The organism is Rhodococcus sp. NPDC058639 (genome assembly GCF_042717545.1).
In the GTDB taxonomy this organism is placed as follows: Bacteria; Actinomycetota; Actinomycetes; order Mycobacteriales; family Mycobacteriaceae; genus Rhodococcus.
Genome location: NZ_JBHXRF010000002.1, coordinates 1 through 113,705, shown reverse-complemented (window position 1 = coordinate 113,705; position 113,705 = coordinate 1). Strand labels below are relative to the sequence as shown.

The following is a 113,705-nucleotide window of genomic DNA, read 5'->3' as shown; positions in this document are numbered from 1 at the left end:
TCGTCAAGCACAACCGGAGCCGAGCCGGCAGCCACCGTGCATCATGACGACGATCACAGAAATCTGTAGTGGCCGCTGTAGACATTCGTGTTTCCCAGTTGTAGATTATGTGTTGTAAGTGAGAGCGAGTCCGAAAGAGGGCAAGGACGAACCGCCCGCTGAGGAGTTGCGAAAGGCTTGGGGTAGGGCGCGTCGAGGCAGTGAGTTGAGTAGGTAAGTACTCGAAGCGTCCGACTCCATCGGGGCCGGAGTTGGTGCGGTCCCAGGACATAAGGAATTACCCGGCTTGGAGGTGGTGCGCGGTCAGTTTTCGAGATCAGGTTCCGTCCACCGAGGCGGGACACAGGTAGAAAGGCCGACCGACCAGTTGGCCCGTGCAAGTAGAAATCTACGAACGTAAGCCCCTGGACCCCGGCGCCGTAGGCGCCGGGGTCCCCGTCCATGTATACGAAGGGCGACACGCACACCTCGTGAAGCAGAACAACGACGCCGAAGACAAGTTCGACGACGAGAACTTCCCTGCGTACAGCATGGGACGCGCCGCCGAAATTCTCGGCGTCACCCAAGCCTTCCTCCGGAGTCTCGATACCGCGAACCTGGTCAATCCGATGCGGTCGGAAGGCGGGCACCGGCGGTATTCGCGATATCAGCTGCGCATCGCCGCCCGCGCGAGGGAACTCGTCGACCAGGGCACCGCACTCGATGCGGCGTGCCGGATCATCATTCTGGAGGATCAGCTCACCGAAGCCCTCCGTATCAACGACGAACTGCGCCGAAGCAAGCACGACGAGTAGCCGGCTACGCGGGTCAGCAGCACCTCGCGCCGGGGTTCGCGTCGGCGTCCGCGTGACGCTCACGCCAGTACTGACGCTCGCTCGGGACAGGACACCCCGGGTGGAGCCTGCGGTGCAGTTCCACGTAGCGCGCGTAGTCGTGGTCGCCCATCAACGCTCCGAGCCACCACCACACTCGTCGCAGTACCGCGCTCATGAGGTGCCCGTCTTCTCGTGAGCGTGCCGGCGCAACGGGCCGTCCCGCGTCACCGCCGCACCGGGAGACCGGACCTTGCCCGACGCGATCAGTTCGTCCCACTCCTTCTGCAACTCCCGCTCGGCAGGGGTCGGAACGAACCCTGCGGGAGCAAAGATCTTGGACGGAACATCCGGAGACTCCGTCGTCGGCAGCCCACCCGCACGCACGGCCCGGACGCACACGACGAGACCCGCCGCTACCACTATGAGCACGAGTCCCGCGAACACGATCGACAACGTGCCCTGGATGAACGTGTTCCGAATGACCGCGTCGATCTCGTCGGCGCTGTCCGCCGACCCGAACGCGGTCGCGCCCGAGTTCTTTGCGTCCACGAAAGCGCGGTGCTGCGCCCAGTACCCCACCGCACGGTCCGACGAGAAGATCTTCTGCCAGGACGCGGTCATCGTCACGATGAGGTCCCACACCAGCGGAACACCGGGAATCCACGCCCACTTCGTCATTCCCTTCTTCACCACAATGGTGAGAACGACGGTCAGGGCGATCGCCGCGAGCAACTGGTTGGCGATGCCGAACAGCGGGAAGAGGGTATTGATGCCGCCGAGCGGATCGGTCACGCCCATCAGCAGGATCGCGCCCCACGCGGCGACCACAACCAGCGAGCAGAACCATGCGCCGGGCCGCCAGGACGGATCCTTGAAACGGCGGGCGGGACCACCGAAGTTGCCGAGCGAGTCCGAGAGCATGAAGCGGGCGACGCGGGTTCCCGCATCCACGGTCGTGAGGATGAACAGCGCTTCGAACATGATCGCGAAGTGGTACCAGAACGACTTGAGTGCGTCGCCACCGAACAGGTCGCTGAGCACCTGGGACATACCGAAGGCGAGCGTAGGTGCACCACCGGTGCGGGAGATGATCGATTCCTCCCCGACCGCCGCCGCAGCCCCGGCGATCTGCTCGGGAGTGATATCCGGCGACGACAGGCCGAGTCCGTTGACGTAGGCCGCCGCGGTCTCCGGGGTGCCTCCGGTGAGCACGGCGGGGGCATTGAGCGCGAAGTACAGGTGCTGATCGATGATGCAGGCCGTGACCAGCGCCATGATCGCGACGAACGATTCGGTGAGCATCCCGCCGTATCCGATCAGCCGGATCTGCTTCTCTTTCTCGAGCATCTTCGGGGTGGTGCCCGAGGAAATCAGGGCGTGGAAGCCGGACAGTGCGCCGCACGCGATGGTGATGAACAAGAACGGGAACAGCGAACCTGCAAAAGCGGGTCCGTTCCCGGCGACCGCGAACGACGACACGGCCGGCATCTCGATAACGGGACGGGCGACGAGGATGCCCACGGCGAGCAGGATGATCGTGCCGACCTTCATGAACGTCGAAAGGTAATCACGCGGCGCGAGCAGCAGCCAGACCGGTAGCACCGACGCCGCGAACCCGTAGGCGATCATCAGCCACGCGATGGTGACCGGAGAAAGGGTGAACCATTCTGCACCCCAGTTCGTTTCGGCGACCCACCCGCCGGAGATGATCGCCAGCAGCAACAGGGCCACCCCGATGAGCGAGACCTCCGCGACTTTGCCGGGTCGCAGGAACCGCAGGTACACGCCCATGAACAAGGCGATCGGGATGGTCATCGCGATGGAGAACAACCCCCACGGGCTCTCGGCCAGGGCATTGACCACCACCAAGGCGAGTACCGCGATGAGAATGACCATGATGACGAAAACCGCGACCAACGCGGCGGTTCCGCCGACCGCACCGAGTTCCTCGCGCGCCATCTGCCCCAGGCTGCGCCCACGGCGCCGCGTCGAGATCCACAACACGAGGAAGTCCTGGACCGCTCCGGCGAAGACCACTCCGACGACGATCCAGATCGTGCCGGGCAGATAACCCATCTGCGCGGCGAGAACCGGACCGACGAGCGGTCCCGCGCCCGCGATCGCGGCGAAATGATGACCGAACAACACCCGCCGGTCGGTCGGCATGTAGTCCTTGCCGTTCTCGAGCACCTCGGCGGGCGTGGCACGATCGTCGCGCGGTTGCACGATCTTTCGCTCGATGAACTTGGCATAGAACCTGTACGCGATCAGATATGTACAGACCGCCGCGATGACGAACCACACGGCATTGACGTCCTCGCCGCGCACCAACGCGATCACGGCCCAGGCGACGGCACCGGCGACCGCCAAGAGGACGAACACGATGCGCGCGGTGAGCGACATCGGGGTTCGATCGACGACGCCGACCGGCGGCAGATCCGGATCCGTACGGAGATATTCGACGTACTCGCGGCTGTACGGCGACTGCTCGACCGCCATTTCGGCTCCTCACCGGGTCGGCGCGGGACCGTGCGCGACGCCGCGGTGGTCCGCGTCCTCGCGCACGATGCTGGCCTGCGTCACGCTACTCGCGCGAAGCCGGTGAGAACCGGGAAAATGGTCCGAATGCTGAGGTTCGAGCGCGTTACCCTGCGCAGCCGTAGGGCGTCAGCCGCGCGCCGCCATCCGAGCCCGGACCTCGGGACGCCGTAACGGCGGAACGGTGCGGGGAGGTTGTCTCCGTTCGGGAAGCGACGCCAGCAGCCTGGTGGTCGTCGCGGCAACCTCGGCGACAGCCCGGTCGAACGGCTCCCGGGTCGCGTCGGACAGGGACTGGATTCCGGTGACCTTACGGACGTACTGCCGGGCGGCCGCCTCGATTTCCTCGGCGGTCGCGGCCGGTTCGAGTCCGCGCAGTTCTGTGATGTTCCGGCACATATCCCGAAGGGTAGTCCCGAACGACCGTGCCGACAGCGCCTCGCCCGTTACGGATGTATACCGGCAGCGCGTCACCGATCCGTCGATTCCGTGACACGCACGCGGTGTCCGCCCCCGGACACGAACCGGGGGCGGATACCGAGGGCGTCAGGAGTCGAGACGCTCGATGATCGTCACGTTGGCGGTGCCGCCGCCTTCACAGATGGTGAGCAGTCCGTAGCGACCGCCGGTGCGCTCGAGTTCGTTCAGGAGCGTCGACATCAGCTTGGTGCCGGTCGCGCCGAGGGGATGACCGAGCGCGATCGCGCCGCCGTTGACGTTGACCTTTGCCGGATCGGCGCCGATCTCCTTGATCCAGGCCAGCACGACCGGTGCGAACGCCTCGTTGATCTCGATCAGGTCGATGTCGTCGATCGTCAGGCCGGTCTTCTCGAGGGCGTACTGCGTCGCCGGAATCGGCGCGGTCAGCATGAAGATCGGGTCGTCGCCGCGTGCGCTGAGGTGGTGGATCCGCGCGCGGGGCTTGAGTCCGTACTTCTTCACGGCCTCGTCCGACGCGAGCAATACCGCGGAGGCACCGTCGGAGATCTGGCTCGCGACGGCTGCGGTGAGGCGGCCACCTTCCACGAGCGGCTGGAGCGATGCCATCTTCTCGAGGCTGGTCTCGCGCGGTCCCTCGTCGACGGTCGCGTCACCGAGCGGCACGGTCTCATTGTCGAAGCGGCCGGCGGCGATGGCGGCCTTGGCGCGCTCGTGACTCTGCAGAGCCCACTGCTCGAGCTCTTCGCGGCTGATATCCCACTTGTCGGCGATCATCTCGGCGCCCTTGAACTGCGACACCTCGTCGCTGCCGTAGCGCTCGGTCCAGCCCGTCGACCCGCCGAAGGGAGTGTCGAAGCCGTACTGCTGCCCGGCCGTCATCGCCGACGAGATCGGGATCTGCGACATGTTCTGCACGCCGCCCGCAATGATGAGGTCGGCGGTATTGCTCATGATCGCCTGAGCGCCGAAGTGCAGCGCCTGCTGGCTCGACCCGCACTGGCGGTCGACAGTCACGCCGGGCACGTGCTGCGGGTATCCGGCAGCGAGCCACGCGGTGCGGGCGATGTTGCCGGCCTGACCGCCGATGGCGTCGACGCAGCCGAACACCACGTCGTCCACGTCGCCCGGGTCGATTCCGGTGCGCTCGACGACGGCCTTGATGACGTGCGCGCCGAGATCGGCCGGGTGCACGCCGGACAGTCCGCCCTTCTTCTTGCCGATCGGTGTGCGCACCGCGTCGACGATGTAGGCCTCGGTCATGATTGCTCCTTATGCAGATCCGGGTTCGACAGTCCGTCGAGAACGATGGAAAGGTATTGCTGCGCAACTTGTTCTACGGTGAGGGCGCCGCCGGGGCGATACCACCGCACCGCGACCCACACGGTGTCGCGGACGAACCGGAAGACGAGTTCGACATCGAGATGCGGCCGGAACGTACCGTCGGCCACGCCACGCTCGAGGACACCGATCCACAACTCCCGGAATTCGGTGTTCCGTTCGGCGATGTACGCGAAGCGTTCGCCTTCGAGGTGCTTGGCCTCGTCCTGGTAGATCGCCACCGCCGAATGCGACCTGTCGATCGACTCGTACGACGTGGTCACCAGAGCCTCGAGCGTCGCACGGGAGTCGAGCCCCGACGCGACGATCTTGTGATACCGGTCGAACAGGTCGTCGAGGAATCCGCGCAGGATCTCGTCGACCATCGATTCCTTCGAATCGAAATGGTGGTAGAGGCTTCCCGAGAGAATCCCGGCCGCGTCGGCGATGTCGCGCACGGTGGTCGCGCGGACGCCCCGCGAAGCGAACAGATCAGCAGCAATGGCGAGCAGTTCGGCGCGGCGTCCCGACTTGCCGTTGCTGTCGTCGCGAGGTGGAGTCATGGAGACATCCTTTCAAGCTGCCGTGCGCGGTCCCGGGTGCGGGGAGCCGCGCACGGGCGCATCAGGCGCGCTGCGAGGAGACGGAGACGACCTCGCCGGTCAGGTATGTGGTGTAGTCGCTCGCGAGCATTGCGATGGTGGCTGCGACTTCCCACACCTCCGCGGCCCGGCCGAAGGCTTCACCCGCGGCAAGCCGGTCGAGCAGTTCCTCGCTGGTGACCTTCGCGAGGAAGGCGTGCCGGGCGATGGACGGGGCGACCGCGTTGATCCGCACTCCGTACTCGGCGGCCTCGATCGCCGAGCATCGGGTGAGCGCCATGACGCCGGCCTTCGCCGCGGCGTAATGCGCCTGCGAGTGCTGGGCACGCCAGCCGAGCACCGACGCATTGTTGACGAGCACGCCGCCGTGATCGACCGAGCGGAAGTACCGCAGTGCCGCGCGGGTGGCGCGGAAGGTGCTGGTGAGGGTGATGTCGAGGACGCGGTCCCACTGGTCGTCGGTCATGTCCACGATCGGGGTTTCCCCGCCGAGACCGGCGTTGTTGATGAGCACGTCGATGCGGCCGAGTTGTTCGGCGGCACCGGAGATCAGCGCATCGACCTGTTCGGTGGACGAGACGTCGCACACGATCGACGCGACCTGCTGCTCGGGGAATTCCGCCGCGAGTTTGTCGGCGGCCTCACCGAGACGACGCTCGTGGAAGTCGGAGATCAGCACGTCGGCACCCTCGAGCAGAGCGCGCCGTGCCGACGAGAATCCGATTCCGGTACCCGCGGCGGCGGTGACGACGACCTTCTTCCCCGTCAGCAGACCGTGGCCCGGTGTTTCGACGGGCGCGGTGGCCAGGGGTGAAATGGCGCTGGGCGAAGTGGTCACGGACGTGCCTCCCGGGGAAGGCCGAGCACGCGCTCGGCGATGATGTTGCGCTGGATCTCGTTGGATCCGCCGTAGATGGTGTCGGCGCGGGTGAACAGGAACAGTCGCTGCCACTCCGCGAGTTCGAGGTGTTCGGGGTCCGTGAGGACGGACGGTGTGCCGGCGTGGTCGTGGTCGGGACCCACCAGTGAGGCCGCGCCCTCCACGTCCATCGCCAGTGCGCCCAGGTCGCGGTGCCAGTTGGCCCAGAACAGCTTCGCGACGGATGCCTGTCCCGGATCTGCGTCGTCCAGGGTACGCACCGCGTGCGCCCGCATCACCCGTAGTCCGATGCGGGCACGGGCGATCTTCTCGCGGACAGCGGGATCGTCGAGCGCGCCGTTCGCCGCGGCGACATCGGTGATGGTCTGCAGTTCGCGCGCGAACCCGATCTGCTGACCGAGGGTCGAGACCCCACGCTCGAAGGTCAGCAGGCCCATGGCGACCTTCCAGCCGTCGCCGGGCGTGCCCACCACGAGGTCCGCGTCGGTCACGGCGTCGTCGAAGAAGACTTCGTTGAATTCGGACGTGCCGGTGAGTTGCTGAATGGGACGCACCGTCACGCCGGGCTGGTCGAGCGGCACGAGCAGGAAGCTCAGGCCGTGGTGGCGGGACGATCCCGGTTCGGTACGGGCGACGACGAAAGCCCACTGCGCGACGTGCGCAAGGGACGTCCATACCTTCTGACCGTTGATGACCCACTTGTCGCCGTCGAGGCGGGCGGTCGTGGCGACATTCGCCAGATCGGAGCCGGCGCCGGGTTCGGAATAACCCTGCGCCCACAACTCGGTGACGTTGCGGATTCCGGGAAGGAAGCGCTGCTTCTGTTCCTCGGTTCCGAACGCGATGAGGGTGGGGCCGAGCAGTTCCTCGCCGAGGTGGTTGACGCGCGCGGGGGCGTCGGCCTTCGCATATTCCTCGTGGAAGATGACGCGCTGTTCCATCGTCGCGCCCCGCCCGCCGTACTCGGTGGGCCAGCCGATGCAGGTCCAGCCCGACGCCGCGAGGTGACGATCCCACGCGAGTCGTTGTTCGAAGAATTCGTGTTCGCTACCGGGTCCGCCTTTGCCTCTGAGCCCGGCGAATTCGCCGGTCAGATTCTCTTCGAGCCACTGCCGTACGGTGGCCGCGAATTCCGCATTGTCCAGGCTCTCGCTCTCGTGCACGTCTGTACGATAACCTACCAAGCAATTGCTAGGTAGGGAGCTACGTGAACACAACACCCGGAACCACGCCGGCCGCCCTCATCCGTGCCGTCGGCGACCACGCGAACGGACTCGCCGTCGTCGACGGCGAGACCCGTCTGACCTTCTCTGGATTGCACGACCATGTACGGGACTTCGCTGCCGCACTCGTGGCCCGCGGATTCCGGCCGGGTGACCGCGCCGCCATCTGGTCCCCCAACACTTTCCACTGGGAGATCGCCGCTTTGGGCGTGCAGTGGGCGGGCGGAGTCGTCGTCCCCGTCAACACCCGCTACACGGGTAGCGAAGCCGCCGACATCGTCGAGCGAGTGGGCGCCGCAGCCCTCGTGGTGGCCGGGGAATTCCTCGGCAGCGACCGTTTCGCCCAGTTGCGCGATGCCGCACCCGAACTCGTCGTCCCCACCGTCGTGCGGGTCCCGCTGGGCGGGAACGACGCTCCGCGCGACGACGTATTCGAGTGGGGCAACTTCCTGGCACTGGCGACCGAGGATCTGCGCGCCGAGGCCGACGCTCGCGCGAATGCCGTGCAACCCGACGATGTGGCCGACATCCTCTTCACTTCCGGCACCACCGGCCGCAGCAAAGGCGTGCTGAGCGCGCATCGCCAAACGATCGGTGTCGCCGACGCCTGGGGTGACTGTGCCGAACTGTCTCCCGACGACAACTATCTGATCATCAACCCGTTCTTCCACAGCTTCGGCTACAAGGCCGGGTTCGTCGCGGCACTGCTCAAGGGCGCGACGGTGGTCCCCATGGCGGTGTTCGACACCGAGAAGGTCATGGCGATCGTGTCACGGGAGAACATCAGCGTGCTTCCCGGAGCACCCACGATCTACCAGTCGATTCTCGATCACCCCCGGCGCGACGAGTACGACATGTCGACCCTCCGCATCGCGATCACGGGTGCCGCGCCGGTGCCCGTCGCCCTGGTCGAGCGCATGCAGCGGGAACTGAGCTTCGACGCGGTGCTCACCGCGTACGGGCAGACCGAAGCCGTGGTCGCCACGATGTGCCGGGTCGACGACGATCCGGTGACCGTGTCCACCTCCTCGGGCCGCGCCACCGCCGGCTTCGAGGTACGCATCGGCGAGAAGGACGAGATCCTGCTCCGCGGACCCAACGTGATGCTCGGGTACCTCGACGATCCCGAGGCGACCGCCGCCACCATCGACCCGGACGGATGGCTGCATACGGGCGACGTCGGCGTGCTCGACGAGCGCGGTTACCTCGACATCACCGACCGGCTCAAGGACATGTACATCAGCGGCGGGTTCAACGTGTACCCGGCGGAAGTCGAAGCCGCCTTGCTGCGTGTTCCCGGGGTGCACGAGGTGGCGGTCATCGGGGTGCCCGACGCGCGCATGGGCGAGGTCGGGCGGGCGTTCGTCGTCCCACTGGACGGGCAGCAGCCCACAGAGGACGACGTCATCGCGTATGCCAAAGAGAAACTCGCCAACTTCAAGGTTCCGCGGTCGGTCCGGTTCGTGGACGCACTGCCCCGAAACCCGTCCGGCAAGGTACTGAAAAACGTTCTGCGTGAGGAGAAGTCATGACCGTCCCATTCGAACCCGACGTCGTCACCTATGAGGTGCGCGACGGCGTCGCGATCGTCACTCTCAATCGTCCCGACTACCGCAACGCGCAGAACTCGGTCATGACCTACGCCTTGGACGCCGCATTCGAGCGGGCTGTCGAAGACGACGAGGTGAAGGTGATCGTGCTGGCCGGCAACGGTAAGCACTTCTCCGCCGGCCACGATCTCGGCACCCCGGGCCGCGACCACCACGTGCACTACGACAACAAGGCCGTCATGTGGTGGGACCACGTGGACAAGGCCGGCGGCGACCAGCGTTACGCCCGCGAGATGGAGGTGTATCTCGGGATGTGCCGCCGCTGGCGTGAGATCCCGAAGCCGACCATCGCGTCGGTGCAGGGTGCGTGCATCGCCGGCGGCCTCATGCTCGCGTGGGTGTGCGATCTGATCGTCGCTTCCGAGGACGCGTTCTTCTCCGATCCCGTGGTGCGCATGGGTATCCCGGGCGTCGAATACTTCGCGCATCCGTGGATTCTGGGAACGCGGTTCGCGAAGGAGATCCTCTACACCGGTGATCGCTTCAGCGCGCAGCGCGCCTACGAGGTGGGCATGGTCAGCCGGGTCGTTCCGCGCGAAGAACTCGAGTCCGAAACCCTCTCTCTCGCCTCGCGTATTGCCGAGATGCCGCGCTTCGGCCTGGCACTGACCAAGCGCGCCGTGAACCAGTGCGAAGACCAGATGGGCATGCGCAACGGCATGGATTCCGTCTTCGGCCTGCACCACTTCGCGCACGCGCACAACGCCGAGGTGGGCGCCGATTCGCTCGGCGGCATGAACGCCAAGTCGATGGCCGCGAGCGCGCGGCCCACCCAGGAAGGGAAGTAGTGGACCTCGAACTCGACGACGACACCCTCGCATTCCGCGACGAGGTGCGCGCGTTCCTGAAAGAGAACGTGCCGCAAGTTCCGCTGAAGTCCATGGACACCGCGGAAGGTTTCGAAGAACACCGCCGGTGGGAGCAGCAACTCGCCGACGCGCGGATGTCGGTGGTGTCCTGGCCGGCCGAACTCGGTGGCCGCGACGCGAATCTGCAGCAGTGGGTCGTGTTCGAAGAGGAGTACTACCGCGCGGGTGCGCCCGGACGGGTGAGCCAGAACGGCATCTTCCTGCTCGCCCCCACGCTCTTCGAACACGCGCACCCCGACCAGCTCGCACGGATCATGCCGCGCATGGCGCGCGCCGACGACATCTGGGCCCAGGCGTGGTCCGAACCCGAATCGGGAAGCGACCTCGCGTCGCTGCGCTCCACCGCGACCCGGGTCGACGGCGGCTGGCTGCTCAACGGCCAGAAGACCTGGAGCTCGCGTGCCTCGTACGCGGACATGGGTTTCGGTCTCTTCCGGTCAGACCCGGATGCACAGCGCCACAAGGGCATCACGTACTACATGTTCGATCTCCGGGCCGAGGGCGTCACCGTCCGGCCCATCCCCCAGCTCGACGGTGAGCCCGGATTCGCGGAGATCTTCCTCGAGAACGTCTTCGTGCCCGACGACCCTGCGAACCCCGGCGAGTCCGGAGTGATCGGCGCGGTCAACGAAGGCTGGCGGGTTGCCATGAGCACCGCGTCCAACGAACGCGGGCTGTCGCTGCGCTCCCCCGGCCGGTTCCTCGCGGCCACCGACCGCCTGCTGCGCAGCTACCGCGACTCCGACCTGCACGGCGACACGGCGACCCGCAACCGTGTGGCCGACGCGTGGATCGGCGCACGTGCCTACGAGCTGTCCACGTGGGCAACGGTCACCCGTCTGCAGAGTGGTGGCCAACTGGGTGCGGAATCGTCGATCAACAAGGTGTTCTGGTCCGAGTGGGACATCGCGACCCACGAGACCGCTCTCGGCCTGCAGGGACCGGACGCCGAACTCGTCGACGGCTGGACCGACGGCTACCTGTTCTCGCTGTCGGGCCCGATCTACGCCGGCACCAACGAAATCCAGAAGAACGTCATCGCCGAGCGGCTGCTCGGCCTTCCGAGGGGTGACCGATGAGATTCGCACTCGACGAGTCGCACGAAGACTTCGCGTCCAGCATCGACGCCCTGCTCACCAAGTCGGACATGCCCGCGGTGATCCGGGCCTGGAACACCGGTGACACCACCGCCGGTCTCGCAGTGTGGCAGCGACTCGCCGACACCGGCGTCAACGGATTGCTCGTCCCCGAAGAGCACGACGGCCTCGGTGCCGACGCGGTCGACCTCGTCGTTGCCCTCGAGCAGTTGGGCCGCCACGCCGTGCCCGGACCGGTCGTCGAGACCGTCGCGGTGGCGCCGGCGTTGCTCTCTGCCGTGGCACCCGAGAAACTCGCCGCGCTCGCGGGCGGGTCCCTCGCCACCGTCGCTTTCGCACCGCATGTCCCCTACGCGGTGGACACCGACATCGCCTCCCTGGTGCTGCACGTCGCCGACGGAACCGTATCGGTGGGCACCGCCGGACCTGCTCGCGAGTCGGTCGACCGGTCACGCCGCCTGTCCGAAGTCTCGCCGTCCGAGACACTCGGCACGACCGATACGGCAGCGGCGTTCGACATCGGTGTACTCGCGTCCGCCGCTCAGTTGCAGGGTCTCGGCCGGACGTTGCTCGACACCACCGTCGAATACGCGCAGCAGCGCAAGCAGTTCGGACGAGCGATCGGCTCCTTCCAGGCGATCAAGCATCACCTCGCCGAGGTGGCCGTGGGTCTGGAGATGGCTCGGCCGCTCCTGCACGGCGCCGCACTCGCGATGCGCGACGGGCTCCCGACCGCGTCGCGGGACGTCTCGGCCGCCAAGGTGGCCTGCGGGGATGCCGCGTACCGGGCCGCCCGCACCGCACTGCAAGTGCACGGCGCGATCGGATACACCCAGGAATACGACCTGTCGTTGTGGATCACCAAGGTCCGCGCCCTGGTCACCGCCTGGGGCACGCCGGACGCACACCGGGCGCGGATCGTCGAAGCGCTGGAGAAGGTCGAGGTGGCGTCGTGACGTTCGAATCCGAAGACCGCGCTGCACTGCGCGAGTCGGTGCGGATGCTGCTCGCCAAGCACTCCGACTCCGCCGCGGTGCGAAAAGCGATCGCCTCGCCCGACGGGTACGACGCCGACCTGTGGACGCGGCTCGTCGAGCAGGTCGGCGTGGCCGCGCTTGCGATCCCGGAGGAATACGACGGTGTCGGCGCGTCTCTCGCCGAAACCCATGTGGTCCTCGAGGAACTCGGCCGCACGCTCGCCCCCACGCCGTTCCTCGGCTCCGCGGTCCTTGCGGCGCAGGCGCTGCTGCTGTCCGGTGATGCCGACGCTGCGGGACGGCTGCTGCCGGGAATCGCCGCCGGCGAGATCGTGGCCGTGTGCTGGGCGTCGAAGTCCGGCTGGGACACCCCCGGTGTCGTCGCCGACGGTGACGTCCTGACCGGCACCGCTCACTACGTGCTCGGTGGCGACGTCGCGTCGGCACTGCTCGTGCTGGCCACCGACGGCGACACGACCGCGTTGTTCGAGGTGGACCCCGCAGCGGAGGGCGTGACGCGCCGCCGGGTTCCCACGATGGATCCCACCCGCAGTCTGGCGGAGGTCTCGTTCTCCGAGGTCACAGGTACACGCGTGCCGTGTCCTTCCGATCTCGTCGAGCGACTGCGGTCGGTCGCGGTGATCGCGGTGTCGGCCGAACAGGTCGGGGCGGCGCAGGCCGCGCTCGATCTCACGGTCGAGTACACCAAGAACCGCAAGCAGTTCGGCCGGGTGATCGGCTCGTTCCAGGCACTCAAGCACCGCATGGCCGACATGTACGCGCTGGTCGAGACCGCGCGGTCGATGTCGTACGCGGCCGCACTGTCGCAGGACCCGCAGGACGCGTACGCCGCCAAGGTCTACTGTTCGGAGGCCTTCGAGCAGGTCGCGTCGGAAACGATCCAGTTGCACGGCGGTATCGCCATCACATGGGAGCACGACGCGCAGTTGTACTTCAAGCGTGCCCACGGCACCGCCCAGTTGTTCGGTCCGCCACGCGCGTATCTACAGGCGATCGCAGGCTGACCGGGAGTACATCTTTCGTCCGTGCCGATTCTCCATGCCTGGAGCGCGCCACCTCGTAGCCCTGCCCCACGGCTCGGGGTGGCGCACCCGGCGTGCACGGATGATTGAGCCGGAGCCGCAGTGGTTAGCCTTGAAAGATGACGACTCCCGACATCACGCTGAATTCCGGAACCACGATCCCGCAGCTCGGCCTGGGAGTGTGGCAGGCCGACAACGAGGAAACCGAGAGCGCAGTCCGATTCGCGCTGGACGAGGCCGGATACCGGCACATCGACACGGCAGCCGCGTACGGCAACGAAGAAGGCGTCGGCCGGGGTCTCTCCTCGTCGTCCGTCCCGCGTGAGGACATCTTCCTCACGACGAAGCTCTGGAATTCCGACCAGGGCTACGACCGGGCGCTGGCAGCGTTCGACGAGAGCCTCACCCGTCTGGGCACCGACTACGTGGATCTGTACCTCATCCACTGGCCGTTGCAGGACAACGACCGGCTGCTGCGCACCTGGGAGGCGCTCGAGAAGATCGCCGAATCCGGTAAGGCGAAAGCCATCGGCGTGTGCAACTTCGAGCCGCATCATCTCCAGTTGCTCGTCGACCGCGGCGGCATGCTGCCGGCGGTCGATCAGGTGGAACTCCACCCGCATCTCCCCCAGCACGAAATCCGCACCTTCGCGTCCGAGCACGGCATCGCCGTCGAATCGTGGAGCCCGCTCGGCGGCACCAGCAACGCCGGCTGGGGGCCGCTCTCGAAGCCGAACACCCTTCTCACCGACCCGATCATCACGCGGATCGCGGACCGGCACAGCGTGTCGCCGGCACAGGTGCTCATCCGCTGGCACCTGCAGAACGGACTCATCGTCATCCCGAAGTCCGTCCACAACGATCGCATCACCCAGAACATCGACGTGTTCGATTTCGAACTCGACGACCTCGACCTGAGCGAGATCGCGACGCTCGACGACGGTGTCCGGGTCGGGATGCATCCGGACGAGATGAACATGGGCGCTCCGGCCTGATCCCTTCCCTTCCGGGAGTAGAACGTGTTCTCATTGCTGCACGCGTTCCACGTCCCGGAGAGGCAGCGATGAGCGAGACGACCACCCATTCGATCCTGGGAACTCCGGTAGAGATGCCGGTGCAGGTCCGGGCCGCGACCGCATTCATGGGCGTGTTCTCGGTTCCTGCCGCACGTGCGCAAGCCCTGATCGCCCCCACCGGCCTCGATATCCTGCAGTACCGGCCGGGGCGAGGTCTGTGCACGCTGGTGTTCGTCGACTACATCGACGGTGATCTCGGACCGTACAACGAGTTCGGAGTCTGCTTCCTCGTCCGCGATCACGAGCGGCCGGGTGGGGGCGTGGTGCAGGACGTACGGCAGTTGGTGACCGGTGGTGCCGGTGCGCTGATCCACCGCCTGCCCGTGGACGGAGACTTCACCCTCGCGGCCGGTCGCGGCATCTGGGGTTTCCCGAAGACCTTGGCCGACTTCGACGCCGATCACCGGGGCACCGTCAAACGAGGTTCGGTGAGCGCCGACGGAGCGCTCATCGCGAAAATGACCGTAGCGCCCGGGATCGCGCTTCCCGGAAAGGGGATCGCCGCCTCTCTTGCCGCCTACTCCCACCTCGACGGGACGACGCGCCGCACGACCTGGTCCATGAATCCCAGTGGGGTGCGCACCCGGCCGGGAGGAGCCACGCTCGAACTCGGATCGCATCCCATCGCGGACGAACTGCGGTCGCTCGGACTTCCTCGTCGCGCGCTCGTGACCTCGTCCATTCCGGATCTGAAGATGACGTTCGGCGACGCCACGCGGGTGAATTCCTAGGCCGCTGCCTTGCTAGAGCACGGCCCCGTCGCCGGCGCCCTGGAGTCCGCGGAGACGGCGCACGGCGTCGTCGAGGTGCTCGTCGAGCATGCGGTGCACATGGTCGGCCGGTGCGGACCGGATCGCGGTGCGCAACACGACGTGCTCGTCGACCTGCTCGCCGAGTACGGGATAGGTGGTCTGCAGCGCACCCAGGCACATCCGCGTCTCGACAAGAAGGGTGCGCGCCGCCCGGATGAGTCGCGGGCTCGAAGAACTCGCCACCAGAATTTCGTGGAAGCGCTGATCGCCGTCGGACACACCGGCCGGATCGTCGCGCTCGGCGGCAGCGCGCATCGCGTCGACCGCGGGGCCGAGGTCGTGCCACGCCTGTTCCCGGCGACCTTCGAGGATCAGTTCGAGGGCGCCACCCTCGATGACCCGGCGGCTCCGGTAGATGTCGACGACGTCGTCGAAAGTCAGTTCGGTGACGAAGATTCCGCGATTCCGGATGCTGTAGAGCAGCCCCTCCGAGAGGAGGCGCTGCATGGCCTCGCGAAGCGGTCCGCGCGACACCGCGAAATGCGTCGCGAGTTCGGTTTCCCCCAACTGGGTGCCCGGCGCAAGCGCGCCCTTGACGATCGCAGACCGAAGCTGTTCCGCGATGAGTTCCGCTGTCGACGGTCGCGCGACAGGCCGGAGATCGTCGAGATCACCGAGCGCCATGATCGATACCTTCCTCGAACAAAATGCCCAGTTCCGGGCGCATCACTGTACATCCGGCCAGTCGCAGGCCCTGCCACACCGTCACCTGATTTGCGGTGAGAACCGGCTTCCCGACGTGCTTTTCGAGCTCCCGAAGAATGCGCAGGGTGTGCATCGCGGTATCGGGGACGAGGAGCACGTCGGCGTCCGGATGGTCGCCGGCCGCGGCGAGGTCCAGCACGTCGTCCGCGGAGAGCGTGCCCACCTGAGCGGCCGTGTCGATGCCCGCGACGCCGAACGACACCACGTCGCTACCTGTCGCGGTGAGAAACTCGACGAACAGTGCGCCGACATCACGGGGATAGCTGGCGGCCACCGCGACGCGCGTCGAACCCAAGGCCGTCAACGCCTCGACGAATGCGAAGCTCGTGCTGGATGCGGGCACGCCCCCGGCCGCGACAGACAAGTCGTCGACCTGCGTGCGCGCACCCTCTACTCCGTAGACGAAACTGCCCGATGTGCACGCCCACATCACCGAATCCGGGTTCTCCGGCGCCAACTGGGCGGCACCGGCCGCGAGTTTCCGCGGACCGCCCAGGTCGAGCAACTCGGGTACCGCGTGCAGATCGGTGCCGTAGATATGGGCGACGGGAAAAGCGGCGCCGACGAGTTCTGCGGCGAACACGTAGTCGTCTTCTGCGGCATGGCCGGGGTAGATGATCCCCACTTTCACGGAACGGTCCTGCTGCATCAGAAAACACCTCTCAGCCATTTGCCCGGTCCGGTCATCGGTAATCTCATCCGCCCGAGACATGCCCAGATGGTGAGCTGGTTCGCTGTGAGCACGGGCTTGCCGAGTTCCCGCTCGAGCGGGGCGATGAGGTCGTAGGTGGGCAGATTGGTGCAGCTGACGAAGATCGCTTCGGAATCGGGGCTGTCCGCGGCAATGATGCGCTCGGCGATGGTGCGGTAGTTGACTTTCCAGATGCCGCCGCCGAGACCCAGGTGGGTCGACCGGACCACCTCTGTTCCGGCTTCGGCAAGAAAGCCGTGCAGGAGTTTCGTCAATCGCTCGTCGTAGGGGGTGATCACCGAGATCCGGGTGAGGTCGAGGTCGTGCAGCGCTTCGAGTAGCGCCCCGGAAGTGGTGACCGCGCAGGGGGCTCCGGCTTCGCAGATGGCGTCACACAAGGTCTTCTCGTATCCGATGCCTTTGATGAAGCTGCCGGAGGTGCACAGATAGGCGACCACTTCCGGTTCCACGTGCAGCACGTCTCGGGTAGCGGTGACGAGGTGTCTTCGCTCCGAAACCAATTCGGCCATCTCCAGACTGACCGGGACCGGTTCGTAGGGTGTCCGCGCCAGATGCAGACTCACCTCGAGCGGTGCCCAACGCCATAGTTCGCGCTCGAGAGCGAGATCGAAAGGCGCGATGATGCCTACTCCCCGCTGCGCCAGAGGCCCCTCGAATTCGGGGATGTCCAGTTCCATGCAGTCCCCCGAACGACGTCCATTTCCGGCAATCCCCCGGCAGGTGAGATTGTTGACAATCATACGATGCGCTCATACGGTGTCAACGTGAACGCGAACCCGGTCGTGGCAGTGCTTCATGCCGAAGCCCTGCCCACCGCGGCGCGGATGTCACCGGTCGCCGAGCATGCGACCATTCGCTATACCAAGCGCGAGGGACTGGCCGGCGCTCTCGACGGCGCCGACGTCCTGTTCGTCTACGACTTCCAGTCCGACGCCCTCCCCGACGCGTGGCACGCGGCGAACGCACTCTCCTGGGTTCACGCGGCCTCGGCCGGAGTCGATCCGCTGATGTTTCCCGAGTTGGTCGACAGCGACGTCACGGTCACCAACTCACGCGGAATCTTCGACGTTCCGATCGCGGAATATGTTCTGGCTCAAATACTGTCGTTCGCCAAAGGCATCCCGGAATCTCTGCGCCTGCAACGAGACCACACGTGGAGACACCGCGATTCCGAGCGCATCGCCGGTCGCAGCGTCCTGGTTGTGGGCACCGGACCGATCGGGCGGGCCATCGCACGACTCCTCACCGCCGCGGGGATGAAGGTCAGCGGGTCCGGTCGCCGCAGCAGGGTCGGCGACCCGGACTTCGGCACCGTCACCGCAACCGAGGATCTCCCGGCGGCGCTGGCCGTGGCCGACTTCGTCGTGCTCGCAGCCCCTCTCACCGACAGCACCCACGGATTGTTCGATGCCGAGTTGTTCGGGTCCGTGAAGCGCGGCGCACGGTTGGTCAACGTCGGTCGCGGTGAACTCGTGCGCACCGATGACCTCGTCGACGCACTCCGCTCGGGCGTGCTCGCGGGCGCTGCGCTCGATGTCGTCGATCCCGAACCGCTGCCGCGCGACCACCCTCTGTGGGATCTTCCCGGTGTAGTCGTCACCCCGCACAACGCGGGCGACTTCGTCGGGTGGCAGGACACGCTCGTCGACGCATTCGCCGACAATTTCCGCCGCTGGAGAGCAGGATTGCCACTCGAGAATGTCGTGGACAAGCGACTCGGTTACGTGCCGAGTTCGTGAGGGGCGGTGTGCCCGGGCAGAACCCGGCACACCACCCGGACAAGGAGAACACGATGAACCCCACCGACATGACCGCCGTCGAACTCGTCACCGCGTTCTCCTCCGGTGAGCTGTCGCCGGTCGAAGCCGCGCGTGCGGTGTTCGACGAGATCGCCGCACGCGACGGTGAGATCAACGCCTATTGCCTCGTCGAGGAAGAGAGGGCGCTCGCTCAGGCCCGTCGTTCCGAGGAGCGCTGGCGCACCGGATATTCCAAGGGTCTCCTGGACGGTGTGCCGATCTCGATCAAGGATGTGTTCCTCACCGCGGGATGGCCGACGTTGCGGGGTTCCCAAGCCGTCGACGAACATCAGCCGTGGCACGTGGACAGCCCGGTGACCGCCAGGCTGCGTGAGGACGGCATGGTGTTCGTCGGCAAGACCACGACGCCCGAAATCGCCTGGAAGGCCGTCACCGATTCGGCGCTGTACGGGATCACCCGCAATCCTGCCGATACGACGAAGACCGCCGGTGGCTCGTCGGGCGGGAGCGCCGCGGCGGTCGCGGCCGGATTCGGCCCGTGCTCCGTCGGCACCGACGGTGGCGGGAGCATTCGGATCCCCGCCGCGTTCTGCGGAGTCGTGGGATTCAAACCCACCCACGGACGGATCCCGCTGTTTCCGGCCAGTCCGTTCGGCCCACTAGCCCACGCCGGACCGATCACCCGGACGGTCGAGGACGCGGCCCTGCTCACCGACATCCTGTCGCTTCCCGATCACCGCGATCCCACGGCGCTTGCGCCCCCGATCATGACCTTCCGAGGTGCGCTCCAGCGGGAGGTACTGGGCATGGGCATCGCGTATTCGAAGACCCTCGGATACGTGACGGTCGATCCGGAAGTCGGCGACATCGTCGACGCAGCGGTACGAAAACTCGACGAGGCCGGACTCCCGGTGACCGAAGCCGACCCAGGTTTCGGCGACCCCCTCGAGGCCTTCGAGATCATGTGGGCCGCGGGCGCGGCCGCGATGCTGGCGTCCTTCCCCGAAGGCACCCGGAACAAGGTGGACCCCGGCCTGGGCGCGGTCTGGGAGCGAGGCGAGCACCTACGCGCCGTCGACTATCTGGATGCGCGGGCGGTCGCAGCGAGCCTCGGAATCGCGATGGGCCACTTCCACCAGACACACAACATGCTCCTCACCCCCACGGTGCCGATCACCGCATTCGAGGCGGGTCACGACGTTCCCCCGGGCTCCTCCGCGAGCGGGTGGCCGCAGTGGACGCCGTTCAGCTACCCGTTCAACCTCACCCAGCAACCGGCGATCAGCATCCCGGCCGGCACGACGGCCGCCGGCCTGCCGGTGGGCCTGCAGATCGTCGGACCGCGCCACTCCGACGACCTGCTGCTCGCGGTCGCCCGATTCGCCGAATACGCGCTGAGCTAGTGCGACGTCACGGCGCGAGCACGTAGCGGCCGCGCACCCCGCCCGCAGCGACTGCGCGGTGGGCATCGGGGGCCGCCTCGAGCGGCACGACGGAATGCACCCGCGCCGGGAGGCCACCCGACGCGGCCCGCACGAGCAGATCGCCCAGCCGGGCGCCGTCGGGGCGCGTTTCCACGGCCGATACCGAGATTCCGCGTTCGGCGGCCGGAACCGCGTTCGGCTTGACGCCGACGAATCTCCCCCCGTCACGAACCACCTCGAGCGCCCGTTCCTGCAGTGAGGCAGCGTCGGCGACCGCGTCCCAGCCCGGCTCTGTGTGCGGAGCGAATCGGGCGCCCAGACTCCGCACGAACTCCCCGTCCTCGGGCCGCGCAAGGCCCGTTACCTCCCATCCCCGTTCGGGCGCGAGTGCGAGAAGATAGCCACCCACCGCGCCTGCTGCCCCGGTCACGAGGAGCCGGTGTGAGTCGGTGGGTGGGTCACCGAGCAGGTCGAGCATCTGCACGGCGGCCAGCCCGTTGACCGGCAATGTCGATGCCGTGGCCAGATCCAGTCCGTCCGGGACGACGGCGAGGCCGGCGACCGGCACGACGACTTGTTCGGCGTACGTGCCGTAGTCGCGATCGAAGCCGCCCACCATGCCGGCGACGCGGGTGCCGATCTCCAGGTCCACACCTGGGCCGGAGTCGAGCACTGTGCCGGCGAACTCCCATCCCAGCCCCGTGTATTCGGGCTGGTCGATCAGGCCGATCGTGTGGAAGAACCCGTCCGCGACCCCGAGATCGACCGGATTGACGGGTGCGCCGGCGATCCCGACCCGAACCTGCCCGGGTCCCGGTCGCACGACGGGAACGTCGATGATCTCGATCGAGCCGGGCCCGTTCGGAGTGCGCACCACGGCGGTGCGGAAAGTCGATGTGTTCATCGGTTGCTCCTCGGCACTTGTATCGAAATGACTCTCCGCTTCATCATGGATAGGTAGCTCTCCGGCGGGAAGTACGCACTCCGAAGTGCGTAAGGCACCCACCGGTAGGAAGGAGCACTCATGCCGACCATGACCGCGGCTCAGAAGCGAGCGCAAGTACAGGCGGAGTACGACGCATTCCTGGCGGAGTGCCCCAGCCGTCAGCTGCTCGCGCGTATCTCGGACAAGTGGGTGGCGTTGATTCTCGCCGCGCTCGGGAGTGACGGGCCCTCCCGCCCCGGTGACGAATGCAGCGGCGAACCACGAGCGATGCGCTACTCGGAACTGTCACGCAGGCTTGCGGGGGTCAGTCAGAAGATGCTCACGCAGACACTGCGCTCACTCGAGCGCGACGGCCTCGTGACGCGCACCGTCGCCCCGACCGTGCCCGTCACGGTCACGTACGAACTCACCGAACTCGGACTGTCGCTCCACCAGGTGATACGCGGGATCAAGGCGTGGGCCGAGGCCCACATGGACGAGGTGCTCGCGCACCGTGAACAGTACGACGCGGAGGAGTGACGAGGGACGGGACGTGATCACCCACGGGCGAACGTCAGCGTCTCCCCCGCTGCGCCCTCCATCCACAGGTCGTTGCACGCCACCGCGAGGTCGGTCAAGCCCTCCTCGATGGTCGCGAACACGTTGCCCGGCACCCACCCCACATCGCCGTTGAGGAGCAGATTGTTCCGCCCGTAGAAGAGTGCCAGATCGGTAGCACCCTGCGCCGCATGCGCTTCCGATCCCGGCTCGTATCCGTATGCGGAGTTCCCGATCTCCCACGGTTCGAAATCGAACAGGCACACGTCTCCGGGGATCGGGGTCACCGTCGGATTCTCCCGATGCGGAGCCGCCGTGATGCGCGGAACGAGGGTGTACACCTCGTTGCGTGCGTATTTCGCATGGAATGCGGACCCGTTCTGCGGCAGAACATTCCACACCGCGTCGCAGGTCAGCGGAGCCTCCGCTTCGAGCAGTCGTGCGCGACAGGAGATGCCGCGCTTGTCGAGGGAAATGGTGATGAACCGGGCCACAGGATCTCCTTCGTACGCGTGACAGTTCAGATCTCGGCGAGAACCTCCGACCAGATATCGAGTGCCTCCTCGATCTGCTCTCCGGTCACGATCAGCGGAGGGATCATGCGTACCACGTTCATGTAGGCGCCGCAGGTCAACAGCAACAACCCTTTTCGTGCGGCTGCGTGCTGTGCTGCTGTGGCGCCGTCGCGGTCGGGTGCACCGTCGGCACCGGTGAACTCGGATCCGACCATGAGCCCGAGTCCACGAACGTCACCGACGGCGGGCGTCGCCCGCGTCTGCGCACCCGCCAGCAACTCGTCCCCGCGCAGCGCCGCGTTCGTCACGAGTCCTTCCTTCCGGATCACCTCGAGTGTGGCGACCGCCGCCGCGCACGACACCGCGTTGGCTCCGTAGGTTCCGCCCTGCGATCCCGGCCGGGCACGAGACATGAGTTCTTCGGAGGCCGCGATGCCGGACAACGGAAATCCGCTCGCGAGTCCCTTTGCCATCGTGATCACATCCGGACGCACGTCGAAGTGCTGGTGCCCGAAGAACTTTCCGGTGCGCCCGAATCCTGTCTGGATCTCGTCGAACACGAGGAGGATGCCGTATCTGTCGGCACGCTCCCGCAGACCCTGGAAGAAGCGGACGTTGCCCGGGATGTAGCCGCCTTCGCCGAGCACGGGTTCGACGACGAATGCTGCCGTTTCGTCGGGCGCGGTGACGGTGGCGAAGAGGTAATCCAGTTCTCGGAGCGCGAAATCCGTTGCCTCGTCTACGCTCCACCCGTACCGGTAGGCGGTGGGGAACGGCGCGACATGCACGCCTCCCATCAACGGCGAGAAGCCTGCGGAGAACCGGGTGCCCGACGTCGTCATCGACGCGGCGGCGACCGTCCGGCCGTGGAACCCGCCGTGGAAGACGACCACGTTGGGACGACCTGTCGCCTGCCGCACGAGACGCAGCGCTGCTTCGACAGCCTCGCTGCCGGAGTTCGCAAAGAACAGTGAATCGAGACCTTCGGGCAATACCGGACCCAGTGCCTCGACGAGTTCGAGGAGCGGCCGGTGCATCACGGTCGTGTACTGGCCGTGGATCAGGGTAGCGACCTGCCGCTGCGCCGCCTCGACCACATGCGGATGACAGTGCCCGGTACCGGTGACACCGATACCGGCGGTGAAGTCGAGGTAGCGACGCCCGTCGCTGCCGTACAGATAACAACCCGACGCGTGGTCCACGGTGACCGGGGTGGCTTGCAGGAGAAGTGGTGACAGTCGTGCCATGAGGGCCCTCCCGGGATACACCTACCGAATTCGGGCACTTGCTCTTGTCGGATTGTTGACAATATGCATAACATGGGTCCACGCCGAAGGCAACGGCACGCGGGAGAACCGCATCCGAAGCGGGCCGGTCGAACTCGACCGAGGTGTGGTCGGGCCGGCCACCCCGTCCGCGGCGGTCGGCTTCGCCGCGCCCAGGGAGTTTCATCGGTCCGCGAGCAGGGAATGCCCTCAGCGACAACAGCGCCGACCGATGAGGCAATGATGATTACGAACAACGAACTCGATACCCTCGCTCGTGCCACCGCATACGGTCCGGACGGCACCAAATTAGGAAAAGTCGGCGAGGTATATCTCGACAACAGAACCGGGGAGCCGGGCTGGATCACGGTGGTGACCGGACTGTTCGGCACCCGCCGTCACTTCGTCCCCGTCGACGACGCCACCCTCGACGACTCGGGTGTGCATGTGCCGTTCGACAAGGACACGGTGACAGGCGCGCCGAATGTCGAGGAGAACGGCGAACTCACGCCCCTCGAAGAAGACGAACTGTACCGCTACTACAGCGGCGCTCACGAGAGCGATTCCGCGTCCACCGACGCGCATCGGAACCCGGCCGCCGGACGATCCGGTGACACGGATCGAATCGGTGACACGGATCGAATCGGTCATACGGATCGACCCGGTGACGCAGGCCGGACAGGCACGCTGCCCCCCGACGCCGCACGCGAAGGCATCGCAGGCAACTACCGTCCCTCGCACGACACCCAGCGCGACAATCCGCTGCAGCACTCGGTTCCCGGCGACACCGCCTCCACCCCGTCGTCCCCTTCGGGCACGGCACGTGGCGTCTCCGACTCCGGAGACCGGACAACCGGATCGCCGTCCCAGGGCTTCGGAGATTCGGGATCGTCCGGGCACTCTCACAACCCGACTCCGGGCACCCTGTCCACCCCCACCCCCGGCACGCATTCCATCCCCTCCACGGCCGATACGCACACGAGCCACCGCACCTCCGACGATCTCCGGGGTAACGTGACCCCGGATACCCGTATCGGGGAGAGTGCCGACACTCGCCGTACCGGCACTCCGGACGCCCGTCCCGGCGGGGACCGCGACCGGAACAAGGAAAACAAGGGTCACGGCGACGAGCCGCGCAAGCCGCGCCTGGTGAAGCGCGTGGTGACCACGGAGTACTACGAAGAGGATCCCGACGGCTCCACGCAGTCCTGACATTCGCCTGACCGTCGAAAATCCAGACGAAAAAGGGCGCCGGCTCCGGGGTTCGTCCCCGGGTCCGGCGCCCTCTTCTCTGCTCTACAGCCAGGTGTCTTCCGACGCGGTGGTGAGAAACGCTTCGAGATCATCACGCCACGGCGCGGGCACCGTCTTGTCGGGCTCGATGCCGGTGTACTGACCGCGGTAGAAGAGCAACGGACGCTCCGCCTCGTCGCGCACCTCACTGAGCGACGCGACCCGGCCGAACACCACCCAGTGGTCGCCGCCGTCGTGAACGGTCTCGACGGTGCAATCGATGTGAGCGAGCGAACCGGTCAGGATCGGCGAACCCAACTCCGAAGGGCTCCAGTCGATTCCCGCGAACTTGTCGGGTTCGCGAGAGCCGAAACGCGCACACGTCTCCTGCTGTTCCTCGGCGAGCACGTTGACACAGAAGCGACCCGACTGCTCGATCGCTCCCCACGAGCGGGATTGCTTGGTGGGACAGAACAACACGAGCGGCGGGTCGAGCGACAACGCTGCGAACGACTGGCACGCGAAGCCGATGGGCTCATCGCCGTCCATGGTCGTGATGATGGTGACTCCGGTGCAGAACTGACCGAGAACGGTACGGAACGACTTGGGATCGATCGCACCGCCGGCATCGCCGACCGGCACTGTCACGGCTGCATCCCCACCGAGAAATCGTGACCCCAGAGGCTCACCGCGGTGGATTCACGAGCGATCCAGCCCTCATCCTCGACCTGCAGTCCCTCACAGCCGAATTCGACGTCGAAACCGCCGGGCGTCTTCATGTAGAACGACAGCATCTTGTCGTTGACGTGCCGGCCGAGCGTTGCCGACATCTTGACGTTCTTGCGCAGTGCGCGATCGAGTGCGAGTCCGACGTCGTCGGAGTTCTCCACCTCGAGCATGAGGTGGACGATGCCGCTCGGGGTCGGCATCGGCATGAAGGCGAGGCTGTGGTGGCGCGGGTTGCACCCGAAGAACCGGAGCCACGCCGGATCGCCGTCCGCGGGCCGGCCCACGATCTGCGGGGGCAGGCGCATGGAGTCGCGGAGACGGAATCCGAGCACATCGCGGTAGAAGCGCAGTGATTCCTCGTCGTCGCGGGTGGAGAGCACCACGTGACCGAGACCCTGTTCGCCGGTGACGAACCGGTGCCCGTACGGGCTGACGATTCGGCGGTGTTCGAGCGCCGCACCGTGGAACACCTCGAGGGTGTTGTCCGACGGATCCTGGAAGGTGATCAGTTCGACCACACGGCGATCCGCGAGTTGTTCGGCGGTACCTTCCTTGAACGGCACGCCCGCAGCCGAGAGGTTGTCGCGAACCTCCTGAAGTTCGGCAGCGTTCGCGCTCTCCCACCCGGAGACGAGAAGTTGATCGGACTCGTGGGGCTCGATGACCAGACGCGCGGGGAAATCGTCCATCCTCAGATAGAGCGCGTCGGAGACCGACCCCTTGCCCTCGATCATGCCGAGGACCTTGAGTCCGTACTCGCGCCACGCGCCCATATCGGTCGCACCGATGCGAAGGTATGCCAGGGATCGGATACTCATGAGTTGTCTCCGTCCGTCAGAAAGTCCACGGTCAGCTTGTTGAATTCGTCGAACTTCTCGAGTTGCGCCCAGTGCCCGCAACCGCCGAACACGTGCAGTTGCGCGCGGGGAATCATCTTCAGTGCGACCAGCGCACCGTCGAGCGGGTTGACCCGGTCTTCCCGGCCCCAGATGAGAAGGACGCGCTGCCGCAGCCTGTAGGCGTCGCGCCACAGCATGCCCTTCTCGAACTCTCCGCTGGAGAAGGATTTGCCCATGGCTTTGGCAGCGGCCAGCGATTCCGGTGTACTCGCGGCGGCGAACCGCTCCTCGACGAGTTCCGGTGTGATCAGCGACTGGTCGAACACCATGATCCGCAGGAACGCCTCGAGGTTCTCGCGGGTGGGCTGGTAGCTGAATTTGCCGAGGTTCTTCACGCCCTCGGTGGGATCGGGTGCGAACAGATTCACGCTCAGACCCCCGGGGCCCATCAGCACGAGCCGTCCGGCGCGATCGGGATAGTCGAGTGCGAACCGCACCGCCGCGCCCCCGCCGAGCGAATTGCCCAGCAGGTGTACTCGATCGGTGATGCCGAGGGTGTCGAGCAGATCAGCCAGCGCCGACGCGCTGTGCACGAAGTACTGCGGATGCTCGGTCGGCTTGTCCGAACGTCCGTAACCCGGCTGGTCGACGGCGATCACGTGGAATCGTCGCGCGAGCACCGGAATGTTCTTGGCGAAGTTCGACCACGAGGACGCGCCCGGACCGCCACCGTGCAGCAACACGATCGTGGTGTCGTGACCGACGCCCGCCTCGTGATAGTGCAGGCGCAGATCGTCGCGGACCTGCGCGAAACGGGAGGTTGACTCGTAGGTGAGCTCTTCTGTTGCAGTCACAGGCGTTCCTAGACCATCGTGTCGGTGAGCGGGAGACCGAACTCGGCGGCGCCGAACATCACGTACGCGCGCTCTGCGTCGTTGGCGGCGTGCACCCGGCCGGCGTGTGCGTCGCGCCAGAAGCGCTGAATCGGTGTCCCGTTGGCGAGCGCGGTGGCGCCGGAGTTCTCGAAGAGCCGGTCGATCGAGGCGATGGCACGGCCGGTCGCGCGGACCTGGTCGCGGCGTGCCCGCAGGCGGATCTCCATCGGAACGTCTTCACCCCGCAGGAGGCACGCGTATTCGTCCGCGACGTTGCCCGAGAGTTGGCGCCACGCAGCATCGATGTCGCTCGACGCCTCGGCGATACGGATCTTCGCGAACGGGTCGTCCTTCGCCTTTTCGCCCGCGTAAGCGGCGCGGACACGCTTGCCCTGGTGCTCGACGTGCGCGTCGTACGCTCCGTACGCCATGCCGACGATCGGCGCCGAAATGGTGGTGGGATGAATTGTGCCCCAAGGCATCTTGTAGACGGGAGCCGTATTCTGCTCGAGGCCGGGTGAGGCGAGCTCGTTCATCGCCCTGAAGCTCAGAAATCGATGGCGGGGCACCACAACGTCTTTGACGACGATGGTGTTCGAACCGGTGCCACGCAGGCCCACCACGTTCCAGACGTCGTCGATCTCGTACTCGGATCGCGGGATCAGGAAGCTGCCGAAGTCGACGGGACGCCCGTCCTTGATCACGGGACCGCCGACGACCACCCAGCTCGCGTGGTCGCAGCCGGACGACCAGGCCCACGCACCGTTGACCTTGTAACCACCGTCGACCACTTCACCCGCGCCCATCGGGGCGTAGGACGAGGAGATCCGGACGTCGGGATCGTCGCCCCACACCTCTTCCTGCGCCTCCTGGCCGAACAACGCGAGGTGCCAGTTGTGCACGCCGATGATGCCGGAAACCCACCCGGTGGAACCGCACGCACTCGCGATGTTGCGTACCGCGGTGTAGAAGGTCACGGGGTCTGCCTCGTACCCACCCCACTGTGCCGGTTGCAGCAACCGGAAGAAACCGGCTTCCTGAAGTGCCTTGACCGAATCATCCGGGACGCGGCGCAGATCCTCGGCCTCCTGCGCGCGTTCGCGCAGGGTGGGCAGCAGTGCGTCGATCCGCTGCAGTACCTCGTGACTGTCGTGGTCACCCACTGGACGCTCCCGTCTGTTCAGGAATTGATCGCTTGCACCAAGACTAGAACATGTTCCTATTCGTGTCGAGGATCGCGAGATCAGCGCATACACCCCTGAACAGTTAGGACCAAAGTCCCGGTTCACTTCCCCTCGAGGACAGAATTCTATAACGTGTTCTAACAGGAGATTGCGGAAGGAAGGGAGCTGACATGGCGCAGATTCGCGAGATCGACATCGGAGAAGCCCGGACACGGTTCGCCCGAGGCTGGCATTGCCTCGGGCTCAGCAGGACGTTCGCCGACGGGCGTCCCCACGCCGTCGAAGCCTTCGGCACCAAATTGGTGGTCTGGGCCGACAGCAAGGGCGAACTGAATGTGCTCGACGGCTACTGCCGACACATGGGCGGTGACCTCACCCAGGGCGAGATCAAGGGCGACTCGGTGGCGTGCCCGTTCCACGACTGGCGCTGGGGTGGCAACGGCAAGTGCACCGAGATCCCGTATTCGCGCCGAGTTCCCCCGCTGGCCCGCACCCGCGCCTGGACCACGATGGTCAAGCACGGCCAGTTGTTCGTGTGGAACGACCCCGAGGGCAATCCGCCGCCGGCCGAGGTCACGATTCCTGACATCGAGCATCACGGCACGGGCGAGTGGACGGACTGGACGTGGAACCAGATCCTGATCGAAGGCGCCAATTGCCGGGAGATCATCGACAACGTCGTGGATATGGCGCACTTCTACTACATCCACTTCGCGTTCCCGACCTTCTTCAAGAACGTGTTCGAAGGTCATATCGCGGAGCAGTACCTCAACACGCGCGGCCGGCCCGACAAGGGGATGTCGACGCAGTACGGGCTCGAATCGACGCTCGAGTCGTACGCCGCGTACTACGGGCCGTCCTACATGATCAACCCGATGACCAACAGCTACGGCGGATACAACGTCGAGTCGGTACTGATCAACTGCCACTACCCCGTGACGCACGACTCGTTCATGCTGCAGTACGGCATCATCGTGAAGAAGCCGACCGGGATGTCCGACGAGCAGTCGGACAAGCTGGCGGCGAAGTTCACCGAGGGGATCGGTGAGGGTTTCCTCCAGGACGTCGAGATCTGGAAGAACAAGACCAAGATCGAGAACCCCCTGCTGTGCGACGAGGACGGCCCGGTCTACCAGCTCCGCCGCTGGTACGAGCAGTTCTACGTCGACGTCGCCGATGTCACCGAGAAGATGACGGGCCGTTTCGAATTCGAGGTCGACACCGCCAAGGCCAACGAGTCCTGGGAAAAAGAGGTCGCCGAGAATCTGGCACGCAAGGCGGCAGAAGAGAAGTCCGGCAAGCAGGAAGCCGAGGTCTGACGATGAGTTCCTCGACCCGGCAGAGAAGATGGGCGAAGTCACCGGATTTCGCCGATCGGCCCGATCGGGTCGAGGCCATCGCCACCCAGACCGCAATCGACAAGATCAACTATCTCGACTCGGGTCAGCACGAGGTGAGATGTCGCCAGTGCGGCACGTGCGTGCTGGTGCGTAAGAACAGCTACAAGCACACCAGCGTGCAGTGGCAGGAGAATCCCGACGCGGTGTGCCCCACCTTCCGCGACTCCGGCGTGGTCCCCGGTGCGTCGATCAGCCCCCGCGAAGGGTGCCCGCAGTTGCAGGCTTCCATCGACCAGGCCGTGCTCGATGGAACCATCGCCGTTCCCGACGCGTCGTAGAGGGGCGTCATTCTCGCGCGACGGGCACGCACTCGTCGAGCAGGGCCATGATGTCGCGCCCGAGTTCCAGCACAATCGCGCCGCCGGTGCCGTAGCCGACCGCCGCGATCCGCTCCGGATCGGTCCGCGGCTCCGCCCGCACCACATCCAGTGCCGCCCTGCCCATGGCCGGCATCCGGCCCGGGTCCGCGAGCAAAGGTGTCAGGTACGCGAGCATCTCCGCGGGGTCGTCGAACCAGCGCCCACCGTTGTGTTCGAAAGCGAAAGCGACGTAGCCGAGTTCGGCGAGAGCGTGGCCCGCTGCCGCTGGAAGTCGTTCAGCCCCGGCCCTTCCGGTCCGATCAGGACCGCAGGCCGGCGGTCGGCACCGGTCGGCAGAGCCAGGTGTCCGACCATCATCAGGCCATCCGCCGGATACTCGACCGTACGCGTGGCGATCGTCATGAATCGGACTGGAGCGATCACCTGGCCCGGTTGGGCTTTATTCGGCCCGGGTAACGACAAGTGCCCGTCGCCGTCCCCTGCCCGGATCTTGTCATGGGGCACAACCGAACGCCCACATCCCCGGCGAAAGAGTTCGCCGGGGATGTGTCGGGATATCACTCCACAGTGGCCGTTCGGAACAGTGGACGGGGCCGAACACGTCGTTCGGTCCCCCACCGGCCTACTGGCTGGGCTCGGGCAGTCCCTCGCACTGGACCTGCGGGTTCACACCCGCATAGTTCAGCGGACCTGCTATGACGGTGGTTGCCACCGTGGCCACGCTGCTGCAGTTCTGCGGGGAATCCTCGAAGTAGCCTCGCTGCCACCCAGCGACGGCCCCGATCACCAGCCAGACCAGCACCAAGAGAGTCAACAAACGCACGGTTCCCACCTCGCAGTCGATGATGTGTCCGAGGGTTCGGACGGCTGCGGATACCCATCTCGGAACCGAACAAACCCACCTATATCCACCAAGCGGGCAATCCGGTCATACGACGCCATTCGGTAATGCCCCGTTTCCCACCGGCTCGAGACGGTCCGCTGCACTTCGGCTCGACGCGCGGTACTGGAACGCGTTCCCGTCGACGTTCTCTGTACCGACAGTGGGTTGTACAGAAAAGATGGACTCCGCACCCCCTCGTTCTATAACGTGTTCTACATGAGCAATCAGGAGTACGACATCGTCGTCGTCGGCAGTGGCGCCGGCGGAATGACCGCCGCGATCACCGCTGCCCGCAAGGGGTCGAGTGTCGTCCTGATCGAGAAGGCATCCCGGTACGGCGGATCGAGCGCCCGCTCCGGTGGCGGCGTGTGGATCCCCAACAACGACGCCCTCGTGGCCGCCGGGGTGCAGGACACTCCCGAGGCCGCTCGCACGTACCTCCACAGCATCATCGGGGATGTCGTGCCCGCCGAGAAGATCGATACCTACATCGATCGCGGGCCCGAGATGCTCTCGTTCGTGCAGAAACACAGTGCGCTCGAATTACAATGGGTTCCAGGGTATTCCGATTACTATCCGGAGGCGCCCGGCGGCCGGGCAGGGGGCCGCTCCGTGGAGCCGACGCCGTTCGACGGCCGCCGCCTCGGCGACGATCTCGCATTGCTCGAACCTGACTACGCGCGTGCCCCGAAGAACTTCGTCATCACCCAGGCCGATTACAAATGGCTGAACCTGCTGGTGCGCAACCCCCGCGGGCCCCTCCGTGCCGTTCGGGTCGGAGCGCGATTCGTGTGGGCCAACATCACCAAGAAGCACCTCCTGGTGCGCGGCCAGGCGCTGATGGCCGGCCTGCGCATCGGCCTGCGAGACGCCGGCGTCCCGTTGCTCCTCGATACCGCGCTGACCGATCTGCTCGTCGAGGACGGCGTCGTGCGCGGGGTGACCGTCGACTCGCACGGCGAGCAGCGGATCATCCGAGCCCGCAAGGGCGTGATCCTCGCCAGCGGCGGGTTCGAGCACAACGAGGAGATGCGCAAGAAGTACCAGCGCGCGCCGATCGGCACCGAATGGACGGTGGGAGCCAAGGCCAACACCGGCGATGGAATCCTGGCGGGCCAAAAACTCGGGGCTGCAGTGGACTTCATGGACGACGCGTGGTGGGGTCCGTCCTTCCCGCTCACCGGCGGTCCGTGGTTCGCGCTGTCGGAACGAAGCCTGCCCGGCTGCATGATGGTCAACAGTGCCGGAAAACGATTCGTGAACGAGTCCGCGCCCTACGTCGAGGCCACACACGCGATGTACGGCGGAAAGCACGGCCGTGGGGACGGGCCCGGGGAGAATATTCCGAGTTGGCTCATCCTCGATCAGCGCTACCGTGATCGGTACACCTTCGCCGGCATCACCCCGCGAACACCCTTTCCCGGCCGCTGGGAGAAGGCCGGGGTGCTCGTCAAGGCCGGCTCGATCAGCGAACTCGCCGAGAAGATCGGGGTCCCTGCCGCAGCGCTCACCGACACCGTCGAACGGTTCAACGGTTTCGCGCGCGCCGGCAAAGACGAGGACTTCGGCCGCGGCGAGTCGGAATACGACCACTATTACGGCGATCCCCGCAACAAGCCCAACCCGAGCCTCGGTGTCGTCGACAAGGCGCCGTTCTACGCGTTCAAGGTCGTGCCCGGCGATCTCGGCACCAAAGGCGGCCTCGTCACCGACGTCCACGCACGGGTACTGCGCGAGGACGGCACCGCGATCGAAGGGCTCTACGCGACGGGCAACGTCGGTTCACCCGTCATGGGACACACGTACGCCGGACCGGGCGCGACGATCGGCCCCGCGATGACCTTCGGGTACCTGGCAGTTCTCGACATCCTCGATTCCGGTCACGGTGACCCCGTCGACGACGAACTGACCGAACCCGCCGAAAGCCGCTGACCGATACCGGCCACCGCGCCGCCGTTTTCGCGAAAGGACAACATCGCGTGCCCATCGACCCCGCCGTCGCTCTCGGCGCCGAGTTGCCCGCCCAGGAATTCTCCTGGTCGAGCAGCGACATTCAGCTCTACAACCTCGGACTCGGTGCCGGATCCCGGCCTACCGACGCCGGCGAACTGCTTTATCTCCGGGACCGCGCACCGCAGGCGCTGCCCACCTTCGCGACGGTCGCGGCCACGTTCCACCAGATCGAGCCGCCGAAGGTGTCCTTCCCCGGAATCGAAATCGATCTCGCCAAGGTCGTGCACGGCAGTCAGGAAGTGGTCGTGCACGCGCCCATCCCGCCGTCGGGCAAGGGCCGCACCGTCACCCGCATCTCCGAGGTGTGGGACAAGGGCAAGGCCGCCGTGATCGTGCAGGAATCCACCACCGAAGACCTCGACGGTAATCCTCTGTGGACGGCCCGGTCGTCGATCTTTGCGCGCGGTGAAGGTGGATTCGGCGGAGAACGTGGCCCGTCCGAGTCGGTGGAGCTTCCCGACCGGGAACCGGATGCCGAAATCGATGTCCCGACTCTTCCGCAACAGGCGCTTCTGTACCGATTGTGCGGGGACCGCAATCCCCTGCATTCCGATCCCGAGTTCGCGGCGGCGGCAGGCTTCCCCGCCCCGATCCTGCACGGACTGTGCACCTACGGAATCGTGTGCAAAGCCGTCACCGACGCGCTCCTCGATGCGGATGCCGCCCGAGTCGCCGGTTTCCGGGCACGGTTCGCCGGTGTGGTGTTCCCCGGGGAAACCCTCCGTGTACGGATCTGGGACGAGGGCTCCCGCAAGCTTGTGACCGCCTCGGTGGTCGAACGTGACCTCGCGCCGGCACTGGCCGATGTCGTCCTGACCGTGTCGTGACAACACCACCCTGGGGAAAGTAAACACACACATGGCAATTCGAGATTCGTCGCCGTCCCTGTCTCGGCGTGGCTTCCTTGCTGTGGGCGCCGGAACCCTCGCGGCCACCGCACTGGGCGGCTGGACACCCGCCCACGCAGTCCCTTCCGGTTCGGCAGCGAGCACCCTTCCGACACCGCCGACCTTTCCCGAGGGCATCGCCCTGTACCAGCAGGCGTACCAGAACTGGTCCAAGGAGATCATGCTGGACGCAATCTGGACCTGTGCGCCGAGAACGCCGGATGATGTTGTGCGTCTGGTCAATTGGGGTCACCAGCACGGCTACACGATCCGGCCGCGGGGCGCGATGCACGGCTGGACGCCGCTGACGGTCGTCAACGGCGCACCCATCGACCGGGTGATCCTCGCCGATACCATCGCCCACCTCGACTGGGTGGACGTCGATCCCGGAAGCTCTCCCCCCACGGTAACGGCGGGTCCCGGCGCCACACTCGACGCCATCACCACCGCACTTCAACAGCACGGCCTCGGCTGGGCGAACCTCCCCGCACCCGGAGTTCTCACGATCGCCGGTTCGCTCGCCGTCAACGCACACGGAGCTGCGCTGCCTGCCGACGGTGAATCCACCGAGCCCGGACACACCTTCGGGTCGTTGAGCAATCTCGTCACCGAGCTCACCGCCGTCGTATGGGACGGAAGCGCGTATTCGTTGCGCACGTTCACCCGCGCCGATCCCGATATCTCGCCGCTGCTGTGCCATCTGGGCCGGACATTCGTCACCTCCGTCACTCTGCAGGCCGGACCGAACTACCGCATGCGCTGTCAGAGCTTCACCGACATCCCATGGGACGAGTTGTTCTCTCTCCCCGGCGCCCAGGGCCGGACCTTCGAGTCGTTCGTCAGCAGTACCGGGCGCGCCGAGGCGATCTGGTATCCCTTCACCGACAAGCCGTGGCTGAAAGTCTGGTCTCTCGCACCCGAGAAGCCCGTCTCGTCCCGAGAAGTACACGGGCCGTACAACTATCCGTTCTCCGACAACGTCCCGGAGCCGATCACCGATCTGCTGGGCGGGTTGACGGCGGGCAACACCGCGATCGCCCCGGCGTTCGGGCAGACCTATTACGGTGTGACGGTTGCGGGACTGGCAGCCACCGCGTCGTCCGACATCTGGGGATGGTCGAAGGACCTGCAGTTCTACATCAAGGCGACGACACTGCGTCTCACCGAGGGCGGCGGCGCCGTACTCACCGATCGCGCCAATATCGCCACCGTCATTCACGACTTCACGCACTGGTTCCAGGAGCGGATCGAGCACTACCGCGCGCTCGGGCAGTACCCGCTCAACGGGCCCGTCGAGATCCGCTGTTGCGGTCTGGACCGGCCGGAAGATGTTCTCGTGCCCTCTGCCGGGTCGCCGACGCTCGCGTCGACGCGTCCTCGGCCCGACCACCCGGAGTGGGACACGGCCATCTGGCTCAATGTGCTGGGCGTACCCGGAACCCCCGGCATGTTCGCGTTCTACCGTGAAATGGAACAGTGGATGAGACAGCGGTACAACGGCGAAGATTCGACGTTCCGGCCGGAATGGTCGAAAGGGTGGGCATTCGGCCCGGACCTGCCGTACACCGATGCGTCTATCATCACGCAGAGCCTGCCCGACACCTATCGCGAAGGCGTTCCGTCCGAGGACAATTGGGATTCGGCGCGTGCGGTGTTCAACCGGCTGGATCCTCATCGCGTGTTCAGCAACAGTTTCATCGACACGTTGCTCCCCTGACCGGTCTCGTCAGCTTTGCTAATGTTCTGCCCCATGCGGAATCTGCGACGGTGGGCTGGTGCGGTAGCGGTACCGATCTTGGTGCTGGGAGGAGGGGCGACGCTCGCCGGAACGGCGTCGGCGATGCCCGACACCGGTTCGGTCATCCTGCCCTCGGGTGAGGACACCGCCGTAACCTTCGACGCCGACGGCAGCACGTTCCACGGCAGTCTCCGACTCCCGAACGGTGCCACCACCGGTGCTGCGCTGTTGCTGCCCGGTAGCGGTCCGACCGATCGCAACGGCAATCAGCCGGGGGTTGCGTCCTCCGACGTGCTGCTGAGGGTGGCCGATTCGCTTGCAGCACAGGGGATCGCCAGCCTTCGTTTCGACAAGATCGGGGCAGGCGACACAGGACTCGGAAAGTTCACGGCGGATACCGTCGGCGAGTACGGCTTCGTCGAGCAGGTCGATCACGCCGCGGCCGCAGCCGACCTGCTCGCCACGCGGACCGGAATCTCCACGTCGGACGTCCTCGTTCTCGGGCACAGCGAAGGCGGCCTGACCGCACTCGCTCTCGCCGACAGGGGAATCGGTGACGGGTTCGGGCTTCTCCAGCCCCTCCCGATGCGCTACCTCGACCTGCTGTCGGCACAGCTCATGGCCGTGGCAGAGTCCGGGCAGCTGAGCCCGGACCAGGCCGAGGCGGTGCGAACCGACGTGCCGCGGACCGTGGAATCGCTGCGCACCACGGGTACCGTCCCTGCGGACCAGCATCCTCTGGTCGCGCAACTCGGTTTGAACGAGGCCAACGCCAAGTTCCTCGCCGAGGCGGACCGGCTCGATCCGCCCGCGCTGGCCGCAGACCTGGCGGCGGATACACCGGTGCTACTCACCTGCTCGGACAAGGATCTCAATATCAGCTGCGCACAGGTCGACCCGCTGCGACGGGCTCTCGAGCACACCGACTTGCAGTTCGAGCACTTCGCCACCGCGAACCACAGCCTCGAAGAACTCGGCCCGGTGCCTCCGAGCCCCGCCGACGTGGTGGCATTGTTCCCCGTCTCGGCGGAGTTCGCGGTGGCGATCAACGACTGGGCAACTCGGCAAGCACGCTGATCCCGCCACCACGAGCGTCCACCGGGAAGCCGCGGTCCACCGGAAAACTCAGCGGCTGACCGCTTTCTGATACCTGTAGATCGCGAACGGTACGAACACGATCAGTATCAACGCGGTCCACAGGAGCGACGCGATAATCGGATGCTGCAGCGGCCACACGTCCGGCGGCGGAACCATCGGGTTGGTGTTCCCGAACAGATTTCGCACAGCCTGCGTCAGTGCCGACAGTGGATTCCATTCGGCGATCGTGCGGAGCACCGGGGGCATGGACGACGGATCGACGAAGGTGTTCGCGACGAACGACAGCGGGAAGATCACCATGAAGCTCGCATTGTTGAACACCTCGGGCGTCCGGACCCACATTCCGACCACGGCCATCACCCACGACAACGCGTAGGCGAACAGCAGCAACAGCAGGTAACCCGCTACGGCCTCCCCGAACGACGAGTGGATCCTCCACCCCACCACCAGACCGGTCAGCGACATCACGACCAGACTGACCACGTTGATGAGCACGTCCGTGGTCGTCCGTCCGATCAGGACGGCCGACGGTGCCATCGGCAGCGACCGGAACCGGTCGATGATGCCTTTCTGCAGGTCTTCGACCATTCCCAATCCGGTCCAGGTGGACCCGAAGATCACCGTCTGAGTGAAAATGCCGGCGATGAGGAATTCGCGATACGACATTCCGGGAATGTCGATCGCGCTACCGAACACGTAGGCGAACAGCAGGACGAACATGATCGGCGAAAGCATCGTGAACACGATGAGGTCGGGCACGCGCTTGATCTTGATCATGTTGCGCTTGGCTATGGTGAGGCCGTCCGATGTGACCAGCTGTACCGAATTCACTGCGCCGCCTCCTCTGTCTTCTCTGCCTCGTGGCCCGTCAGGGTGAGGAACACGTCGTCGAGTGTCGGCTTTCGCAGTGCCACATCGGTCACGCGAACGCCCGCCACCGCGAGCTTCCCCAGCGCCGCGACGAGGGCTTCGGCGCCTGCCCCGCCCCCCGCGCCACTCAGGGGGACGGTGAGCTTTCCGGTTCCCGAATCGAGCTGGATCTCGCCCGACGCGACCGAGGCGAGTTCGCGGCATGCGACTTGCTGGTCTCGGGAATCGGGCACACCGATTTCGATGCGTTCACCGCCCACCAGGCTCTTGAGTTCGTCGGCATTCCCGCGCGCGATGACCTTGCCGCGGTCGATCACCGCGATGTCGTCGGCGAGGCGCTCGGCTTCGTCCATGTACTGGGTGGTGAGCAGGAGCGTGGTGCCACGCGCCACCAGAGTGTCGATGACCTCCCACAACCCGAGCCGCGCCCGCGGGTCCAGGCCGGTGGTGGGCTCGTCGAGGAAGAGCACCGGCGGTTCGGCGACCAGCGCGCCTGCGAGATCGAGACGTCGGCGCATACCTCCCGAATAGCCCTTGACCGGGCGATCTCCTGCCTCTTCGAGATCGAACTGCGCGAGCAGTTCGCGCGCTCTGTCCCTGCTGTGTTTGACGCCTAGGTGGTAGAGCCTGCCGACCATTTCGAGGTTCTCGAAACCGGTGAGGTATTCGTCTACCGCCGCATACTGCCCCGACGCTCCGATGTGGGAGCGGAGTGCGCGGGCGTCGTTCACGACGTCGAAGCCCGCTACCCGCGCGCTACCGGCGTCGGGCACGATCAAAGTGGTCAGTACCCGGACCATCGTCGTCTTGCCCGCCCCGTTGGGACCGAGCAGCGCCGTGACCGTCCCTTCGGGCACCTGGAGATCGATTCCGTCGAGGGCTTTGACGTCTCCGTAAGTCTTGATCAGTCCTTCTGCGACTATGGCATCGGCCATGAGTCCTCCCTGACTGGTGGTTGCGTCGTCAGTCTGCACTACATGACCGACACGTTTCGACCGGTTTTTTCATCGCAGAAATCGCACACGTTCGGAATCGGCTGCTCCGGCAGTACCCCACGCATCGGCCGCACGAGGCGCCAACCCGGGCTTTTCCGGGTGAGGTATGCGTGGAATTCGAAGGTTGCGGCAAGGGTCAGCCGCACGAGCGAGAAGGCATCGCCCTGGCCCACGGCGGAGATTGCCGTCCGGCCCAGGCCAGCCCGAAATCCTTCGCGCGGAATGACATCGCGTGTTCTACTGAGCGCTCATTCCATAAGAAGGGGGCCTGTATGACCGTACGATTCCTCCGGCGCACCGCCGCTTCCGCTCTCGTTGCCGCAGGCATGTTCACCGGACTCGGGGTGGGCGCCGGAACCGCCGCTGCAGAGACTCCGATTCCGATGAACCGCTGCTGGGGCATCAGCCCCTACATCGTGGACCAGCCGTATGCGCCGGCACGGCTGTTCGGATGGCAGACCGAACCGGGAAGGATCGAACTGTCCCTACCCGACGTATCCAGCCTGTGGTTCTTCGCCGGTGGATATCGGTCCGACGTTCGCCTCGACTGGCACAACCGCAACACGGGTGCGCGCGGAACCGTCACCGACTCCGTCAACGTCGCCTACCCGGGCAGCGGAGTGGCGCGCTTCGACGTGCGCTCGGGCCCCGGCGACGTCGAATTCACCGTCAGCGCAGTGAACAGCATCCCGTTGTGGGCAATCCCGACCACGTCGTGCGGTGGCGTCGTCAACGTCTGGTAGTCGCACGCGCCAACCGGGACAGCTGTACCCAATCCAGAACCGGCCGGGGAATCCGCATCCCCGGCCGGTCGCGGGGCACGAGGACGCGTAACGCACCCGGGACGACCGTGCAGCGCACCGGCGACGGCATCCGCACAGACTCCCCGTCCACACCGACCGCGATGTCGTGTTCGTCCGAGAACACCACGACTTCCGCGGCCGTGCGCTGGACGAGACCCCTGGTCCGCGCCCGGCGGAGAACTCCGACGATCTGGCCGGCTCCGTGCATCGACAGAGCGATGACGCCGAGCCTGCCTCGATCGAGCCGAAGACGCCGACCCATCCCTACCAGATCGTCCGTGGTGTACGGATTGTTGCTCACGAGCAGCGCGCGTGGACCGTCGAGAACCGTGCCGTCGATACGTGCGCGCAATCCTGCGTGTGCGCTGGTGTCCAGCAGGTCGGGCAACAGGTCGAGAACGGTCTTCGCCTTGTCGTCGCGGTATTGAGGGCTTTCCACGATCTCGGCGTAGACCCCGAAGGACGCATTGTTGACGAAGGGCCGACCGTCGATGTTTCCGAGGTCGACGTGCAATTCGACACCGTCGCGCAGCGCCTCGAGACCGGCCACGGGGTCTTCCCTGTCCAGCCCGAGGTCGAGCGCGAAGTGGTTGCGCGTGCCGGCACTGATCACCAAGAACGGAATCCCATGCTCCGCAGCCACTCCCGCGACCAGTGCCTGAGTGCCGTCACCGCCGGCAACACCGAGCAGATCGGCTCCCCGCGCCACCGCCCGGCGCGCGAGCGCCTGGACATCGACGAATTCGGGCCCCTCGAGCATTACGACCTCGGCACCGAGTTCCTCGGCTCGTCGTCGCAGGTCGAAACGGACGACCTTGCCACCGCCGGAGTGCGGGTTCATCACGAGGAACGGCCGGTGCACAGTCTCCGCAGGGTATTCGGGCATCGTGGATTCGGAAGAACGGATCCGCAGCGCGGCGCGGGCAGATCCGAATGCCGCGATCACGAGAGCCGCCTCGAGCGGGATCACCCACAACTCGCGCTCTCGCACGATCACGACCAGCACGACGATCGGAGCACACAGCGCCGACACGAGCGCTGCAAGCCGGAGAAGACCACGCCACGTGAGAAACCCGTAGACGGCAACGACGGCCACCACCACGGCCGCGATGCTCGTCACCGTGAACAGCACTGCGCCGCGGAGGCCCGCAACCACGATCGGTACGACCAACGCCGCCGCGAGAAGAATCCAGGCGAGGCGTGCCCACCGCAGGGCGAACCCGTTGTGGGACTCGTCCACAGGTGCGGTCATCGTCGGGTTACGGGCGCGCGGGCGCGGTCACCGAGACGTGCGGCTAGACCGCCCGGACGGCCCTACGCATAGCTACGCGGATCCCAAGTGGAAACAGCCCAGATGACCACGACGTCGAGCGCGATGATGAGGATGGACCACCAGGGGTAATACGGCAGCCACAGGAAATTGACGATGATGGAAATCGCCGCGATGACAATGGCGGTCACGCGCGCCCAGGTGGCGCCGGTGAAGAGCGCCGCACCGATGAGGATCATCAACGCACCGACCACGATGTGGATCCAGCCCCAGGTCGTGACGTCGAATTCGTAGGTATACGCCACGCCGACGACGAATATTTCGTCCTCTGCCACCGCTGCGATGCCCTGCAACAGGGATACGACACCGAGGGTCGCGAGAATTATTGCGGCACCTACCGATGTGCCCGCCGCGATGCCTTGCTTCACACTGGGTTCGCGCCGAGTGGCGCGCACTTCTTCGGACATGGTCGTCCCTTTCGGAGGCGAGTGATAGTCGTAGTATGCGCGCGCCGACCACTCACGTCAGCAAGATCGAAGTTTCTCTCCGACACCCGTATCCGTGCCGATAAAATCTCGGGACCCGGTGTGCCCCGTCCGTTCCAGCCCGCGGACCGCGGAGAAGACACGACTTCGGTAGCGGCTCAGCGAGTGAGGACGAGACCGGACGTCGGCACACCCGTGCCCGCTGTGACGAGCACGTTCTCGACGTCGTCGACCTGATTGCACGACGTCCCACGGATCTGGCGGACCGCTTCTGCGATTCCGTTCATGCCGTGGATGTACGCCTCGCCGAGTTGCCCGCCGTGCGTGTTGATGGGCAGCCTGCCGCCGAGTTCGATCCCGTCGGCCACAAAGTTCTTCGCCTCGCCGCGGTCACAGAATCCCAGTTCCTCGAGCTGCATGAGCACGTACGGCGTGAAGTGGTCGTACAGGACCGCAGTCTGAATGTCCTTCGGGCCGAGGCCCGATTGTTCCCACAATTGGTTCCCGACGATGCCCATCTCCGGGAGACCTGTGAGCCCGTCGCGGTAATAGCTCGTCATGATGTACTGATCCGGTCCGCTGCCTTGCGCCGCCGCCGCGATCACCGCGGGGACCTGCTTCAGATCCTTCGCACGTTCGGGCGTGGTCACCACCAGCGCCACACCCCCGTCCGATTCCTGACAGCAATCGAGCAACCGCAACGGTTCTGCGATCCAGCGGGAGTTCTGGTGGTCGTCCAAGGTGATGGGTTTGCCGTGGAAAAACGCCTTCGGGTTGTTCGCCGCGTGGGCCCGGTCCGCGACAGCCACCGCTCCGAAGTCCGCACCGGTGGCACCCGAGACGTGCATGTACCGCTGCGCCACCATTGCCACGAACGATGCGGGTGTGCTCAGACCGTGCGGGTAGGAGAACGCGTTGTCGGTACCCGAGGCGTTCACCTGGGCGGCGAGAGTGCTGTTCACCTGCCCGTATCGCGCGCCGGAACGTTCGTTGAACGCGCGGTACGCGACCACCACGTCGGCCACGCCGGTCGCGACGGCCATCGCCGCCTGCTGCACGGTGGCGCACGCCGCGCCGCCGCCGTAATGGATGCGCGAGAAGAACTTCAGGTTCGGGATGCCCACCGCACGCGCAACCGCGACTTCGGTATTGGTGTCCATCGTGAACGAGACCAGGCCGTCCACGTCGGAGGGGGCAAGTCCGGCGTCGTCGAGCGCGTCCCGCACGGCTTCCGCCGCGAGTCGCAGTTCGCTCCGGCCCGAATCCTTCGAGAAGTCGGTGGCACCGATGCCCGCCACGACCGCCTTGCCCGACAAGCCGCTCATTCGGCATCTCCGATCACGAGGGTCGCCTTCGCGGTGATGTGGTCGCCCAGCGCATTACGCCCGATGATGTCGACGGTGACCAGACCGTCGTCGACGGCCGCCACCGTGCCGGCGAGAGTGAGGGTGTCGTACGCGTACCAGGGCACGCCGAGGCGCAGCGAAATGGATCGCACCACTGCACGAGGACCTGCCCAGTCCGTGACGTACCGCTGGACGAGGCCGGTGTCGGTGAGGATGTTGACGAAAATGTCCTTGGACCCGCGCTGCCGCGCCTTGTCGCGATCGTGGTGCACGTCCTGGAAGTCGCGGGTGGCCAACGCCGTCGAGACGACGAACGTCGGGTCGGCGTGGATCGACAAGGGCGGGAGCGCCTGTCCTGCCGTCACCGCATCGGTGCTCACGAATCCTCCTCGAGGGACTTCCAGGCGTACAGCGTCCACGGGGTTCCTCCGGTGTCGTCGTCGCCGGGGAAGTCGAGATACGTTGCCTCGACAGGCATCCCGATTCTCACGTCCGACGGATCGATTCCCCGGAGTTCTCCCAGCATGCGCACGCCCTCGTCGAGTTCCACGAGCGCGACGACGAACGGTACCTGCCGACCCGGAACTTTCGGTGCGTGGTGCACGACGAAACTGAACACCCTCCCCCGGCCCGACGAGACCACGTAGTCGGTCGTCTCGTCCTTGTCGAGCCACAGCGCCGGTACCGGCGGGTGCTGCAACGTGCCGTCGGGACGGCGCTGGATGCGCAACTCGTGGCCGGCGACGCCGTCCCAGAAGAACTGCGTGTCGCGCGACGCGGACGGCCGCATCATCCGTGACGGGTCCAGATCCTCGGGCACCGTGTCCTGCGGGGCAGGTTCGGCAGACTCGCTCGGCGGAGCGAATTTGAGGATGCGGAACAACATTTCGGCGACGACTTCGTCGCCGACCTTCCACACGTTGCGGGTGGTGAAGAACCACCCTTCCCCGAGACCGGTTTTCTTCGGACCCACCACATCCTCGAGCGTGGACTCGATCGTCACGTGCTCACCGTGGCGAAGGTAGCGGTGGTAGATCTGGTCGCAGTTGGTGGCGACCACCGACGTGTACCCCGCGTCGTCGAGGATCTGCGTCATCCGGCCGAGTGGATCGTCCTTCTCCCGCTCGGCACCGAGACCCCGCATCGTCCAGACCTGAGCCATGGCGGGCGGTGCGACCGGACCGCCGTGCCCGGCTGCCACCGCAGCGGTCTCGTCGGTGTAGATCGGGTTGTCGTCACCGATCGCTTCGAGCCAGTTCCGGATCATCGGGAGATTGACGGGATCGCGACCGAACCGGGGTGCGGACGGCCCGTCGTGGCGCACGCGTTCGGCGGCCGCAAGGATCTCGTCTGCCGTACTCTCCGCGCCGGCCGTCTGTGCGCCCGTCACCGCGGTACCCGGGGCATACCCAGACCAGCGGTGGCGATCAGTTCTCGCATCACCTCGTTGACCCCGCCCCCGAACGTGATCACCACGTTCCGCTTGGCCATCATGTCGAGCCAACGCAGCAGATCGGCCGTGTCGGTGTCGGCCGGGTCGCCGTGGCGTCCGACGACCTCCTCGGCAAGTCGGCAGACCCGCTGGATCCGTTCCGTGGCGAACACCTTGGTGGCCGACGCATCGGCGATGTCGACGGCGTCGTTCTCACTCGCCGCGACCTGCCAGTTGAGAAGTTCGTTGAGCCGATGTGTCGCATGGATCTCCCCGAGCGCGCGGCGCACGTCGGGTTCGCCCAGGAGGTTGTGCCGTTGCACCCAGTCGTGCAGATGTTCGTAGATGCCCGCGACCCGGCCCGCCGGTCCGAGCATCACGCGCTCATGGTTGAGCTGCGTGGTGATCAGCCGCCAGCCCTTGTTCTCCTCACCGACGAGCATGTTCGCCGGCACCCGCACATCGTTGTAGTAGGTGGCGTTGACGTGGTGCGCACCGTCGCACGTGATGATCGGCGTCCAGCTGAATCCCGGGTCGGTCGTGTCGACGATGAGAATCGAGATGCCCCGGTGCCGCGAGTCGGCGGAACCGGTGCGGACAGCGAGCCAGATGTAGTCGGCGTCGTGGCCCCCGGTGGTGAAGATCTTCTGCCCGTTGATCACGTACTCGTCGCCGTCGCGCACAGCGGTGGTGCGCAACGCCGCAAGGTCCGTCCCGGCTTCGGGCTCGGAGTAGCCGATGGCGAAATGGACCTCACCGGCGAGGATCGCGGGGAGGAATTTGCGCTTCTGCTCGTCGGTTCCGTAGACCTGCAGGGTCGGGCCGACGGTCTGCAACGTGACACCGGGCAGCGGCACGTCGGCACGCATGGCTTCGTTGGCGAAGATCTGCTGCTCGACGTCGCCGAAACCGTGGCCGCCGAATTCGACGGGCCATCCGACTCCCAGCCATCCGTCCTTGCCCATTCGGCGGACTACTTCGCGGTAGGTGGGACCGTGCCGCTCGGTGCGCATGATCGCGGCTTCGTCGGCGGAGACGAGATTCGAAAAGTAGCTGCGCAACTCGGCTTGCAGCGCACGCTGGTCGTCGGTCAGATCGATGAACACCGGGCCCCCACGAGGTCGAGTCGGTACGAAGCGCCGCCGAGCCACCGTGCAAGATCCTTGGCGGTCGACGAGTATCTGTGCAGCGGATAGGTCGCGTCCACCCCGATACCGCCGTGCAGGTGGTGCAACACCCTCATGGCGGGAGGAAGTTCCGCAGCGATCCAGTACGCGGTGACGTCGAGATCGTCGTCGGCGTCGAGACCTCCGGACACACGCCAGACCGAAGACAATGCGGCGACATGCAGGGTCCGGGCGGTGACATAGACGTCCGCGATCTGCTGGGCCACTGCCTGGAAGGTAGCGAGCGGCTTACCGAACTGGTGCCGCTCACTGACGTGGCGGGCGGTGAGATCGGTTGCTCCCGAAAGCAATCCGTCCGAGTAAGCGGCGATCGCGGCGATCGCGAGACGGTAGAGCGTGGCCACGGACTCCGCACCGTCGAGGCCGTCGCCGAGCAGGGTTCCCACCGCGCCGTCGAGCCGTATCGAGAACTCGGGGTCGCCGACCGCCGAGGGACTGTTACTCAGCGTGACGCCCTCGGCGTTCGGATCGACCGCGACGACGCCGGAGTCGGTCGGCACCAGGACGAACCGCGCGCGATCGGCGTAAGGCACGGCCACGAACGATCCGGTGACGGCGTGACCGCCGTCCGTCGCGGTGGCGGTGGCCCCGGGCCGGCCGGGGAACGGACGGCCCGGTTCGGCGAGCGCGGCGGAGAGGACCGCACCGCCGGGGACACCGTCGAGCAGGACGTCCTGCTGTGTCTCGGTGGCGAGAGCGAGAACGGGAAGTACCCCGAAGCCGATGGTCGGCAGCGCGGGGATCCGTGCCGCCGAACGTCCGACCTCGGTGAGCACGGTGGCGGCCTCGGCGACACCGAGCGCCGAACCTCCGAGTCGCTCGGGCAGGGCCAGCGACAGCAGGTCGGCCTCTCCCATGGCTCTCCACAGGACGTCGGCGCCCAGGTCGCGGGCGAGCAGGTCGGCCGCGACGCCGGCAACGTCCTCCTGCGTCTCGTCACGTGCGAAGTCCACCGTTACCACCTTCGTGCTAGAACGTGTTCCAGTTGTAGCACTTGGTGGTGTCCCGCGGGAAGCACCCCCTACTCCCGAGGAAGTCCGAGAAGTCGCTCCGCTGCGACCGTGAGGAGAATCTGCTCGGTACCACCGGCAATCGTCAGGCACCGGGTGTTGAGGAATTCGCGGGTGAGCGGACCTTCCACCCAGCCCGCCTCGCCGGCGAGATCCATGGCGAGTTCGGCGGTGTCCTGTCGCTGACGTACGCCGACGAGTTTGCGCACGCTCGAGGCAGCACCGGGGTCTTGCCCGCCCAGTTGGGCGAGCGTGGTGCGTAGATCGAGCAGCGAACCGGCCGTCGCCTCCCCGATCTGTACGGCGATCCGGTCGTCGGCGACGGCGTCACCCGGTGTGGACAGTTCCAGAAGTTCCTCGATCGCCGCACCGAACGACGATTTGCCCCCCATCGCCACGCGTTCGTTCGCGAGCGTGGTGCGGGCGAGTTTCCACCCGCCGCCGAGCGGACCGACGACGCAGTCGTCCGGAACGAACACCGAATCGAGGAACACTTCGTTGAACAGCGCGTCGCCGGTGATCTCCCGCAGCGGCGATACCGCTATCCCCTCCGATTTCATGTCGACGAGGAAATAGGTGATGCCCTTGTGCTTGGGTGCCTCGCGGTCGGTTCGCGCCAGGCAGATCGCCCAATCCGCTTCGTGCGCGAGCGAGGTCCACACCTTCTGCCCACGCAGGATCCACCCTCCGTCCACCTTCTCCGCAGTGGTCCGGAGCGCGGCGAGATCGGAACCGGCACCGGGCTCCGAGAACAACTGGCACCACACGATGTCGCCACGCAGCGTCGGCATCGCGAATCGTTCTCGCTGCGCCGGGGTTCCGTGCTCCAGGATCGTCGGCACAGCCCACGACCCGATCACCAGATCGGGCCTGTCGACACCGGCCTCGGCGAGTTCCTGCTGGATGAGGATCTGCTCGGCCGGGCCTGCCCCGCGCCCGTACGGGGGTGGCCAGTGCGGCGCGAGATAGCCGGATTCGGCCAGCGCGGCACGGCGCTGCTCCTCGGGTTGCGCTGCGATGGAAGCGATGTCGTGCCGGATACGCTCGCGATCGCTCTCGTGCTCGGACAGATCGATACCGAGGTGCCGGCGGGCGCCGCCGCGCGCGAGTTCGGTGACGCGGGCGCGCCACTCCGTGGAACCGCCCAGCAACTGACGGGTGGCGACGGCACGGCGCAGGTAGTAATGGGCGTCGTGCTCCCACGTGAAGCCGATGCCGCCGAGCACCTGGATCGCATCCTTCGCGGTCTGCACGGCAGCGTCGAGTGCCACGGCAGCCGCAACGGCCACCGACACGGGAAGCTCGTCCGGATCGGTATCGATCGCGCGTGCCGCATCCCAGGCCACGGCCCGAATCTTCTCGGTGCGGCACAGCATTTCGGCGCACAGATGTTTGACAGCCTGGAACGCGCCGATGGGTTTGCCGAACTGTTCGCGGATCTTCGCGTACTCGACCGCGGTCGTCAGTGCCCAGCCGGCGATGCCGGCGAGTTCGGCCGCTGCCAGCCCCGCAGTGAGGTCCCGCACGAATCCGCTGGGGACCTCGACGACACGGTCGGCCGTCACGGCGACACCGTCCAGGCGCACCCGGGCGAGAGCCCGCGACTTGTCGAGCGTGTCGAGCGGCTCGAGACGCACACCGGCAGCGTCAGCGTCGACGAGTGCCCAGCGTTCTCGATCCCCGGCGAGTCGCACGAGCACCGCGACGCCCGGCTCGGCAGCGATGGCGGGACCCGCGTCACCGGTGAGGACGAACCCCTCGGTCGCCGGTTCCGCCCGCACCTCGGAGTCCAGTGCAAGGGCGGCCGGAAGGGCGCCCTCGACGAGTTGTGCGGTCGTCTTGGCCGTCGTGTCGCCGCCGCGGCCGAACACGATCGCCACCGCAGCGGTGGTCAGCACCGGACCCGCGGCCAGTTCGTGTGCGGCCTGCTCGAGCATGACCGCGAGATCGACGGTGGTCGCCCCGAACCCTCCCGATGCCTCCGGAACAGCAACACCGAACAGTCCCAATTCCGCGAGAGACGACCACCCGTCACGCCACGCCCCGTCAGTCCCCCGACGTATGGTTGCCAGTGGAACCGTGGCTCGTGACCAGGCATGAACGGATGCCTGAACGGCCCGCTGTTCTTCGGTGGTGGCGATACTCACAGCGGGTTTCCGCCTTTCGGAATGACATGGTTACCTAGAACGTGTTCTAATATGACACCGGTTCAGAGTCAAGGCGTGAGGAAACGAAGTTATGGCCACCCCGTCCCGCTCACGTTCCAACGGCACCGGAACGTTGACCGCCCTCACCGAGGACGATCTCAGTTCCAATGCCCAGAAGGAACGTCGCAAGCGGATACTCGACGCCACCCTCGCGTTGGCGTCGAAGGGCGGATACGAAGCCGTCCAGATGCGCGCCGTCGCCGAACGGGCCGACGTCGCCGTGGGCACGCTCTACCGGTACTTCCCGTCCAAGGTCCACCTGCTGGTCTCGGCCCTCGGGCGTGAATTCGCCCGGATCGAGAGCAAGGGAAAGATCCCGCCGGGGCACAGCCCGCTGGAACGGATGCACCTCATCCTCAGTCTCATCACCAAGGCGATGCAGCGCGATCCACTGCTCACCGAGGCCATGACGCGCGCTTTCATGTTCGCCGACGCATCCGCCGCCGCCGAGGTCGACCAGGTCGGCAAGCTCATGGACCGGTTGTTCGCCAAGGCCATGAACGACGGCGAGCCCGACGAAGAGGAACTCGCGATCGCCCGCGTCATCAGCGACGTGTGGCTGTCCAACCTCGTCGCATGGCTGACCCGCCGGTCGTCCGCTACGGACGTCGCACGACGCCTGGAACTGACGGTCGACCTGCTGCTCGGTGAGGGTGCACGTCCGTCGTCCGCCACTGCCGGCGCCTGATGTAACGGGAAACACCACCGCAGGAGCCGCTCCGGCGACACCCTGACGCTTTTCTTCGCTTACCTTGGTTCGCGTGAGTGCCCACGACCTTCCGATCGATCTCCGACGCGCCCTCGTCGCCGCAGCGCGTACACCGCGACTGCTGGTGGCAACCGACTACGACGGCACCCTCGCGCCGATCGTCGCCGACCCGGGGCAGGCGTATCCCCGGGCCGACGCCGTTCGCGCCCTGCGTGGACTCGCCGCTCTTCCTTCGACATCCGCCGCGGTGATCTCCGGCCGATCGTTGAAGGATCTCGCCGCGCTGTCGCGTCTGCCCATCGAGGTGAAGCTGGTCGGTAGCCACGGTTCCGAGTTCGACATCGGTTTCATCAACGAGATCGATCCCGAAGCCAAGCAACTGCTGACCGTGCTCGTCGACGGACTCGCGTCGGTCGCCGACAAGTTCGAGGGCGTACACATCGAGACCAAGCCCGCGAGCGTCGCTCTGCACGTGCGCAACGCATCCACGGAAGATGCCGAGCGCGCACTCGAGATCGTGCGCGGCGACCTCGCGCTGCGTCCGGGCGTGCAGGCCACCGAAGGCAAGTCCGTGATCGAGTTGTCGGTCGTGGCCACCGACAAGGGTGCGGCCCTCGACCTCATCCGACACCAGGATGCCGCGACCGCGGCGATCTTCTTCGGCGACGACGTCACCGACGAGAAAGCATTCGAGTCACTTCACGGTCCCGACGTGGGTGTGAAGGTCGGCGACGGCGACACCGCCGCGGAGTACCGGGTCGGCACCACCGAGGACGTCAACTCGGCCCTCGCGCTTCTCCTCGAGGAACGTCGCACGTGGTTGTCCGGTGCCAATGCCGCACCTATCGAGCGATTGACGATGCTCGCGAGCCCCCGATCCAAGGCGCTCGTCACCCCGGACGGCACCATCACCTGGATGTGCCACCCGGAGCCGGACTCGGCCGCGCTGTTCGCCCACCTGCTCGGCGGAGAATCCGCCGGCCACTTCACCATCGGCCCCACCCGCGAGTCGCTGCCGCTGAGCCAGCGCTACGTGGACTCCACGATGACTGTCGTCACCCGCTGGGCTGCCCTCGCCGTGATCGATTACCTGCCGCACGACGTCGAGCCGGGCAGAACCGACCTCACCCGGGTGATCACCGGCCGCGCGACCGCACTGGTGACCTTCGCGCCGCGTCCCGAGTTCGGACAGGGACAGGTGACCTTGGAGGTCACGGACGACGGAATCCGGGTGACGGGTTTCAACGAGCCCTACGTTCTCCGATCCCCCGGCGTGCGCTGGGACATCACCACCGACGGCGCGCACCAGTCGGCGCACGCCGTCGTCGACCCCTCCCAAGGGGACGTCGTGCTCGAACTTCGTTGCGGTACAGATGATCTGAGTGAGCATCCGGTGCCCCACGAGGAGCGCCGCGCCCAGGCCGAAGCGTATTGGAGCACGTGGGCGAACAACCTGGAACTGCCGCCCCTCAAGCCGGATCTGATGAAGCGCTCGGCTCTGACCCTGCGCGGCCTCGTCCACGCGCCGACCGGGTCGATCCTCGCAGCGGCCACCACGTCGCTTCCCGAGGAGATCGGCGGGGTCCGCAACTGGGACTACCGCTACTGCTGGCTGCGGGATGCGGCGCTGACCGCACAGGCACTGGTGCGAGTCGGATCGCTCGAAGAAGCCGAGAACTACCTCGATTGGGTGCACGGGGTGCTCGAGACCCTGCCCGGACCGGAGCGACTGCATCCGCTGTACACGCTGGCAGGTGGCGCGCTGCCTCCGGAGGCTGTTCTCGACAGCTTGCCGGGGTACGCCGGTTCGCGCCCCGTTCGCGTCGGCAACGCGGCGAACCAGCAGGTTCAGCTCGACGTGTTCGGTCCGATCGTCGACCTGATCTCCGAACTCGCGCATCGGCGCGAGGAGCGGGGCGTGGCCCACGAGCAGGCACTCACCGACCGCGATTGGGAACTGGTCTGCGCCATGGTGCTCGCGGTCGAGCGCCGCTGGTTCGAGCCGGACCACGGCATCTGGGAGATCCGCGACAATCCGCGGCACCACGTGTATTCGAAGGTCATGGGCTGGCTCACCGTCGACCGCGCACTCACCCTCGCGGAGAAGTTCGGTCGTCCCGCCGGTGAGGGCTGGGCCGAGCTTCGTCGCGAGATCGCCGAAGAGGTCAAGGAGAAGGGCTGGAACGAAGACGTCCAGTCGTACACCGCGGCGTACGACGGTACCGATCTGGACGCGGCGACGTTGTTCATCGGGCTGACCGGACTGGTGGACCCGGACGACAAGCGATTCCACGCAACCGTGCAGGCAACCGAAGCGGAACTACGCAGCGGGTCGACGGTGTACCGGTACCGGCACGACGACGGGCTCCCCGGCACCGAAGGCGGTTTCCACCTCTGTGCCGCGTGGCTGGTCGGGGCGTATCTCCTGATCGGGCAGCGGAACGATGCCGAGGCGCTGTTCACGCAGCTCGTCGCCGCCGCAGGCCCGACCGGCCTGCTCAGCGAGGAATACGATCCTGTGGCGGAACGCTCGCTCGGCAATCATCCGCAGGCCTACAGCCACATCGGTCTGCTGCGGTGCGCGCAGTTGCTGTCCGGTCCGCCGCGCTGAGAGACGGTTATTCGGCGTACCACTCGCGCTCGACGGCGCCGGAGGTCTTGCCGAACCAGAGCTGGGTATCGAGCGTCTCCAGCACCGGAACGCCGGAATGCGCCGGGGCGGCGAGCAGTAGTTCGCCGGCCCGGCGCCCCTTGTCCTTCTGCGGCTGACGCACCGTGGTGAGTCCTTCGCGCAGCGCTTCGTCGATCCCGTCGAAGCCGGTGATCGACAGGTGGCCCGGCACATCGAGCCCCGTCTGGTCGGCCCACGCCAGGGCGCCGAGCGCGAGAACGTCGGTCGTGCACATCAATGCGGTGATCCTGGGGTTGACGCTCATGATCTGCGCCGCGCCCGACAGCCCGTTTTCCGAGGTGTGCGTGTAGCGCTCGACGACGGTGAGCGAGGCCGGATCCAGCCCGCCCGCCCGCATCGCGTCCTGTACTCCGAGGATGCGCTCGTGCTGCACGTGGAATCCGCCGGCCTCGAGGGTCGACAGATCGACGACACCGTCGTGGCGCTCGCGCCCGAGTCGCATGGACACGATGCCGATGTGCCGGTGGCCGAGTCCGATGAGGTGTGCGGCGAGATCCCGCATGGCGCCCCGGTCGTCGATGCCGACCACAGGGGTGTGGTCGAAACCGCGCGGCTGGTCGCACGCCACGACCGGCAGGTTCCGTTCGAGCACCGCGGCCAGGTACGGATCTTCGGGCGGCACGGAGTAGACGACGAACCCGTCCACCGACGATCGGTGCACGACCTGCGCGGCTTCGGTGTCGGCGCGTCCGGGACCGGCGGGGATGAGCAGCAGACCTTGCCCGGCTGCCTCGCAGGCCTCCGACAGGCCGGACAGAAATCGCATGGCGGCGGGGTCGCGGAACGAGTAGCTCAGCGCCTCGGTGAGAAGAACGCCGACAGCACCGGCCTTGCGGGTGCGCAGGGACCGCGCCATCGGGTCCGGGCCGGCGTACCCCCGGCGTTTGGCCACGTCGAGAACACGTTGGCGCAGTTCCGCGGACAGCTGGTCGGGCCGGTTGTACGCGTTCGACACCGTGGTGCGGGAGATCTTCAGTTCGGCAGCGATCGAGGCCAGCGTCGCCTGTCGGCGGGGCTGACGGGACCTGGGCATGAGGGGACCGTAGTCCTGTGGGTCTCGTCACGGCGACGCGGGGACGGCGTAATTCACCTTCTCGACCCGCTAAAGTGGAACGGTAACGATTACCAATAACGATTGGGCGCGCCTCCGGGGCCGTTCGTCGACTCTCGATCAGGAGAAGACCACAGTGCGTTTGTCCTCCCGTACCGCGCTCGCGGCCGCTGCCGTGGCTTGCGCGACCACTTTGGCCGCGTGCGGGTCCGCGACCACAGGATCCGATGACGAGGACACCCTGCACGTAGTCGCCTCCACCAACGTGTGGGGTTCCGTCGCCCAAGCCGTGGCCGGAGACCGTATCGAGGTCGAGTCCCTCATCACCGAACCGTCGGCCGACCCGCATTCCTACGAGGCGAGCCCGCTCGACGCGGCGGCGATCAGCGACGCGTCGCTCGTCGTCTACAACGGTGGTGGATACGACCAGTTCGTCGAGGACATCCTCGAGTCCGGCAGCGGCAACCCCGCGACCGTCGAGGCGTTCGCGCTCTTCGAATCCGGCGAAGGGTCCGATCTGCACGCCGACCACGACCACGAGGACACCCACGACACCGCGGATAGCCACGACTCCCACGAGGCCGCCGGTACCGACGACACGGCGGGCAGCACGGGTCACTCGCACGACGGGCACGACCACAGCGGCGTCAACGAGCACGTCTGGTACGACCTCGCGACCGCCGATGCGGTCGCGCACGCCGTCGCCGATCGCCTCACGGAACTCGATCCGGAGGGTGCCGCCACCTACGAAGCCAATGCCGCAGCGTTCCACGACAATCTGCACGCCGTCGCCGATCGCGTGGCCTCGATCGCCGCGGACCATCCCGACGCCCCGGTCGCGCAGACCGAATCCATCGCGACCTACCTGGTGACCGCCGCCGGACTCCGCGACGAGGTACCCGCAGACTTCGCGAATGCGATCGAGAACGGCACCGACCCGTCGCCCGCCGCCATTGCGGCCACCCGGCAATTACTCCTCGACAAGCAGGTCCGCGCACTGCTGTACAACCCGCAGACCGAGGACAAGGTGAGCCGTGAGATGCGCGCGGCAGCAGAGGCGTCGGGTATTCCTGTCGTCGAAGTTTCCGAAACCCTGCCCGACGGTGTCGACTACATTCAGTGGCAGACCAGGACAGCCGAGGCACTCGCTTCCGCACTCGACACCGAATCCTGACCACCCGCTCGAGAACACGGACTCCGGTGAACTCTTCGACACCCGACCGCGCCCACGCGGTCGAACTCCGCGGCGCGCGCCTGGCATTCGGCGATCGTGTGCTCTGGGACGATCTCGATCTCACTATCGAACCGGGCGAGTTCGTCGCCGTCCTCGGACCGAACGGGGCGGGCAAAACCTCCCTGCTGAAAGTCCTCCTCGGCCAGTTGCCGCTCAGCGGCGGGACCGCGACCATCGCGGGATCACCGGTGCGTGCCGGTAATTCGCATCTGGGCTACGTGCCGCAGCAGAAGACACTCGACGAGGGTGTCCCCCTGCGCGGGCGCGACCTGGTGGGTCTCGGCGTCGACGGTCACCGCTGGGGCACCGGGATCCGTTTCTGGAAGCAACGAAAAGTCGCGGTGGACGCGGCACTCGCGCAGGTGGGAGCCGAGGCATACGCCGGGGCTCCCATCGGCGCCCTGTCGGGCGGTGAGCAACAACGTCTGCGTATCGCGCAGGCGCTGGTCGGCGATCCCCACGTCTTGCTGTGCGACGAGCCGTTGCTCAGCCTCGACCTCGCCAACCAGCACCTCGTCTCGTCGCTCATCGACCGGCGCCGTCGCGACCACAACACCGCCGTCCTGTTCGTCACGCACGAAATCAATCCGATCCTCCCGCTCGTCGATCGCGTGCTCTACCTCGTGGACGGTCAGTTCCGCATCGGCACGCCCTCCGAAGTCATGACCTCGGAGGTTCTTTCGGAGCTCTACCGCACCGACGTGGAGGTCCTCGAGGTGCGTGGGCGCCTCGTCGTCATCGGTACCGGGGACGCCATCGACGCGCTCGGCAGCGCCGGCGGTCTGCGTCCCGGCGAGGGCGTTCACCATCACGAACACGAGGACGACGCATGAGCAGCAAGTTCACCGACGCCATGGGACGGCTGTTCGACTTCGACACCACCGCCGACCTCCTGCAGTACGACTTCGTCCAGCAGGCTCTCGTCGCCGGTGCCATCCTCGGTCTCCTCGCCGGGATCATCGGCCCGTTGATCATCAGCCGGCAGATGGCGTTCTCGGTCCACGGCACCTCCGAGTTGTCCCTGACCGGTGCGGCCGCCGCCCTGCTTCTCGGCGTCTCCGTCGGGCTCGGTGCCGTGGTGGGCGCGGTGATCGCCGCGATCCTGTTCGGCATCCTGGGAACCCGCGCGCGCGAACGAGACTCCGTGATCGGTGTGGTCATGGCGTTCGGCCTCGGACTGGCCGTGCTGCTGCTCTGGGCGTACGACGGCCGGACCGGCGCGGCGTTCTCACTGCTGACCGGTCAGATCGTGGCGCCGGGAGGAACGGGCATCACTCTGCTCGCGACGTGCGCGGTGGTAGTCATCGGCACCCTGATCTTCATCTACCGTCCGCTGCTGTTCGCGAGCACCGACCCTGAAGTCGCCGCCGCGCGTGGCGTGCCGGTCCGGGCACTGTCGATCGTCTTCGCTGTGCTCGTCGGGGTTACCGCGGCTCTCGGCGTGCAGATCGTCGGCGCCCTGCTCGTGATGGCGCTGCTCATCACACCGGCCGCTGCCGCCTCCCGCGTCGTGAGCGGACCGCTCGCCGCAACCGTGCTGTCGGTGATCTTCGCGGAGATCGCCGCGGTGGGAGGAATCCTCCTCGCGCTCGCGCCCGGAGTCCCCGTGTCCAGCTTCATCACGACCATCGCCTTCGTCATCTACCTGGTGTGCCGGATGATCGGGTCGTCGCGCAGGCGACGGGGCGTCGGCCGCACCCCGTCCGCGAGCACCGTCCGGCACTGACGACCAGGTAGCGGACAATCGTCCGATGCGGTCCCGTAACAAGATTCTGCACGCCACCGTCGCACTGATCGGGGAGGTCGGCTTCGAAGGCGTGACCATCGCCGGCGCCGCACACACTGCCGGCGTGTCCCGGCAGACCGTGTACTCGATCTTCGGGTCCCGGGAGGAACTCGTGTCCCAGGCCGTCGCGGGAGTGGCAGTGGAGGCACTCGCGGGGATCCACACGTGCCTCCGACATATCGAAACCCCTGCCGACTACGTCGTCGAACTCATCGTCGCGAGCCGGACCGTCGTGCGCGACAACGCCATCCTGGGCGCGTTGCTGCGCTCGGAACGAGAAAATCCGGTGTTCGACAACGGCATGGTCGCGCGGGCGAAGCCTGTCGCGCGCACCCTGTTCGCGCCGCTGGTTGCCCGGCACCCCGAGGTGGAATCACAGCTCGAGGACATCATCGAGATCTCGCTGTTCCTCGGGTTGTCCGTGGTGCTGTTCGACGACGAGGCGGTGCACTCCGACGACGAACTCAGACGCTTCCTGACCCGGTGGCTCGGACCGGCGCTGTCGCATACCCGACCCGAAGCAGGACCCGGATCTTGACACTACGGCCCGCGAGTGTCTAGTTTTGCGAAGCCTCCGGGGCCGACTGTCCGAAGACTCCCGAGGTCGACACGACCATCCGGGGGATCACTTGCCACATGTCACACGCCGGGCTTTTCTCGCCGGAGCCGCAGTCGCCGGATTGTCGCTCGCAGGCACTGGGGTCGCCCCGGCCGCACCGGGCATCGCAGCGCGGGTGAACAGGGTCCCGCTCACGCGGGAAGAACACCGCGTGGTCGTCGTCGGATCCGGGTTCGGAGGTGGCGTGACGGCGCTACGGCTGGCACAGGCCGGCGTGCGCGTCACCGTCCTCGAACGCGGAATGCGGTGGCCCACCGGACCGAATTCGACGACCTTCCCTCGAATCGACGCACCCGACAAGCGGATGCTGTGGCACCGGTCGAATCCCGAACTGTTCGGCCGCACGCACGTGTTCGAGCCGTACACCGGTCTCGTCGAGGCGGTCGCCGGTGAGAACATGACTGCCTTGTGCGCAGCCGGCGTCGGAGGCGGGTCGCTGCTGTATCAGGGAATGTCGTTGCAGCCCAGCGAGTCCGTGTTCGAAGCGAACCTCCCGAACGAGCTCGACTGGGCCACCCTGGACCGTGTGCACTATCCGCGAGTTGCGCACATGCTGCAGCTGGCCGTCGCACCCGACGAGCTGGTGGCGAGCCCCCACTACAAGACCTCCCGGATCTTCGCCGAGCGCGTGAAACGAGCGGGCCTGCCGCTCGACAAGATCCCGATGCCGATCGACTGGGACTACGCACTGGCCGAACTTCGCGGCGAGATGCGGCCGTCGTACACCGACGGGTCCGGCGCATTGGGTGTCAACAACGGTGGCAAGCACTCGGTCGACGTCACATACATCGCCGCGGCCGAGCGGACCGGCCTGGTGACGGTGGAGACGCTCCACGAGGTAACCGACGTCGCACGCGCCGCCGACGGGCGATGGACCGTGCACGTCGACCGGATCGACACCACCGGCGCGGTGGTCGAGAACAAGATCCTCACGACCGACGCCCTCGTACTGTCCGCGGGCAGTCTCAACACCACCCGCCTTCTCGTGCGCGCTTCGGCTCACGGCCGGATCACCGACATGCCCGACGAACTCGGCGGCGGGTGGGGGTCGAACGCGGACCGCATCTACCTCTGGACCAGTCTGGAAGACAGCTTCGGCGCAGTGCAGGGCGGCCCGGTGGTGTACGGCAGCAAGAATTGGGACGACCCGAACAACGCGTTCACCGTCATCCAGGCGTCCATCCCGTCCGCGTACGGACTCGACACCCGCAGCACGGTCATGGTCGGCTTCGGCGTCAGCGCGGGCCGAGGACATTTCGTCTACGACTCCGGCCGCGACGATGCGATCCTGCGGTGGCCGAAAGACGGTGACGCGGTAATCCAGAACGATCACATCGATCCCGCCGCCCGCAAGATCGCCGGACCGAACGACATCCTGACGGACACGAACACCGTTGTCCCGTCCACCTGGCACCCCCTCGGCGGAGCGAGTATGGGAACCGTCTGCGATCTCGACGGGCGGGTGCTCGGGCAGCGCGGCCTGTATGTACTCGACGGGGCACTCATGCCCGGCAACACCGCCGCCTGCAACCCTTCGATGACGATCGCCGCCGTTGTCGAGCGCGCGCTCGACGACATCGTCGCGCGCGACGTGGGCGTCGTCTTCTGACAGCACTTCCGCTCGGCGGAGCGTCGCGCAAGCGCGGATCGGTTGCGGCCACACCGGGCCCTAGACTTGTCTCGTGCCTCGCATCGACCTCAACAGCGACCTCGGTGAAAGCTACGGCCAGTGGCGGCTCGGTGACGACGAGACGATGCTCGGACTCGTCTCCAGCGCGAACATCGCCTGCGGATTCCATGCGGGCGACCCCTCGACGTTGCTCGACACCTGCCGGGCCGCCGCAGAACGCGACGTGCGGATCGGCGCGCAGGTGGGATATCAGGACCTCGCCGGCTTCGGCCGGAGGTTCATCGATGTGACGCCGGCCGAACTCACCGCCGAAGTGATCTACCAGATCGGCGCTCTGGAGGGCCTCGCGCGGGTTGCGGGTTCGTCCGTCAGTTACATCAAACCGCACGGCGCGCTGTACAACGCGGTAGTGCACCATCGCGAGCAGGCTCGCGCCGTGGTCGCCGCGGTGTGCGCGTACGACAATTCGCTGCCGATTCTCGGCCTGGCCGGGTCGGTGCTGCTCGACGAGGCCGAACGCGCGGGGTTGCCGGTGGTCACCGAGGCGTTCGCCGATCGCGCGTACACACCCGAGGGCACACTCGTCTCCCGGCGCGAACCCGATGCGATCCTCCACGATCCGGACACGGTGGCGCGACGAGTCCTGCGCATGGTGACGGAAGGTGTGGTGACGGCGCTCGACGGCAGTGACGTGCCCGTCACCGCTCGGTCGGTGTGCATTCACGGCGACTCCCCCGGCGCCACCGCGATGGCTGTTGCCGTACGTGCTCTGCTCGACGCCGAGAGCATCGGTATCGAAGCATTCGCATGAGGGACGATCGATGAGGATCCTGCCGAACGGAGACGCTGCGCTGCTCGCCGAGTTCACATCGCTCGACGACGTGCTCGCGCATTACCGGGCGCTCGACGCAGACCGGCCGCACGGCGTCATCGACCTCGTCCCCGCCGCCCGGACGGTGCTGGTTCGCTTCGAGCCCCGGGAGATTCGCGGAGACACCGTGCGCCGATGGATCACCGAGACCCCACCGGCAGATGCGGACACCGTCGTCGCCGACGAGGTCGTGATCGATGTCCGGTACGACGGCCCCGATCTCACGGAGGTCGGTGAGAGGACCGGACTGGGCGCGGACGGCGTGATCTCGGCACACACGGGCCGGGTCTGGACCGTCGCCTTCGGTGGGTTCGCTCCCGGATTCGCGTACCTCACCGGAGGTGACGATCGTCTGCAGGTTTCCCGGCGCGAGTCGCCGCGCGTCGCGGTTCCGGCCGGAGCCGTGGGGCTGGCCGGCGAGTTCTCCGGGATCTACCCTCAGCGGTCACCGGGAGGATGGCAACTGATCGGGACCACCGATGCCGAACTGTGGCAACCGGATCGGACCCCTGCGGCCTTGCTCCGGCCCGGTGCCCGCGTCCGGTTCCGGCCGGTCCGGCATTCGCGGGTGACAGGTTCGTCTGCGCCCGACGCGCAGCCCACGGATGGGTGACGGCGCCGTGCGCCGAAATGGGGCGGTGGCGTGGTTCGAGGTTGTCTCCCCCGGTGTTCTCACGACAGTCCAGGATCGCGGTCGCCCCGGCCACGGCGGAACCGGACTGACCGCGTCCGGCGCTGCCGACCGGACGGCGCACGATGCGGCGAACCGGTTGGTGGGCAACCACCCCGGTGCCGCCACCCTCGAGGTCACCGCCGGCGGGCTCGTGGTGCGGAGCGTCGGCGCGATGATCGTCGCGGTGACCGGGGCGCGTGCCGACGTCACCGTGAACGATCGCCCGCGGGGTGACTGGTCGCGGATTCACCTGAGCAACGACGACGTGCTGGCGATCCGGCCACCGTCGATCGGACTGCGGTCCTACCTCGCCGTCCGCGGAGGCATCGATGTTCCCGAGGTACTCGGGAGCCGGGCAACCGACACGCTGTCGAACACCGGTCCCGCTCCCGTTCGGGCGGGTGACCGTCTTGCGGTGGGCGCACTCGCCGACGCCCTGCCTGTCGAAGAACAGTTCCCCCCGCCCGCCGAACTGGGCGATCCGGTGGAACTCGGGGTGAGCCTCGGCCCGCGCGACGACTGGTTCACTCCGGCCTCCGTGCGCGCCCTGCTGCGGGAACGCTGGACGGTGACGCCCCGGCTCGATCGGATCGGCATCAGGTTGCGGGGCACCGGACCGCTCCACCGGTCGCGGCGGGCCGAGCTTCCGAGCGAGGGAATGGTTCCCGGTGCACTACAGGTACCCCCGGAGGGGCACCCGGTGCTGTTCCTCGCCGATCATCCCGTCACGGGTGGATACCCGGTGATCGCAGTGGTGGCGCGCGCCGATCTCCCCCTCGCAGCACAGCTGCGGCCGGGCCACCGGGTGCGGTTCTCCGTCACCCGGTAGCTCTCGGCCGCATGCTGTTTCGTCGGCGACGTCACTCGGAGAGAGGCGACAGCCTGCCGTCGATCATTTCCAGTACGCGATCGCAGTGCACGAGCACGTCGTGGTCGTGCGTGACCATGATCGTGGCGACCCCGGCACGATGGGTCTCGTCTGCCAGAAGCTGCACGACGTCGTGGCTACGAGCACGGTCCAGCGCCGCGGTGGGCTCGTCGACGAGCAACACGGCGGGTTCGGTGACCAGGGCGCGAGCGATCCCCACGCGCTGACGTTCACCACCGGACAGCTGGCCCGGCCGCTTGTTCGCGCGGTGGGTCATGCCGACGGATTCGAGGAGCTCGTGAGGGTCGCGGCCGGGCCGTCCGGTGATCGTCGACATCAACCGCAGCTGGTCGAGCGCGGTCAGCGCCGGCAGCAGGTTCGAGGACTGGAACACGAACCCGATTTGATTGCGGCGGATTTCGGCGAGCTGACGACGCGGTGTGGCGGTCAGGTCTACGTCCCGCAGCACAACCTTGCCGGTGGTGGGATGCGTCAGTCCTCCGGCCACGGCCAGGAGACTGGATTTACCCGCGCCGGACGGACCGACGATCGCAACCAGTTCGCCGGGGGCGACTTCGAGGTTCACGTCGTCGAGTGCGGTGACGGTGCTGTCGCCGTCGCCGAACTGCAGACCGACATTTCGCAGGCTCAGGCCCGTGGTGGTGGTGAGGGCGCTCATCGATTCTCTCCCAGTGCCGTCAGGGGGTTGATACGGGTGATACGCACGATCGCGAGTCCGGCGCCGATGAGGCCGAGCACGATCAGCAACAGTGCGCCCTGCAGAATCGGGCCCGTTTGAAGCGAGAACGGCATGCCCGTTCCTTCGAGTCCGGAGCCGAGTCCGAGGCCGACGAGGACACCGAAGGCGACAGACACGACGAGAATGAGGGCTGCCTGGATGATGCTGTCCCGCATCAGGTATCCGGTAGACGCACCCATCGCGCGGAGGACCGCGAGTTCACGCAGGCGCTGAACCGTCCAGATGCTGAAGAACGCGCCGACGACCAGTGCCGAAATCGCGTAGAGGAACGCGATGATCATGGACATCGTCATCGTCTCCGCGGAGTAACCCGGTGAGGAGTCGAACGACTTCTCGACGGTCTTGCTCGCAGTGCCTGCTGCGGCGTCACCCGCGGCCAGGTCGGGAAGGGAGCCGTCCGTTCCCTGGATCGCGACGACACTCGCCTCCGTGTACGCCCGCGGTTCGGTGGCGGAGCCTTCGAGCGTGCCCGCGTTGATCTCCTGCCAGGTCGCCAGCGGCACGTACGCGATGTCGACGTGACCGAAGGTGCGCTTGTCCTGCGTGAACCCGACGACCTTCAGTTCCGTTCCGAGCCGGTCGACGGTCACGGTGTCACCGACAGCGACACCTTCGTCACGGGCGGTCTCGCTGAGGATGATGTCCCGCGGTCCGCTCAGCTGGGTGCCTTCGCCTGCGGTGGGTTCGAGGAAGGAGCCCTGCACAATGCCGAACAGTGTCAGGTCGATCGCCGTGCCGCTGCCGGTGTGAGCGTTGACGATGGCGTTGCCCATCAGTTCGGCGTGCTCGACGCCGGGCTGGGCCGCCCATGCTGCCGCCTGCTCTTCGGTGACGACGGACCGCGAGAATGCGGAGTCCGTCTTCGTGCCCTCCTGGAAGGCGAAAGCCTGAACAGGCGTCCGCTGCAGGCCCGAGACGCCGTCGTCGACGAGCCCGGACGACAGGCCGGAGAGGATGACCATCAACACGGAGATCAGCGCGATGACGGATGCCATCAGCAGAACACGTGTACGCGCGAACACCAGTTCGCGCACTGCGAGAAACATAGACGAGCTCCTGGGAGTCGGATCGATCGGGCGCCGGTGCCTGGGTCGGCACCGGCGGGAACGGAACGCAGGGCCGATTCCAACAGAACATTTGTGGCCCTGCCAGTAAGGTTTACCTACGACATCGTGTCGTTTCCTGCGCTCCGACCTTCTCGAAAACACCCTCTCACCAGCACATATTCCGGGCACGACCATGCATGATCGCGCGGCAAAATTAAATGACGACTTGTCGTCAAGGTAACGCCGGCCGAGCCCTCTCGGACCTCGCGGGCCCGTCGTTCCGACGTACGAGCCGCTCGCCGAACGCCCCGGGGTGTACCCTTCGAGCGGTCCCCGAAGTCCCCGACCGATCCCGGAGCAACACGTGCCTATCCTGAACGCCGGGCACACCGTGGCCGAGCACAAATCCGCCACCCGCACTCGTATCCTCAGCGCGTTCGCCGAGGTACTGGCCCGCGAGGGATGGGACGGCGCATCGGTGAAAGCCGTCGCCTCGCAAGCCGGCCTCACCCGCACGGTGATCTACAACTACTACGCCGACAAATCCGAGATGCTCCTCGCGTGGTCCGCCCACGAAATCGAGCGGTTTCTCGATCTGCTCACGCGCAAGCTCGCCGGCATGGACGATCCCCGCGACATGCTCGAGACCGTCGTCGAACTGGTTCTCCTCGAATTCGCCGGACCCCACCCCGTGACACCGCCCGTGATGAGCCTGATCCCGAATGCGACCAAGCTGGAGTTCACCTCGCAACTCAACGAACTCGAGGACGTGGTCTACCGGATCCTCGTCGAGGGCGAAAAGTCGGGAGTGTTCCGCCTGATCGACGCGCGGTCCGCGAGCCGGTGCATCCTGGGCTGCCTGGACCCCCACCGCCAGGTGCTGGCCGACGGCGGGCCGGTCGACGAGGTGATCTCGATGGTGGTCCCCTTCGTGATGGGAGCCGTGGGCGCCCTCGACCGTGACCCGCACGCCGAGCCGGGGTGTGCGGCAACGTGCGATGCGGGCGAGGAGAACTTGTCGTCCGACTCCTGATCGGAGACGGTTCTCAGGCGTCCGAGCGAGCCTGGGAACCGGGTTCCCCCGAGATCTCCGGATTCGTGACACGCCGTACGAACTCGATCGTCTCAGCGAGGGCGCGTCGCGCAGGAGGCGAGACGCCGGGCAAACTGAGGTACCCGTGGACCGCGTTCTCGTACTCCGTCAGGGTCACGTCACCGCCTTTCTCGCGCAGCGCATCCGCATAGAACACGCCGTTGTCGCGCAGCGGGTCGTGCCCGGCGACCTGGATGAGCGCGGGAATCGCGGCGCCGGCGAGACTGCCGCGCAAGGGTGCCGCCGTGGGCGCGTACGGATCCGCGCCGTCGAGGTACAAGCGGACGAACGCGCGCATACCGCGGGAGGTCAGGACGGGCGCCTCCGCGTGCTCGCGCTCGGAGGGAAATACGTCTTCCATCTCGGTACCCGGATAGACGAGCACCTGTCCGACCAGTGCGGAGAGGCCGGATTGCGCGGCGAGATCCGCGACGACCGCGGCGAGATTGCCGCCGGCGCTGTCCCCGGCGACCACGACCCTCGTCGCGTCCACGCCGAGTTCGGCAGCGCGCTCGACCACCCACAGCAGAGACGACCAGCAGTCGAATACTGCCGCAGGGTAGGGGTTTTCGGGCGCAAGCCGATAGTCGACCGACACCACGACGCACGGAGACTCCGCAGCCATATGGCTCGCCCACCACTCGTCCTGCTCGGGTTCACCGAGCACCCAGCCGCCTCCGTGGAAGAGGACCACGACGGGGAGAGGACCGGGTGCCGAACCCGACGGCCGGTAGATGCGCAGACGCAACGTCACCGGCACCGTGGCGGATTCGAGTCCGGTGATCTCGACGGGCTGCAACTCGACTGTGCGGTCGACGATGTGCGCGGCGCGGTGTGGCCGGCCGGCGACCCATCGCCCGACGGGCGAGGACAAGAGCTTCGTCCGGCGAGCGCGTCGCGCGGGTACCGCCTCGGGCGGTTCGTCCGCGATGGACGCGCCGGTGAGGCCCTCCATGAGGGCGAACAGCTTCGTACGGAGCGGGAGCGGAGCGGCCACGGCCGCAACACTAGAGGACCGCGGTCGCTTCCGGAACGGTTGCGTGCTCCGGTCGGTGGAGCGCACTGAGGCACAGACCCTGCACGGGACGCGTGGCCTCGGACCGGAAACGGTCGCCTACCTGCGCGACACTCTGGACGACGTTGTCTCGCACTGTGATCCATTCCTCGTCTCCCGCACTCGAATGCACCGTGACGACGCCGTCGACGACGTGGTCGAACGTGAAGTGCGACAGTGCCTCCGGGAACCGGTCGCGCCGTCCCCTCAGCACCCGCCGCATACGAGCACGCGGCGACAGGAGCGAATCGATCAGATAGGCCAGCCATTCGGCGTGCCGGAAGAAGTGCTCCTCGCCGTCCCACACCAGGGCCGATCCGTCGTCCGTGGGAACCCACTGGCACCACGACATCGGACGGCCCCGCGACGGCAGACCGTCCCGTCCCGCGTTGTGCGGCCCGCTCGCGGGGCCGGCGAAGGCGCGAAGGAACTCGATCTCACCGGCGTTCAGAGGTGGTGACACCTCGAACCGGCCGTCGAATCGAGCGCTGTACATGCGGTGCCTCCCCACGTCGACTGTTGTGCTTCTTTACCCCGCCCGACGCGCTTCCACACCGATCCGGGGCAGACAATTCGGCCAATCAGGACACCACGATCGTCAGAGATGTGAATCTCTGTTAACTTTCTTGCGACATCGGTGGCGGAGACAGGGGTGGCGACGTGTTGCGTCGGATAACGGCAGCGGTCATGGGTACAGCGATCGTCGTAGCGGGCACGATCATGGGAAGCGGCGTTGCATCCGCCGAAGATACTGGGGCTCAGCAGTATCCGCTCCCGCCGACATTTCTCGACGGCATCGGAATGGAACTCGCGAACCCCGGAGGATCGGCACCCGGCTCCAACGACTGGTCGTGTGTGCCCTCCGAGGAGCATCCCGACCCGGTGGTCCTCGTGCACGGAACGGCCGCTAATCGACAGGACAACTGGGCCTACCTCTCGCCGCTCCTTGCGAATGAGGGCTACTGCGTCTTCGCGCTCACGTACGGCAACTATCCCGACCTGCCGTGGCCGTTGAGCGCATTCGGTGGCCTGAAACCCATGGAACAGAGCGCCGCCGAGTTGTCGGTGTTCGTCGACGAGGTGCTCGAGGCGACCGGGGCGGAGAAAGTCGCGCTCGTCGGCCATTCGCAGGGCACCCTCATGCCCACGTACTACCTCAACCGTCTCGGCGGCAATACCAAGGTCCGGGACCACATCTCCCTCGCGCCGCTGTGGGACGGCAGCCACGCGTTCCTGCTCGAAGCCACCTTCTCGCTTTTCGGCCAGGCCGGTCTGCGCGACGAACTCGAACAACTCGTCGCGACCGTGGGCTGCGGGGCATGCCCCCAGGTACTCGCCGGCTCCCAGTGGTTCCGGGACCTGCACGCCGACGGCGTCTACGCGCCCGAGGTCCGGTACACCAACATCATCACGCGATACGACGAGCTGGTGCTTCCGCACACCAGCGGGTACCGGGAAGCCGACAACGCCACGAACTTCGTGCTGCAGGACCACTGCGAGGCGGACTGGGCCGAACACGTCGCCATCGTCAACGATCCCGTGGCGGCAGCGGTCGTCCTCAACGCCCTCGACCCGGACAACCCGCGTCCGGTGCCGTGCGTGTCGGTGCCGCCGTTCACGGGATGGTCGCCCACCGCACCCGCGCCGTAGAAACGACCGCGACCGCCGTAGGAGCGGCGGTCGCGGTGTTGTAGTCGGGCGACGCTACGCGCGGCGCTGCCGGGCGATATCGGCGAGCACGACGCCCGCAGCCACCGACGCGTTGAGCGATTCCACATCGCCTGCCATCGGGATCGACAACACGGCGTCACAGGTTTCGCGGACGAGACGCGACAAGCCCTTGCCCTCGGAGCCCACCACCACGACCACCGGATCGGTGCCGTCGAACTCGTCGAGCGTGGTGTCTCCGCCGGCGTCGAGACCGACGACACGCACACCCTGCGCCTGCCAGTCCTTGAGCGTGCGGGTCAGGTTGGTGGCGCGCGCGACCGGCAGTCGTGCTGCCGCGCCCGCACTGGTTCGCCATGCCACCGCAGTCACCGACGCCGAACGCCGCTGCGGGATGACCACACCGTGCCCGCCGAACGCCGCGACCGAGCGGATGACGGCACCGAGGTTGCGCGGATCCGAGATGTTGTCGAGCGCGACCAGCAGCGGCCGCTCATGGAGTTCTTTCGCGCGGGTGATCAGGTCGTCGGGATGCACGTACCGGTACGGCGGCACCTGGAGACCCACGCCCTGGTGCATTCCGTTGGTGGACAGCCGGTCGAGTTCCGCGCGCGACACCTCGAGGATCGAGATGCCCATGTCGGCGGCCCGCTGAACGGCTTCCTTGAGTCGCTCGTCCGCTTCGGCTCCGACCGCGACGTACAGCGCGGTCGCGGGAACCTCGGCGCGCAGGCATTCGACGACCGGGTTGCGGCCCAGCACCATCTCCGGCCCGTCCTCGGGCTTGCGGCCCGCCGGACGCCGACCGCCACCACGGGAGGTATCCGTCGCCTTCGCGGCGGCACGGGATCGCCGTGCGGCGGCGTGGTACGGACGATCCTCGGCCTTGGGTGTCGCACCGCGCGGCTCCAGACCACGACGGCGCTGACCGCCGGAGCCGACGACCTGCCCCTTCTTGGTTCCACCCTTACGAATTGCGCCGCGGCGCTGGGAATTGCCTGCCATCACTGTCCTGCTTTCAGAGACCACTCGGGTCCGTTCGGCGTATCGGTTACTTCGATACCTGCCGCTGTCAACCGGTCGCGCACCTCGTCGGCGATCGCCCAGTTCTTGTCTGCTCGCGCATTCTGCCTGCGGACGAGATCCGCGGAGACGAGCACGTCGAGCGCTTCCAGGGCCGCCGATCGGTCGGCGGTGGAGTCACTCCAGTGTGCATCGAGAGGGTCGACTCCGAGAATTCCGAGCATCGCGCGCACCTGCGACGCAATCCGGACGGCCTCGTCGAGATCGCCGTTGTCGAGCGCCTTGTTCCCCTCGCTGCGCCGGCCGTGGATCTCGGCGAGCGCCCTGGGCACGGCCAGATCGTCGTCGAGGGCCTGTGCGAACTCGTCCGTCCACGTGCCGACCGGAACCTCGCCTGCACGATCGCGGGTCTTGAGCACGAATGATTCGAGACCCCGGTACGCGGCGGCCGCTTCCTGCAACGCTGCCTCGGAGTACTCGAGCATCGAACGGTAGTGCGCGCTGCCGAGGTAGTACCGCAACTCCTGCGGCCGGACCTGCGTGAGCACGTTCGGGACCGACAGCACGTTGCCGAGCGACTTGGACATCTTCTCGCCGCCCATGGTCACCCAGCCGTTGTGCAGCCAGTACCGAGCGAAACCGTCGCCGGCCGCCCGAGCCTGGGCGATTTCGTTCTCGTGGTGCGGGAAGACGAGATCCACTCCGCCGCAATGGATGTCGAAGGTACCCCCGAGGTAGAAGGTCGCCATCGCGGAGCATTCGAGGTGCCATCCGGGACGGCCACGTCCCCACGGAGTGGGCCACGAGGGCTCGCCCGGTTTCGCTGCCTTCCACAAAGTGAAGTCGCGGGGGTCGCGCTTGCCGAGCCCGGCGCTTTCACCCTGGTGCACGTCGTCGAGTTTGTGCCCGGACAGCGACCCGTACTCGGGATAGCTCTTCACGTCGAAGTAGACGTTGCCGTCGGAGGGGTACGCGTGGCCCGCCGCGATGAGTCGTTCCATGAGGTCGACCATCTGCGTGACGTGCCCGGTGGCGCGGGGCTCGATAGACGGAGGGAGGACACCGAGCGCGTCGTACGCCCGGTTGAACGCGCGCTCGAATGTCGCGGCCCATTCCCACCACGGACGGCCGGCTTCCGCGGCCTTACGGAGGATCTTGTCGTCGATGTCTGTGACGTTTCTCACAAATGCGACATCGAATCCTTGGGCTGCCAGCCATCTCCGGAGAACATCGAATGCGACACCACTGCGCACATGGCCGATGTGGGGTTCGCCTTGAACGGTGGCACCACACAGGTACACCGAGGCATGGCCGGGGACGAGCGGCACGAATTCCCGCACATCCCGCGTTTCGGTGTCGTAAAGGCGCAAGGTCACGACCGTCGATCCTACCGGTCGTCGCTCTGCTGCAGGACGAGCGCGGTGGCGATCGCCGCCACACCCTCGCCTCGTCCGGTCAATCCCAGACCGTCCGTGGTCGTCGCAGAGACCGAGACGGGCGCGCCCAGAACGTCGGACAGCACGCGCTGCGCCTCGTCGCGTCGCGGCCCGATCTTCGGACGGTTACCGACCACCTGGACCGCCGCGTTGCCGATCGTCCATCCCGCGTCTGCGAGGAGCCGGCGCACCTCGGAGAGCATGGCCGCGCCCGATGCGCCCGCCATCTCCGGCCGGTCGGTACCGAAGACTGTTCCCAGATCGCCGAGGCCGGCTGCGGACAGCAGCGCGTCGCACAGGGCGTGCGCGGCGACATCACCGTCCGAATGGCCCGAGCATCCGTCGGCGTCCTCGAACAGCAGTCCGGCCATCCAGCACGGCCGACCCGCCTCGACGGGATGCACGTCCGTTCCGATTCCGACACGCACGACGTTTCAGTGCTCCTCTGCGGTTCGAACCCCGGCCGTGAGCAGCGCTCGCGCAAGGACCAGGTCCAAGGGGGTAGTGATCTTGAAGGCGAGTGGATCGCCCGCGACGGTGTCGACTCGCTCCCCGAGCCGCTCGACGAGCCCCGCGTCGTCGGTGGCATCACCGACGTCGGTGTTCGCGCGGGCGAGCAATGCAACGTCGAAACCCTGCGGGGTCTGTACCGCGCGCAGGGTCGCGCGATCGGGGGTGCCGGTGACAGCACCTTCGGCGTCGACGCTCTTGATGGTGTCCGTGACCGGCAGCACCGGTATCACCGCATCGCTGCCGCGGCGCAGTTCCGCCACCACCCGTGTGAACATCTCGGGCGGGGTGAGTACCCGGGCCGCATCGTGCACGAGCACGAATCGCGCGTCGCCCGCGCAGGCGAGTCCGGCGCGCACCGAATCGGCGCGTTCGGCACCTCCGGCGACGACGAGCACCCGTTCCGAAAACGGGGGCCGTACCAGTTCCGCCGGCGGGGTCGCGGCGAGTTCCGGCGGCACGACGACCACCACGCGGTCGACCTCACCGGAGTCGAGCATCGCTTCGACCGCTCGATCGAGCATGGTCCGGCCATCCAGTTCGACGAACGCCTTGGGCAGTTCTTCACCCAGACGAACGCCGCGGCCGGCCGCCGGAATGATTCCGACGACCGGCCCGTTGCGATCGTTCACTTGCTGTGTTCGGGGTTCTTCACGCGGCTCGCCACTCAGGACGCGGCTGCGAGAACCTCGTCGAGCATGCTTGCGGCGCGGACGTCGTCCGTGCCCTCCGCGAGAGCGAGTTCGCCCACCAGGATCTGACGAGCCTTGGCCAGCATTCGCTTCTCACCTGCGGAAAGGCCGCGGTCCTGCTCCCGGCGCCACAGATCGCGGACAACTTCCGCGACCTTGTTGACGTCGCCGGAGGCCAACTTCTCGAGGTTGGCCTTATACCGCCGCGACCAGTTCGTCGGCTCCTCGGTGTGCGGTGCACGCAACACCTGAAAAACCTTGTCGAGACCCTCTTGTCCAACAACGTCGCGCACTCCGACGTACTCTGCGTTATCTGCAGGAACTCGCACTGTGAGGTCGCCCTGCGCGACTTTCAGAACCAGATATTCCTTCTGCTCACCCTTGATGGTGCGCGTCTCGATAGCTTCGATCAGCGCCGCACCGTGGTGGGGGTATACGACGGTGTCTCCGACCTTGAAAATCATGTGTCCCGTGCCCCTTTCGATTCTCCGAGTTTAACACGTGACTACCTCGGCCTCCCATCAACGATGCAGGTCAGGGGCATCGCTGCATGAGCGCAGGGCTTGACAGGCAGTCGGTTCCGTGCTTTATGTGATGTGTGTCACACTCGACGGGGCGGCATGTTCGGACTTTCCGATGCGGCGGCCGAAGTGCGAGTTCAGGCCCCGCCGTACACAGGTCGTCCGGGAACTACTACTCTGCCTAGTGGATTGCGAGCCTTACTCGATGGAGGAACCCGTGACTGCTCTCAAAGCGCCGACTCGGCGAGTCGTGACAGCTCTCGCCCTGGCGGCCGGAGCGACGCTCACGCTGTCGGCATGCGGTGCCGGCCAGATCAGCCAGACCGCCATTCAGGTCGCGGCGATCAACGGCAACAACGCCGAGGTCGGATCGATCGCGCTGCGCAATGTGCACGTGATCTACCCGAACTCCGAGGAGTACAGCATCGAACCGGGTGGCACGGCACTGCTCGGTTTCACGGTCGTGAACCTCGATACCTACACCCCGGACGTCCTCACCGACATCTCCACCGAGTTCGCGTCGTCCGTGAATGCGGAAGAGATCGAGATCGCGCCCCAGTCGTCGGTGATCGCCGGTGAGTCCACCGAGACCGCCCGCCTCGACGAGTCGCCTCAGCCTGCGCAGACCCAGGAGACCCCGCCCGACGCGCCGAGCATCGCGACCGTCGAACTGGTCGGCCTGAACGAACTCGTCCGTCCGGGACTGACCGTTCCGGTCACCTTCTCCTTCGCCGAGGCCGGTGACATCACCGTCTCCGTGCCGATCGACGCGGGACCGATCACCCCGCGCGACGAGTCCGACATGTCGCCGATCGTCGGCGAGGCACACTAGCCACACCCAGACTCCGAAAAGACCCCGGTCGAGCACTGCCGACCGGGGTCTTTTCTGTCGGGGCGGGCCACTATCCTCCGGCAGTGGTCAAAACCAAGTCGCTCTACCGCTGTTCCGACTGCGCGCACACCGTCGGGAAATGGGTCGGCCGGTGCCCGGAATGCGGAACATGGGGGTCGATGGACGAGGCCCTTCCTCAACCCACGGCCGTCGCTGCGCGTGCCGGAACCACCCTCGCCCGCGCCGGCGCTGCCGCGGTGCTGCCGTCCACCCCGGCCACCCCGCTGTCACAGATCGACGGTAAGGCCACCTACGCGAAGTCCACGGGAGTCGACGAACTCGACCGCGTCCTCGGCGGTGGGATAGTTCCCGGTTCGGTCGTCCTTCTCGCCGGAGAACCGGGCGTGGGCAAATCGACGCTGCTCCTGGAAGTGGTCCATCGGTGGGCTCAGCGCGGCAACGACGAGCGCGCCCTCTACGTCACCGGCGAGGAATCGGCTGGGCAGGTACGGCTGCGCGCGGACCGGACCGGCGCGGTGCACGACCGCGTGTACCTCGCGGCCGAGTCCGATCTCGCGACGATATTCGGGCACGTCGAGCAGGTGCGCCCCACGCTGCTGGTCGTCGACTCGGTGCAGACGATGCTCGCCGCCGACGTCGACGGTGTCACCGGCGGCGTCACGCAGGTACGCGCGGTGACAAGTGCCCTGACCACACTCGCCAAGTCCAGCGGTGTGCCCGTGCTCCTGATCGGCCACGTCACGAAGGACGGCGCCGTCGCCGGCCCGAGGTCCCTCGAGCACCTCGTCGACGTGGTGCTGCACTTCGAAGGCGACAAGCACTCGACGCTCCGAATGGTGCGCGGAGTGAAGAACCGATTCGGTGCGGCCGACGAGGTCGGCTGTTTCGAACTCACCGAGAACGGCATCGTCGGCGTCAGCGATCCGTCCGGCCTGTTCCTCCAGCACCGCGACGAAGCGGTACCGGGCACGGCGGTCACCGTCACGATGGACGGGAAGCGGCCACTGCTCGGCGAGGTGCAGGCGCTCGTGGTACCCACCCACAACCCGTCACCACGCCGCGCAGTGAGCGGACTCGACTCGGCTCGGGTGGCGATGGTGCTTGCCGTGCTGGAGCGTCGCTGCGGACTGGGCAAGCTCGGCAACTGCGACGTCTACGCGTCCACGGTGGGCGGCATGCGGATCACCGATCCGTCCGCCGACCTCGCCTTGGCTCTCGCGGTCGCGTCTGCCGTCCGGGACCAACCGGTACCCGCCGGCACCGTGCTGCTCGGAGAAGTCGGCCTGGCAGGTGAAGTGCGCCGCGTCGCCGGTGCGGGTCGCCGGCTCGCCGAGGCGAACCGGCTGGGATTCACCCGCGGAGTGGTCCCGCGCGGCGTCGAAGGTGTCCCCAAGGGGATGACATCCACCGAGGTGACGAACGTGGGACAGGCATTGTCGACGCTGTCGCGCTGACGACGGCGATCATGTCGTGCCCTCATGCGAACATATGTTCGTGTCCGGTGAAGCCACGATCCTGCATGCCGATCTCGACGCGTTCTACGCGTCGGTCGAGCAGCGCGACGATCCGTGGTTGCGGGGAAAACCGATAGTCGTGGGCGGCGGCGTGGTGCTGGCCGCCAGCTACGAGGCGAAGGCCTACGGCATCAAGACCGCGATGTCGGGACGCGCCGCGCGAGCGCTGTGCCCCGGAGTGATCTCCGTTCCGCCCCGCATGGAGGCGTATGCACGGGCGTCGCGCGACGTGTTCGCGGTGTTCGACGACACGACCCCGATCGTCGAGGGCATCTCGATCGACGAGGCGTTCCTCGACGTGTCGGGAGTGCGCCGCATCTCGGGCGAGCCCCTCGAGATCGCCGCGCGGTTGCGGCGCACGGTGGCCGACGAGGTGGGCCTGCCCATCACCGTGGGCATCGCACGGACGAAGTTTCTCGCCAAGGTTGCGAGCGGTGTCGCGAAACCCGACGGGCTCCTGCGTGTCCCACCCGACGCCGAACTCGATTTCCTCCACCCACTGCCGGTCGAACGACTCTGGGGCGTCGGGAAGGTCACCGCCGCGAAACTGCACGCCCACGGGCTCCGGAAGGTCGGCGACATCGCCCAGCACTCCGAATCCGACCTGGTGGCGCTCCTCGGCGCCGCAGCGGGACGCCATCTGCACGCACTCGCCGTCGGTCACGATCCACGCCCTGTCCGGCATCGGGGACGCAGTTCGATGGGTGCGCAGCACGCCCTGGGCCGCGGGCCGCACAGCGACGAGTCCGTGGAGGCGACGCTGCAACTGCTCGTCGACCGGGTGTGCCGCCGTATGAGACGGGCACACCGTCTCGGCCGCACCGTGGTGTTGCGACTGCGGTTCGCCGACTACGCGCGGGCCACGCGGTCGTCCACACTCGGCAGCCCGACCGCCCGCACCGACCTGATCGGCGAGACCGCGCGCGAATTGCTCGCGGCAGCCCGCCCGCTGATCGCCGAGCGAGGAGTGACGCTGGTGGGCATCGCGGTCACCAACCTCGACGGGGAGGGCACCGAGCAGCTCGAGTTGCCGTTCGATCAGGAGGTCCCAGCCGGCCCCCGACGCGAATGCTCGGGCTCCGGCGAGGAGCCGGGCCGCGTCACCCACTCGCCGATCGACCGGCACGCGCTCGACTCCGTGCTCGACGACCTTCGCGGGAGGTTCGGCGCGGGTTCGGTCACGTCGGCGACGCTGCTCGGCCGCGACCATCGTCCGGGCGTACCGCTGCTACCCGATACGCAGTGACCGAGCACCGAGCCCGGCACGCATCAGACCGCGGAGATGTCCTGGTCGCCGCCGGGCAGTCCGTCGGCGAAATTCTTCCCCTTGGCGAAATGCTCGTGTCCCACGACGATGAACAGCCCGTAGGACGAACCCACGATCACGTCGGGATCTGCCAGCGGCCCCTCGATGATCCGGGCCTCCGAGCGCGTGTAGACCTTGCGACGCACCGTGCCCTCCACCCGGGCCCGCAACTCGAGGACCGCGCCGAGCGGGATGGGACGCGCGAAGTCGATGCCCAGATGGGCGGTGACCACAGCCGAACGCAGCGCGGCGTTGCAGGCCATGCCCTGCGCCTCGTCGAACGCGGTCATCAGGATGCCGCCGTGGATGAAGCCCGGACCGCCCTGGTAGCGCTTGGCGACCTCGAACCGGCCGATCACCTCGAGTCCCTCCCCGGTGGTGAATTCCATTCCGAGGCCGGTGGGCTGATCGTCTCCGCATCCGAAGCACTTGGACCAGTGCTGGGGCACAGGAGCGCCCGGGCCGGGGTGGTCAGCCGGAGGGTCGGGAAGAACGAGGTCGTCGGGCAAGGTCCAGGTACTGCTCATGAACAAGTAATGTAGTTGCGCGGTCACGGGAGCCTTTTTCTTCCCTCCCTGAAATGTGACCACGACCGCAGGGTCCGGGACACGGAAGGAATCTGCCACATGACCGAGTCGGCGCGGTCCGCGACGCTGAGCGACACCATCGCCCGACTCGCTCCCGGTACCGCCCTGCGCGACGGGCTCGAACGTATTCTGCGCGGCCGGACGGGTGGACTGATCGTTCTCGGTTTCGACGAGAAGGTCGCGGCGCTGTGCGACGGCGGCTTCGAACTGGACGTGGAATTCGCACCGACCCGGATGCGCGAGCTGTCGAAGATGGACGGCGCCGTCGTGGTCTCGACCGACGGCAGCCGCATCGTCCGCGCCAACGTCCAGCTCGTTCCCGATCCGAGCATCCCCACCGTCGAGTCCGGTACCCGCCACCGGGCCGCGGAGCGCACGGCCATCGAAACCGGTTACCCCGTCGTGTCGGTGAGCCAGTCGATGAGCATCGTGAGCGTGTACGTCGCGGGACGCCGGCACGTGATCAACGACTCGGCGACGATCCTCTCCCGCGCCAACCAGGCCGTCTCCACGCTCGAGCGCTACAAGGCGCGGCTCGACGACGTCACCCGGCAGCTGTCGGTGGTGGAGATCGAAGACATCGTCACGCTGCGCGACGCCCTCACTGTGGCGCAACGGCTCGAGATGATGCACCGCCTGTCGGTGGAGATCGAACAGGACGTGCTCGAACTCGGTACCGACGGCCGGCAATTGGCACTCCAGCTCGAGGAACTGGTCGGCGACAATCAGTTGGCCCGGCAGCTCATCGTCCGCGACTATCTGTCGGGTGACGAGCCGCCGTCGACGCTGGGCGTGGAACAGGCGCTCGATCGCCTCGCCGGCCTCAGCGACACGGACCTGCTGGACCTGACCACGCTCTCGAGGGCGTTCGGCTATCCCGACACCATCGAGGCGCTCGACGCGCCGATGAGTCCCCGCGGATACCGGGTGCTGCACCGCGTGCCGCGGCTGCAATCCCAGCAGATTCATCGGCTTGTCGCCGCGTTCGGTACGTTGCAGGGTCTGCTCGCGGCTACCGCAGCGGATCTGCAGGCCGTCGACGGCATCGGTGCCCTGTGGGCGCGCTACATCCGGGAAGGACTGTCACGGCTGGCCGAATCGGCCATCAACCATTACGACTGACGCGGCGATTCAGGGCGTGATGTTGAACGGCTCCGGCGTACTGCGGAGGCCGCCGAGCTGACCGACCACCGTGTACGCACCCGGACCGACGGGCTCGCGCGGCGACTCGCACCCCGGCTCGGACGTCGACGCGGACCACTTGACGGAGTAGGCCGCCTGGTCACCCGGTTCCAGAGTCCGCATGTCGGACGTGGGCTCGGGAAAGCAGTCGGTGTTGGACCACAGTCGCTCGTTGCCGTCGAGGGTGTACACGAGAACCTGCTGCAGTCCGGCCCCGAGGTCACGGTCGCATTTGGCGGTGCCGATGTTGGTGATGACGATCGTGAAACCGGGCTCGGTACCCGTCTGGTAGTTGGGCTCGTCGGCGGTGACGCGCACTGCGAGCGACTGGTCGGGGCACTGGCCCGGCGGGGCCGCCGCGGCGGTCGTCTCGGCTCCGGACTGCTCCGCCGAATCCGCAGTCGTCGTGCCGGACGTCGATCCGCCCGACCCCGACGCATCCTGCGACGAGGTGTCTCCTTCGCCGTCGGAGCCGTCGCTCTGCGTGCTCGCAGTCTCTGCGGCACCCGAGGAAGGCTCTGTTTCGGTGGTGGAGGTCAACGTGGACTGAGCTGCCGCAGGTTCCGGTTCGGTGTCGTCGCCGCCGGTCAGGGCGACGACGAGCCACACGACCAACGCCAGCACGACCACAGCGACGACGATCGCGAGCGTGCGTCGTCGCCGATAGATCTCGGGGGGCAATGGGCCGGTGGGTTCAAGCACGCCTCACACGGTAAGTGCCAGCCCGGATGCGCTGCGGCATAGCGCTCGGCGTGTCGCTCAGTCGGCGGTCACACCGATGTCGCCGATGTGCCCCTGCAACTGGACATGACCGTCGTCGAGCCGGTAGGTGACGCCGGCGATCGCGCATCGTCCGTCGGCAACCCGCTCGGCGATGATCCGCGACCGGTCGGTGAGAAGCCGCCCGGTTTCGACGACGTGCCGGACCTCGAGTTCGTCGACGGTGGACAATCCGTCCGCCCGGCCCATCAGGATCGACGGCGCGACCCGCTCGATGATGCTCCGAATGTGACCGCGGGGAACCTCACCCGTGTCGAGTGCTGTCAGCGTCGCGCCGACGGCGCCGCAACTGTCGTGCCCGAGCACGACGATGAGCGGCACCCCGAGCACCTCGACCGCGTACTCGATCGAGCCCAGCACCGAGCTGTCGATGACATGTCCGGCCGTCCGGACCACGAACATATCGCCGAGACCCTGGTCGAAGATGATCTCGGCGGCGACTCGGGAGTCGCCGCACCCGAACAACACCGCGGTGGGGTGCTGACCGTTGACCAGTTCGGCCCGGCGGTCGATCCCTTGGCTCGGATGCTGCGGAGTTCCGGCGACGAATCGCTGATTACCCTCGGTCAGAGCTTTCCAGGCGGAGATCGGGTTTGAATTGGGCATAAGGGCATTATTCACCCGGGACCTTCGCGACCCTCACGCAGTGGTCCCACTGCCGCGCACAAAGGTCCCACATCCGGGACAGAAGGAGAAGAAATGCCTGTTGACGCCACTTCGCTGGTGCGTTGGTACGCCGCGGAAGCACGCGACCTGCCGTGGCGCCGCGACGGTGTGACGGGCTGGCAGATCCTCATGTCCGAGGTGATGCTGCAGCAGACCCCGGTCGTGCGCGTCGCGCCGATATGGGAGGAGTGGGTGCGGCGATGGCCCGTGCCGTCGGCGATGGCTGCGTCGAGTCAGGCCGACGTCCTGCGCGCATGGGGGAAACTCGGCTACCCCCGGCGCGCGTTGCGCCTGCACGAGTGCGCGGGGGTGCTCGCCGCGCGGCACGACGACCGTGTCCCCGAGGACGTCGACGTGCTCCTGACACTGCCCGGCGTAGGCGCCTACACGGCGCGTGCGGTCGCGTGCTTCGCCTACGGGCGTCGCGTGCCGGTGGTGGACACGAATGTTCGCCGCGTCGTCGCTCGCGCCGTGCACGGTCGAGCAGAGCCGGGAAACCCCTCCACCACACGAGATCTCGCAGACGTCGAGGCTCTGCTTCCGCGCACCCGTGCGCGGGCGGCGACGTTCTCCGCCGCCCTGATGGAACTCGGCGCGACCATCTGCACCGCCCGGACCCCGGACTGCGGACGGTGCCCCTTACCGGAATGCGCATGGGTACAGGCGGGTCGACCGGCCCACGACGGTCCGGTGAAACGCGTGCAGAAGTTCGCCGGGACCGACCGTCAGGTCCGGGGGCGTCTGATGGCCGTCCTCCGGGAGAGCACAGGACCTGTGGAGCGGCCCGCGCTCGACAGTGTGTGGCTCGACGACCCCGGGCAGCGCGACCGGGCGCTGCACTCGCTCCTCGTCGACGGACTCGTCGAGCAGACCGACGACGGCCTGTTCGCTCTTGCCGGGGAAGCGGGTCGCTGACCTCGTCGTGCCGTAGTCCGGTCCGCGGCTTTCAGGGCAGGCCGGTCAGGAATTCTTCGACGACCGCGCGGTACTCGTCGGGCCGATCGTCGTGCACGAGATGCCCGGCACCCTCGATACGGACGTAGCCGGTTCCCGGTCGGCGGCTCGCCATTTCCCGCATCTGCCCCGGCGGGGTGATGGTGAACTCGCCCTCGATGAGCAGCGCGGGGACGGTCGAGGCCGTCCACTCGTCCCAGAAGTGCCTGCGGCCCCACTCTTCGGAGATGTCACGGAATGTCGAGACGTCGCCGTGCAGATGCCAGCCGTCCGCGCGACGCGTGAACGAGTCGAGGAAATAGCGTCCGGCGACCGGACCGAAGAAGTCGAGCACCGCGTCGTCGGTGGGGAAAGGCTGCGGCCACTGCCCCACCATTGCCGCCCAGTTCTCGGCGGTCCGGCCACGGAAATCGGGTGCCATGTCTTCGAGGACGAGCGCTGCGACCAGGCCCGGGTGCGCCGCTGCGAGGCACCACGCGTGCAGTGCACCCATCGAATGCCCGATCACGACGAACGGTTCGGTGCTCCCGCCGAGGTGGGCCGCCAGGTCGGCAACGAACGCGTCGGTGCCGAGGTCCGCCGGCGCCGCGCGGCCGTGGCCCGCCGCATCGAACGAATACACGTGGCCGTGCTCCCGGAGCCACGGCACCTGGCGACGCCACGTACGCGCGCTTCCCATGAGACCGTGCAACAACAGGATCGGCCGACCGCTACCACCTTCGTCATGCAACACAGTGGCCCAAGGTAGCGGAGTAATGTCGCGACCATGGCAGTCGTGAAGATCAACGCAATCGAAATCCCCGAAGGTGCCGGACCCGAGCTGGAGAAGCGGTTCGCGAATCGCGCGCACACCGTCGAGAATTCGCCCGGGTTCCTGGGCTTCCAGTTGCTGCGCCCCACCGCCGGCGAGAACCGCTACTTCGTGGTCACCCAGTGGGAAACCGAAGAAGATTTCGCAGCCTGGCGTGACGGTGGTGCCCGTGCAGCGCACGCCGGCGAAGCGAAGAACCCCGTCGCGTCCGGAGCGTCGCTGTTGGAATTCGAGGTCGTGCTGGACGTCAAGAAGTCCTGATGACCGCGCCTGGAGGGCGCGACCTGACGTATCCGGAGGTCGGAGCGTCGCTGGGCGCGCTCCCGTCCGGGTACCGGCACATGAGGATCGAACGTGTTCTGGGCAGCGGCGATGTCGTCTTCGACACCGCCGCTGCTCGGCTGTTCGAGTGGGACATGCACCGTGCGGCGGGACTCCGCGTTCCGCGGAACACCCCGGCACCCGCGGTGGGGGTCGACGTGCGGCTCGAGGCCGGTATCGGGCCGGTGAGATTCCCGGCGTGGTGCCGCGTGGTTGCCGTCGTCGACACCGCAGATCGGCGGGGCTTCACCTACGGCACGCTCGCCGGCCATCCCGAGATCGGTGAGGAGACCTTCCTCGTCGAACGCGCCCCCGACGGTCGCGTCGTGGGCCGGGTGGTGGCGTTCTCGCGTCCGGGACGATGGTTCACGGCCCTGGCCGGGCCGATCGCTCCCGTCCTGCAGAAGCACATCGCGGGTCGCTATCTGGAAGCCCTGACCGGGTAACGGTCAGACAGGACACCCGTCGCCTGCGCCGCTTACGCCGACACCGCCCGGTGCCGCTTCCCCGGCGGTCGCGTCGACGTCCTCGATCGCACGGTGCAGCAACGCGAGAAACACGTCCTCGGGCTGCGCACCCGAGACTGCGACAGCGCGGTTCGCCACAAAGAACGGAACACCTGTGACTCCGAGCTGACGCGCCGCGAGCAGATCCGCACGTACCGCGTCCGCCGCGGCGTCGGATTCGAGTTCGGCGCGAACGACATCCGCGTTCAATCCGGCCGACGCGGCGATGCGCACCAGCGCCTCGCGATCGTCCACGACTTCACCCTCGACGAAATGCGCATGGAACAACGCCTCGACAAGGTCCTCACCGCGCGTGCCGGCGAGGTGCACGAGCCGGTGCGCGTCGAACGTATTGGCCGCGATCACGGTGTCGAAGTCGATCTCGACACCGACCTCGGCGGCAGCGCCCGAGACCTGCGAGAACATCTGCCGAACCTGCTCGAGGGGCATGCCCTTCATCTCCGCGAGGGCTTCGGACTCGGGCTTGCGCCTCCCCACCGGGGTTTCCGGTGCGAGCTGGTAGGAACGCCACGTGACCTCGACACGGTCGCGGTGCTCGAATTCGTCGAGTGCCGCGGCGAACCGGCGCTTGCCGATGTAGCACCAGGGACACGCAATATCCGACCACACTTCGATGTGGGCGGTGGGGAGAGCAATTTGAGGAGTCGTCACGACTCGTCCAACGCGTGCGCTCGGAGCGCTGTTCCCTCAGGACTCGAGGGCAGCGTCCAGCGAGATCTCCACACCCGTCAGCGCCTTGCTCACCGGGCAACTCGCCTTGGCATCCTGCGCTGCCTTCATGAAGCCGTCGGCATCCAGTCCGTCGACCTCACCGCGCACCTTCAGCGTGATGCCCGTGAGCCGGAACCCACCGGCCGGATCCGGTCCTAGCGATACGTCGGCGCCGACGTCGAGACTTTGCGGGGTTCCTCCCGCTTCCGCGATCAGGGCGGAGAGTTGCATCGCGTAGCAGGCGGAGTGCGCCGCAGCGATGAGTTCCTCGGGGCTGGTGGTGCCGTCGGCGTTCTCCGCCGATCGCTTCGGGAACGAGACATCGAACGTGCCGCGGCCCGAACTTGTGAGTTCCACCTGCCCGGCTCCGTTTTGCAGGTCGCCGTTCCAAGCAGTTCGCGCGGTCCGTGTGGGCATCCTGAGTCCTTCCTATGGTGTACGGGGGTCTCGGGATGGCGTACCCGAGCCCGTCCGAAACCACACTCGCAGTCTTTCCCGCGCCCCGGGCGGAACGAGGTCTCGATACCGCATCGCTCGTCCGAATCGGGACCGGGTCCCACGCTGTGACGACGGATCCTGTCTGCATGACCACTGCCCAGCACGATCCTCGTCCACTGTTCCGCAGCGCTCTCGGGTGGGCGGGTGACTTGTTCGCGGGTGTCCGCCCGGAACAGATGTCCGATCCCACGCCCTGCCCCGAATTCGATGTCCGGACACTCCTCGGACATCTCGCCTCCACTGTCGATCGTGGCCGGGTCATCGGCATGGGCGGCGACGTCCACTCGGTCCCCGAGGCCCTCTCGTCACCCGACGACGCATGGCCCAGCACGCTGGATGCCGTTACCGAGCGGTACTGGGAGGTCTGGGACGACGACAGCCTTCTCGACAGGCCAGTCACGGCACCGTGGGGCACCTTCCCCGGGCGGGCCGCCGTGCTGGTCTCTCTCAACGAGGTACTCGTGCACGGCTGGGATCTGGCCGTCTCCACCGGACAGAATCCGGAGGCCGACCCGGCACTGGCCCTCGCTGCTCACGAGATCATGCAGCATGCGCTGCCTGCCTCACCCCGCGGCGGGGAGGTGCCGTTCGGTCCCGTCGTCGACTCGACTCCGGATGCCGGTCCGACCGAACGACTCGCCAACTGGTGCGGCCGCGTGACCGCCCCGTGGATGCAACCGGGCGGCGCCTGACGGCCACTATCCCGTCGATGCCCGAGGGGCGGCACCCGTTGCGGGTGCCGCCCCTCGGGCGTGTCTATCGGAACGCGATGTCAGGCTTCCGGCTCCCCTTCGGGGGTCTTCGCCATGACGACCGCCGGGGTGTCGGGCACCTCGGCCGGCTTCTCGCTCGGTGTGAACGTGAACTTCGCGTTCTCACCGGCGCCTTCGCCGTCCCAGTTCTCGACGTCGACGAGCACGATATGGCCGGAGCCGATCTCGCCGAACAGGATCTTCTCGGAGAGCTGATCCTCGATCTCACGCTGGATGGTGCGACGGAGCGGACGAGCGCCCAGGACCGGGTCGAATCCGCGCTTCGCGAGCAGCGACTTCGCCTTCTCGGTGAGCTCGATGCCCATGTCCTTGTTCTTCAACGCCCTCTCCACGCGTCCGATCATCAGATCGACCATCTGGATGATCTGATCCTTCGTCAGCTGGTGGAAGACGATGATGTCGTCGATACGGTTGAGGAACTCCGGCCGGAAGTGCTTCTTGAGCTCGTCGTTGACCTTGTTCTTCATCCGCTCGTAGTTGGACCCGCTGTCGCTGCCGTGGGTGAAGCCCAGGCCGACAGCCTTGGAGATGTCCGACGTACCGAGGTTCGACGTGAAGATCAGCACCGTGTTCTTGAAGTCCACCGTGCGTCCCTGACCGTCGGTGAGACGACCGTCTTCGAGGACCTGCAGGAGCGTGTTGTAGATCTCCTGGTGGGCCTTTTCGATCTCGTCGAAGAGCACCACCGAGAACGGCTTGCGGCGCACCTTCTCGGTGAGCTGGCCGCCCTCTTCGTATCCGACGTAGCCGGGAGGTGCACCGAACAGACGCGACGCGGTGAACCGGTCGTGGAACTCACCCATGTCGATCTGGATGAGCGCGTCGTCCTCGCCGAAGAGGAAGTTCGCCAGTGCCTTGGAGAGCTCGGTCTTACCGACACCGGACGGACCGGCGAAGATGAAGGAACCGGACGGACGCTTCGGGTCCTTGAGCCCGGCACGCGTACGCCGGATCGCCTTCGCGACAGCCTTGACCGCGTCCTCCTGGCCGATGATCCGCTTGTGCAGCTCGTCTTCCATGCGGAGCAGACGGGTGGTCTCCTCCTCGGTGAGCTTGAACACGGGGATACCGGTCCAGTTCGCGAGAACCTCTGCGATCTGCTCCTCGTCGACCTCCGCGATCACGTCGAGGTCGCCTGCACGCCACTGCTTCTCACGCTCGGCACGCTGCGCGACGAGCTGCTTCTCCTTGTCGCGCAGGCTTGCAGCCTTCTCGAAGTCCTGCGCGTCGATCGCCGATTCCTTCTCGCGACGGGCGTCGGCGATCCGGTCGTCGAACTCGCGCAGGTCCGGCGGTGCGGTCATCCGGCGGATGCGCATTCGCGCGCCCGCCTCGTCGATGAGGTCGATCGCCTTGTCCGGCAGGAAGCGGTCGTTGATGTACCGGTCGGCCAGCGTCGCGGACGCGACGAGCGCCTTGTCGGTGATCGAGACGCGGTGGTGCGCCTCGTACCGGTCCCGGAGGCCCTTGAGGATCTCGATGGTGTGCTCGACCGTCGGCTCGCCGACCTGGACCGGCTGGAAGCGACGCTCGAGAGCGGCATCCTTCTCGATGTACTTGCGGTACTCGTCGAGGGTGGTCGCACCGATGGTCTGGAGCTCACCACGGGCGAGCTTCGGCTTCAGGATCGACGCGGCGTCGATCGCGCCTTCGGCGGCACCTGCGCCGACGAGCGTGTGCAGCTCGTCGATGAACAGGATGATGTCGCCGCGGCTGTTGATCTCCTTGAGCACCTTCTTCAAGCGCTCTTCGAAGTCACCGCGGTAACGGCTGCCGGCGACGAGCGAACCCAGGTCGAGCGTGTAGAGCTGCTTGTCCTTGAGGGTCTCGGGAACCTCACCGTTCACGATGGCCTGCGCGAGGCCTTCGACGACGGCGGTCTTACCGACACCGGGCTCACCGATCAGCACCGGGTTGTTCTTGGTGCGGCGCGAGAGCACCTGCATGACCCGCTCGATTTCCTTGGCCCGGCCGATGACCGGATCGAGCTTGCCTTCGAGCGCGGCCTGCGTGAGGTTGCGACCGAACTGATCGAGGACGAGGGATGTCGACGGGGTGCCGGACTCGCCGCGGCTCGTGCCGGATTCCGCGGGTTCCTTGCCCTGGTAACCGGAGAGCAGCTGGATGACCTGCTGCCGGACCCGGTTGAGGTCGGCGCCGAGCTTGACGAGGACCTGAGCGGCCACGCCTTCACCCTCGCGAATCAGGCCGAGCAGGATGTGCTCGGTACCGATGTAGTTGTGGCCGAGCTGGAGCGCTTCGCGCAGGCTCAGCTCGAGAACCTTCTTGGCACGGGGAGTGAAAGGAATATGCCCGGACGGTGCCTGCTGACCCTGGCCGATGATCTCTTCGACCTGGCTCCGGACACCTTCGAGGGAGATCCCCAACGACTCGAGAGACTTCGCCGCCACACCCTCACCCTCGTGGATGAGGCCGAGGAGGATGTGCTCCGTGCCGATGTAGTTGTGGTTGAGCATCCTGGCCTCTTCTTGAGCCAGGACAACGACGCGCCGCGCGCGATCGGTGAACCTTTCGAACATCGCACTCCCTCACACTCTCCGGCCGCAGAATCCGATACGCGATCGTCCCGGATCTCTGCTGCCGCTCTTAGCTCCGGCACTCGAGTCGTTCATCGGAACCGGTGAAGGTTCCACGTTCCCACTGCACACTCTAGTTGGCGTGGTATCGACCCGCTCTCCCTCTACCCTTCGGAGGTTGAGGAAAAACCCGGCTATAGGTTGTAACGCTGCACGTGGCGGATACGTTTCCGCAAGCTGTACGCCAGAAGCGAACAGGCCGTCAGCCTGCGAGGACGCGCTGCAGACGCCTTCCGAGGCTGCTCGGGGCACGCTCCGGGTCCGCGAGGCTGCTCTCGGCGAGCACGCTGTCCTCCCCATCCACGGTAGCGGGTTCGAAGGGACGCAGTGAACGCCCGGGCCCGCGGAAGCGCTCGACCGCCGCGAGCAGCGAGCCGCCGTCCGCCGTGGCTTCCTCGATTTTTCCGACGTCTACGCCGAGGTGCTCGGCGAGCAGCGTGTTGCGCAGGTCGACCGCAGCCCTGCCCACCCGGTCCCCGGGTTCTGCCGCTTCGATCGCGAGATCACACTCGGTGTCGAATCCCATGGAACGGTTGTTGAGGTTCGACGAACCGATTCGCAAGACGTTCTCGTCCATCACGACTACCTTTGCGTGGACGTAGATCGGGTTGCCGCCCTCGGTCACCGGGTAGTACACGCCGAAGCGGCCGTGCACGTCGGCGTCCCACAGTAAGTGGAGAAGAGCACGCCGGGCGCCGTCCATCGCCTTCTGTTCGAGCCAGCCGTCGGCGTTGCGCGGAAGTACGAGCACGATTTCGGGGCCGTCCGGCTCCTGCAGGCGCGCCGCGAGCGCCTCCGCGAGGGTGCGCGATGCCAGGTACTGGCTCTCCAGGTACAGGGTGCGGCGCGTCTTCTCGATGATCGCGTGGTACAGCGCTTCGATCTCGTGGACGCCCTCCTGATCGCCGTACCTCGGCAACGTACGCGCGATCGAGACGTCGACGTCGCGCACGGTCGGCTCGAGTCCCTCGGGCCAGATCGGTTCGGTTCCTTCGACGGGTCCGAGTTCTTCGCCGGTAGCGGCCTTCCAGCGCGCTCTGGCCAGTTCGCCCAGCGCTCGCGCGGCCTCGCCGTCTACTGCGGTGGTGACGTCGTGCCACGGGCCGTATCGCTTCCCCGAAGGCTCCCGGCGGTATCGGCTCCGGTCCGCGTGGTCCGAGGTGTCCCACCGGTCGACGGTCATGTCGATTCCACCGCAGAACGCGATTTCGTCGTCGACGACGATGATCTTCTGGTGGTGTGCAGCACCCACCGGGTGCGCGCCGTCGATCTCGAGGTGTAGCCGTGATTCGGTGAACCAGTCGAGTACGAACACGGGCGTCATCCCACGGCCGAGGGCGCTGAAGGCCCCGATATTCCACTTCAGCAGATAGACCTCGAGGTCGGGACGGTGGCGCGGGAGCCACTTCAGAAATGCGCCGAGCCTGTTCGGGCCCTCGAGCGTTTTGCCGTCCGGCTCGAATTGGATCCGGGTGTCGAAATCCCAGCCGATGAGTATAATCCGTTTTTTCGCGCCGAGCATCGCGGATTTAACGTGATGAAAATAGGATGCTGCATCGACGATCGAAGTAAGATTGGTCGCACGTGCGGTACGCCAACACGTTTTTCCCGGCTCGAGCACTCTGTCAACCATCCTGCGAATCCTACCCCGGCACGGGTAGGTCCCCCAGAAATGTGTTGCGCAAAACAGAGGACCGCGCATCGGCGGGTGTATGCCCTGACGTGCACGGGGGCGCCGCCACCAGGTGACGACGCCCCCGCGGGATCACTCCTGCGTCGGAATTCCTAGTGGGCCTGGTTGTAGGCTTCCACGATTTCCGCGGAGATGCGGCCGCGTGCAGAGACCGGCCAATCGTTGTTCCGCGCCCATTCACGAATGGCGGCAGTCTGTTCACGATCCGAGCCGGCCCGTGCGGGCTTGCGCGTGGTGGGAGTGGTCGACGGACCGACCTTGCCGCGCTTGCGGCCCCCTACCTTTCGTGCGTGCTCGATCCAGAATTCCAACTGGTCGCGCAACTTGGCAGCATTCTCTTCGGACAGGTCGATCTCGTAGGTAACTCCATCGAGTCCGAACTCCACCGATTCATCTGCGGCCGTTTCCTGGTCCACATCGTCGATCAGAGTGACGGTGACCTTCTTTGCCATGTGTTGAGAATCCTCTCGAATGAAGAAAGCAGCCCCCCCGGGACAGGACCACGATACCCCTGAATTAACCCATGGCAATACGAAACTCGGTGGGTGGAATTAACGCGTGGTCGGACGAACAATCGGAAACAGGATTGTTTCCCGGATTCCCAGGCCGGTCAGCGCCATCAGCAGGCGGTCGATTCCCATTCCCGTCCCCGTCGTCGGCGGCATTCCCTGTTCCATGGCCGAGAGGAAATCTTCGTCGAGAACCATCGCCTCGTCGTCGCCGGCGGACGCGAGCCGCGCCTGATCGACGAAACGCTCACGCTGGATCACCGGATCCACGAGTTCCGAGTAACCCGTAGCGAGTTCGAAACCGCGAACGTAGAGGTCCCATTTCTCGGTGACACCCTTCACCGAGCGGTGATCCCGCGTGAGGGGCGACGTCTCCACCGGGAAATCACGCACGAAAGTGGGCGTGTACAACTGATCGCCGCACATGTGTTCCCAGAGTTCCTCGACGAGCTTGCCGTGGCCCCAGCCCTTGCCCTCCGGAACCTCGAGACCGACACGTTCCGCAAGCGCCTTCAATTCGTCGACGGTGGTTTCCGGGGTCACCTCGGAGCCGATCGCCTGCGACAGAGACGGGTACATTTCGAGGGTCTTCCATTCACCGCCGAAGTCGTATTCGGTGCCGTCGGCCAGTGTGACCACATGGCTGCCGAACGCCGCCATCGCGACTTCCTGGATGACCTCGCGGATCATCTTCGCCGAATCGTCGTAGGTGCCGTACGCCTCGTAGGTTTCCAGCATCGAGAATTCGGGCGAGTGCGTGGAGTCCGCGCCCTCGTTACGGAAATTCCGGTTGATCTCGAAGACCTTCTCGATGCCTCCGACGACACATCGCTTGAGGAACAACTCGGGAGCGATACGCAGGAACAAGTCCATGTCGAGTGCGTTCGAATGGGTGACGAACGGCCGCGCGGCGGCACCACCGTGCAAAGTCTGGAGCATCGGCGTCTCGACCTCGAGGAAATCCCGGCGTTCGAGCGCATTGCGCAGTTCACGCACCACCGCGACACGCATCCGCGCGTTCCGGCGGGCATCGGGGCGGACGATGAGGTCGACGTAACGCTGACGAACGCGTGTCTCCTCGTTCATCTCCTTGTGCGCGACGGGCAGCGGGCGCAGCGCCTTCGACGCCATGCTCCAGGAGTCGGCCATGACGCTGAGTTCACCGCGGCGCGAGCTGATGACCTCACCGTGGACGAACACGAAGTCGCCGAGGTCGGTCTCTGCCTTCCATGCCGCGAGAGCGTCTTCTCCCACGCCGGCGAGACTGATCATGACCTGCAGCTGGGTGCCGTCCCCCTCCTGCAAGGTGGCGAAGCAGAGCTTGCCGGTGTTGCGGAGGAAGATGATGCGTCCGACCACGCCCACCTGTTCGCCGGTTGTGGCGTCAGGTTCGAGGTCGGGATACGCGGCGCGGATCTGCGCCAGGGTGTGTGTCCGGGGCACGACGACCGGATAGGCGTCCTTACCCTCCGCCAAGAGTCGTTCGCGCTTGTCGCGGCGGACCCGGATCTGCTCGGGGGTATCGTCGGGCTGCTGAACACTGGCATCACTCACGGGTAACCAGACTATCCGAAAGCCCTGGGCTTTTATCCCGCAGCTACCGCACCGCGTGCAGCAGAGTCAGTGTGCGGTGACGCGCGCCACGTCTTCGGCGACATGCCGGGCCTCGGTGACCGCGTCGACGAGATTCGCCGATTTGACGGCCGCGTAACCACCTACGAGTGCGGTCGCACCCCGCAACCCACGGCGGCGCAGCCCGAGGACGACACGGTGGGTTTCCACGCCGTACGCGGATACGAGGATCCACTCCTTGTCGTAGCCGGTGGCCAGCGCGAGGTGATTCGGGTGAGCAGGGTCGAGCCGCTCCGGCACAAGTGCGGCGTCGATCGCCAGCGCACCGGGCAATGTGCCCTGAGCGGCCCGTTCGTCGTGCCCGCGGATGTCCACGACGACGGCGCCGCGCGCGACGGCCGCGGCGAGTTCGGTCGGATAGGTGCGTTCGACCGCCAGCGGAAACAGAGCGGCCGGGGCAGAAGAAACAGAAGCAGAATCGAGCAGCGCAGCGCGCATGAGAGATCTCCCAGGAAAGTGTCGACAGTCGAGGCAGGCGTCAGCCTCGACAACACTCCTGGGCGCTCATGCAACGGATCACGGAAGCATCTTTACACAGAACCGCGTCCGGCGGAACCCGTGGCACGTGTAGCGCGTCTCACCTGATTACGTTCGAAGACCAGGCGCAGCCCTTCGAGGGTGAGGTCGGGTTCGTGGTGCTCGAGCGTCCGCGATTCGGGCATGATCAACGGCGCGCTGTCTCCTGTCCCGATCACCGCGACGTCGTCGGCTCCGAATCCGGGCACCTCCGCGCACACTCGCCGCACGAGACCGTCGACCATGCCGGCAAATCCGAAAACCGCGCCGGACTGCATGCACTCGACGGTGTTCTTCCCGAGAACGCCGCGGGGCCGGACCAACTCGACCTTCCGGAGTGCCGCAGACTGAGATGCGAGGGCGTCCATCGCGATTTCCACGCCGGGCGCGATGGCACCACCGAGGAACTCGCCCTTGGCGGACACGACGTCGACACACGTGGATGTACCGAAGTCCACGATGACACACGGAGAGCCGTAGAAGTGATGGGCCGCAAGGCTGTTGACGATGCGGTCGGCGCCGACCTCTTTGGGGTTGTCGACGAGCAACGGCACTCCGGTCCGGACGCCCGGCTCGACGACCACATGCGGCACCTGGGACCAGTAGCGCCCCAGCATGATCCGCAACTCGCGCAGCACCGATGGCACGGTAGACAACGCGGCGACGCCGGTGATCCGGTCGACGTCGTCACCGAGCAGTCCCCGGAAGAGCAGAGCCAGTTCGTCGGCTGTCATCCTCGGGTCCGTGCGCACGCGCCGGTCGCACAGCAATTTCGAATGCGTCCCGCTGCCCGTGAAGACGCCCAGAACAATGTTGGTGTTCCGGACGTCGACGGCGAGGAGCATGTCTACACCAGGGACGGTGCGTCGAGTGTGGACAGCATCCGGGGGGTGATGAGACCGGATCCCTCGGGCGCGTGCGCCGGATCGTTACCGAGTTCCACCGGACGATTGTCGGCATCGACGAACACGACGCTCGGGTTGTAGTCCTTGCATTCCTGCTCGTTCATCACGCCGTAGGCAATGAGAATGACCAGATCACCGGGACTGACCAAACGCGCTGCGGCGCCGTTGATTCCGATGACACCCGACCCGCGCTCCCCCGCGATCACGTACGTCTCGAGGCGGTTGCCGTTGTCGATGTCGACGATGCACACCTGCTCCCCCTCGAGCAGGTCCGCCGCGTCCATCAGATCCTGATCGACGGTCACCGAACCGACGTAATGCAGGTCCGCATGGGTCACCGTGGCCCGGTGGATCTTCGACTTCATCATGGTGCGGAACATGTTCGTCCTCGGTTTCCTTCTGGTTTCGCGAACTCGGTCAGCGGGTCAACAGGTCATCGGCGACGGTGGGATCTACCTGCCCGACCGCGCGTTCGAGAAACCCGGTACCGACAGCGACACCGACGTTGTCGATCAGCCGGGTGGTACCGAGTCGTGCAGCGACGAGCAACCGGCCGTCGCCTCGTTCGGGGGCGGGTCCGAGATCGGCTCCGCGCACCTCGAGGTAGTCCACCTCGATCTCGGGAGCGGACGCGAGTACGTCACGGGCTGCCGCCAGGATGGTGTCCGGTCCGCCGGCAGCCGCGTGTGCGCCGGCGACGAGCGCAGCCGACAGCGTGGTTGCGATCTCGCGCTGCTGCTCGGAAAGGTAGCGGTTGCGCGAGGACAGGGCGAGCCCGTCGGCCTCACGGACTGTGGGCACACCCACGATACGAACGTCGAAGTTCAGGTCGGTCACCATCTGCCGGATCAACGCGAGTTGCTGGTAGTCCTTCTCCCCGAAATACGCGGAGTTGGGCGCGACGATCTGCAGCAGTTTCGCGACAACGGTGAGCATGCCGGCGAAATGGCCGGGCCGCGAAGCACCTTCGAGCTCCGAACCGAGCGGGCCCGGGTGGATCGTGGTGCGCGGTCCGTTCGGGTACATCGCCGTAGCCGTGGGAGCGAACACGAGTTCCACGCCGGCACCCCGGAGCAGTTCGAGGTCTGCGTCGAGCGTGCGGGGATAGGCGTCGAGATCCTCACCGGGACCGAACTGGAGGGGGTTGACGAAGATCGACACGACGACCACCGCGCCCGTGAGCTTCGCCTGCTTCACCAGTTCCAGGTGCCCGGAGTGCAACGCGCCCATCGTGGGCACGAGTGCGACCGTCCGGCCCACACTGCGCAACGCCTTGGTGACCTTTCTCAGGTCCTCGGGGTTGTGGTGCACGGTGGTTTCTCCACGCACGTAACCGCCCTGTCGCGCTTCACTCACCGTGATCAGCCCTTTCGAGAATTTCCATCAGTTCCGGCTTCGAGCCGGTGCGCTGCGCCGACCGCAGCGACATAGCGCGGTACCCCGCCGCGATCTTCGGGTCGGCATCGTTCAGTACCTGCAGGTGGGTAGCGACCGTCTCCGCGTCGCCGCGGGCCACCGGACCCGTGAGCGCGGACGGTCCTCGCCGCAGCACGTTGTCCAACGCGGCGGTGAGCAGTGGTTGAAGGACTCGTTCGGCGACTCCGCCTGGAGCATCGTCCACGATCTGCTGACCGAGCAACTCGTCACCGGCGAGAGCGACGCGCAACGCTTCGACTGCGTCGGCGACAAGCGTGACCAGGTGGTTGCTGCCGTGGGCAAGGGCTGCGTGATAAAGCGGTCGCATCTGCTCGGAGACCCGGACCGGTTCGCCACCGATCTCGAGGACGAGCGCCTGCGCGATCGCGTAGCCGATCTCGTCGGCTGCGGTGATGCCGAAACAGGTGGACGCGAGGCGGGCGGTGTCTTCGTCGTGCCCGGTGAACGTCATCGCGGGGTGAACCGCGAGCGGCACTGCGCCCTGCTCCGCGAGCGGCGCGAGAATACCGATGCCGTGGGCACCGGATACGTGAAGGACGATCGTGCCCGGCTTGACGACGGAGGTGGCGGCCAGTCCGGCCACCAGCGATTCCAGCTCGGTGTCCGGAACGGCGAGGAGAAGCAGATTGCAGCGGCCGGCGACCTCGTCGACCGGCAGTATCTCGGAGTCGGGGAGGCGAATACTCGCGCGGTGCTTCGAGACGTCGGACACCGCCGAGCAGGCCACGACCACGTGGCCGACGCGCTCGAGCGCCGCGCCCAGTGCGGTGCCCACGCGACCTGCGGAAACGACACCGACAGATAGTCGGGCAGGCGCAGGCGCGTTGGTGATCCCGAAGGAATTCACGGGAGTCCTCTCATTCGTTCCAGTCCCGCTCAGCGGGTACCGGACGTTCGCCCGACAATAGCGCGCTGCGCTCGGCGCCCGCCACGACGGCAAGGAGTGATCTGCGCCTCACTCGGCCGTGACCAGCCGGTACCGTCGCGGGACGTGTCGCGAAGATCAGCGCTCGGACGACAGTGCGGCGAGGATCTCCGCGACGCTCCGGCCCTCGGAATGGGCACCCTCCGCGCGGCGGCGGCCGCGTCGGCCGGTCGGGGGCTCGGCCGGAGCGGTGTGCGCCTCGGCAGGCTGCGGGCGCGCCTCGGCGGGCGGTGTCTCGGCGGGCGGTGTCTCGGCGGGCGGTGTCTCGGCGGGCGGTGTCTCGGCGCGCTCCTCCGGCGAGCCCACCGTGATGGTCTCCGCAGTGAGCGGCTCGTCGTCGGGCGACGCGAACGCCGGTCCGGACGGTCGAGGCGCCGTGACACGTGTCGTGGCGTCGAGTTCGCGCCGGCGGTCCGCATTCCCTCCGAGTGCCACGTTCTCGTCGGGAAGGCGACCGTCGAACAGCACCTCGAGGTTGCGGCGAAGTGCCGCGAGCTCATGACGCAGCGCTGCCATTTCTTCGGCGTCGATGCGCAGGTCCGACCGAACCTTTTCCTCGACCGTCAGTTCGTACTCGCGGCGCGCGGAGATCTCGCGTTCGAGCTGGAGGTCGTACACCGTCTTGAGGTCGTCGACCTTGGCCTTTTCCAGCGCCGACTCGCGGCGGTACTTGGTCATCGCGATCGCGCCGACGGTGGCCGCCCACAGCGCCACGACCACCGCGATACGCAAGACCTGCACGCTGTCGCTGAAGACCAGCAGCAGGGACGCGACCATGGCCAAGGCAAGCAAACCGGCGACGATCATGGAGCCGGTACTGCGCCACGGACGACGATTCCTGTTCTCTCGTCCCGGGGAAACCATACTTACCAGACTACGTGTCTTCCCAGGTCGGAACAGCGATGCCCGCCGGTCGCAGCGAAATCCGTTCGGCGGCACGGATCGTCCCGCCGCAGCGGTCGTCAGGTCGCCGGCTGGCTCGGATCTTCGGGGTCCTCCGGTGCCTTGCAACAGTATTCGAGCCACAGCGCAGCAGCCACAAGAGCCACACCGGCAACTGCCCCGACGACTGCGCCGGACGTGTCCTCCATCGCGGCGCGGACTTCGGCGCGCTCCGGCAGAAGGAAGAGCAGGAACCCGGCCCATACGCCCGTACTGGCCGCGCCGACGAGCGCGGACGCCTTCGCCAGGGCGACGGAACGCGCAACCGTGATCGGGTGGATCCGGCCGGGGCCCTCCCCGATCTCGTGCTTACCGACCCGCGAGCGGATGACGAACGCGAGGACCACCTCGATCACCGCCGCCACGTACAGCGACGCTCCGGCGTAGACCGGGATGGCCGGCAGGGAGCCGTACAGCGTGCGCACGAGCAACCAGGTGATGACCGCCGCCAGCACGGCCAGCGCGAGCAGATCGCGAACCCGGGTCGGTTTCATCGTTCCTGTTCCCCCACGCCGGTGCCGGTCAAGTTCAGATCGGTGCGGTGCACGCCGTCACGCTCCGCCGCCTCGAGTCGGTCGAGCCAGTCGTCGGCACGTCGGGTCTCCCCTTCTGCGGTGAGCACCGCGTCGGGTTCCACATCGAGCCACGGCACGAGCACGAATGCCCGCCGGTGTGCCCGCGGGTGCGGGAGCGTCAACTCGGGATCGTCGCTGAGCACCTCTCCGTCGCCCGCGTCGCACGACACGACGTCGACGTCGAGGCTGCGCGGACCCCACCGCTCGAGGCGTACCCGCTCGGCCGCCGCCTCGCATTCGCGGCCGAACCGCAACCAGTCGTCCGGCCCGAAAGCGGCGTCCTCCGCGACGATCACCGCATTGAGAAAGTCCTGTTGCTCGACCCCGCCCCAGGGCGCCGTCGAATACACCGCGGATACGGCCACGGCACGCCGTCCCAGCGCCTCGACCACCGAGCGCAGGTGCGCCGCGCGGTCGCCGATGTTGGACCCGATCGACAGCACGGCCCGGCTCACGACGCGCTCCGGGTCCGATCGACCACCACGGCGACGTCCGAGAACGTCAGCGGAATCGGCGCCGACGGCTTGTGGAGCGTGACTTCTACGCGCGACACCCGGGGGTCGGCGAGCACGCCGTCGGCGATCTCCCCGGCCACCGTCTCGATGAGGTCGCGTCCCGGGCCGGCGATGACGGCGGCGGCGGCTTCGGCGAGTTCACCGTAGTGCAGCGTGTCGGCGAGATCGTCGCTCGCCGCAGCCGGCGCGAGGTCGAGCCACGCCACGATGTCGACGAGAAAATCCTGTCCGTCACGCTTCTCGTGATCGAACACTCCGTGGTTGCCGCGGACCCGTAGTCCCCGCAGTTCGATCCGGTCGCTCATACATGCATCCTCTCCGCGCCGCCGTGCTGCCATGCCCGAACCACCGCGAGCGCGTCACGCGAGGCCTGCACGTCGTGCACGCGTACTCCCCACGCACCGTGGGTCGCAGCGAGCGCCGACACCACGGCTGTCGCGACTTCACGACCCGCAGGCGGACGCACGGCACCGTCGGGTGACGCGAGTAAGGATCCGAGGAAGCGCTTGCGGGAGGCACCGATCAGCACGGGAAAACCGAGCGCGTTGAGCTCGGGCAGTCCGTGGAGGAGTTGCCAGTTGTGGTCCGGTTGCTTCACGAATCCGAGTCCGGGGTCGAGAACGATCTTCGACGGGTCGACGCCCGCGGCCACGGCGACGTCGACCTGGGTGAGCAGCTCGTCGCGCACCTCGGTCACCACGTCGTCGTAATGCGCGGACCCACCCGCGTGCACGAACTCGCCGGTGGGACGCCAGTGCATGATGATCCACGGCACGCCCGCCGACGCCACCACCGACGCCATGTCGCTGTCGGCGCGCCCGCCGGACACATCATTGACTATCGTCACGCCCGCGGTGATCGCGGCCTCCGCGACCGACGCGCGCATCGTGTCGACACTCGTACGGATGCCTTCCGCCGTGAGAGCCTCGATGACCGGCGTGACTCGATCCGCCTCGACCTGCGGATCGATGCGCATCGCACCGGGACGTGTCGATTCGCCTCCGACGTCGACGATGTCGACACCGAGGTCACGGAGTTCGAGTCCGCGTGCGATGGCCGAGTCACGGTCGAGATAGCGTCCGCCGTCCGAAAACGAATCGCTGGTCACGTTGAGTACGCCCATCACGATCGGCCGCTGTTCGGCCTGGAACACGCTCACCGGCGCAGGATGAGGTCCAGGGCCTCGGCGCGCGACGCCGAACTCGTCTGGAGCAATCCACGTACAGCCGACGTGGTCGTGCTCGCCCCGGGCTTCCGGATGCCGCGCATCGCCATGCAGAGATGTTCGGCCTCCACGACCACGATCACTCCGCGCGGCTCGAGCTTGCGCACCAGTGCGTCGGCGATCTGACTGGTGAGGCGCTCCTGTACCTGCGGGCGCTTCGCGTAGAGGTCGACTACGCGTGCGAGCTTCGACAGACCCGTGACGCGACCGGTCGGGCCGGGAATGTAGCCGACGTGCGCGACACCGTGGAAGGAGACCAGGTGGTGTTCACACGTCGAGTACATCGGGATGTCGCGCACCAGCACGAGTTCCCGGTGTCCTTCGTCGAAGGTGGTGTTGAGAACCTCGTCGGGGTTGGTGAACAGGCCCGCGAACACCTCACGATATGCCCGTGCAACGCGCGCCGGGGTGTCGCGCAGACCTTCTCGTTCAGGATCCTCGCCGACGGCGATGAGCAGTTCCCGCACGGCCGCCTCTGCACGTGGCTGGTCGAAAACCCGCCCCGCCTCCACACTCAGCGTCTGCGACACCACGTCGTCGTCGTCCATACCGGAACCCGCTGCCGTACCCACGTGATCAACCGACACCCGCCAGTCCTCCACTCTTGAAGTTGCTCGTCGTCTCAACGCTGGCCGGACGGCCCTTCCCACGGCTGCGTGGGTGGCGGTTCGGGGGTCGGATGTCCCTCGTCCCGTTGTTCATCGGAGTCGTCGGATCCCGTGCGGGTCCAATCGGGGTAACCGCCCCGGAAGGTTCCGCGCTCGTCTTGCTGTTCCTCCGGCGGCCAGCCCGGTGCCGACCAACCGGCGGGAGCGCCGTAGTCGGGCCGGGTCGCGTGCCGGGGTCCACCCGGGTACGGCGCCGGCGGGAATCCGGGCAGCGGCTCGGACGCCGGGATCGGCTGAGGCTGGCCGTACCCGTTTCCGGGAGCCGACGGCTGGTACTGCGGCTGCGCCGGCTGAGCGCCGGGATACTGCGGCTGGGCGCCTGGGTACTGCGGCTGGGCGCCCGGGTACTGCGGCTGCGCCGGCTGGGGCGCACCCGGGTACTGCGGCTGACGGTCGTCGCCGTGCTGCGGCCTGCCGTTGGGCGCGTGCGGGTCAGGCTGGTTCTGCGGCTGCGGCGGCTTCGTCAGGCTCGGCGGCTCCGCCGGCCACGGCTCGCCACGTTCTTCTGCGAGTTCGCGCGGCGTCTTGATCGGCGGCTTTTCGGACGGGATGCGATCACCGAAATCGTTGAACGCGGTGATCCGCGGGCGCTTCCGGACATCGGCGAGGATCCGCTCGAGATCCTTACGGGTGAGCGTCTCGTGTTCGAGCAGCTCGCCGGCGAGCACGTCGAGAATGTCGCGGTACTCGTTGAGAATCGACCACGCCTCGGTGTGTGCCGCCTCGATCAGGTTGCGCACCTCTTCGTCGATCTCCCGCGCCACCTCGTGCGAGTAGTCGGTCTGCGTCCCCATCGACCGGCCGAGGAACGGGTCGCCCTGCTCCTGCCCGTAGTGGACGGCGCCGAGCTTCGCGCTCATGCCGTACTCGGTGACCATCGCGCGCGCGATCTTCGTCGCCTGGTCGATGTCGGACGAGGCGCCTGTCGTGGGCTCGCGGAAGATGAGTTCTTCGGCTGCGCGGCCACCCATCGCCATGACCAGGCGGGCGATCATCTCGGACCGCGTCATCAGGCCCTTGTCGTCCTCGGGCACGGTCATCGCATGCCCGCCCGTGCGACCACGCGCGAGGATCGTGACCTTGTACACCGGCTCGATGTCGGGCATGGCCCACGCAGCGAGTGTGTGACCACCCTCGTGATAGGCCGTGATCTTCTTCTCGTATTCGCTGATGATGCGGCTCTTGCGGCGCGGCCCACCGATCACGCGGTCGACGGCTTCCTCGAGCGTCGCCTCGGTGATGACCGTGCCGTTCTCGCGAGCGGTCAGCAGCGCCGCCTCGTTGACGACATTCGCCAGGTCGGCACCGGACATGCCCACGGTGCGCTTGGCGAGACCGCCGAGGTCGGCGTTCGGGTCGATGGGCTTGCCCTTGGAATGCACCGCGAGGATTGCGCGACGACCGGCCAGGTCGGGGTTGCCGACCGGAATCTGCCGGTCGAAGCGTCCCGGGCGCAGCAACGCGGGGTCGAGGATGTCGGGCCGGTTGGTGGCCGCCATCACGATGATGCCGGAGCGGTCACCGAACCCGTCCATCTCGACGAGGAGCTGGTTGAGGGTCTGTTCGCGCTCGTCGTGGCCACCGCCGAGACCTGCACCGCGCTGCCGGCCGACGGCGTCGATCTCGTCGACGAAGATGATGCAGGGTGCGTTCTGCTTCGCCTGCTCGAACAGGTCGCGCACGCGAGACGCACCGACGCCGACGAACATCTCGACGAAGTCCGAACCGGAAATCGTGAAGAACGGCACTCCGGCTTCGCCGGCGACAGCGCGCGCCAGCAGGGTCTTACCCGTACCGGGAGGGCCGTACAGCAGAACGCCCTTCGGAATCTTGGCGCCGAGCGCCTGATACCGGCTCGGGTTCTGGAGGAAGTCCTTGATCTCGTAAAGCTCTTCGACCGCTTCGTTCGCGCCTGCGACGTCACTGAACGTGGTCTTCGGCATGTCCTTGGTCAACTGCTTGGCACGAGATTTGCCGAAGCCCATCATCCCGCCGCGGCCACCGCCCTGCATCCGGCTCATGACGAGGAAGAACACCACCAGCAGGATGGCCATCGGTATGACGAACAGCAGGATCGACGTCAGCCAGCTCTCCTGGGTGACCTGCGTGTTGTACTTCGGCACGCCGGAATCACCGACCAGATCGAAGATCTGCTCCGATGCCGACGCGGGGTACTTCGCGATGATCTCGGTGCTGCCCTCGGTCGCATCGTCGCCGTTGTTCAGCCACAACCGGAGCTGCTGCTCACGGTCGTCGATGCGCGCCTCGCTGACGTTCTTCGCCTCGAGCTGCGAGATCGCGACAGACGTGTCCACCTTCGTGAAGCCGCGCGTGTCGTCGCCGAAGTAGCTGAAGGCGTAGATGACCAACAGGATGCCGGCGACAATCGCCAGATTACGGAACACTGTCTTGCGGTTCATACAGGTTCGGCCCGGCCGGCCGGTCCTTTCGATAGTGACGTCATCGGTGTCGTGTCGAGGGCGCTACACCCGGTACGGTCGCGGTTTCGCGAGCAGTGACCAACCAGGCACCGCAAGGTTACCGCGTGACGACGAACCGCCGCCGAGTCGCAGCAGGTCGTTCGAAGTCACAACGAACCGGCGGCGTCCCTTGTTCCCACCCGCGGCGAGCTGCGTGCGGCTCATCTGGGGCGTCTGCACTCCCACCGCGGTGCTAGCTGCTGTAGACCTTCGGGTGGAGAGTGCCGATGTAGGGCAGGTCCCGGTACCGCTCGTTGTAGTCGAGTCCGTACCCGACGACGAACTCGTTGGGGATGTCGAAGCCGACGTCGTTGACCTCGACGTCGATCTTCTGGGCGTCGGGCTTGCGCAACAGGGTGACGACCTCGAGCGACGCCGGGTTGCGCGTCGACAGGTTGCGGATCAGCCACGACAGCGTCAGCCCCGAGTCGATGATGTCCTCGACGATCAGGACGTTGCGGCCGGCGATGTCCTTGTCGAGGTCCTTGAGAATCCGGACCACACCGGAGGACGAGGTCGAGGAACCGTACGAGCTCACCGCCATGAATTCCATCTGGGCCGGGATCGGCAGGGCTCGGGCGAAGTCGGTCATGAAGAAGATCGCGCCTTTGAGTACACCGATGAGCAGGAGGTCACCCTCCGGAGCGCCCTCGGGGTATCGCTCCGCAATCGAGGCCGCCAGTTCGGCCGTCCGCTCTGCGATCTGCTCCTCGGAGATCAGCACCGAGGCAATGTCACCTTCGTACACCGGGTTCTACCCACCTTCCGTCAGTCGTCCGCGCACCGCTGCTGGTCGACGAACTCCATACTCAGCCTGCCACGCCGACGCAGCACCACCAACCTGGTCCCTGCTCCCGGCCCCCGGCCCACCGCGACGGCCCCCTGCCCGTGCCAGAGGACCACCAGATCGTCGATTGCGCGCAGCGACTTGTCGTTCGGCGCAGGTGCACCGCGTCCGAGCAGCCACAAGCGAACCGCCCGGCGGCGGACCGCAGCGGGCGCGTCGGTGAGCACCGTCACATCGAGTGAGCAGTCGTCCTCGGGCTCGCGGCGGGTCGCGGCACGGGTCAGCAGGTCCGCAGCCGCTTCGTCGAGCGCCTCCCCGTCGTCCCGAAGTTGCGCGGCGGTACGCGCGAGCGCCGCGGCGACTCCGCCATCGAGAATCTCCTCGAGCATCGGGAGGGCCTCCGTCCGCAAACGGACGCGAGTGAATCGCGGGTCCGCGTTGTGGGGATCCTCGTACGGGAGGTAACCCAGTTCGCCGCATGCGCGCCGGGTGACGCTTCTCCGCACGCCGAGCAAGGGTCTCCCCCACGGGGCGTCGAACGGCGCCATCCCGCAGATCGAGCGAAGCCCCGAACCGCGGCCGAGACCGAGGAGCACCGTCTCGGCTTGGTCGTCGAGGGTGTGGCCGAGCAGGACCGGCATTCCGCCGCGCGCATCGTCGAGCGCCCGGTACCGGGCGGTTCGAGCAGCGGCCTCGAGCCCTCCGGGGCCGGTCACCTCTACCGCTACCACCCGGACGGAGGCGCACCCGCGCGCACGCGCGAAATCTGCGGCGCGCGCGGCGATGTCCGACGAGCCCTCCTGCAAACGATGATCGACGACGACGGCGTGCACCTCGGCGGCCTCGGCCACGGCCGCCGCTGTCAACGCTGCGGAGTCGGCGCCACCGGACAGCGCGACGGCTACCGCGCGCACATCGTGTGTGGACAGCCAGGCACGCACTGCCAGCCGGACCTCGTGGATGGCGGGCAGTTCGGGCAGCAGCGGAGCGGGCGGCACGGTCAGCCCAGCACCCGTGCGATCCAGGCGTCCGGGTGGTCGATCTCCGTGAGAGTCGGGAGCGCGTCGGGGCCGGACCACACCGCGTTGAACTGCGTCATGCCGACCTTCGCGACGACGGCGTCGACGAACCTCTTGCCGTGCACGTACTGCGCCATCTTCGCGTCCACGCCGAGAACGACGCGGATCACGCGGTGGATCGGGTTGCCGCTGCGCCGGCGCCGGCTGTCGAACGCACGGCGGATCCGTGCCACCGACGGAACGACGGACGGTCCCACCCCGTCCATGACGTGATCGGCGTGGCCTTCGAGCAGCGTTCCGAGCGCCAGCATCCGATCGAGCGATTCGCGTTGGGGTTCCGCCTGCGTGGCACGCAGCAATCCGACCATGCCGCGTTGCGACATCGGCTTGTCGCCGGGAGTGCGCAGATCGCGGGCGGCGGCCACGAACCTGCTCACGACCTCGCCGATCGGTTCGTCGACCGCTGCCGTGAGTTCGGCGGTGGACTCGCGCATGAGGTCCGCCATCCAGGGAGCCTGCTCGAACTGCACACGGTGGGTGACCTCGTGCAGACACACCCACAGGCGGAAGTCCGAGGTCGGCACCTTCAGTGCGCGCTCGACGGCGACGACGTTGGGTGCGACGAGCAGCAGGGTGCGCGAGAACGGGTCGTACTGGCCGAGGACGGCCGACGCGAGGTACGCGAGCATCGCGCCTGCCTGCGCGCCCGCGGGCTTACCGAGCCAGCGTCCGCTCCGGTCGGACCCGGTGAGGTCCGCCATCGACTCCGCCGCGGCACGCACCCAGTCGGGACGATCCACGACGCGCGCGGGCGGCGACACCGTTCCGTCACCCATCCCGGTCTGCTCGCGCACCGGGCCTTCGGCGCGCTCGGCCGCCGCGTACAGCTCCTCGATGGCGGCGTCACGGGTATACCCCGACATCGCGGGGCCGGAGCGCGCGAGCCGGGCACCGACACCCGCCGCGAACTCCCAGTCGATCGCGTCGCCGAGGCCCCGCTCCTGCTCGCTCATCGGCAGCCGCATCCCCGGAGTACGGCCGCGACATCGTCCAGCGCGGGTCGTGCTTCGTTGGGGAACCGGTCGTTCGACATGAGTGCGAACGTCAATACCCGCCCATCGACGTCCACGACGTATCCCGTAAGCCCGCTCACAAGACTCAGTGTGCCCGTTTTCGCGCGCACCCACCCGGCTCCGGCACGCGCAGTGGTGCCGTAGCGGTCGCTGAGGGTGCCGGTGGCACCCGCGACCGGCAGGTAATCGAGCATCGGACGCAGGGCCGGAGCGTCCGGGCCGGCGGCGCGCGCGACGATCGAGTCGAGGACCCGCGCCGGGATGCGGTTGTCGAGGGAGAGGCCGCTGAGGTCCTCGAGCGTGACCCCGGAAGTGTCGATCCCGGCGCCCTGAAGAGTGCGGGTCACAGCTTGGACGGCACCGGTGAACGTGGGCGCGCTACCCGAGGAGATCGCGATTTCCCGTCCGATGGTTTCGGCGAGCACGTTGTCGGAGTGCTGCACCATCTGTTCCAGTCGTGTCCGCAGGGGTGCGGACTGAACCGATGCCATGGGCGCTGTGCCCGGCGAGGCCGTCCCGATCGTGACCTTCTCGGGATCGGCGCCGAGTGCGGCGGCGAGCGCTCGCCCGGCGTCCAGCGCAGGAGTAGCCGAACGCGGTGACTCGTCTTCGAGCGGCCGCAAGCGTCCCCCGTCGAGCATCACCGGTTCGATGGGTGCGACGAACCCGTCACCGACGTCCGTGGCGTCCCATCCGACCGCAAGCGGGTCTCCGCTGAAGATCCCGACATCGACGACCACGGTGTCGACGACGGCTCCGCTGCGCTGGATCTGCTGCGCGAGATCGGCGATGCGGGGACCGCCGGGGTAGAAACCGTCTTCGCCGACGGGCTGAGCGGTGAGGGTGGGGTCGCCACCCGCGACGAGGACGATCTCGCCGGGACGGGAGCCCTCGACCACCCGCGTGGTGATGCGGTGATCGCTGGGCAGGCCGAGCAACGCCGCCGCGGTGGTGAGGATCTTCGTCGTGGATGCGGGGGTCATCGGCCGGTCGGGCTCCTGGGACCACAGGACGGTCCCGGTGGCCGCGTCGGTGACCGATCCGGTGAACGATCCGAGCGCCGGGTTCTTCACGGCTGCGTCGAGCGCGGCGGCCAGGGCTGCGGGGACCGGAGCCGGGGCATCGTCCGCCACCGGCGCGACCGCGAGGTCCGCGATGACCGGTGCGGGAGCGGGCGCGATCGTGGCGCTCGCAGTGGTGCGCACGTCGTAGACGGCAAATGCGCCGCCCACGACGAGTGCGAGAAAACCGGCTGCCCAGATACCGAACAGGATCCGGATGTTCCGGCGCCGACGTGTGACCAACGAACCCTGCTTCTTGATCTTTTCCTGCCCCGCCAACACGCCTCCGCTGTGTCCTGCACACTCGCGCCCTGGTGGCCGCCTTCGTGGTCCGGTACCTGCGTCGTCCAGACTAGCGCCGCGCCCGTTATCCTTTCTCCGGACCATCACCGCAGATACGGATGTCGTATCGGCGAGCGAAAACACCGACGAAGTGAGGCAAGCGCGTGGAGTTCGAGGTCACCATCGAGATCCCCAAGGGGCAGCGGAACAAGTACGAGGTCGATCACGAGACCGGCCGCGTCAAGCTCGACCGCTACCTCTACACCGCGTTCGGGTACCCCGCCGACTACGGGTACATCGAGAACACTCTCGGTGAAGACGGCGATCCGCTCGACTGCCTCGTACTGCTCCCCGAGTCGGTGTACCCCGGCGTCATCGTCGACGCCCGCCCGGTCGGCATGTTCAAGATGGTCGACGAGGCCGGTGGCGACGACAAGGTTCTCGCGGTCCCCGCAGGTGACCCGCGGTGGGATCACATCCAGGACATCGGCGACGTGCCGCAGTTCGAGCTCGACGCGATCAAGCACTTCTTCGTGCACTACAAGGATCTCGAGCCGGGCAAGCATGTCGAAGCCGCGGACTGGACGGGCCGCGCCGACGCCGAGGCCGAGGTCACTGCCTCCATCGCGCGCTTGAAGGACAACGGCGGCCACTGAGCCTGCCGCAGAACACCAGAGTGTCCTGCGACGACGAATCTCCCGGATGATCCACGGATCGGCCGGGAGATTCGTCCTTTCGGGGGTGTGCCGGGATACCGGCCGTCGTCACTGTCCCTTGAACTCGGGCGCGCGCTTCTCGAAGATCGCCTTGATCGCCTCGCCGAGATCCTCTGAGGGCAGGAACGCCGCGTTCCATGCCGCGACGTAGCGAAGGCTGTCGTCGACCTGCGCCGAGCGACTGTGATCGAGGACGTCCTTGATCCCGTGCACGACCAGCGGCGGGTTCGCCGCAATCTCCGCAGCCGTCCGGTGGGCCGCGGCGAGGACTTCGTCGGCGTCGGCGAAGACGTCGTTGACCAGACCGATCTTCTCGGCGCGCGCAGCGTCGATGTCCTTACCGGTGAGGGCGAGTTCCCGGACGTGCCCGTCACCGATGATGTACGGCAGGCGCGCAAGGGTGCCGACATCCGCGACCATGCCCACCTTCACTTCGCGGACGCTGAACTTGGCATCGGCACTCGCGTAGCGGATGTCGGCCGCGGTGATGAGGTCGACACCGCCGCCGATGCACCAGCCCTGGATCGCCGCGACGACCGGCTTGCGGCAGTCGGCGACGGCCGTGATGGCGGCCTGCATGCGCTTGACCATCCCGTGGAAATCGGTGCGCGCCTTCGCGCGGGCACCGTCTGCGAGGACCGCCGCGAGGTCACCACCCATCGCGACGAGGTCGAGGCCGAACGTGAAGTGTTTGCCCGCGCCGGCCAGCACGACGGCACGCACGTCCGGATCTGCGTCGAGTTGGGCGAACAGGACGGGCAGCTCGGACCACAGGTCCGGGCCCATCGCGTTGCCTTTGCCGGGGCCGATAAGCGTCACCTGGGCGACGTGGTCCTTGTGCTCGACGGTGAACGCTTTCCAACTGGTGTGATCGGTCATTACTCGAGAGTAATGTCCTTCGTCGGCGAGCACTGCCACCGCCCCGAAACTACTCGGGCGTTTCGCGTATTCGTCCCCGATGATCAGGTCCTACTCTTGACTCATGAGCAGGTTCTGGCACCCGAACGTGGCCCGTGTCGCCGACACGCTCATCGCTCGTGGACACCACGGGCTCATCACCCGGCAACCCGACTCCGTGACCACTGCGGAACAGGCCGCGGCGGCGGTGGGAGCCGACTTGGGCGCCATCGTGAAGTCACTGGTGTTCCTTCTCGACGACGAACCGATCCTGCTCCTGGTGTCGGGCGCACACCGGGTCGCACTCGACCGCACCGGCGAGCGCCTCGGTGGCACCCTGGTGCCGGCACCCCGCTCGGTGGTCGTCGAGGTCACCGGCCAGCCTGTCGGTGGCGTCGCCCCGCTCGGACATCCCACCAACCTTCCGACCTACATCGATCTGTCACTGAAGGACCACGCCGAACTGTGGGCGGCGGGTGGATGCGCGAACACGTTGTTTCGAACCACGTACCCCGAACTGATGCGCGTCACGGCGGGAATCGACGTGGACGTGGACTGAAGGGGTATCGCTCGGCTACCACCCGAAGTGCGACGCGCGGTACACTTCGACTCATGACCGACCGAGCGTGGAGCCGCAGGCACGTCGACCTGTGCCGCACCCGCTCGAGCCTGTGTGCACGCTGAGATACGCACCAGCCCTCCTCCTTTCCCGGCAACCGCGATCGTCACCCGCGGCATATGCGTCACGTGGCGCGCCGATATCCATTCTCCGAGCGGAGTCTTCGATGACCACCGACCACCTCGAACGCGCAAGCAGCACCGCGTCAGTCGACGAGCCGGAACTTGTTCTGATCGTGCAAGTTTCGGACACGGGAGCTGTCAACCCCGGCGACCTCGCGGCACTCGCCGACGCGCTCCGCGAAACAGCGACCGGCCTTCTTCCCGGCGCACGCACACACACGCTCCTCAGCCCGGGGCCCGCACCGCTCGTGGTGGACCTGCCCGCTCGCGGTCTGGTGCTCGACGGCAGCCGAGTAGAACTGAGCCACACCGAGTTCGAGATATTTTCCTATCTCGTCGATCGCCCTCGCACAGCGGTTCCCCGCTCGACTCTGCGCACCCTCGGTGCCGGCTACATCGATCCCGAACGCGGTAACCGGAGCGTCGATGTGCACGTCTCCCGGATCCGGTCGAAACTCGGCAGGTTCGGCGACATCATCACCACTGTCCGAGGAGCCGGGTACCGCTTCGACCCCGATGCGCGCGTCCAGATCGTCACGCCTCTCCACCGGCGAAGCGCCTAGAGCACAAACGAAGGGGCAGGAGAAATCTCCTGCCCCTTCGTTGGTCTCGGTGTCCGGCTACGACGCGCGTGCCGCGGGACCTACCCCCTCACCGAACCGTCGCAGAACCTCCACAACAGTCGGTGACACCGTCAGCAGTCCGCGGGCTTCGAGCCACGGGAGCGTGCCGTCGACGAGATGTTCGACAGTGAACGGTACGGGTACGGGAATGAGCGTGACGCCGTCCGCCACCCCGACGGAGTGGACGTCGGCGATGAGGCTCGCAAGCCCCTCGGGAGTCCCCACATACGACAGCGTGCCCGGTTCCCGGCGGGCGGTCGTCCCCTCAATGCGGGCGTGCCGGCGCGCAGCACGTGCATCGGGATCGACGAGCACCTCGAGATCGACGAGCACTGTCACCGCGTCGGGGTCACGGCCCTCCGAGGCGGCCTCGCTGCGGATCCGATCGCGAATCTTCCCCGCTTCCCGCAGGTCTGCGGCGCGAACGCGAATCACGTTGCCGGACGGTGCGGCCGGATCGAGTGGCGGTTCGCCCGGACGGCCCACGGTGAGATCGGCCCAGTAATCGGGCCCGGACCGCCCGGACAGTTCGACCGCCACGCGCAGCAACCGCTGCGCAGAATCCGGGTAGGCAGAATCGTTGTACGACATGAGTGACCTCTCGTAATCTGCCGTGAGTGGCAGCAGCTGAAGAAAAGCGTGCGGAGAGAACTCAGGCCGGACAGGTGCCGGAGGCCGTGCGGCACAGGTCGACATGCCGACGGCACCAGTGCGCCGTGGTTGTCGCCTCCGAGATCATGCGATTACCCTACCGAGCCCGTGGGGAATTGTCGACCGTGACGATCGCCGTCAGATGCATTGCGGCGCACCCTCTCCCGACTGCGCGAGTCCGGGCCGGGTTTCCGGTGCCGGGCTCCACACGCCGTCGGTCTTCGCGTGCGTCCACGAAGGTCCTTGCGCAACCAGAGTGCGCAGCGCGGCGAGAAGCCGGTCCACGTCTGCCGACGAGCTACCCAACCCCAGCGACGCGCGCACCGCCCCACCCGGGCGTCCCACGCGGGCGAGCAACGGGTGCGCGCAGAAACGCCCGTCGCGCACTCCGATTCCGTGCTCGGCCGAAAGGTACGACGCCACCTCACCCGGTTCGTATCCGTCCACGGTGAAGGTCACGATGCCGACGCAGTCTTGCGAGTCGTCCCACAACTTCAGGATTTCGACGCCCTCGACGCCACTCAGTCCGTCGACGAGCAGGCGGCACAGTTCTTCCTCGTGCCGCGCCGCGGCCTCGGTGTCGAATCCGCCGAGGGTGTCGCATGCCGCGGCCAGCGCGGCAACCCCGAGTACGTTCGGTGTCCCGGCCTCGTGTCGCGCAGGGGCACAAGCCCATTCGGCACCGTCGAGGCTCACCTCGCGCACCGCGCCGCCACCGGCGAGGTACGGCTCGGCGGTGTCGAGCCAGTCGCGGCGTCCCACGAGCACTCCGGCGCCGAACGGGGCGTAGAGCTTGTGACCGGAGAAGGCGAGGTAATCGATTCCGTCGGCAGTGAGATCCACGCTGCGGTGGGGCACCAACTGTGCACCGTCGACGAGAATCCGCGCACCGCACGAATGAGCCAGGGCGGCGAGCTCGGAGATCGGCAGCACTTCACCGGTGACGTTGGAGGCACCCGTGACGGCGAGCAGCGCGGCCGGCGCCCGGTTCAGCTCCTCCGCGATACGCTGCACGGTCTCCGCAATCGAGTCGGCTGCCACGACAACCCGGGAGTTCTTCCACGGCAGCAGATTCGCGTGGTGCTCGATATCGAGCACCACGACGTCGCCGGGCACCGCGCCCGCCAGCAGGTTCAGCGAATCGGTGGTGTTGCGGGTGAAGACGACAACCTGATCGGTGTCGGCACCGACGAAGCGTGCCACCGACTCTCGCGAGTCCTCGTAGCTCGCGGTGCTCACGCGCGAGGCGTATCCGGCGCCGCGGTGGACGCTCGCGTAGTACGGCAGCAACTCGGCGATGCGTTCGGTGACGGTGGCGAGTGCAGGTGCACTCGCCGCGTAATCGAAGTTGGCGTAGGTGCAGGTGCCACCCTGCACGAGCGGCACCTGCACGTCACACCCGGAGACGTGTGCGAACGGCGCGATGCAGGCGGGGGCAGATACAGCAGTCATGACAAAATCCCTCGTCGATCCAGGGACCCGTCGGTAATCGCCACGACGAAGGAAAACGATCGCCGGCGGAGTCCGCGCTTGCCGTGTCCGGTATTGGAATCACAGCCAGGTCGTCACCCGGAGCACCCCACCGCGGCGGAGGGTTGCCGACCAGCAAGCCGGGGCTTGATGCTGGTACTCATGACCTGCCGAAGAGGATTGCAGTCGGGCGGTCTCGTGTCAAACCGGATGCGGTGCACCGACCGTGACGCTGCGGACGAAAGCCGCGGACCTGCCGAAATACCGCCTCGGGTTCGGCCGGGGCGCGACACACCCGGGGCGGTGGCGCGCCCCGACGTTCACCTCGTGTCCACTTGAACGTGAGATAACCGGAGCACCATCGAGTAGAAGGACGCCGCGGACTTGCCTGCCCCACTCCCCGCTGAACCCCGCAGCTCTGTGATCCCCGCAGAGTTTCTTCGCGCGTCGCACGCACCGCCACCCCGCACCCTCGTCGACATCCTGCGCGCGACCGCCGAGGCGCATCCCGACGCACCGGCGATCGACGACGGCACCAGCGTCATCGGCTACGCGGAACTGGTCGAGAAGGTCAGGGTGGGCGCGTACACCCTCCTCGACGCCGGCGTCGGAGCGGGTGATCGTGTCGGAATTCGGATGACCTCGGGCAGAGCCGAGCTGTATGTCACCATCCTGGCGATTCTGGCCGCGGGCGCGGCCTACGTTCCCGTGGACGCCGACGACCCGGACGAACGCGCCGACCTGGTGTTCTCCGAGGCCCGGGTCACCGCCGTCGTCACCGACGACGGCATCGGTCCCGGCACCGCCCCCGTACGGGCCGACCCGCCGCTGCGCGGTCCACGGCTCGACGACGATGCGTGGATCATCTTCACGTCGGGCTCGACCGGCACCCCGAAGGGTGTGGCGGTGACCCACCTCAACGCGGCCGCGCTCGTCGACGCCGAAGCACGATTGTTCTGCCGAGACGCCCCGATCGGGCCGGGAGACCGGGTACTGGCCGGCTTGTCGGTCGCATTCGACGCCTCGTGTGAGGAGATGTGGCTCGCGTGGCGCCACGGCGCGTGCCTGGTGCCCGCTCCGCGCTCACTGGTCCGGTCCGGTATGGACCTCGGACCCTGGCTGATCTCCCGTGACATCAGCGTCGTCTCCACCGTGCCGACCCTCGCCGCGATGTGGCCGGCCGAATCTCTCGAAGCGGTGCGGCTGCTCATTTTCGGCGGCGAGTCGTGCCCGCCGGACCTCGTCGAACGGCTTGCTGTTCCGGGACGAGAGTTGTGGAACACCTACGGTCCGACGGAAGCCACCGTCGTCGCGTGCGCCTCACTCATGGACGGCTCCGGTCCGGTCCGCATCGGGCTGCCCCTCGACGGCTGGGATCTCGCTGTCGTCGACGCCGAGGGCAACCCCGTCGCCGAGGGAGAAACCGGTGAACTCGTCATCGGCGGTGTGGGGCTGGCGCGATATCTGGACCCGGCGAAGGATGCCGAAAAGTACGCACCCATGCCGAGTCTCGGGTGGTCGCGCGCCTACCGCAGCGGTGACCTCGTCGTGCTCGACCGGCAAGGACTGCTGTTCCAGGGCCGTGCCGACGATCAGGTCAAGATCGGCGGACGCCGCATCGAACTCGGTGAGGTCGACAATGCCTTGCAGAACCTTCCCGGCGTCGCCGGCGGCGCCTGCGCCGTCCGCACGACGGCGACGGGACACTCGGTTCTCGTCGGCTACCTCGCCTCGACGGACCCCGACTTCGATCTCGCGGCCGCCCACGACCTCCTGTCGGAGCAGCTTCCTGCCGCCCTCGTCCCCCGGCTCGCCCGCGTCGACGAACTCCCCACGCGAACATCGGGGAAAGTGGACCGCAACGCCTTGCCGTGGCCGCTCCCCGGTGCAGACGCCGACTCGATCGATGCCCTCGGTCTCGACCCCACCGCCGCGTGGCTCGCCGGGTTGTGGACCGACATCCTCGGCGCTCCCATCGACGGCCTGGACGACGACTTCTTCGAACTCGGCGGGGGTTCGCTCGCCGCCGCCCAGCTCGTGACCGCCATTCGTGCCCGCTACCCGGAAATGACCGTCGCACAGCTGTACGACCGGCCGCGCCTCGGATCCCTCGCCGTCTACCTGGACGAACTGGCTCCGACGACCGCTGCCACGCACCGGGTGGTCGCTCCGGTGTCCCGTCGCGCACAGTTCGCGCAGATCGTCGCGACCGTGCCGCTCATGACGCTCACCGGGCTGCAGTGGGTTGTCTGGCTCGCGATCCTCAACAACGTCGTCAGCCTGGTCGTCGACGTGCCGTGGACGGTCACCCTGTCGTGGTGGTGGACCGCCCTCGGTGCCGCCCTGTTCCTGACCCCTCCCGGGCGCATGGCGATTGCCGTCGTGGCGGCGCGGCTGTTGCTCCGCAATGTGGTTCCCGGAAGTTACCCGCGGGGCGGCTCGGTGCACCTGCGGCTGTGGGCGGCGCTGCGCCTGTCCGACGCCGTCGGAGCAACGAATATTTCGGGCGCCCCGTGGATGCGGAACTACGCTCGGGCGCTGGGAGCGAAGGTGGGACGAGATGTCGATCTGCACAGCCTTCCCCCGATCACCGGATTCCTCGAACTCGGCGACGGCTGCTCGATCGAACCCGAGGTCGATCTGTCGGGTCACTGGGTCGACGGCGACCTCGTCCACATCGGCACCATTCGGGTAGGTGCCGGCGCGGCGGTCGGTGCCCGCTCGTTCCTTGCCCCCGGTGCTCGCATCGGCAAGAACTCCGAAGTCGAGGCCGGCTCCGCGGTGTTCGGGCGCGTGAAGTCCGGGCAGCACTGGGCTGGATCGCCGGCCAAGAAAATCGGCAAGGCCGACCGTCCCTGGCCCGCCGAGGCACCGCCCCGCGGAGCCCGCTGGATTCCGGTGTACGCCTTGACCTCCCTCCTCCTCGGTGGCCTGCCGATCGCGTCGATCGCGGCAGGTGTCGCGCTACTCGTGTGGGGGGTGCGCAACACCGCGACCATTGCGGACGCCGTTCCCCGGTCCCTCGCGATGCTTCCGGTCGCGGCGCTGCTGACCATGTTCGTCTTCGCACTCACCACGCTGATCGCCGTGCGGCTGTTGTCGATTCGCATGACGGAGGGCTGGCATCCGGTCCGGAGCCGCGTCGGCTGGCAGGTGTGGGCCACCGAGCGCCTGATGGATTCGTCGCGCACCTTCCTCTTCCCGCTGTACGCCTCGATGCTCACCCCGGGCTGGCTGCGGCTCCTCGGCGCCGATATCGGCAAGGACGTCGAGGCGTCGACGGTGCTCATGGTGCCCAAGTTCACGAAGGTCGCCGACGGAGCCTTCCTGGCCGACGACACGATGGTCGCGTCGTACGAACTCGGGGGCGGCTGGCTCTACATCTCGCACGCCAAGGTCGGGAAGCGGGCGTTCCTCGGCAATTCCGGTATGGCGGCGCCCGGCCGTCGTGTCCCGAAGCATGGTCTCGTCGCGGTCCTCTCGGCCGCACCGGAGAAAGCGAAATCGGGGTCGTCCTGGCTCGGCAGTCCCCCGGTGCGACTGCGCCGCGCCGCGGGTGACAGCGATGTGAGCCGCACCTTCGCACCGTCGCCGAAGCTGCGGATCGCACGCGGTCTGGTCGAGACCTGCCGGCTCGTCCCCATGATCGTCACGTTCGGGATCGGGCTGGGAGTCCTCTTCACGCTCAACACGCTCGCGTCGCACTTCGGGTACCGGATCGCCGCCCTGCTCGGCGGTGTGGTGCTGATGGCCGCCGGCGCGGTCGCGTGCCTCGTGACGATCGCGGCGAAATGGCTGATCGTCGGCCGTATCGGCCGAGAAGAACACCCGCTGTGGAGTTCGTTCGTGTGGCGCAACGAAGTATCGGACACCTTCGTCGAGACCGTCGCCGCACCGTGGTTCGCGCGCGCGGCGACGGGCACCGCCGCCACGAACCTGTGGTTGCGCGCACTCGGTTCCACGATCGGACGCGGCGTGTGGTGCGAAAGCTACTGGCTGCCCGAAGCGGACCTCGTGACACTGGGCGACGGCGCGACGGTGGAACGCGGGTGCGTTGTACAGACACACTTGTTCCATGATCGGATCATGGCCATGGACACCGTGACTCTCGGCGCCGGCGCGACCCTCGGCCCCCAGTGCGTCGCGCTACCCGCATCGGGGATCGGTGACGGCGCCACGGTCGGACCCGCATCTCTGGTGATGCGGGGCGACGTCGTGCCACCCTCGACCCGCTGGCAAGGCAACCCGATCTCGGCGTGGACGTCCCCGGGCGACTGGTCACCGCGGTGAAGCCGATCAAAGCCGCGAAGGCGGTGCCGCCTGTGACCGCCGACCGTCCCCTCGACCCGTACCTTCCGACCAGCGGCAACCGCGGCTACCGCGTGTCGCGGTACGAACTCGATCTCGCCTACAAGATCATGGCGAACCGGTTGGAGGGTCGGGCCGTCATCATCGCGACGACCACCGATGTGCGGGGGAAGTTCGCACTCGACCTGGCGCCGCCGATGCGGGTGTCCAAGGTGACGGTCAACGGGCGACGACCCGCCAAATTCGTGCACCGCAACGGCAAGCTCACCGTCACCCCCACAGACTCGATCCCTGCGGGCGCGGTGCTGACCATCTCCGTCCAGTACGCCGGCACCCCTACGCCGCTCCACACAATGTGGGGTGACGTCGGGTGGGAGGAACTCGAGGAGGGGTCGCTCGTCGCGAGCCAGCCGAACGGTGCTCCGTCGTGGTTTCCGTGCGACGACCATCCCGGATCGAAAGCGACCTACCGCATCTCGATCACCACCGACGCGCCGTTCCAGGCGATCGCGAACGGAACGCTCGTCCACAAGACGACCAAATCCAGCCGGACCACGTGGGTCTACGAGCAACCCGAGCCGATGGCGACGTACCTGGCGACCGTGCAGATCGGTCATTACGAGATGCGCACGATCGCGTCGTCACCGGTGCCGCAATATGCGGTACACCCGCCACGCCTGCGCGACGCGTTCGACAAGGACTTCGGGCGCCAACAGGAGATGCTCGAGTTGTTCACGCGCCTGTTCGGCCCGTACCCCTTCGCGCACTACACGGCACTGGTGACGGACGACGACCTCGAGATCCCCATCGAGGCGCAGGGTCTGTCCACGTTCGGGGCGAATTTCTGCGACGGGCACAGGACCGAAGAACGGCTCGTGGCACACGAATTGGCTCACCAGTGGTTCGGCAACAGCCTGACATTGTCTCGCTGGTGCGACATCTGGCTCCACGAAGGTTTCGCGTGTTACGCGGAGTGGTTGTGGTCCGAGAACTCCGGCGGGCCGTCCGCCCAAGCCCTCGCGGCCGACGCGTATCGCGGTCTTTCCCGCAAGTCTCAGGACATCCTCCTCGAGGATCCCGGCGCGAAGGACATGTTCGACGACCGGATCTACAAGCGCGGAGCGCTCACCCTGCACGCGTTGCGCCTGGCTCTGGGCGACAACTCGTTTTTCACGCTCCTCCGGACATGGACGTCGGAACACCGTCATTCCAACGTCACGACGACGCAATTCAAAGATCTCGCTGCACGCTTCTCCGACACGTCACTGCGACCTCTGTGGGATGCGTGGCTGGGCCAGAAGGAACTTCCGGCACCGCCGAGAATCTGATCGACGGCGACGCGATAGTTCAGGGCAGATCGACCTGCGACGCGAGCCAGCGACCGTCGACGAGTTCCATGGTCATCACGACGCGGCTGCGGTCGAGCCGCGGCTCGGGAACGAGTGCGTTGGTCACCGACTGGTCGATGAACAGCAGCACCTCGACCTTCGTCGCTGTCGCGGATTTGATACCCGACTCCACTACGACGCCCTCGGCCTGCGCCTGATTGTCGATCAGCAACTGCCTGAGTTGCTCACTCGACTCCGCATACATCCTCTCGAACTCGCCGGTCGCCCCGTCGAGGACGGCGGTGAAATCACTCTCGAGGTCGGCACCGACCGAGGTGAGGGTGACGGCGTACTGCCGTGCGACGTCGGAGGCCTCACGGGCTGCGCTCTCGACGGCCTTCGCCTCGCGCAGTTGCAGGCCGAACACCGCGGCTGTCGTAGTTGCTCCGAGTGCGAGAACCACGAGCACCGCAAACCCGGCCGGCGGAACGTCCGCCATACCGACAGCCGCCCTCCGCCGGCTGACCGACAGCCACAAATACAAAAAGGGGACCCACTTGTGGGTCCCCTCCTCAAAACACAATCCACTAAAAACACTTGCCACCACAAAACACTGAAGGCCCCCAACACAGTTGGGGGCCTCCAGCAAACGGGTGTTCGGCGGTGTCCTACTCTCCCACACCCTGTCGAGTGCAGTACCATCGGCGCAATGGGGCTTAGCTTCCGGGTTCGGAATGGGACCG

The 113,705-nt window shown here is 66.9% G+C and carries 114 protein-coding genes, 1 rRNA gene and 1 riboswitch (1 of these 116 running past the window's edge); of the genes, 45 read left to right on the top strand and 70 right to left on the bottom strand.

Going from position 1 to position 113,705, the window contains the following annotated elements; all coding sequences use genetic code 11:
- Together ACFWU2_RS03515 and ACFWU2_RS03510 are read left to right on the top strand one after the other, a co-directional pair.
- Positions 1-47: the 3' portion of a cyclopropane mycolic acid synthase family methyltransferase gene (locus ACFWU2_RS03515; protein ID WP_378600845.1), read on the top strand. 853 nt of this gene lie to the left of the window's left edge; the window shows 47 of its 900 coding nt (coding positions 854-900); the start codon falls outside the window, past its left edge; it ends in the stop codon at positions 45-47.
- 423 nt (positions 48-470) lie between these two features.
- On the top strand, positions 471-794 hold the full coding sequence (locus ACFWU2_RS03510; RefSeq protein WP_378600842.1) for a helix-turn-helix domain-containing protein: 324 nt from the start codon (positions 471-473) through the stop codon (positions 792-794).
- A gap of 13 nt (positions 795-807) precedes the next feature.
- Here the strand turns inward: ACFWU2_RS03510 and ACFWU2_RS03505 are convergent, their stop codons facing one another.
- The 7 genes from ACFWU2_RS03505 to ACFWU2_RS03475 all read right to left on the bottom strand — a co-directional run bounded on the left by ACFWU2_RS03505 (position 808) and on the right by ACFWU2_RS03475 (position 7,756).
- Positions 808-990 (bottom strand): YbdD/YjiX family protein, encoded by a 183-nt coding sequence (locus tag ACFWU2_RS03505; RefSeq protein WP_378600840.1) that lies wholly within the window; start codon positions 988-990, stop codon positions 808-810.
- Positions 987-3,314 (bottom strand): carbon starvation CstA family protein, encoded by a 2,328-nt coding sequence (locus ACFWU2_RS03500; protein WP_378600837.1) that lies wholly within the window; start codon positions 3,312-3,314, stop codon positions 987-989. Before ACFWU2_RS03500 ends, ACFWU2_RS03505 begins: the two co-directional genes overlap by 4 nt.
- Positions 3,315-3,482: 168 nt before the next feature.
- Entirely contained in the window at positions 3,483-3,752 is a 270-nt protein-coding gene (locus ACFWU2_RS03495) for a DUF2277 domain-containing protein (protein WP_169623088.1), read from the bottom strand.
- A 147-nt stretch (positions 3,753-3,899) separates the two neighbouring features.
- Positions 3,900-5,054, bottom strand: coding sequence for an acetyl-CoA C-acetyltransferase (locus ACFWU2_RS03490; RefSeq protein WP_378600792.1), 1,155 nt, complete (start codon positions 5,052-5,054; stop codon positions 3,900-3,902).
- Entirely contained in the window at positions 5,051-5,674 is a 624-nt protein-coding gene (locus tag ACFWU2_RS03485) for a TetR/AcrR family transcriptional regulator (RefSeq protein WP_296549795.1), read from the bottom strand. Before ACFWU2_RS03485 ends, ACFWU2_RS03490 begins: the two co-directional genes overlap by 4 nt.
- Before the next feature lie 61 nt (positions 5,675-5,735).
- Positions 5,736-6,551, bottom strand: a complete 816-nt coding sequence (locus ACFWU2_RS03480) for an SDR family oxidoreductase (RefSeq protein ID WP_378600788.1) — start codon at positions 6,549-6,551, stop codon at positions 5,736-5,738.
- Complete coding sequence (locus tag ACFWU2_RS03475) at positions 6,548-7,756, bottom strand: acyl-CoA dehydrogenase family protein (RefSeq protein WP_378600785.1); 1,209 nt, start codon at positions 7,754-7,756, stop codon at positions 6,548-6,550. Before ACFWU2_RS03475 ends, ACFWU2_RS03480 begins: the two co-directional genes overlap by 4 nt.
- Positions 7,757-7,800: 44 nt before the next feature.
- Here ACFWU2_RS03475 and ACFWU2_RS03470 point away from each other — a divergent pair, with 44 nt between their 5' ends.
- The 7 genes from ACFWU2_RS03470 (at position 7,801) to ACFWU2_RS03440 (ending at position 15,219) form a co-directional block, all read left to right on the top strand.
- Positions 7,801-9,348: a FadD3 family acyl-CoA ligase gene (locus ACFWU2_RS03470; protein ID WP_378600782.1), complete on the top strand. Its 1,548-nt coding sequence runs from the start codon at positions 7,801-7,803 to the stop codon at positions 9,346-9,348.
- Positions 9,345-10,214 (top strand): enoyl-CoA hydratase, encoded by an 870-nt coding sequence (locus ACFWU2_RS03465; RefSeq protein ID WP_169623082.1) that lies wholly within the window; start codon positions 9,345-9,347, stop codon positions 10,212-10,214. The genes ACFWU2_RS03470 and ACFWU2_RS03465 overlap by 4 nt, the downstream gene beginning before the upstream one ends.
- Positions 10,214-11,374, top strand: coding sequence for an acyl-CoA dehydrogenase family protein (locus ACFWU2_RS03460; RefSeq protein ID WP_378600779.1), 1,161 nt, complete (start codon positions 10,214-10,216; stop codon positions 11,372-11,374). The genes ACFWU2_RS03465 and ACFWU2_RS03460 overlap by 1 nt, the downstream gene beginning before the upstream one ends.
- Positions 11,371-12,348, top strand: a complete 978-nt coding sequence (locus ACFWU2_RS03455; protein WP_378600776.1) for an acyl-CoA dehydrogenase family protein — start codon at positions 11,371-11,373, stop codon at positions 12,346-12,348. Before ACFWU2_RS03460 ends, ACFWU2_RS03455 begins: the two co-directional genes overlap by 4 nt.
- Positions 12,345-13,394 (top strand): acyl-CoA dehydrogenase family protein, encoded by a 1,050-nt coding sequence (locus ACFWU2_RS03450; protein ID WP_378600773.1) that lies wholly within the window; start codon positions 12,345-12,347, stop codon positions 13,392-13,394. Before ACFWU2_RS03455 ends, ACFWU2_RS03450 begins: the two co-directional genes overlap by 4 nt.
- 137 nt (positions 13,395-13,531) lie before the next feature.
- Positions 13,532-14,407, top strand: a complete 876-nt coding sequence (locus ACFWU2_RS03445) for an aldo/keto reductase (RefSeq protein WP_378600770.1) — start codon at positions 13,532-13,534, stop codon at positions 14,405-14,407.
- Positions 14,408-14,475: 68 nt separating this feature from the next.
- A complete protein-coding gene (locus tag ACFWU2_RS03440) occupies positions 14,476-15,219 on the top strand; it encodes an acetoacetate decarboxylase family protein (protein WP_378600767.1) in 744 nt (247 codons plus the stop codon).
- A 12-nt stretch (positions 15,220-15,231) separates the two neighbouring features.
- On the opposite strand, the gene ACFWU2_RS03435 is transcribed toward ACFWU2_RS03440, so the two are convergent.
- Genes ACFWU2_RS03435 through ACFWU2_RS03425 form a run of 3 tightly spaced genes read right to left on the bottom strand, consistent with a single transcriptional unit; the run spans position 15,232 to position 17,394 of the window.
- Positions 15,232-15,924: a GntR family transcriptional regulator gene (locus ACFWU2_RS03435; RefSeq protein ID WP_378600764.1), complete on the bottom strand. Its 693-nt coding sequence runs from the start codon at positions 15,922-15,924 to the stop codon at positions 15,232-15,234.
- Positions 15,911-16,654 carry a maleate cis-trans isomerase gene (locus ACFWU2_RS03430; protein WP_378600761.1) on the bottom strand — a complete coding sequence of 248 codons (744 nt, stop codon included), beginning with the start codon at positions 16,652-16,654 and terminating at the stop codon, positions 15,911-15,913. Before ACFWU2_RS03430 ends, ACFWU2_RS03435 begins: the two co-directional genes overlap by 14 nt.
- Positions 16,654-17,394: an Asp/Glu/hydantoin racemase gene (locus ACFWU2_RS03425; protein WP_378600758.1), complete on the bottom strand. Its 741-nt coding sequence runs from the start codon at positions 17,392-17,394 to the stop codon at positions 16,654-16,656. Before ACFWU2_RS03425 ends, ACFWU2_RS03430 begins: the two co-directional genes overlap by 1 nt.
- 87 nt (positions 17,395-17,481) lie before the next feature.
- On the opposite strand from ACFWU2_RS03425, the gene ACFWU2_RS03420 reads away from it, so the two are divergent.
- Both ACFWU2_RS03420 and ACFWU2_RS03415 read left to right on the top strand, forming a co-directional pair.
- Positions 17,482-18,456: a D-2-hydroxyacid dehydrogenase gene (locus ACFWU2_RS03420; RefSeq protein ID WP_378600755.1), complete on the top strand. Its 975-nt coding sequence runs from the start codon at positions 17,482-17,484 to the stop codon at positions 18,454-18,456.
- Between the two features lie 53 nt (positions 18,457-18,509).
- Positions 18,510-19,880, top strand: a complete 1,371-nt coding sequence (locus ACFWU2_RS03415) for an amidase (protein WP_378600752.1) — start codon at positions 18,510-18,512, stop codon at positions 19,878-19,880.
- Positions 19,881-19,887: 7 nt separating this feature from the next.
- Here ACFWU2_RS03415 and ACFWU2_RS03410 read toward each other — a convergent pair whose 3' ends face one another.
- Positions 19,888-20,805 (bottom strand): NADP-dependent oxidoreductase, encoded by a 918-nt coding sequence (locus ACFWU2_RS03410; RefSeq protein WP_378600749.1) that lies wholly within the window; start codon positions 20,803-20,805, stop codon positions 19,888-19,890.
- 120 nt (positions 20,806-20,925) lie between these two features.
- On the opposite strand from ACFWU2_RS03410, the gene ACFWU2_RS03405 reads away from it, so the two are divergent.
- The gene (locus ACFWU2_RS03405; protein WP_378600746.1) at positions 20,926-21,366 is read left to right on the top strand and encodes a winged helix-turn-helix transcriptional regulator; all 441 of its coding nucleotides are present in this window, start codon (positions 20,926-20,928) and stop codon (positions 21,364-21,366) included.
- A 17-nt stretch (positions 21,367-21,383) separates the two neighbouring features.
- Here the strand turns inward: ACFWU2_RS03405 and ACFWU2_RS03400 are convergent, their stop codons facing one another.
- On the bottom strand, positions 21,384-21,878 hold the full coding sequence (locus ACFWU2_RS03400) for a DUF3830 family protein (RefSeq protein ID WP_378600743.1): 495 nt from the start codon (positions 21,876-21,878) through the stop codon (positions 21,384-21,386).
- 26 nt (positions 21,879-21,904) lie between these two features.
- Positions 21,905-23,146, bottom strand: coding sequence for an aspartate aminotransferase family protein (locus tag ACFWU2_RS03395; protein ID WP_378600740.1), 1,242 nt, complete (start codon positions 23,144-23,146; stop codon positions 21,905-21,907).
- A gap of 258 nt (positions 23,147-23,404) precedes the next feature.
- Between ACFWU2_RS03395 and ACFWU2_RS03390 the strand changes: the two genes are divergently transcribed.
- Positions 23,405-24,376: a PRC-barrel domain-containing protein gene (locus ACFWU2_RS03390; protein ID WP_378600737.1), complete on the top strand. Its 972-nt coding sequence runs from the start codon at positions 23,405-23,407 to the stop codon at positions 24,374-24,376.
- An 84-nt stretch (positions 24,377-24,460) separates the two neighbouring features.
- Here ACFWU2_RS03390 and hsaB read toward each other — a convergent pair whose 3' ends face one another.
- The 4 genes from hsaB to hsaA are packed head-to-tail and all read right to left on the bottom strand — an operon-like array spanning position 24,461 to position 28,003.
- Positions 24,461-25,045, bottom strand: coding sequence for a 3-hydroxy-9,10-secoandrosta-1,3,5(10)-triene-9,17-dione monooxygenase reductase subunit (gene hsaB, locus ACFWU2_RS03385; RefSeq protein WP_378600734.1), 585 nt, complete (start codon positions 25,043-25,045; stop codon positions 24,461-24,463).
- Complete coding sequence (gene hsaC, locus ACFWU2_RS03380; RefSeq protein WP_378600731.1) at positions 25,042-25,944, bottom strand: iron-dependent extradiol dioxygenase HsaC; 903 nt, start codon at positions 25,942-25,944, stop codon at positions 25,042-25,044. The genes hsaB and hsaC overlap by 4 nt, the downstream gene beginning before the upstream one ends.
- Positions 25,941-26,819 carry a 4,5:9,10-diseco-3-hydroxy-5,9,17-trioxoandrosta-1(10),2-diene-4-oate hydrolase gene (hsaD, locus tag ACFWU2_RS03375; RefSeq protein WP_378600724.1) on the bottom strand — a complete coding sequence of 293 codons (879 nt, stop codon included), beginning with the start codon at positions 26,817-26,819 and terminating at the stop codon, positions 25,941-25,943. Before hsaD ends, hsaC begins: the two co-directional genes overlap by 4 nt.
- A gap of 8 nt (positions 26,820-26,827) precedes the next feature.
- The gene (gene hsaA / locus ACFWU2_RS03370) at positions 26,828-28,003 is read right to left on the bottom strand and encodes a 3-hydroxy-9,10-secoandrosta-1,3,5(10)-triene-9,17-dione monooxygenase oxygenase subunit (RefSeq protein ID WP_169622736.1); all 1,176 of its coding nucleotides are present in this window, start codon (positions 28,001-28,003) and stop codon (positions 26,828-26,830) included.
- 191 nt (positions 28,004-28,194) lie between these two features.
- Here hsaA and ACFWU2_RS03365 point away from each other — a divergent pair, with 191 nt between their 5' ends.
- Both ACFWU2_RS03365 and ACFWU2_RS03360 read left to right on the top strand, forming a co-directional pair.
- Entirely contained in the window at positions 28,195-29,343 is a 1,149-nt protein-coding gene (locus tag ACFWU2_RS03365) for a Rieske 2Fe-2S domain-containing protein (RefSeq protein WP_378600679.1), read from the top strand.
- 2 nt (positions 29,344-29,345) lie between these two features.
- Entirely contained in the window at positions 29,346-29,702 is a 357-nt protein-coding gene (locus ACFWU2_RS03360) for a hypothetical protein (RefSeq protein WP_378600676.1), read from the top strand.
- 7 nt (positions 29,703-29,709) lie between these two features.
- Here ACFWU2_RS03360 and ACFWU2_RS03355 read toward each other — a convergent pair whose 3' ends face one another.
- Together ACFWU2_RS03355 and ACFWU2_RS03350 are read right to left on the bottom strand one after the other, a co-directional pair.
- A complete protein-coding gene (locus ACFWU2_RS03355) occupies positions 29,710-30,150 on the bottom strand; it encodes a dienelactone hydrolase family protein (protein WP_378602274.1) in 441 nt (146 codons plus the stop codon).
- Between the two features lie 216 nt (positions 30,151-30,366).
- A complete protein-coding gene (locus ACFWU2_RS03350; protein WP_378600674.1) occupies positions 30,367-30,567 on the bottom strand; it encodes a hypothetical protein in 201 nt (66 codons plus the stop codon).
- Positions 30,568-30,843: 276 nt separating this feature from the next.
- Between ACFWU2_RS03350 and kstD the strand changes: the two genes are divergently transcribed.
- From kstD to ACFWU2_RS03330, 4 genes are read left to right on the top strand one after another with little or no spacing between them, the layout of a single operon-like run.
- Entirely contained in the window at positions 30,844-32,559 is a 1,716-nt protein-coding gene (gene kstD / locus ACFWU2_RS03345; RefSeq protein ID WP_378600671.1) for a 3-oxosteroid 1-dehydrogenase, read from the top strand.
- 47 nt (positions 32,560-32,606) lie between these two features.
- Positions 32,607-33,467, top strand: a complete 861-nt coding sequence (locus ACFWU2_RS03340) for a MaoC/PaaZ C-terminal domain-containing protein (RefSeq protein ID WP_378600664.1) — start codon at positions 32,607-32,609, stop codon at positions 33,465-33,467.
- Between the two features lie 31 nt (positions 33,468-33,498).
- Complete coding sequence (locus tag ACFWU2_RS03335) at positions 33,499-35,244, top strand: cholesterol oxidase substrate-binding domain-containing protein (protein WP_378600661.1); 1,746 nt, start codon at positions 33,499-33,501, stop codon at positions 35,242-35,244.
- Positions 35,245-35,277: 33 nt separating this feature from the next.
- Complete coding sequence (locus ACFWU2_RS03330; RefSeq protein ID WP_378600658.1) at positions 35,278-36,342, top strand: alpha/beta hydrolase; 1,065 nt, start codon at positions 35,278-35,280, stop codon at positions 36,340-36,342.
- A gap of 48 nt (positions 36,343-36,390) precedes the next feature.
- On the opposite strand, the gene ACFWU2_RS03325 is transcribed toward ACFWU2_RS03330, so the two are convergent.
- Both ACFWU2_RS03325 and ACFWU2_RS03320 read right to left on the bottom strand, forming a co-directional pair.
- Positions 36,391-37,194, bottom strand: a complete 804-nt coding sequence (locus ACFWU2_RS03325) for an ABC transporter permease (protein ID WP_378600655.1) — start codon at positions 37,192-37,194, stop codon at positions 36,391-36,393.
- On the bottom strand, positions 37,191-38,168 hold the full coding sequence (locus ACFWU2_RS03320; RefSeq protein WP_378600652.1) for an ATP-binding cassette domain-containing protein: 978 nt from the start codon (positions 38,166-38,168) through the stop codon (positions 37,191-37,193). Before ACFWU2_RS03320 ends, ACFWU2_RS03325 begins: the two co-directional genes overlap by 4 nt.
- A 332-nt stretch (positions 38,169-38,500) precedes the next feature.
- Between ACFWU2_RS03320 and ACFWU2_RS03315 the strand changes: the two genes are divergently transcribed.
- Positions 38,501-38,971 carry a hypothetical protein gene (locus ACFWU2_RS03315; RefSeq protein ID WP_378600649.1) on the top strand — a complete coding sequence of 157 codons (471 nt, stop codon included), beginning with the start codon at positions 38,501-38,503 and terminating at the stop codon, positions 38,969-38,971.
- On the opposite strand, the gene ACFWU2_RS03310 is transcribed toward ACFWU2_RS03315, so the two are convergent.
- The 8 genes from ACFWU2_RS03310 to ACFWU2_RS03275 form a co-directional block, all read right to left on the bottom strand.
- Positions 38,958-40,283 (bottom strand): diacylglycerol/lipid kinase family protein, encoded by a 1,326-nt coding sequence (locus ACFWU2_RS03310; RefSeq protein WP_378600646.1) that lies wholly within the window; start codon positions 40,281-40,283, stop codon positions 38,958-38,960. The genes ACFWU2_RS03315 and ACFWU2_RS03310 overlap by 14 nt on opposite strands.
- 62 nt (positions 40,284-40,345) lie before the next feature.
- Complete coding sequence (locus tag ACFWU2_RS03305; protein ID WP_378600595.1) at positions 40,346-40,768, bottom strand: hypothetical protein; 423 nt, start codon at positions 40,766-40,768, stop codon at positions 40,346-40,348.
- Positions 40,769-40,944: 176 nt separating this feature from the next.
- A complete protein-coding gene (locus tag ACFWU2_RS03300) occupies positions 40,945-42,111 on the bottom strand; it encodes a lipid-transfer protein (protein WP_378600592.1) in 1,167 nt (388 codons plus the stop codon).
- A complete protein-coding gene (locus tag ACFWU2_RS03295; RefSeq protein ID WP_378600589.1) occupies positions 42,108-42,512 on the bottom strand; it encodes a MaoC family dehydratase in 405 nt (134 codons plus the stop codon). The genes ACFWU2_RS03300 and ACFWU2_RS03295 overlap by 4 nt, the downstream gene beginning before the upstream one ends.
- Positions 42,509-43,522: a bifunctional MaoC family dehydratase N-terminal/OB-fold nucleic acid binding domain-containing protein gene (locus ACFWU2_RS03290; protein ID WP_378600582.1), complete on the bottom strand. Its 1,014-nt coding sequence runs from the start codon at positions 43,520-43,522 to the stop codon at positions 42,509-42,511. The genes ACFWU2_RS03295 and ACFWU2_RS03290 overlap by 4 nt, the downstream gene beginning before the upstream one ends.
- Complete coding sequence (locus tag ACFWU2_RS03285; protein WP_378600579.1) at positions 43,519-44,670, bottom strand: acyl-CoA dehydrogenase family protein; 1,152 nt, start codon at positions 44,668-44,670, stop codon at positions 43,519-43,521. The genes ACFWU2_RS03290 and ACFWU2_RS03285 overlap by 4 nt, the downstream gene beginning before the upstream one ends.
- Positions 44,655-45,704: an acyl-CoA dehydrogenase family protein gene (locus ACFWU2_RS03280; protein WP_378600576.1), complete on the bottom strand. Its 1,050-nt coding sequence runs from the start codon at positions 45,702-45,704 to the stop codon at positions 44,655-44,657. Before ACFWU2_RS03280 ends, ACFWU2_RS03285 begins: the two co-directional genes overlap by 16 nt.
- 68 nt (positions 45,705-45,772) lie before the next feature.
- Positions 45,773-47,908 (bottom strand): acyl-CoA dehydrogenase, encoded by a 2,136-nt coding sequence (locus ACFWU2_RS03275; protein ID WP_378600573.1) that lies wholly within the window; start codon positions 47,906-47,908, stop codon positions 45,773-45,775.
- Positions 47,909-47,999: 91 nt separating this feature from the next.
- Here ACFWU2_RS03275 and kstR point away from each other — a divergent pair, with 91 nt between their 5' ends.
- Together kstR and otsB are read left to right on the top strand one after the other, a co-directional pair.
- On the top strand, positions 48,000-48,656 hold the full coding sequence (gene kstR, locus ACFWU2_RS03270) for a cholesterol catabolism transcriptional regulator KstR (protein ID WP_169622756.1): 657 nt from the start codon (positions 48,000-48,002) through the stop codon (positions 48,654-48,656).
- A gap of 73 nt (positions 48,657-48,729) precedes the next feature.
- Positions 48,730-51,288: a trehalose-phosphatase gene (otsB, locus tag ACFWU2_RS03265; RefSeq protein ID WP_378600534.1), complete on the top strand. Its 2,559-nt coding sequence runs from the start codon at positions 48,730-48,732 to the stop codon at positions 51,286-51,288.
- Between the two features lie 7 nt (positions 51,289-51,295).
- Here otsB and ACFWU2_RS03260 read toward each other — a convergent pair whose 3' ends face one another.
- Complete coding sequence (locus ACFWU2_RS03260) at positions 51,296-52,402, bottom strand: substrate-binding domain-containing protein (RefSeq protein WP_378600531.1); 1,107 nt, start codon at positions 52,400-52,402, stop codon at positions 51,296-51,298.
- A gap of 154 nt (positions 52,403-52,556) precedes the next feature.
- On the opposite strand from ACFWU2_RS03260, the gene ACFWU2_RS03255 reads away from it, so the two are divergent.
- From ACFWU2_RS03255 to ACFWU2_RS03220, 8 genes are all read left to right on the top strand, one after another.
- Positions 52,557-53,594, top strand: a complete 1,038-nt coding sequence (locus ACFWU2_RS03255) for a metal ABC transporter solute-binding protein, Zn/Mn family (protein WP_378600528.1) — start codon at positions 52,557-52,559, stop codon at positions 53,592-53,594.
- A gap of 26 nt (positions 53,595-53,620) precedes the next feature.
- Positions 53,621-54,487, top strand: coding sequence for a metal ABC transporter ATP-binding protein (locus tag ACFWU2_RS03250; protein ID WP_169622760.1), 867 nt, complete (start codon positions 53,621-53,623; stop codon positions 54,485-54,487).
- Positions 54,484-55,380, top strand: a complete 897-nt coding sequence (locus tag ACFWU2_RS03245; RefSeq protein WP_378600523.1) for a metal ABC transporter permease — start codon at positions 54,484-54,486, stop codon at positions 55,378-55,380. The genes ACFWU2_RS03250 and ACFWU2_RS03245 overlap by 4 nt, the downstream gene beginning before the upstream one ends.
- Positions 55,381-55,405: 25 nt before the next feature.
- Complete coding sequence (locus ACFWU2_RS03240; protein ID WP_378600520.1) at positions 55,406-55,978, top strand: TetR/AcrR family transcriptional regulator; 573 nt, start codon at positions 55,406-55,408, stop codon at positions 55,976-55,978.
- Between the two features lie 91 nt (positions 55,979-56,069).
- The gene (locus ACFWU2_RS03235; protein WP_378600517.1) at positions 56,070-57,668 is read left to right on the top strand and encodes a GMC oxidoreductase; all 1,599 of its coding nucleotides are present in this window, start codon (positions 56,070-56,072) and stop codon (positions 57,666-57,668) included.
- A gap of 73 nt (positions 57,669-57,741) precedes the next feature.
- Positions 57,742-58,500 carry a LamB/YcsF family protein gene (locus ACFWU2_RS03230; protein WP_378600514.1) on the top strand — a complete coding sequence of 253 codons (759 nt, stop codon included), beginning with the start codon at positions 57,742-57,744 and terminating at the stop codon, positions 58,498-58,500.
- Positions 58,501-58,510: 10 nt separating this feature from the next.
- The gene (locus ACFWU2_RS03225; RefSeq protein ID WP_378600511.1) at positions 58,511-59,173 is read left to right on the top strand and encodes an allophanate hydrolase subunit 1; all 663 of its coding nucleotides are present in this window, start codon (positions 58,511-58,513) and stop codon (positions 59,171-59,173) included.
- Positions 59,166-60,062, top strand: coding sequence for a biotin-dependent carboxyltransferase family protein (locus ACFWU2_RS03220; protein ID WP_378600508.1), 897 nt, complete (start codon positions 59,166-59,168; stop codon positions 60,060-60,062). Before ACFWU2_RS03225 ends, ACFWU2_RS03220 begins: the two co-directional genes overlap by 8 nt.
- 31 nt (positions 60,063-60,093) lie before the next feature.
- Here ACFWU2_RS03220 and ACFWU2_RS03215 read toward each other — a convergent pair whose 3' ends face one another.
- Both ACFWU2_RS03215 and ACFWU2_RS03210 read right to left on the bottom strand, forming a co-directional pair.
- Complete coding sequence (locus ACFWU2_RS03215) at positions 60,094-60,780, bottom strand: ABC transporter ATP-binding protein (protein WP_378600505.1); 687 nt, start codon at positions 60,778-60,780, stop codon at positions 60,094-60,096.
- Complete coding sequence (locus tag ACFWU2_RS03210; RefSeq protein WP_378600502.1) at positions 60,777-61,907, bottom strand: ABC transporter permease; 1,131 nt, start codon at positions 61,905-61,907, stop codon at positions 60,777-60,779. The genes ACFWU2_RS03215 and ACFWU2_RS03210 overlap by 4 nt, the downstream gene beginning before the upstream one ends.
- Before the next feature lie 364 nt (positions 61,908-62,271).
- Here ACFWU2_RS03210 and ACFWU2_RS03205 point away from each other — a divergent pair, with 364 nt between their 5' ends.
- The gene (locus ACFWU2_RS03205; RefSeq protein ID WP_378600497.1) at positions 62,272-62,940 is read left to right on the top strand and encodes a TetR/AcrR family transcriptional regulator; all 669 of its coding nucleotides are present in this window, start codon (positions 62,272-62,274) and stop codon (positions 62,938-62,940) included.
- A gap of 13 nt (positions 62,941-62,953) precedes the next feature.
- On the opposite strand, the gene ACFWU2_RS03200 is transcribed toward ACFWU2_RS03205, so the two are convergent.
- On the bottom strand, positions 62,954-63,997 hold the full coding sequence (locus tag ACFWU2_RS03200) for an alpha/beta hydrolase (RefSeq protein WP_378600492.1): 1,044 nt from the start codon (positions 63,995-63,997) through the stop codon (positions 62,954-62,956).
- Between the two features lie 10 nt (positions 63,998-64,007).
- On the bottom strand, positions 64,008-64,550 hold the full coding sequence (locus tag ACFWU2_RS03195) for a hypothetical protein (RefSeq protein WP_378600487.1): 543 nt from the start codon (positions 64,548-64,550) through the stop codon (positions 64,008-64,010).
- Between the two features lie 191 nt (positions 64,551-64,741).
- On the opposite strand from ACFWU2_RS03195, the gene ACFWU2_RS03190 reads away from it, so the two are divergent.
- Positions 64,742-65,704: a lipase family alpha/beta hydrolase gene (locus tag ACFWU2_RS03190; RefSeq protein ID WP_378600482.1), complete on the top strand. Its 963-nt coding sequence runs from the start codon at positions 64,742-64,744 to the stop codon at positions 65,702-65,704.
- A 54-nt stretch (positions 65,705-65,758) separates the two neighbouring features.
- On the opposite strand, the gene rlmB is transcribed toward ACFWU2_RS03190, so the two are convergent.
- From rlmB to ACFWU2_RS03165, 5 genes are read right to left on the bottom strand one after another with little or no spacing between them, the layout of a single operon-like run.
- Positions 65,759-66,727, bottom strand: a complete 969-nt coding sequence (rlmB, locus tag ACFWU2_RS03185; protein WP_169622771.1) for a 23S rRNA (guanosine(2251)-2'-O)-methyltransferase RlmB — start codon at positions 66,725-66,727, stop codon at positions 65,759-65,761.
- Positions 66,727-68,121, bottom strand: coding sequence for a cysteine--tRNA ligase (cysS, locus tag ACFWU2_RS03180; RefSeq protein ID WP_378600478.1), 1,395 nt, complete (start codon positions 68,119-68,121; stop codon positions 66,727-66,729). The genes rlmB and cysS overlap by 1 nt, the downstream gene beginning before the upstream one ends.
- An 11-nt stretch (positions 68,122-68,132) precedes the next feature.
- Positions 68,133-68,609 (bottom strand): 2-C-methyl-D-erythritol 2,4-cyclodiphosphate synthase, encoded by a 477-nt coding sequence (ispF, locus tag ACFWU2_RS03175; RefSeq protein ID WP_378600473.1) that lies wholly within the window; start codon positions 68,607-68,609, stop codon positions 68,133-68,135.
- A 6-nt stretch (positions 68,610-68,615) separates the two neighbouring features.
- Positions 68,616-69,323 (bottom strand): 2-C-methyl-D-erythritol 4-phosphate cytidylyltransferase, encoded by a 708-nt coding sequence (ispD, locus tag ACFWU2_RS03170; RefSeq protein WP_378600467.1) that lies wholly within the window; start codon positions 69,321-69,323, stop codon positions 68,616-68,618.
- A 35-nt stretch (positions 69,324-69,358) separates the two neighbouring features.
- Entirely contained in the window at positions 69,359-69,847 is a 489-nt protein-coding gene (locus ACFWU2_RS03165; RefSeq protein WP_072702544.1) for a CarD family transcriptional regulator, read from the bottom strand.
- Positions 69,848-70,121: 274 nt separating this feature from the next.
- Here ACFWU2_RS03165 and ACFWU2_RS03160 point away from each other — a divergent pair, with 274 nt between their 5' ends.
- From ACFWU2_RS03160 to dinB, 3 genes are all read left to right on the top strand, one after another.
- Positions 70,122-70,736 carry a hypothetical protein gene (locus ACFWU2_RS03160; protein ID WP_169622775.1) on the top strand — a complete coding sequence of 205 codons (615 nt, stop codon included), beginning with the start codon at positions 70,122-70,124 and terminating at the stop codon, positions 70,734-70,736.
- An 83-nt stretch (positions 70,737-70,819) separates the two neighbouring features.
- On the top strand, positions 70,820-72,211 hold the full coding sequence (gene radA / locus ACFWU2_RS03155) for a DNA repair protein RadA (protein ID WP_378600462.1): 1,392 nt from the start codon (positions 70,820-70,822) through the stop codon (positions 72,209-72,211).
- A 34-nt stretch (positions 72,212-72,245) separates the two neighbouring features.
- Positions 72,246-73,517 (top strand): DNA polymerase IV, encoded by a 1,272-nt coding sequence (gene dinB, locus ACFWU2_RS03150; protein WP_378600456.1) that lies wholly within the window; start codon positions 72,246-72,248, stop codon positions 73,515-73,517.
- 23 nt (positions 73,518-73,540) lie between these two features.
- Here dinB and ACFWU2_RS03145 read toward each other — a convergent pair whose 3' ends face one another.
- Positions 73,541-74,104 carry a PaaI family thioesterase gene (locus tag ACFWU2_RS03145; protein WP_378600453.1) on the bottom strand — a complete coding sequence of 188 codons (564 nt, stop codon included), beginning with the start codon at positions 74,102-74,104 and terminating at the stop codon, positions 73,541-73,543.
- Between the two features lie 99 nt (positions 74,105-74,203).
- On the opposite strand from ACFWU2_RS03145, the gene disA reads away from it, so the two are divergent.
- Positions 74,204-75,286, top strand: a complete 1,083-nt coding sequence (gene disA / locus ACFWU2_RS03140; protein ID WP_378600448.1) for a DNA integrity scanning diadenylate cyclase DisA — start codon at positions 74,204-74,206, stop codon at positions 75,284-75,286.
- A gap of 9 nt (positions 75,287-75,295) precedes the next feature.
- Here disA and ACFWU2_RS03135 read toward each other — a convergent pair whose 3' ends face one another.
- The gene (locus ACFWU2_RS03135; protein ID WP_378600443.1) at positions 75,296-76,048 is read right to left on the bottom strand and encodes a hypothetical protein; all 753 of its coding nucleotides are present in this window, start codon (positions 76,046-76,048) and stop codon (positions 75,296-75,298) included.
- Between the two features lie 57 nt (positions 76,049-76,105).
- Positions 76,106-76,732, bottom strand: a complete 627-nt coding sequence (locus ACFWU2_RS03130; RefSeq protein WP_169622781.1) for a carbonic anhydrase — start codon at positions 76,730-76,732, stop codon at positions 76,106-76,108.
- A gap of 93 nt (positions 76,733-76,825) precedes the next feature.
- Here ACFWU2_RS03130 and ACFWU2_RS03125 point away from each other — a divergent pair, with 93 nt between their 5' ends.
- Positions 76,826-77,707 (top strand): A/G-specific adenine glycosylase, encoded by an 882-nt coding sequence (locus ACFWU2_RS03125; protein ID WP_378600438.1) that lies wholly within the window; start codon positions 76,826-76,828, stop codon positions 77,705-77,707.
- A 31-nt stretch (positions 77,708-77,738) separates the two neighbouring features.
- On the opposite strand, the gene ACFWU2_RS03120 is transcribed toward ACFWU2_RS03125, so the two are convergent.
- On the bottom strand, positions 77,739-78,479 hold the full coding sequence (locus ACFWU2_RS03120; RefSeq protein ID WP_378600433.1) for an alpha/beta fold hydrolase: 741 nt from the start codon (positions 78,477-78,479) through the stop codon (positions 77,739-77,741).
- Positions 78,480-78,512: 33 nt separating this feature from the next.
- Between ACFWU2_RS03120 and ACFWU2_RS03115 the strand changes: the two genes are divergently transcribed.
- A complete protein-coding gene (locus ACFWU2_RS03115; RefSeq protein WP_072702568.1) occupies positions 78,513-78,818 on the top strand; it encodes an antibiotic biosynthesis monooxygenase in 306 nt (101 codons plus the stop codon).
- A complete protein-coding gene (locus ACFWU2_RS03110; RefSeq protein ID WP_378600428.1) occupies positions 78,818-79,324 on the top strand; it encodes a DUF1990 domain-containing protein in 507 nt (168 codons plus the stop codon). Before ACFWU2_RS03115 ends, ACFWU2_RS03110 begins: the two co-directional genes overlap by 1 nt.
- 3 nt (positions 79,325-79,327) lie before the next feature.
- Here ACFWU2_RS03110 and ACFWU2_RS03105 read toward each other — a convergent pair whose 3' ends face one another.
- Positions 79,328-80,056 carry a DsbA family oxidoreductase gene (locus tag ACFWU2_RS03105; RefSeq protein ID WP_378600424.1) on the bottom strand — a complete coding sequence of 243 codons (729 nt, stop codon included), beginning with the start codon at positions 80,054-80,056 and terminating at the stop codon, positions 79,328-79,330.
- Positions 80,057-80,092: 36 nt separating this feature from the next.
- Positions 80,093-80,533, bottom strand: coding sequence for an OsmC family peroxiredoxin (locus ACFWU2_RS03100; protein WP_169622786.1), 441 nt, complete (start codon positions 80,531-80,533; stop codon positions 80,093-80,095).
- Positions 80,534-80,700: 167 nt separating this feature from the next.
- Here ACFWU2_RS03100 and ACFWU2_RS03095 point away from each other — a divergent pair, with 167 nt between their 5' ends.
- Entirely contained in the window at positions 80,701-81,306 is a 606-nt protein-coding gene (locus ACFWU2_RS03095) for a TIGR03086 family metal-binding protein (RefSeq protein ID WP_378600420.1), read from the top strand.
- Positions 81,307-81,386: 80 nt separating this feature from the next.
- On the opposite strand, the gene ACFWU2_RS03090 is transcribed toward ACFWU2_RS03095, so the two are convergent.
- The 20 genes from ACFWU2_RS03090 to dacB all read right to left on the bottom strand — a co-directional run bounded on the left by ACFWU2_RS03090 (position 81,387) and on the right by dacB (position 102,228).
- On the bottom strand, positions 81,387-83,927 hold the full coding sequence (locus ACFWU2_RS03090; protein WP_378600415.1) for an ATP-dependent Clp protease ATP-binding subunit: 2,541 nt from the start codon (positions 83,925-83,927) through the stop codon (positions 81,387-81,389).
- A 259-nt stretch (positions 83,928-84,186) separates the two neighbouring features.
- Complete coding sequence (locus ACFWU2_RS03085) at positions 84,187-85,617, bottom strand: phospholipase D-like domain-containing protein (protein ID WP_378600410.1); 1,431 nt, start codon at positions 85,615-85,617, stop codon at positions 84,187-84,189.
- Positions 85,618-85,769: 152 nt separating this feature from the next.
- The gene (locus ACFWU2_RS03080) at positions 85,770-86,129 is read right to left on the bottom strand and encodes an Lsr2 family protein (RefSeq protein ID WP_169622790.1); all 360 of its coding nucleotides are present in this window, start codon (positions 86,127-86,129) and stop codon (positions 85,770-85,772) included.
- Between the two features lie 99 nt (positions 86,130-86,228).
- Positions 86,229-87,740 (bottom strand): lysine--tRNA ligase, encoded by a 1,512-nt coding sequence (gene lysS / locus ACFWU2_RS03075; RefSeq protein ID WP_378600405.1) that lies wholly within the window; start codon positions 87,738-87,740, stop codon positions 86,229-86,231.
- A 66-nt stretch (positions 87,741-87,806) separates the two neighbouring features.
- A complete protein-coding gene (locus tag ACFWU2_RS03070; protein WP_378600400.1) occupies positions 87,807-88,256 on the bottom strand; it encodes a rhodanese-like domain-containing protein in 450 nt (149 codons plus the stop codon).
- A 92-nt stretch (positions 88,257-88,348) separates the two neighbouring features.
- Positions 88,349-89,179, bottom strand: a complete 831-nt coding sequence (locus tag ACFWU2_RS03065) for a type III pantothenate kinase (protein WP_378600395.1) — start codon at positions 89,177-89,179, stop codon at positions 88,349-88,351.
- Between the two features lie 2 nt (positions 89,180-89,181).
- A complete protein-coding gene (panD, locus tag ACFWU2_RS03060; protein ID WP_169622794.1) occupies positions 89,182-89,619 on the bottom strand; it encodes an aspartate 1-decarboxylase in 438 nt (145 codons plus the stop codon).
- Between the two features lie 37 nt (positions 89,620-89,656).
- On the bottom strand, positions 89,657-90,595 hold the full coding sequence (gene panC / locus ACFWU2_RS03055) for a pantoate--beta-alanine ligase (protein ID WP_378600388.1): 939 nt from the start codon (positions 90,593-90,595) through the stop codon (positions 89,657-89,659).
- Positions 90,588-91,523 (bottom strand): Rossmann-like and DUF2520 domain-containing protein, encoded by a 936-nt coding sequence (locus ACFWU2_RS03050; protein ID WP_378600384.1) that lies wholly within the window; start codon positions 91,521-91,523, stop codon positions 90,588-90,590. The genes panC and ACFWU2_RS03050 overlap by 8 nt, the downstream gene beginning before the upstream one ends.
- Positions 91,524-91,679: 156 nt before the next feature.
- Positions 91,680-92,465 carry a DUF6779 domain-containing protein gene (locus ACFWU2_RS03045; protein WP_378600379.1) on the bottom strand — a complete coding sequence of 262 codons (786 nt, stop codon included), beginning with the start codon at positions 92,463-92,465 and terminating at the stop codon, positions 91,680-91,682.
- Between the two features lie 98 nt (positions 92,466-92,563).
- Positions 92,564-93,037: a DUF3180 domain-containing protein gene (locus ACFWU2_RS03040; protein ID WP_378600374.1), complete on the bottom strand. Its 474-nt coding sequence runs from the start codon at positions 93,035-93,037 to the stop codon at positions 92,564-92,566.
- Positions 93,034-93,573: a 2-amino-4-hydroxy-6-hydroxymethyldihydropteridine diphosphokinase gene (folK, locus tag ACFWU2_RS03035; protein ID WP_378600370.1), complete on the bottom strand. Its 540-nt coding sequence runs from the start codon at positions 93,571-93,573 to the stop codon at positions 93,034-93,036. Before folK ends, ACFWU2_RS03040 begins: the two co-directional genes overlap by 4 nt.
- Positions 93,570-93,938, bottom strand: a complete 369-nt coding sequence (folB, locus tag ACFWU2_RS03030) for a dihydroneopterin aldolase (RefSeq protein ID WP_378600365.1) — start codon at positions 93,936-93,938, stop codon at positions 93,570-93,572. The genes folK and folB overlap by 4 nt, the downstream gene beginning before the upstream one ends.
- Entirely contained in the window at positions 93,935-94,756 is an 822-nt protein-coding gene (gene folP, locus ACFWU2_RS03025) for a dihydropteroate synthase (RefSeq protein ID WP_378602271.1), read from the bottom strand. The genes folB and folP overlap by 4 nt, the downstream gene beginning before the upstream one ends.
- Positions 94,757-94,788: 32 nt before the next feature.
- Positions 94,789-95,406 carry a GTP cyclohydrolase I FolE gene (gene folE, locus ACFWU2_RS03020; RefSeq protein ID WP_206037364.1) on the bottom strand — a complete coding sequence of 206 codons (618 nt, stop codon included), beginning with the start codon at positions 95,404-95,406 and terminating at the stop codon, positions 94,789-94,791.
- Positions 95,407-95,480: 74 nt separating this feature from the next.
- Positions 95,481-97,946: an ATP-dependent zinc metalloprotease FtsH gene (gene ftsH / locus ACFWU2_RS03015; protein ID WP_378600360.1), complete on the bottom strand. Its 2,466-nt coding sequence runs from the start codon at positions 97,944-97,946 to the stop codon at positions 95,481-95,483.
- A gap of 253 nt (positions 97,947-98,199) precedes the next feature.
- Positions 98,200-98,754, bottom strand: coding sequence for a hypoxanthine phosphoribosyltransferase (hpt, locus tag ACFWU2_RS03010; RefSeq protein WP_378600355.1), 555 nt, complete (start codon positions 98,752-98,754; stop codon positions 98,200-98,202).
- Between the two features lie 20 nt (positions 98,755-98,774).
- Entirely contained in the window at positions 98,775-99,818 is a 1,044-nt protein-coding gene (tilS, locus tag ACFWU2_RS03005) for a tRNA lysidine(34) synthetase TilS (protein ID WP_378602268.1), read from the bottom strand.
- Positions 99,794-100,825 carry a zinc-dependent metalloprotease gene (locus tag ACFWU2_RS03000; protein ID WP_378600350.1) on the bottom strand — a complete coding sequence of 344 codons (1,032 nt, stop codon included), beginning with the start codon at positions 100,823-100,825 and terminating at the stop codon, positions 99,794-99,796. The genes tilS and ACFWU2_RS03000 overlap by 25 nt, the downstream gene beginning before the upstream one ends.
- A complete protein-coding gene (gene dacB, locus ACFWU2_RS02995; protein WP_378600345.1) occupies positions 100,822-102,228 on the bottom strand; it encodes a D-alanyl-D-alanine carboxypeptidase/D-alanyl-D-alanine-endopeptidase in 1,407 nt (468 codons plus the stop codon). The genes ACFWU2_RS03000 and dacB overlap by 4 nt, the downstream gene beginning before the upstream one ends.
- A 164-nt stretch (positions 102,229-102,392) precedes the next feature.
- Between dacB and ACFWU2_RS02990 the strand changes: the two genes are divergently transcribed.
- Positions 102,393-102,884 (top strand): inorganic diphosphatase, encoded by a 492-nt coding sequence (locus tag ACFWU2_RS02990; protein ID WP_169622806.1) that lies wholly within the window; start codon positions 102,393-102,395, stop codon positions 102,882-102,884.
- A gap of 108 nt (positions 102,885-102,992) precedes the next feature.
- On the opposite strand, the gene ACFWU2_RS02985 is transcribed toward ACFWU2_RS02990, so the two are convergent.
- Positions 102,993-103,823 (bottom strand): crotonase/enoyl-CoA hydratase family protein, encoded by an 831-nt coding sequence (locus tag ACFWU2_RS02985; protein WP_378600340.1) that lies wholly within the window; start codon positions 103,821-103,823, stop codon positions 102,993-102,995.
- 103 nt (positions 103,824-103,926) lie between these two features.
- On the opposite strand from ACFWU2_RS02985, the gene ACFWU2_RS02980 reads away from it, so the two are divergent.
- Positions 103,927-104,400, top strand: a complete 474-nt coding sequence (locus ACFWU2_RS02980) for a YbaK/EbsC family protein (RefSeq protein WP_378600335.1) — start codon at positions 103,927-103,929, stop codon at positions 104,398-104,400.
- Positions 104,401-104,626: 226 nt separating this feature from the next.
- A complete protein-coding gene (locus ACFWU2_RS02975) occupies positions 104,627-105,145 on the top strand; it encodes a winged helix-turn-helix domain-containing protein (RefSeq protein WP_378600331.1) in 519 nt (172 codons plus the stop codon).
- Between the two features lie 57 nt (positions 105,146-105,202).
- Here ACFWU2_RS02975 and ACFWU2_RS02970 read toward each other — a convergent pair whose 3' ends face one another.
- Positions 105,203-105,796 (bottom strand): hypothetical protein, encoded by a 594-nt coding sequence (locus ACFWU2_RS02970; RefSeq protein ID WP_378600326.1) that lies wholly within the window; start codon positions 105,794-105,796, stop codon positions 105,203-105,205.
- 198 nt (positions 105,797-105,994) lie between these two features.
- Complete coding sequence (locus ACFWU2_RS02965) at positions 105,995-107,308, bottom strand: aminotransferase class V-fold PLP-dependent enzyme (protein ID WP_378600323.1); 1,314 nt, start codon at positions 107,306-107,308, stop codon at positions 105,995-105,997.
- Between the two features lie 69 nt (positions 107,309-107,377).
- A riboswitch (SAM riboswitch) is annotated at positions 107,378-107,494 on the bottom strand.
- 216 nt (positions 107,495-107,710) lie between these two features.
- On the opposite strand from ACFWU2_RS02965, the gene ACFWU2_RS02960 reads away from it, so the two are divergent.
- Both ACFWU2_RS02960 and ACFWU2_RS02955 read left to right on the top strand, forming a co-directional pair.
- Entirely contained in the window at positions 107,711-111,616 is a 3,906-nt protein-coding gene (locus tag ACFWU2_RS02960) for a Pls/PosA family non-ribosomal peptide synthetase (RefSeq protein ID WP_378600318.1), read from the top strand.
- 5 nt (positions 111,617-111,621) lie between these two features.
- Positions 111,622-112,962, top strand: coding sequence for a M1 family metallopeptidase (locus tag ACFWU2_RS02955; protein WP_378602265.1), 1,341 nt, complete (start codon positions 111,622-111,624; stop codon positions 112,960-112,962).
- A gap of 19 nt (positions 112,963-112,981) precedes the next feature.
- On the opposite strand, the gene ACFWU2_RS02950 is transcribed toward ACFWU2_RS02955, so the two are convergent.
- Positions 112,982-113,461: a hypothetical protein gene (locus ACFWU2_RS02950; RefSeq protein WP_378600314.1), complete on the bottom strand. Its 480-nt coding sequence runs from the start codon at positions 113,459-113,461 to the stop codon at positions 112,982-112,984.
- Between the two features lie 156 nt (positions 113,462-113,617).
- A 5S ribosomal RNA gene (gene rrf / locus ACFWU2_RS02945) occupies positions 113,618-113,705 on the bottom strand; the annotation flags it as partial.

What these genes read in the sequence shown, in the direction of transcription:
- ACFWU2_RS03505 (WP_378600840.1), bottom strand. Translation starts at nt 990, where the DNA reads ATGAGCGCGGTACTGCGACGAGTGTGGTGGTGGCTCGGAGCGTTGATG.
- ACFWU2_RS03500 (WP_378600837.1), bottom strand. Translation starts at nt 3,314, where the DNA reads ATGGCGGTCGAGCAGTCGCCGTACAGCCGCGAGTACGTCGAATATCTC.
- ACFWU2_RS03495 (WP_169623088.1), bottom strand. Translation starts at nt 3,752, where the DNA reads ATGTGCCGGAACATCACAGAACTGCGCGGACTCGAACCGGCCGCGACC.
- ACFWU2_RS03490 (WP_378600792.1), bottom strand. Translation starts at nt 5,054, where the DNA reads ATGACCGAGGCCTACATCGTCGACGCGGTGCGCACACCGATCGGCAAG.
- ACFWU2_RS03485 (WP_296549795.1), bottom strand. Translation starts at nt 5,674, where the DNA reads ATGACTCCACCTCGCGACGACAGCAACGGCAAGTCGGGACGCCGCGCC.
- ACFWU2_RS03465 (WP_169623082.1), top strand. Translation starts at nt 9,345, where the DNA reads ATGACCGTCCCATTCGAACCCGACGTCGTCACCTATGAGGTGCGCGAC.
- ACFWU2_RS03455 (WP_378600776.1), top strand. Translation starts at nt 11,371, where the DNA reads ATGAGATTCGCACTCGACGAGTCGCACGAAGACTTCGCGTCCAGCATC.
- ACFWU2_RS03445 (WP_378600770.1), top strand. Translation starts at nt 13,532, where the DNA reads ATGACGACTCCCGACATCACGCTGAATTCCGGAACCACGATCCCGCAG.
- ACFWU2_RS03440 (WP_378600767.1), top strand. Translation starts at nt 14,476, where the DNA reads ATGAGCGAGACGACCACCCATTCGATCCTGGGAACTCCGGTAGAGATG.
- ACFWU2_RS03435 (WP_378600764.1), bottom strand. Translation starts at nt 15,924, where the DNA reads ATGGCGCTCGGTGATCTCGACGATCTCCGGCCTGTCGCGCGACCGTCG.
- ACFWU2_RS03430 (WP_378600761.1), bottom strand. Translation starts at nt 16,654, where the DNA reads ATGCAGCAGGACCGTTCCGTGAAAGTGGGGATCATCTACCCCGGCCAT.
- ACFWU2_RS03425 (WP_378600758.1), bottom strand. Translation starts at nt 17,394, where the DNA reads ATGGAACTGGACATCCCCGAATTCGAGGGGCCTCTGGCGCAGCGGGGA.
- ACFWU2_RS03415 (WP_378600752.1), top strand. Translation starts at nt 18,510, where the DNA reads ATGAACCCCACCGACATGACCGCCGTCGAACTCGTCACCGCGTTCTCC.
- ACFWU2_RS03410 (WP_378600749.1), bottom strand. Translation starts at nt 20,805, where the DNA reads ATGAACACATCGACTTTCCGCACCGCCGTGGTGCGCACTCCGAACGGG.
- ACFWU2_RS03405 (WP_378600746.1), top strand. Translation starts at nt 20,926, where the DNA reads ATGCCGACCATGACCGCGGCTCAGAAGCGAGCGCAAGTACAGGCGGAG.
- ACFWU2_RS03395 (WP_378600740.1), bottom strand. Translation starts at nt 23,146, where the DNA reads ATGGCACGACTGTCACCACTTCTCCTGCAAGCCACCCCGGTCACCGTG.
- ACFWU2_RS03390 (WP_378600737.1), top strand. Translation starts at nt 23,405, where the DNA reads ATGATGATTACGAACAACGAACTCGATACCCTCGCTCGTGCCACCGCA.
- hsaC (WP_378600731.1), bottom strand. Translation starts at nt 25,944, where the DNA reads ATGAGTATCCGATCCCTGGCATACCTTCGCATCGGTGCGACCGATATG.
- ACFWU2_RS03365 (WP_378600679.1), top strand. Translation starts at nt 28,195, where the DNA reads ATGGCGCAGATTCGCGAGATCGACATCGGAGAAGCCCGGACACGGTTC.
- ACFWU2_RS03360 (WP_378600676.1), top strand. Translation starts at nt 29,346, where the DNA reads ATGAGTTCCTCGACCCGGCAGAGAAGATGGGCGAAGTCACCGGATTTC.
- kstD (WP_378600671.1), top strand. Translation starts at nt 30,844, where the DNA reads ATGAGCAATCAGGAGTACGACATCGTCGTCGTCGGCAGTGGCGCCGGC.
- ACFWU2_RS03335 (WP_378600661.1), top strand. Translation starts at nt 33,499, where the DNA reads ATGGCAATTCGAGATTCGTCGCCGTCCCTGTCTCGGCGTGGCTTCCTT.
- ACFWU2_RS03330 (WP_378600658.1), top strand. Translation starts at nt 35,278, where the DNA reads ATGCGGAATCTGCGACGGTGGGCTGGTGCGGTAGCGGTACCGATCTTG.
- ACFWU2_RS03320 (WP_378600652.1), bottom strand. Translation starts at nt 38,168, where the DNA reads ATGGCCGATGCCATAGTCGCAGAAGGACTGATCAAGACTTACGGAGAC.
- ACFWU2_RS03315 (WP_378600649.1), top strand. Translation starts at nt 38,501, where the DNA reads ATGACCGTACGATTCCTCCGGCGCACCGCCGCTTCCGCTCTCGTTGCC.
- ACFWU2_RS03310 (WP_378600646.1), bottom strand. Translation starts at nt 40,283, where the DNA reads ATGACCGCACCTGTGGACGAGTCCCACAACGGGTTCGCCCTGCGGTGG.
- ACFWU2_RS03305 (WP_378600595.1), bottom strand. Translation starts at nt 40,768, where the DNA reads ATGTCCGAAGAAGTGCGCGCCACTCGGCGCGAACCCAGTGTGAAGCAA.
- ACFWU2_RS03300 (WP_378600592.1), bottom strand. Translation starts at nt 42,111, where the DNA reads ATGAGCGGCTTGTCGGGCAAGGCGGTCGTGGCGGGCATCGGTGCCACC.
- kstR (WP_169622756.1), top strand. Translation starts at nt 48,000, where the DNA reads ATGGCCACCCCGTCCCGCTCACGTTCCAACGGCACCGGAACGTTGACC.
- ACFWU2_RS03260 (WP_378600531.1), bottom strand. Translation starts at nt 52,402, where the DNA reads ATGCCCAGGTCCCGTCAGCCCCGCCGACAGGCGACGCTGGCCTCGATC.
- ACFWU2_RS03245 (WP_378600523.1), top strand. Translation starts at nt 54,484, where the DNA reads ATGAGCAGCAAGTTCACCGACGCCATGGGACGGCTGTTCGACTTCGAC.
- ACFWU2_RS03240 (WP_378600520.1), top strand. Translation starts at nt 55,406, where the DNA reads ATGCGGTCCCGTAACAAGATTCTGCACGCCACCGTCGCACTGATCGGG.
- ACFWU2_RS03225 (WP_378600511.1), top strand. Translation starts at nt 58,511, where the DNA reads ATGAGGATCCTGCCGAACGGAGACGCTGCGCTGCTCGCCGAGTTCACA.
- ACFWU2_RS03220 (WP_378600508.1), top strand. Translation starts at nt 59,166, where the DNA reads ATGGGTGACGGCGCCGTGCGCCGAAATGGGGCGGTGGCGTGGTTCGAG.
- ACFWU2_RS03215 (WP_378600505.1), bottom strand. Translation starts at nt 60,780, where the DNA reads ATGAGCGCCCTCACCACCACCACGGGCCTGAGCCTGCGAAATGTCGGT.
- ACFWU2_RS03210 (WP_378600502.1), bottom strand. Translation starts at nt 61,907, where the DNA reads ATGTTTCTCGCAGTGCGCGAACTGGTGTTCGCGCGTACACGTGTTCTG.
- ACFWU2_RS03195 (WP_378600487.1), bottom strand. Translation starts at nt 64,550, where the DNA reads ATGTACAGCGCTCGATTCGACGGCCGGTTCGAGGTGTCACCACCTCTG.
- ACFWU2_RS03190 (WP_378600482.1), top strand. Translation starts at nt 64,742, where the DNA reads ATGGGTACAGCGATCGTCGTAGCGGGCACGATCATGGGAAGCGGCGTT.
- rlmB (WP_169622771.1), bottom strand. Translation starts at nt 66,727, where the DNA reads ATGGCAGGCAATTCCCAGCGCCGCGGCGCAATTCGTAAGGGTGGAACC.
- ACFWU2_RS03165 (WP_072702544.1), bottom strand. Translation starts at nt 69,847, where the DNA reads ATGATTTTCAAGGTCGGAGACACCGTCGTATACCCCCACCACGGTGCG.
- dinB (WP_378600456.1), top strand. Translation starts at nt 72,246, where the DNA reads ATGTTCGTGTCCGGTGAAGCCACGATCCTGCATGCCGATCTCGACGCG.
- ACFWU2_RS03145 (WP_378600453.1), bottom strand. Translation starts at nt 74,104, where the DNA reads ATGAGCAGTACCTGGACCTTGCCCGACGACCTCGTTCTTCCCGACCCT.
- disA (WP_378600448.1), top strand. Translation starts at nt 74,204, where the DNA reads ATGACCGAGTCGGCGCGGTCCGCGACGCTGAGCGACACCATCGCCCGA.
- ACFWU2_RS03130 (WP_169622781.1), bottom strand. Translation starts at nt 76,732, where the DNA reads ATGCCCAATTCAAACCCGATCTCCGCCTGGAAAGCTCTGACCGAGGGT.
- ACFWU2_RS03125 (WP_378600438.1), top strand. Translation starts at nt 76,826, where the DNA reads ATGCCTGTTGACGCCACTTCGCTGGTGCGTTGGTACGCCGCGGAAGCA.
- ACFWU2_RS03115 (WP_072702568.1), top strand. Translation starts at nt 78,513, where the DNA reads ATGGCAGTCGTGAAGATCAACGCAATCGAAATCCCCGAAGGTGCCGGA.
- ACFWU2_RS03110 (WP_378600428.1), top strand. Translation starts at nt 78,818, where the DNA reads ATGACCGCGCCTGGAGGGCGCGACCTGACGTATCCGGAGGTCGGAGCG.
- ACFWU2_RS03100 (WP_169622786.1), bottom strand. Translation starts at nt 80,533, where the DNA reads ATGCCCACACGGACCGCGCGAACTGCTTGGAACGGCGACCTGCAAAAC.
- ACFWU2_RS03095 (WP_378600420.1), top strand. Translation starts at nt 80,701, where the DNA reads ATGACCACTGCCCAGCACGATCCTCGTCCACTGTTCCGCAGCGCTCTC.
- ACFWU2_RS03090 (WP_378600415.1), bottom strand. Translation starts at nt 83,927, where the DNA reads ATGTTCGAAAGGTTCACCGATCGCGCGCGGCGCGTCGTTGTCCTGGCT.
- ACFWU2_RS03085 (WP_378600410.1), bottom strand. Translation starts at nt 85,617, where the DNA reads ATGGTTGACAGAGTGCTCGAGCCGGGAAAAACGTGTTGGCGTACCGCA.
- ACFWU2_RS03080 (WP_169622790.1), bottom strand. Translation starts at nt 86,129, where the DNA reads ATGGCAAAGAAGGTCACCGTCACTCTGATCGACGATGTGGACCAGGAA.
- ACFWU2_RS03070 (WP_378600400.1), bottom strand. Translation starts at nt 88,256, where the DNA reads ATGCGCGCTGCGCTGCTCGATTCTGCTTCTGTTTCTTCTGCCCCGGCC.
- ACFWU2_RS03065 (WP_378600395.1), bottom strand. Translation starts at nt 89,179, where the DNA reads ATGCTCCTCGCCGTCGACGTCCGGAACACCAACATTGTTCTGGGCGTC.
- panD (WP_169622794.1), bottom strand. Translation starts at nt 89,619, where the DNA reads ATGTTCCGCACCATGATGAAGTCGAAGATCCACCGGGCCACGGTGACC.
- ACFWU2_RS03045 (WP_378600379.1), bottom strand. Translation starts at nt 92,465, where the DNA reads ATGGTTTCCCCGGGACGAGAGAACAGGAATCGTCGTCCGTGGCGCAGT.
- ACFWU2_RS03040 (WP_378600374.1), bottom strand. Translation starts at nt 93,037, where the DNA reads ATGAAACCGACCCGGGTTCGCGATCTGCTCGCGCTGGCCGTGCTGGCG.
- folB (WP_378600365.1), bottom strand. Translation starts at nt 93,938, where the DNA reads ATGAGCGACCGGATCGAACTGCGGGGACTACGGGTCCGCGGCAACCAC.
- folP (WP_378602271.1), bottom strand. Translation starts at nt 94,756, where the DNA reads ATGGGCGTACTCAACGTGACCAGCGATTCGTTTTCGGACGGCGGACGC.
- folE (WP_206037364.1), bottom strand. Translation starts at nt 95,406, where the DNA reads ATGGACGACGACGACGTGGTGTCGCAGACGCTGAGTGTGGAGGCGGGG.
- ftsH (WP_378600360.1), bottom strand. Translation starts at nt 97,946, where the DNA reads ATGAACCGCAAGACAGTGTTCCGTAATCTGGCGATTGTCGCCGGCATC.
- ACFWU2_RS03000 (WP_378600350.1), bottom strand. Translation starts at nt 100,825, where the DNA reads ATGAGCGAGCAGGAGCGGGGCCTCGGCGACGCGATCGACTGGGAGTTC.
- ACFWU2_RS02985 (WP_378600340.1), bottom strand. Translation starts at nt 103,823, where the DNA reads ATGACCGATCACACCAGTTGGAAAGCGTTCACCGTCGAGCACAAGGAC.
- ACFWU2_RS02980 (WP_378600335.1), top strand. Translation starts at nt 103,927, where the DNA reads ATGAGCAGGTTCTGGCACCCGAACGTGGCCCGTGTCGCCGACACGCTC.
- ACFWU2_RS02975 (WP_378600331.1), top strand. Translation starts at nt 104,627, where the DNA reads ATGACCACCGACCACCTCGAACGCGCAAGCAGCACCGCGTCAGTCGAC.
- ACFWU2_RS02970 (WP_378600326.1), bottom strand. Translation starts at nt 105,796, where the DNA reads ATGTCGTACAACGATTCTGCCTACCCGGATTCTGCGCAGCGGTTGCTG.
- ACFWU2_RS02965 (WP_378600323.1), bottom strand. Translation starts at nt 107,308, where the DNA reads ATGACTGCTGTATCTGCCCCCGCCTGCATCGCGCCGTTCGCACACGTC.
- ACFWU2_RS02950 (WP_378600314.1), bottom strand. Translation starts at nt 113,461, where the DNA reads ATGGCGGACGTTCCGCCGGCCGGGTTTGCGGTGCTCGTGGTTCTCGCA.